The organism is Pseudoclavibacter sp. 13-3 (genome assembly GCF_021168475.1).
GTDB lineage: Bacteria > Actinomycetota > Actinomycetes > Actinomycetales > Microbacteriaceae > Pseudoclavibacter_A.
The window spans coordinates 168,398-280,790 of the sequence record NZ_JAJOZT010000003.1; the positions used below are offsets into that span (position 1 = coordinate 168,398).

Consider the following 112,393-nt stretch of genomic DNA (forward strand, 5'->3'; position numbering starts at 1 on the left):
CCTGTGCGCTGAGCGGCAGTCGGCACTCGTCAGACGCACGTGATGCCGACACACGTACGGGCCGGGTCGGACATCGACGAGTGATGTCCGACCCGGCCCGTGTCTTCTGGCTGTCGGCGCACCAGCGGCCGACGCCAGAGCAGCGGCCGACTACCTTCGATCGAACCGCGCGCCCTCGGGCTTGGAGTCGAGGGCGAGCAGCACGATCACGATGATGCCTCCGACGAACGGGATCAGCGCCAAGAAGTAGAAGCCGCCCGATCTGTCGGTGTCATGGAACCGACGCCAGATCAGACCGAGGCTGGGGAGCAGCACGGCCAGGCTGTAAAGCACCAGAATCACGTTGACCGCGATGCCGAACGGGCCGGGCACGGTCTGCTGGGTCGACACCAGCTGGTCGCCGATGCGCACGGTCGTGACTTCGGTGTGCGAGCCGATCATGCCCAGCAGACTCAGCACGATCGGGATCACCGTGCTGACCAGCGCGACCCACCAGAACTCGCTGCGGCTGGCCCGGCCCGAGAAGTTCACGTAGTTCTTCAGCCAGCGCGTCACCGCCTGCTGGATCGTCGCACCGTACAGCGGCAGGGTGAGGTCATCGGGGTCGCTTGCGCCGAGCGGTCCCGAGGGCTGGCCGTATCCCTGGGGGCCGCCATACTGCGGGGGCTGCGGCGGCAGGCCCGGCGCCCCGTACTGCGGTGTCTGGGGTGCGGCATACTGCGGAGGCTGCGGTGCCTGCGGCGGACGCGGTGGCGGCTGCTGGCCGCCCTCATCGGTTGGCTTGGGGTCGCTCGGCGATGCCGGCGGCTCATAAGGAGGAGGGATGGTCATGGGCGGTGCCTTTCGCAGGTATCAGCCGGTCGTTGCTCAGCAGCCTAACAGCGGCCGGGCTGTGCAGGCCAGATCATGACTGCGATTGACGCGGCACGGTGACTGCTGCATCGGCAGACGCCGCATCGAGGGTTTGCCGCATGAATGATCACACCTGCAGCTCGGCGCCCATGATGACGGTGCGCTCCGGTGGCAGGTGGAAGGCCTGTGTGCGATTCGTCGACAGACGTTCGAGCGCGCGAAACACCCTGCGCTGCCAACGCGGCCAGTGCGCCACGCGCTGTGTCGCACCGGGCTCGATGCGAAACACGGAGAGCACGTAGGTCGCCGTCGCGGGGTCGACGTCGAGCTCGGGTGAGAGCCCGCGGGCCTGCTCGAGTGCAGCCGGAATGTTCTGCGAGTCGTTGAAGCCGACCTGGTAGCGAATCTGCACGATGCCGTCGTCGGTGTCGGTGAGGCTGTCGATCACGATCCGCTGGCTGATCGGCACGTGGGGCACGCCCAGGCTGCGTACGCAGACGATGACGACATGCTCGTGCAGCACGTGCGTGAAGTCGATGCTCGCGCGCAGGGCCAGTGGAGTCGTCGCGATGTCGCCGTGCGGGTAGACGGCCAGCCCGGGCACGCGGTCGATGCCGCCGCAGCGCACTTCGTCGACGAGGTCGCCGATCGGGCCCTCCATGTCGTGGCGTCGGCCGAAGGCGATCTTCGAGCCGCGGTTCCAGGTGAACATCATGATCACGAAGACCGCCGAAATGGTGAGCGGCAGCCAGCCGCCCGTGAGCACTTTCAGCGAGTTCGCCGCCAGCAGCAGCAGTTCGAGCCCTCCGATGAAGACCGCCATGACGACGATGACCGGCCACGTCCACTGCCAGACCGTGCGTGCGAAGACGAGAAAGAGCGTCAGCTCGAGCACCAGTGTGCCGGTCACTGCGAGCCCGTAGGCCGAGGCGAGTCGCTCGGACGAGCCGAAGCCGAGCACCAGGGCCAGCACACCGACCAGCAGCAGCGCATTGACCGCGGGCAGGTAGATCTGCCCGGCATGGCTGCGCGACGTCTGAATGATCTTGAGCCGTGGCAGCAGGCTCAGCCGCACCGCCTGACGAACGATCGAGAAGGCTCCGGATATCACGGCCTGAGAGGCGATCACCGTCGCCAGCGTGGCCAGCACGACGATCGGCACGAGCGCCCAGGTCGGCGCCATGTGAAAGAACGGACTGCTCACTGCTGCGGGGTCATGCAGCAGCATGGCTCCCTGGCCGAGATAGTTCAGCAGCAGCGCGGGGAAGGCGAACATGAGCCAGCCGAGCACGATGGGCCGGCGGCCGAAATGCCCCAGGTCGGCGTAGAGAGCTTCGGCTCCGGTGACGGCGAGCACGGCGGCTCCGAGTGCCATGAATGAGATCAGCGGATGCGCCGCAGCGAACGTGAGCGCATACGTCGGCGAGAGGGCTCGCAGCACGCTGGGATCAGTGGCGAGCCAGCCGATGCCGAGCGCGGCGAGCACGACGAACCAGAGCGCCATGATCGGGCCGAAGGCCTTGCCGATGCGTCCGGTGCCGCGAGGCTGCACCAGAAACAGCAGCGCGAGGATCACCACAGAGATCGGTACGACCCAGGTCTCGAAGTCGGGGTCGGCCACCGACAGGCCCTCCGACGCGCTCATCACCGAGATGGCCGGTGTGATCATCGAGTCGCCGAGAAAGAGACCGGCCCCGACCACGGCGACTGAGATCGCGAACCCGGAGACGCGAGCGCCGCGTCCGTTCTTGCGCCGGATCATCGCGGCCAGTGAGATGATGCCGCCCTCTCCCTGGTTGTCGGCCCGGGTGATGACACCCACATAAGCGACGGTGACGATGACGATCAGGCACCAGATGATCATCGAGATGACGCCGAGCACGCTCTGCTCGTCGATCACGGTGTCGGCGTGGGAGCGCAGCACGGTGCGCAGAGTGTACAGCGGGCTGGTGCCGATGTCGCCGAACACGATGCCGATGGCGCCGAGTGTGAGGGCGACGAGCGGGCCGCGCTTCGATGCCGCCAACGAGGTCATCTGCGTCGTGGCCGGGCCGGTGTAGGGGCGGCTCTCACCGGTGCTTCTGGGCAAGGCGAACATGATCGTCATCATGCCACCGGGGAGGTCCGCCGTCTGCATCGCACGGCGTGTCCTGTCGCGGCGAATTCGACGGCTGGGCGATTGACGTCGAAGAAGGCCCCTCTCCCTCGTCTGCATCGGGAGAAGAGCCTTCGGAACGTGCCCCCCGAGAGTTTCGATCTCTCTACCCGCGGATTAAAAGTCCGCTGCTCTTCCGATTGAGCTAGAGGGGCCCAGTGCGCTTTGCGGCGCACCGCCCACTATTGTGCCACAATCGCAGAACTTCTCGCTACCAGCGTTCCTATTTACTTAGGCTAACTAATTGTCTAATGTGGAAGACGCAATGCACACCTCTCCCGCTTCTGAACCTGTCTCTCATTCACGTCCGCAGGTGACTCCGTCGACTCCGGACCCGGCGTCTTTCGCCGACCTCGCCGAAGAGCTGCGCATCGCAGTCGCCCGCATCAACCGGCGGCTGCGCTCAGAGAACCCCGCTGGCGTCACCCCGGCACAGCTGACCGTGCTGCTCACCCTCGACCGCAGCGGCGAGCAGACCCTCGGCTCGCTCGCCGAGATCGTCATGGTCAGCCCGCCCTCGATGAACCGCACCGTGTCGCACCTGGTCCAGGCCGGTCTGGTCGAACGCGAGCAGTCACAGGCCGACCGCCGGGTGACCCGGCTGCGCATCACGGCATCCGGCCGAAGCGAAGCCGAGCGCACCCGCGCCCACCGCGACGAATGGCTCGGCCGGCAGCTCGCGGCCCTCAGCGCCGATCAGCGAGCCGAGCTCGGGCGCGCCGCAGCCTACCTCAGCGAGGTCGCCGCCCGATGATCTCGACCTTTCGATCGCTCGCCGTGCGCAACTACCGCTACTGGTTCGCCGGCGCGCTGGTCTCGAACGTCGGCATGTGGATGCAGCGCACGGCTCAAGACTGGATCGTCCTGACCCAGCTCACCGACCACGACGCCGCTGCCGTCGGGGTCATCACGGCGCTGCAGTTCGGGCCGCAGCTGGTGCTGACCCCGCTCGCCGGCATGGTGTGCGACCGGTTCCAGCGCCGTCGCGTGCTGCTGGTCACCCAGATCATCATGGGGCTGCTCGGCTTCGCGCTGGGCGCCTGGGTGCTGTTGGGCAGTCCCGACCTGCTGCACCTCTACGCCTTCGCCCTGGCCCTCGGCATCGTCAGCGCCTTCGACACCCCGGCTCGTCAGGTGTTCGTCAGCGATCTCGTGCCCCGTGGAGCAGTCGGCAACGCGGTCGCGCTCAACTCCACGTCGTTCAACCTCTCGCGGATGGCCGGGCCCGCTGTCGCCGGCGTGCTCATCGCGATCGTCGGAGCCGGCTGGGTGTTCGTGATCAACGGGGTCACCTTCGTCGGAGTGATCGCGGCGCTGCTGCTCATCCGCCCCCGCGACTACTACGGCGAACCCGTCGCGACCACACGCAGGACGTCGCACGCCGGCGGCATCCTCGAGGGCATCCGCTACGTGCGCGGACGCTCCGATCTGCAGCTTGTGATGCTGATGATCTTTCTGGTGGGCACCTTCGGCATGAACTTTCCCGTCATGCTCTCGGCGATGGTCACCGTCGCCTACCAGCAGGGCGCGCAGGAATACGGCGTCATCTCGTCGGTGCTGGGCATCGGCTCGCTCGTCGGCGCCCTGATCAGCGCGTCACTCGAGCGACCGCGCCTGCGCAGCGTGATCATCGGCACCGTCGGCTTCGGCTTCGTCATGCTCGGAGCAGCCTGCGCCCCGAGCCTGCTCACCTTCGCGATCGCTCTGGTCGCTCTGGGGCTCTGCACCCAGACGATCCTCTCCAGCGCCAACGGCTACGTGCAGCTGACCAGCGACCCCGCCGTGCGCGGGCGCGTGATGGCGCTCTACATGGCGCTGCTGATGGGCGGAACACCCTTCGGAGCCCCGATGGTCGGCTGGGTGTCGAACACCTTCGGGCCGCGCTGGGCGCTGGTGGTCGCCGCGGCCTCCGGTCTCACGGCTGCAGGGGCAGCGGCCTGGTGGCTCTTTCTCACGCATCACGGCCGCCTGCATCGCAACCCCGAAGGCGGGCTGCGTCATGCCTTCGTCATCGAGCTCGACGGGGGTGAGGCCCGCACGCCGGCGGATGTCGAGCTCACGGCCGCCTCGAAGCGCAAGCCCGAGCGTGCAGAGGTCGTCGGAAACGAGCCGGCCCCGATCACCCAGCCGATCTCGACCATCACGACCGAGATCGCCGTGATCGATCTTGACGAGCTGAGCCGCCGTCGGCGCTCGCAGCGGCGCACGAAGTCTGCGAATACGAAGCCTGCGCATACACTGGAGCGGTGCGAGAACATCACAGACCCGTGCTCTTCGGCGAAGGGGAGTTCGAACGAATCGAAGGCGCCGCAGACCCGGCGACGGTCTACCGAGTCGCCCACGAGACCGCCCGAACCCTGATGGCACGGGCCCGTGGCGCGGCTGACGAGAACGTGCTCAAGCGACTGTCGCACTACACCGACGAGCACGGCGTCGAGACGATCACCGAGCTGTGGGCCACCGCCTCGGCCGAGAGTCTGCCCGGCGTGCTCTGGCGCATCTATCTGCTGCGCAGCCTGATCATGGCGTCGACCGAAGAGGTGACCGCGCTCTACGACCTCGGCGCTCGCCGACTGAGCACCGCAGACCCGATCGTGACCGGTCTCGACACGCCGGCACAGGTGCTCGAGGTGCAGCGTCTCAGCGAACGCATTCTGCGGGGCGTCTTCCACGGCGACTTCCATCTGGCGCTGATGCAGGCAGCCGCGTTCTGCAGCATCCTCGCAGCCGGCTGCCTGGCGCACGTCGACGCGATTGAGCTCACCGACCCGGCTGCGGCGACCAGACTCACCCGACAGGCGGGCCTGCTCACCGACATGGTCGTGGTCTTTCGCAGAGGGGCTGTGCTCTGGACACAGGATGCCCTAGACTGACATGGCTCTCGGCAACGGGAGCTGGCCAGGTCGTGTAACCCCGGGCTCCAACTTCTGCCGCTTCGAGCGGCCTTCCGCCGAGAGGCGTTCGCGGCCTGGCCATACCATTTCTGATCGAGGGCGATGACGTGCCGATCGGCTCCCTGCCCACCGAAAGACAGGAGCCGACATGCTCGACCGCCAGAGCACTCGCCACGACCTCAGAGTTCGCAGGGCGACGGTCAGCGCCGTCTCGCAGATCTCGCCCTCCATGCGACGCATCACGCTGTCGTCGACGGCGTTCGACGACTTTCTCGCGCCTGGGCCGGCTGACCACGTCAAGCTCTTTCTGCCTGATGAACACGGGGTGATCAACGCACCCGCCGTCAACGCCGAGGGTCGGCTGCAGCGCCCCGATGCGCCTCTGATCAGCCGCGACTACACTCCGCGCGCGTGGCGTGCCGCCGAGGGCGACCACGAGGCGCAGATCGACATCGACTTCGTGCTGCACGAAGGCGGGCCGGCCACGAACTGGGCTCGCGAGGCGGCCATCGGAGATGACCTCGTGGTCGCCGGTCCCCGCGGGTCGCGTACGGCCCCGCTCGACGTCGATCATGCCGTGCTCATCGCCGATGCCACCGCACTGCCCGCCTTGGCCCGCTGGCTCGAGGCGCTGCCGGGTCGCACGGTCGTCGACGTGATCGTCTGGGGCGCCGACGAGGCCGATGCCGAGTATCTCGATGCGCTGCTGCGAGCCCGCATCGCCAGCCTGAACTGGCTGCCCTCGGATGCACCGGCATCGGCTCTCGAGGCTGCCGTCACCGGGATCGACTTCAAGACGGGCACGTTCGTGTGGGCGGCCGGCGAGGCGTCGGCGCTGATTCCGGTGCGGCGCCGTCTGCGCGGCTGTCAGAAGCTCGATCGTCGAGACCTCGACGTCCAGGGATACTGGAAGCGGGGCGTGGTGGCCCTTGACCATCACGCCCCGCTTGATCCCAGCGACCCGGAGTAGCCCGGTGCTGTCGCCGTCGGCTTCCCCCTCCGAAGCCGCCGGCAGCTGATGTTCGCTCTTTACCCGAAGCGACCTGAGATGTAGTCCTCGGTCTCTTTCTCAGTCGGGTTGGCGAAGATCTTGCGCGTGTCGTCGTACTCGATCAGGCGACCCGGCTTGCCGGTGCCCTCGATGTTGAAGAACGCGGTCTTGTCCGAGACACGTGAGGCCTGCTGCATGTTGTGCGTCACGATCACGATGGTGTACTGCAGCTTCAGCTCTTCGATCAGGTCTTCGATGGCCAGCGTCGAGATCGGGTCGAGGGCCGAGCACGGCTCGTCCATCAGCACCACGTCTGGCTTCACCGCGATCGTGCGCGCGATGCAGAGCCGCTGCTGCTGACCGCCTGAGAGGCCTGAGCCCGGGGCGTCGAGTCGGTCTTTGACCTCGTTCCAGAGGTTCGCGCCCCGCAGCGACTTCTCGACCAGCTCGTCGGCATCGCTGCGCGAGATGCGCTTGTTGTTCAGCGTGACGCCGGCCAGCACGTTCTCGCGAATCGACATGGTCGGAAAGGGATTCGGGCGCTGGAACACCATGCCCACCTGGCGGCGCACGAGCACCGGGTCGACGCCCGGGCCGTAGAGGTTCTCTCCGTCGAGCAGCACTTCGCCCTCGACGCGGGCGCCGGGAATGACCTCGTGCATGCGGTTGAGCGTGCGCAGGAACGTCGACTTGCCGCAGCCCGAGGGGCCGATGAAGGCGGTCACTGACTTCGGCTCGATGTCCATGCTGACATCGGCGACGGCCAGGAACTTGCTGTAGTAGACGTTGAGATCCTTGGCGACGATGCGTTTTGACATGTTCTGTGAATCCTTACGATGTGGGTCTGCGGGTCAGAGATGAGCGGTGGGCGCTAGCGCGACTTCGGAGAGAAGATCTTGGCGATGATGCGCGCCGCGAGGTTCAGCACCATGACGATGAGCACCAGGGTCAGCGCCCCGGCCCATGCTCGTGCGTAGTACGGGTCGGCGTCGATGCCCGGGTTCTGGTACTGGTTGTACACGAACACGGGCAGGGTCGTCATGCGCTCTGAGAACGCGTTGTAGTTCATGTTCGACGCCAGACCGGCGGTGACCAGCAGAGGCGCGGTCTCGCCGATGACGCGGGCGAGAGCGAGCATGACACCGGTCATGATGCCGGCCACCGAGGTGCGCAGCACGACCTTGACGATGGTGAGCCACTTCGGCACGCCGAGGGCGTACGAGGCCTCGCGCAGCTCGTTGGGCACCAGGCGCAGCATCTCTTCGGTCGAGCGCACGACCACCGGAATCATGAGCACCGACAGCGCGACCGCGCCGGTGATGCCCATCTTCGCGTCCGCGCCGAAGAAGATCACGAACACCGAGAAGGCGAACAGGCCGGCGACGATCGAGGGGATGCCGGTCATCACGTCGACGAAGAAGGTGATGGACTTGGCGAGTCTGCCGTGGCCGTACTCGACGAGGTACACCGCTGTCATCAGACCGATCGGCACCGAGATGAGCGCCGTCCACCCGGTCACGATGAGCGTGCCCATGACGGCGTGGATCGCACCGCCGGGTGCGCCCAGCGGCACCTGCATCGAGCTGCTGAAGAATTCGCCGTCGAAACGCGAGAGCCCCTTTGAGATCACGACCCACAGCAGCGACACGAGCGGGATCAGCGCGATGATGAACGCGCTCCAGACGACCACGCGCATCGTGACGTCTTTGGCCTTGCGCCGTCGGCTGTTGCCGGCCAACGCCGAAGAGGCAGAGAGAGTGTTGACTGTGCTCATCAGTTGGCTCCTGAGAATTCCTTGCGGCGGTTGACGATCCAGCGGGCGCCGAGGTTGGCGGCGATGCTGATCACGAAGAGCACGAGACCGCCGAAGATGAGCACGCTGATCTTCGTGCCCGAGGCCTCGGGAAAGTTCTGCGCGATGGCGGCGGCGATCGTGTTCGGGTTCTGACCCTGCAGCAGGGCGAAGCTGACCAGACCGGGTGTGGCCGAGAGCACCATGGCCACGGCCATCGTCTCGCCGAGGGCACGGCCGAGGCCGAGCATCGCACCCGAGATGATGCCCGGGCGCGCGAAGGGCAGCACGGCCATCTTGATCATCTCCCAGTGCGTGGCGCCGAGCGCGAGAGCCGCCTCTTCGTGCAGCGCCGGGGTCTGCAGAAAGACTTCGCGGTTCATCGCGGTCATGATCGGCAGAATCATGATCGCGAGCACGATTGCCGCTGTCAGCACCGAGGTGGCCGGGTTGGCGACGGGGCCCGCGAACAGCGGGATCCAGCCCAGATACGTCGACAGCCAGTCGTAGAAGGGTTTGATGGCCGGGGCGAGCACCGCGATGCCCCAGAGGCCGAAGACGACCGACGGGATGGCAGCGAGCAGGTCGATCACGTAGCCGAGCAGCTGCGCGAACTTGCGGTTCGCATAGTGCGAGATGAACAGGCCGATGCCGATCGAGAACGGAAAGGCGATCAGCAGGGCGATCAGGGCGACCCAGAGCGTGCCGAAGGCGAGTGGCCCGACGTACTCCCAGACGTTGTCGCCGGCAGTGCCGGGGATGTCTCCGTTGGCACGACTGGCGCCGAGTGCGGGAAGCGCCTGACCGATCAGGAAGATCGCGACGCCTGCGAGGATGACCAGGATCAGCACGCCCGCGATGAGCGAGGTGCGCGAGAAGATGACGTCGCCGGGGCGCTGTTTCGCCCGAGGTGCGACTTGTGGGCTTGCGGTAGTGCTCATGATTCCCATCGGGTCAGAACGTGGAGGAGCGTGGAAGGACTGCGGAGAGACGACTGAGGCGGAGCGACGAAGGAATGTCGCTCCGCCTCAGCGAGGCTCGCGATGGGCGAGCCGGGTGTTTCGGACTACTTGATCGCGTTGACCGCGGTCTTCGCCTTCTCTGTGACGGCGTCGCTCAGCGGAGCCGAGCCGGCGTGGTCGGCAGCCTGCTTCTGGCCCTCGGAGCTGATCACGTACTCGAAGTAGGCCTTGACGAGCTCGCCCTTGCCCTCGGTCTGGTACTCCTGGCAGCCGATCAGGTAGCTGACCAGAACGATCGGGTAGGCGCCCTCGACGCTGTAGTCGAGCTTGTACGCCAGGTCGGCGTCGCCGCGGCCGTCGACGAGCTTCGAGTGCTCGACGATCTTGGCGGCGGCGTCGGCCGAGTACTTCACGCCGTTGACGGCGACGGTGCCGAGGTCGCCGGCCTGCGAGGCGTCGAGGTAGCCGATGGCGCCCTCGGCGTTGCTCAGCGCCTGCTTGACCCCCTGGGTCTTCTGAGCCGACTGCGCGTTCGGGTTCGAGGCGAAGGGGAAGGTCTCGCCGACCTCGGCGCTGCCGAAGGCGTCAGCGGCCTCTGACTTCAGGTAGTTCAGGAAGTTCTTGGTGGTGCCCGACTCGTCGCCGCGGAAGATCACCTTGATGGTGGTGTCGGGCAGGTCGACGCCCGAGTTGAGGTCGGCGATGGCCGGATCGTTCCACTTGGTGATCTGGCCGGCGAAGATCTTGGTGATCGTCGGGGCATCGAGGCTGAGCGAGTCTATGCCGTTGAGCTTGAAGGCGACGGCGATGGGCGAGATGTATGCGGGGATCTCGACGATGTCGTTGGTCTTGCACGCGGCGAACTTGCCGGCCAGCTCATCGGTGCTGACCGCGGCGTCGCTGCCCGCGAAGTCGGCGGTTCCGCCGATGAACGCCTTGCGGCCTGCGCCCGAGCCCTCGGGATCGTAGTTGACGGTCACACCCGAGTTCGCCGCGATGAAGCCGGCCTTCCATGCCTCCTGCGCGCCGCTCTGGCTCGAAGCGCCCGAGCCGCTGATCTGACCGCTCAGCGACGAGGTCGATGAGCTGCTGCCGCTCTCGTTGCTGGCGCAGGCCGACAGCGAGATGGCGGCGACGCCGAGCAGCGCGGCGGCCTGGATGAGGCGAGTCTTCTTCACGATGTACCCTTTCAGGTTTCTTGCATGCGGCCGCAGAGAGAAGCGGCCCGGTTCGCCTTTCAAACTACGGACGCCCGGTGTCGGGATTCTCACCAGCACCTTAACGGCAGGTGAACGACGGTGGGCCGTTCAGAACGGCAGAGTTCTGCGTGGGGCAGACCGCGCTCGGGCGACATCCCGATCAGCTGTCGCTCTCTTCGTCGAAGGGAGCGTACGTCGCCACGGTGACGAGCTCGAAGGGATGCTCGGCGTCGCCGGTCTGCGCGATCTGCGCGACGACCAGCTCGGCCGGCGCCAGCGTGGCATGCGAGAGCAGCCGAGCGCGAGCGGGCTCGTCGATCAGGGCGCCGATCGCCGAGAGCACGCCCGGGAGAACCGGACGATGGGCGCAGAACAACGCCGGGCGCCCCTGCGACACGATCTCGGTGACCAGACGCTCCGACGCCTCCGGGTCGGCTGCGTAGTCGGTCTCGGTGAGCTCGGCGGCGCGGCGCACACGGGTGCCGCATGAGGCCGCATACGGCTGCACCGTCGAGAGGCAGCGCTGCCAGGGGCTCGTCACGATCTGCGGGAACGTTCCCCAGCACTGCAGCAGCGGCGTGAGATGCTTGGCCTGTGACTGCCCGTGCGAGGTCAGCGGGCGGCTGGCCTCGCCCTTGCTCCAGTCGACGCGTGAGGTGGCCTTGGCGTGGCGCAGCACGCCGACGGTGAAGATCGGGCGATCGAGCGTGGGCAGCTGCGCCTCGAGTCGGGTGAGCAGTTCGCGGTCGAAGTCGTAGGTCAGCAGCCGCTGCGCCTCGGCGAAGGGCAGCCAGAGCAGCTCGTCGACCTCGTGGTTCGGCGAGAAGTGCTTGGCGCTGTCTTTGACCTGATCGGCCGAGATCTGCGCGGTCCAGTACGAGACGACTTTGGGCTTGTCTCCGACGTGATAGTGCACGGCGTCGAGATACGGCCCGAGAGTGGCGCGGATGCGGCTCTCTTCGCGCAGCTCGCGAATGGCCGTCTCGGGCACGCTCTCGCCTGGATCCTGCTTGCCCTTGGGAAACGAGTAGTCGTCATGGGCAGCGCGATGGATGACCAGGATGTACGGCTCGCCGGCGATGCGTCGCCAGCAGAGCACTCCCGCGGCGACGATCATTTGCGCTTCGCCCGAGCCCGTGCCTTGCGCGTCGCGGCGATGCGCAGGAGCTCTTCCTGCACATCGAGCAGCCGGTCGCCGTGGTCGTCGAGGTAGTGACGCTTCCAGCTGCCGTCGGCGCTGAGGTGCCACGACGAGGTCGTGTCGGCGACGCCCATCGCGAGCAGGTCGGTGAGCTCGGTGATCTGGTCGGGGTCGACCAGGCGCACGAGCGCCTCGACGCGACGATCGAGGTTGCGGTGCATCATGTCGGCACTGCCGATGTAGACGATCGGGTCGCCCTCGTTCGCGAACCAGAAGATGCGCGAGTGCTCGAGGAACCGACCGAGCACCGAGCGCACGGTGATGTTCTCGCTGAGCCCCGGCTCGCCCGGCTTGATCGCGCAGATGCCGCGCACCCAGACCTCGACGGGCACGCCGGCCCGGCTGGCGCGATAGAGCGAGTCGATGATCTGCTCGTCGACCAGAGAGTTGACCTTGATCTTGATGCCGCTCGCCTTGCCGGCACGCGCGTTCTCGATCTCTTGGTCGACCAGGTCGATCAGACCGGTGCGAATCGTCTTGGGAGCGACCAGCAGGCGGTTGTAGTCCGATTCGGCAGAGTAGCCCGAGAGATGGTTGAACAGTCGTCCGAGGTCGGCCCCGACCTCTTCAGAGGCGGTGAGCAGGCCGAGGTCTTCGTAGAGACGTGCGGTCTTCGGGTTGTAGTTTCCGGTGCCGACGTGGCTGTACCGAACGAGACGGCCCTCTTCTTCGCGCACGGCGAGCGAGAGCTTGCAGTGCGTCTTCAGCCCGACCAGGCCGTAGACGACGTGCACGCCGGCGCGCTCGAGCTTGCGAGCCCACGAGATGTTGTTCGCCTCGTCGAAGCGCGCCTTGATCTCGACCAGCGCGAGCACCTGCTTGCCGGCGTCGGCTGCGTCGATCAGCGCCTGGACGATCGGGCTGTCGCCCGAGGTGCGGTACAGCGTCTGCTTGATGGCGAGCACGGTCGGGTCGGCCGCGGCATGCTCCAAGAACGCCTGCACGCTGGTCGCGAACGACTCGTAGGGGTGGTGCAGCAGGATGTCCTGCTTGCGAATGGCTCCGAAGAACTCGGCGTGCTGGTGCGGCTCGATGTCCTGCAGAAAGCGGTTGGTGACGGGAACGGCCACCGGGTAGTGCAGCTCTGGGCGGTTCAACCCTGAGATGGCGAACAGGCCGGTGAGATCGAGCGGCTCGCGCAGCTTGTAGACGTCTTCGTTCTGCACGCCCAACTCGCTGACCAGCAGCTCGAGGATGGCCGGGTTGATGTCGCTGGCCACCTCGAGGCGCACCGGCGGGCCGAAGCGCCGACGCAGCAGCTCTTTCTCGAGCGCCTGCAGCAGGTTCTCGGCCTCGTCTTCGTCGACCTCGAGGTCTTCGTTGCGGGTGACGCGGAAGGCGTGCGACTCGACGACCTCCATGCCGGGAAAGAGCTGGTCGAGATGTGCCGAGATGAGCTCTTCGAGCGGCACGAAGTGCGTCTGGGCGTCGCCGATCTCGCCGACGCGGATGAAGCGGGGCAGTGACTGGGGAACCTTGACGCGTGCGAACTCGCGCTTGTTCGTCGTGGGGTTGCGCACGATCACGGCCAGGTTGAGCGACAGACCCGAGATGTACGGGAACGGATGCGCCGAGTCGACCGCCAGCGGGGTCAGAATCGGAAAGACCTTCTCGTCGAAGTAGGTGCGCAGCCGTGCCCGGTCGGCCTGATCGAGCTCGTCGAAGTGCGAGATGCCGATGCCGACCTTCTCGAGCTCTGGCAGAACGTGCTCGTGCAGGATGCTCGCCTGGCGCTCCTGCAGTCGGTGGGCCTCTTTCGAGATCGCGCTGAGCAGTTCGAGCGGCGCATAGCCAGAGACCGCGGGAACGGCGATGCCGAGCGCCACGCGACGCTTCAGGCCGGCGACGCGCACCATGAAGAACTCGTCGAGATTGTTCGCGAAGATCGCCAGGAACGAAGCCCGTTCGAGCAGCTGCAGTCCGTCGTCTGCGGCCAGCTCGAGCACGCGCTCGTTGAAGCCGAGCCAGGAGAGCTCGCGATCCAGGTAGCGGTCTGGCGGCAGCTGGGCGTTCTGCGTCGCTGCTGCGGCCGGGGGAGAGAGCGGTGCGGCGGTGCTCTGCCCCTGGCGGTTCTTCGTCTTAGTCTGCTGTGACGGTTCGCTCATTCCTCAATCATCTCACCTGCCAGTGAATATCTCGTGAACGCTCTTCGAAGCCGAGTCGCCGGTAGAGCGCGAGCGCGGGCATGTTGTCGGCCTCGACATACAGTGACACCTCGGCGACCCGTTCGGCGAGGTGTCGAAGGCCGTGCTCCATGAGCACCCGACCGAGACCGCGGCCGCTGTGGTCGGGGCTCACCGCGATCGCATAGATCTCGCCCTCGGGGCTGTCGTCGGGGCCCGGCGCGATCTTCGTCCAGTTGAACCCGACCAGTTCGTCACCCTGCCAGAGCAGCAGCACGTCGTCGGGCGAATACCAGCTCTCGTGCTGCAGCGCCGCGAGGTCGTCAGCGGTGATCCGGCCCTGCTCGGGATGCGCCGCGAACGCCCGCGCGTTCAGATCGAGCCACGCCCGATCATCGCGACCCGGCCGCAACATCCGCAGAGTGAGGCCGTCGGGCAGCGCACGGGCGGGCTCGCCGGAATCGGCCAGCTCGCGCAGCGCGTGGTGCGGCAGCTGCATCAGCAGCAGCTCGCGAATCGAGATGGCGCCGGATGCGGCGGCGAGTGCATGGGCGGCGGCCAGCCCGCCGTGGGCCCAGATCAGTCGACCGCCGGCGTCGACAGCGGCCTGCCACAGACGTGTGCCGAGCCCCTGCCGACGGGCGTCGGGGGCGACCACGAGCTCGAATTCGTCACCGGTGACGACCGCGGCGGCGGCCAGCGCCGTCTCGTCGGCGTGCACCAGGGCGACTGTGGCCTGGCCTTCGGTCAGCTGACTCCACGAGTGGTCGTTGAACGGCTGGGCCCCGTCGGCGCGGAACGCCCGTGCGGCGAGGTCGCGCAGCGCAGGCAGGTCGTCAGAGCGCACTGGTCGCGGGCCGTCGACCGCCGAGGTCACGCGCTCGCTCCGCCGCTCGCGCCGTTCGCCGCGGCCACCGGCCGCTCCTGGTCGACCGGGTTGAAGCGGTAGCCGACGTTGCGCACCGTGCCGATCAGCGAGTCGAGCTCGCCGAGCTTGGCACGCAGACGGCGCACGTGCACGTCGACTGTGCGCGTGCCGCCGAAGTAGTCGTAGCCCCAGACCTCGCTGAGCAGCTGCTCGCGCGTGAACACCCGGCCGGGGCGGCCGGCGAGAAAGCGCAGCAGCTCGAACTCCTTGTACGTGAGGTCGAGCGGCTTGCCGTTGATGCGCGCCGAGTAGCTGGCCTCGTCGATGGTGAGCCCGGCGGCGCGGATGACGGAGGGGCCGTCTGGCTCGACGGCCGCACTGATGCGTCGGGCCAGGCGGATTCGCGCATCGATCTCGGCAGGGCCGGCGGTCGACAGAATGAAGTCGGATGCACCCCAGTCGCGGCTGATCGCGGCGAGCCCGCCTTCGGTCACGACCAGAATGACGGCGACGTCGAGATGGGAGGCGGCCATCAGCGAGCAGAACTGTCGTGCGGCGGGCAGATCGGCCCGGGCGTCGACGAGAACGACGTCGGCGTCGATGCATGACATGACGCTGTTGCCTGACGGCTGCACGGTCGTGACCTGGTGGCTGAGCAGGGTCAGAGCGGGCAGCACGCCGTCTTTCATGCTGGTGAGAACGACGAGCTTCGACACTGGGGGCCTTCCTGGGGAAAGTTGTCCTCATCATAGTCGAGGCTGGGCATGATCAGCGTCAGCGCCGCGTCACATGCGCATCCGGGCCCTCGCGCGCGACGTGCGCGAGGGCAGGGTGGGACGGGCTAGACTGCTGGCATGGACGGAATCGTTGCACTTGAGATCTTCTTCGTCGGCCTGCTCGCGCTGGCCAGCCTTTCGATCGCCTTCGTGGCGGTGACCGTGCTGGTCAAGCTCTTCAAAGGTCAGCGCTGAGCGTGTTCGACATCCCCGAGGGTCTGCCCGCCGAGGTCAACCCGCTCAGCTGGCTCATCGGTGTCTGGGAGGGCACCGGGGTCGTCAGCTACGGGCCCCAAGACGACCATGTCGAGTACGAGTTCGGACAGCGCGTCAGCTTCACCAACGAGGGCCTGGCTGACCTGCACTACAACGCGTACTACTGGATGCTCGATGACGAGCGAACCCCGTTGACGACCGAGACCGGCTACTGGCGTCTGGCTGTGCCCGAGCGCCCCACCGATCACGGGCCGGCGCTGCTGCCCGGAGCCGACGGCGCGGCGCGCACGATCGACGACGTCGACGAGTTGCGCTCCAAGACCGGGTTCCCGCTCGAGGTGAGCGTGCTGCATCCCGACGGCATCAGCGAGCTCTATGTCGGCACCATCGACGGGCCGCGTGTGCAGATCGGCACCGACGCCGTGCTGCGCCCCGCGGAGTCGCGTCTCTACACCGCTGCCGAGCGCATGTACGGACTGGTCGACGGCCAGCTGATGTGGGCATGGGACATCGCCGCATTCGGTCGACCGCTGACTTCGATGGCCTCGGGCGTGCTGGCTCGCCGCGGGGCTTCCGCGCCGGCCGCGGGAGGCGCTGAGTGACCTCCCCGGCATCGCTCGAGCCTCGACAGCTCGGCGACCCCCTGGGCGAGCAGCACCGGCTGATCACGGGACGGGCGGTGCTCGGCATCCCCACGCGCGACGTCGTGCACGTGACCGGCCCCGATCGCGAGCGCTTTCTCAACGTGCTGCTCTCGCGCGACGTCGGCTCGCTGGCCGCCGGTGACAGCGATGAGGCCCTGCTGCTCGACGCCGCGGGCCATGTGCAGTTCGCCGTCGGCGCCGTCGGCGGCACTGCTGACGACATCTGGCTGCTGCCTGAGCGCGGCGGTGCCGATCGTGTGATCGAGTGGGTGCGCAGGATGCGCTTCATGCTGCGGGTCGAGGCCGAAGACGCCACCTCGCGATTCACGCAGATCGGCTGGTTCGCCGTCGCGGGCCGCGACTGGCAGCCGGCGCTCGAAGGGCTGGCAGACTTCGTCTGGCGCGATCCCTGGGAGCATCTCGTCGACGGCGGCTGGCAGTACGCCGACGACGGTGCTGCCGAATACGAGACCTGGACCTGGCGCATCGCCTTCGTCGGCGGCGATCGTCGCGTCGAGGCCAAGACCCTGCTCGACGACGCCGAGGTGCGTCGCTCCGGCGGTGACGCATGGCAGGCGCTGCGCATCGCGGCGGCGCGTCCGCGCGAGGCCGACGAGGTCGACGAACGCACTATTCCGCACGAGCTCGACTGGCTGCGCAGCGCGGTGCATCTCAGCAAGGGCTGCTATCCGGGGCAGGAGACCATCGCCAAGGTGCACAACCTCGGGCACCCGCCGCGCCGACTGGTGCTGCTGCAGCTCGACGGCAGCGACACCTGGGTCGAACACGGCGATCTCGTGCGTGACGCAGACCAGCAGGTCGGAACCGTCACGACCGGCGGCATGCACTGGGAGATGGGCCCGGTCGCGCTCGCGGTGGTGCGGCGCGGGGTCGCTCTCGACGCCGAGCTGACCGTGCAGCACGGCGACGAGACGATGGTCGCCCGCCAAGAGGCGATCGTGCCGGCGGATGCCGGGGGACTGGCCGCCTCGGTCGTGCGCGATCTGCGTCGGGCGCGTCGCCGGGCTCGGTGATGCGCAGCGTTCGGTCAGGGGCAGCCGGGTAGACTTGACGCATGACTCAAGAGACGCGCACGTTGGTGCTGCTGCGCCACGGCAACAGTGAATGGAACAAGCTGAATCTCTTCTGCGGGTGGGTCGACGCCGACCTGTCCGAGAAGGGTGTCGAAGAGGGGCGGCACGCAGGCGAGCTGCTCTCAGCGGCGGGAGTGCTGCCCGACGTCGTGCACACCTCGGTGCTCAAACGGGCGATCAAGACCGCGAACCTCGCGCTGGAGGCCGCCGATCGCCACTGGATCGACGTGCATCGCTCCTGGCGTCTGAACGAGCGTCACTATGGCGCGCTGCAGGGCAAGAACAAGAGCGAGACTCTTGAGAAGTACGGTGAAGAGAAGTTCATGACCTGGCGTCGCTCGTACGACATCGCGCCGCCTGAGATCGCCGAAGACGACGAGTACGCGCAGACGAACGACCCGCGCTACGGCCTGCTCGAGCGCGTGCCGCGTTCAGAATGCCTCAAAGACGTGCTGGGTCGCCTGGTGCCGTACTGGCAGGACGCCATCGTTCCCGACCTCGCGGCTGGCCGAACGGTGCTGGTCACCGCTCACGGAAACTCGCTGCGTGCGCTGGTCAAGCACCTCGATCGGGTGCCCGACGACGAGATCGCCAAGCTGAACATCCCCACAGGCATTCCGTTGGTCTATCGTCTGAACGATGATCTGCGACCGCTCGTGCCGGGCGGTGAGTACCTCGACCCCGAAGCCGCCGCTGCCGGGGCGGCCGCCGTCGCCGCACAGGGGCGCAAGTAGAGGGCCTCGGCTGAGCGATCTCGGTCGAGAGATCAGCGAAGGCCCCGACGCTGTGCTGACAGCGTCGGGGCCTTCTGCGCATCTGGGGCCCTGCGGGCCAGTCGATCAGAGTGAGCTGCGGTCGCTCTCGTCGCTCTCGCTGGCCCAGTCGCCCGTGGCCAGGTAGATGACCATGTTGGCGATGTTGACCGCGTGGTCGGCGAAGCGCTCATGGTAGCGGCTGGCGAGGGTCACATCGACGGTGTCGAGCGCGGCGTTCTTCCACTCGTCCGAGAGCACGGTGTCGAACACGTGCTTGTGCAGTGCGTCGACCTCGTCATCGGCTCGGCGAATCGCCTCGGCGAGGTCGAGATCCTGGGTGGCCAGGAGCTCGGGCACCTTCTTGGCGATGGCGACGTCGAGCGCGCCGAGGCGCATGAAGGTGTCGCGCAGATCGCCGGGAACGACTCGGTCGGGAAAGCGGTAGCGAGCCAGCTGGGCGACGTGCGCGGCGAGGTCGCCCATGCGCTCGACCGACGAGGTGATGCGCAGGGTGCTGACGATGGTGCGCAGGTCTCTCGCCACCGGCTGCTGCTTGGCGAGAATCGTGATCGAGAGCTCGGTCAGGTCGGAGGCGAGTTCGTCGATGCGATCGTCGTTGTCGATGACCTCTTCGGCGAGATGCACGTTTGACTCGTTGAATGCGGTGACGGCCTTCTCAATGGCCTCGGAGACGAGCGTCGAGATCTCGACGAGCTTGTCCTGGACCTCTTTGAGCTCCTGCTGGAAAACGATGCGCACGGGATTCCTAACGACGTGACGGGTCAGCGATGCTGAACAACGCTGCTGATCATCTCGGAGTGAGGTGAACAGCCGGTGAAGTGACGCTGAACACGAACGAACGGGCAGCTTACCATGCCGGCTCTCTGACGAAGACGCGCCGAGACCCTTGCATAGAATGGTGCGCATGGGTCTTTGGACGGTCGTTCTCGCCGCATTGCTCGGTGCGCTCGTGGCGACGATCGTCGGTCTGCTCCTCTTTCGCTCGTATCAGAAGGGCGAGCGCGGCCGGTACATGGTCGCTCAGATTCTGCCTGACGGCGTTGTGCAGTCGCTGGAGGCACTGCCCTTTCCCGCCTTCGTCGTGAACGCGTCGAACGAAGTGCTGCTGACCACTCCGTCGCTCAAGCCGTTGGGCATCGTCTCGGGCCGGCGCGTGATGCTCGACGAGATCACTCACGACATCGATCAGGTGCGAGAGACGGGCACCGCCGTGCAGCAGGAGCTCGTCCTGCGTCGCGGCCGCGGCGACCGAGCCGACAGCCACATCACCACGCACGTCTCCGTACTGGGCAACCGGTACATTCTCGTCGTCGTCGAAGACCGCACTCAGGAGGTGCTGGTCGAGGCCATGCGGCGAGACTTCACCACGAATGTCAGTCACGAGCTGAAGACGCCGATCGCTGCGGTGCTGCTGCTCAGCGAGGCGCTGGCCGACTCCTCGGACGATCCCGAGCTGGTGAACCGGTTCGCCGGGCAGCTGCGCACCGAGACGCAGCGACTGAGCGACATGGTCGGCGACATCCTCTCTCTGAGTCGTATTGAGAGCGGGCTCGATCAGCGCACGCAGTTCTCCGAGGTCGATCTGGTGGCTGTGGTCGACGCGGCCATGGCGACCGCGCAGGTCGCGGCGCAACGCAAGGGGGTCACCCTCTCGGCTCGCACCGAAGGCGACCTGCACATCGAGGGCGACCAGAAATCGCTGGTCTCGGCGCTCGCCAATCTGCTGACGAACGCCATCGAGTACTCGCCGCGGGGCAGCGACATCGGCGTGCTCGCCTCGGGGCGCGACGACGCCGTCTCGATCGTCGTGACCGACAAGGGCGAGGGAATCTCGAAGGCGCAGCAGAAGCGCATCTTCGAGCGGTTCTACCGGGTCGACCCGGCGCGGGTGCGCTCGACCGGCACCGGCGGCACCGGTCTGGGGCTCAGCATCGTCAAGCACGTCGCCCGCACTCACGGCGGCACGGTCAGCGTCTGGTCGAAGGTGGGCATCGGTTCGAGCTTCACGCTGGATCTTCCGCGCAGCGGAGACCTCGCCGAACAGGTGATCGGCACCGATCGCGAGACGCCCACAGCAGCACCCGTGGTGGTGCGGCGGCCGTGACCGGCATTCGTCCATTGTTCATCAGAGACCAGAGCCAGTTCTGGCATCATGGCGGCCAGTCGTCGCCGTGCGACGAGAGGAAGACACGTTGACGCACCTGCTGTTAGTCGAGGATGCACCGTCGATCAGCGAGCCGCTGACCTACCTGCTGCGGCGTGAGGGCTATGAGGTCACCGTCGCCGACGACGGCCTCAAGGCGCTCGAGGCCTTCGCGCAGGTCGAACCGGATCTCATCTTGCTCGACCTCATGCTGCCGGGCATGAACGGACTCGACGTCTGCCGTCAGATTCGTCAGACCTCGGACGTTCCCGTGATCATGCTCACCGCGAAGGACACCGAGCTCGACACCGTGCTCGGCCTGGAGGTCGGCGCCGACGACTATGTCACCAAGCCCTACTCGTCGCAGGAGCTGCTGGCCCGCGTGCGCGCGGTGCTGCGGCGCAGCGGCGGGGGAGCCGATGGCGACGGCGAGATCACGGTCATCGAGGCCGGCGGTATTCGCATCGACCTCGACTCGCATGTGGTCAGCGTCGAGGGCGGCGAGGTCTATCTGCCGCTCAAAGAGTTCGAGCTGCTGGCCTACCTCGCCGAGAACGTGGGCCGTGTGCTGACCCGGGGCCAGCTCATCGACCAGGTGTGGGGGCCAGACTACTTCGGCGACACCAAGACGCTGGACGTGCATGTCAAGCGCATCCGCTCGAAGATAGAGAAAGACCCCAAGCGCCCGCAGCGCCTGGTGACGGTGCGAGGGTTGGGGTACAAGCTCGAGGCGTGACGCGTCGTGCGCCCGCCCGGGGCGAAACCGGTCAGTGAGCGTCGTGCGAGGGCGTGGCGGCCTCGGTCGGCGACTGCGTCTCGGTCGAAGCCGTCGCAGGCGACGAGCTGGGCTCGCTGCTCGGAACCAGCGACGAGTACTCCTTGAGGTGACCGGCGATGACCGGAATGGTCTTCTGGTCTTCGGTCTGACCGTCGGCGGTGACCTTCGCATGCAGCGTCGCACCGGGCTTGGCGCCGATGTCTGTGAGCACGTGCTCGTTCTCGGGGGCCTCGAGGTCGATGGGCTGGTTCGGCTCGACGCTCCAGCTGATCGGCTGCTGGCCGTCGATGGTCAGCGTGACGTCGGTGGCCTTGGTTCCGGAGGTGGCCACCTGACCGATGAGACGGGCGTGGTCGCCCTCGTCATCCGAGATCAGGGCGATGTTGCTCAGGGTGACGTCGCCGACACCGATCACGATGCCGTCGGAGGCATTGTAGCTGCGCTCCGTGGCGACTGGCGTCGCGTACGAGCAGCCGGCTGCTCCAACCGAGACCAGCGCGACGAAGAGGGCGGCCAAAGTTGCTCTGCGAATGCTCACGTTTCCTCCGCGGTAGTGCCCACCCGCTGCGGCGGGTGGTGGAATCCAGACGTACCCGTTCAGTCTACCGCGAATTCTGTGCGTCTCTCATCACTCTGGGGGTCTGCAGCGGAACGAGTATAGAAATATGGTATCCTTGCGGCCTACGGAGGGCGTTGTTCAATGCGTTTTGAAGTCGGCGAAGTCGTCGTTTACCCACATCATGGGGCAGCCAAGATCACTGAGGTCAAGAAGCGTGCCGTGCGCGGTGAAGAGAAGCTCTACCTCACGCTTGAGGTGGCCCAAGGCGATCTGACGATTCAGGTCCCGGCCGACAGCGTCGAAGAGGTCGGCGTTCGCGACGTGATCGACAAGAAGGGCCTCGAGACCGTCTTCGCCGTGCTCCGCGAGCCGTTCACCGAAGAGCCCACCAACTGGTCGCGCCGCTACAAGGCCAACGTCGAGAAGCTGGCCTCAGGTGATGTCATCAAGGTCAGCGAGGTCGTGCGCGACCTCTGGCGTCGCGATCAGGATCGCGGCCTGTCTGCCGGCGAGAAGCGCATGCTCGTCAAGGCCCGTCAGATTCTCATCTCAGAGCTCGCTCTGGCCGAGAAGACCGACGAAGACAGTGCCGGTGAGATGCTCGACAAAGTTCTGGCCTCCTGAGGCCGCAGCCACTGAGACTCCCCATGACGACTGCGCCTGCCGTCCCGCCTCGCGAGATGCGCACCGGCATCGCCAGCGACGTCCACGCGTTCGGCGACTCCGGCATCCTGCGGCTCGCCGCACTCGACTGGGGTGATGCGCCGGCTCTCACCGGGCACAGCGACGGAGACGCGGTCGTGCACGCCGTCTGCGACGCCCTGCTCTCGGCCGCCGGACTCGGCGACATGGGCGAGCACTTCGGCACTGACCGACCCGAGTATGCCGGCGCCCGCAGCGAGGTCTTTCTGCAGCAGACGCTGCAGCTGGTCGCACGCGACGGCTGGAAGGTCGAGCACGTCGCCGTGCAGGTGATGACCCAGCGGCCGCGAATCTCGCCCAGGCGGCGCGAGGCCGAGAAGCGTCTCACCGAGCTGGTGGACGCCCCGGTGTCGTTCGCGGCGACGACCGCAGACCGTCTCGGAGTCATCGGGGCGGGTGCCGGCGTGCTGGCCCAGGCGGTCGCCACGCTGCGGCGCTGACCTGGGCCGTCGGTCTGAGCCTTCGACGTAGACTTGCCCTGTGACGATTCACCTTTTTGACACCAAGAGCCGCGCCCCGCGCGAGCTGCAGCCGGTGCGCCCCGGCCAGGTCGGCATCTACGTCTGCGGGCCGACGGTGCAGTCTGCGCCGCACATCGGGCATCTGCGATCGGCACTGATCTATGACATCATGCGGCGGTGGGTCACGGCTCGCGGTCTCGAGGTCACGCTGATTCGCAACGTCACCGACATCGACGACAAGATCCTCTCGGGTGCCGAGCAGACCGGAGAATCCTGGTGGGCGCTGGCCTATCGGGTCGAGCGACTGTTCAACGAGGCCTATGATCGTCTGGGCGTGCAGCCGCCGACGTACGAGCCGCGTGCGACCGCGAACATTCAGCGCATGCAGCAGATCATCGCGCGGCTGATCGAACGCGGGCATGCCTACGCGGCCGCAGACGGCAGCGGCGACGTGTACTTCGACACGAAATCGTGGCCGGCCTATGGTGAACTCACCCACCAGCGCCTCGAAGACATGGCCGACGCCGCCGATGCCGACCCGCGGGGCAAACGCGACCCGCGAGACTTCGCACTGTGGAAGGGGCACAAGGCCGGTGAGCCCGAGACCGCCGCGTGGGAGTCGCCGTGGGGGCGGGGTCGTCCGGGCTGGCACATCGAGTGCTCGGCGATGTCGACCCAGTATCTCGGCGAGACCTTCGACATCCACGGCGGCGGGCTCGACCTGCGCTTCCCGCACCATGAGAACGAGCTGGCCCAGTCGAGCGCGGCCGGCTTCGAGTTCGCCCGCATCTGGGTGCACAACGGTCTGGTCGCCGTCGGCGACCAGAAGATGAGCAAGTCGCTCGGCAACTCGGTCTTCGCCGCCGACCTGCTCGATGCGGCCCCGGCACAGGCCGTGCGATACTTTCTCAGTTCGGCCCACTACCGCTCGACGCTGGAGTACTCGCCGGCCGCCCTCGACGAGGCTGCGGTCGCGGTCGGGCGCATCAACGGATTCGTGCAGCGTCTGCATGAGACCGTCGACGGTGCAGGCGTGGGTGCAGATGCCTGGGCCGCACTGCCGACGGCGTTCGTCGAAGCGATGGACGATGACCTCGGCGTGCCACAGGGCCTGGCGGTGCTGCATGAGCAGGTGCGCCGAGGCAACGCGGCGCTGGCCGATGGCGATGCGACGACCGCATTGCAGGCCGGGGAGTCGGTCGAGGCCATGCTGCGGGTGCTGGGCCTGCACCCGGACGACTTCGCCGCTGACGAGACCGGCGACGACGCGGTCGAACGAGCGCTCGACCATCTGGTGGCCGAGCGGCTCAAGGCTCGTGCGACCGCACGGGCCGAACGGGACTTCTCGGCTGCCGATCGCATCCGTGACGAGCTGATCGCAGCAGGGCTGCAGATCGAAGACACCCCCAACGGGGCGAAATGGAGTGTGGAGTGATGGCAGAACGTCGTCGCGCGGGTGCCGTGCGCAAACACAAGAAGGGTGCACAGGCCGGTTCGGGCGGTCAGGGGCGCAAGAAGCTCGAGGGCCGTGGGCCGACGCCGAAGGCCGAAGACCGGCCGTACCACCCCAAGGCCAAGGCGAAGGCTCGCGCCGAGCGCTCCGCCGCTGGCGCACAGCCCTACCGCGGGCATCAGGGCGGCCGCAGCGGTCGGCCCATGGTGCACAAGCAGCGCGACACCGAGGTGATCGGCGGCCGCAACTCGGTCGTCGAGGCTCTGGTCGCGAAGGTGCCCGCCACCGCACTCTATGTGGCCGAGCACATCGACGCAGACGACCGCGTTCGCGACGCGCTCGCTCGCGCGACCGGTCGCGGCATCCCTGTGACGACCGTCACCCGAGACGAGCTCGACCATCTCGTCGGCGAGGGCGCGGTGCATCAGGGCATCGCGCTGCAGGTGCCGCCGTACCGCTACGCGAAGATCGACCAGCTGCTCTCGCAGTCCGACGACCATGCGCCGCTCATCGTCGCGCTCGACGGGGTGACCGACCCGAGAAACCTCGGCGCGATCATCCGCTCGGTCGCGGCCTTCGGGGCCGACGGGGTCATCATCCCCGAGCGTCGCAGCGCGGGCGTGACCGCATCGGCCTGGAAGACCTCGGCGGGCGCCGCTCTGCGCACGCAGGTGGCGATGGTGCCCAACCTCACGCAGACGCTGCGTCAGCTCAAGAAAGACGGGCTGTTCGTCGTCGGCCTCGACGGCGGCGGGGACGTGTCGCTGCCCGAGCTCAACCTCGCCACCGATCCGCTGGTGATCGTCGTGGGCTCTGAGGGCAAAGGCCTGTCGCGACTGGTGCGCGAGACCTGCGATGAGATCGTGTCGATTCCGATCACGAGCGGCGTCGAGAGTCTGAATGCGGGTATCGCCGCCGCCGTCGCAATGTATGCGGTGTCAACCGCACGCAGCGGGAGCGGCGAGTAGTCGACCGCTGTCGGCGTCGAAGACCCAGGCATGCTCGACGGCGACAGCCAGGCGCACGCGGTCGCCGGGCTGCAGCCCGGCACCGCTGGTCTCCATCTGACACTCGCTGCGGTCTCGATCGGCGAGACGCAGGGTCAGGGTGTGCGACCCGTCGGGCGCCCCGGTGACATGTTCGACTGTGCCGCCGAGGTCTTCACGCTGATCGCTGAGCGTCATGTGCCGCGAGGCGATCGCGAGCACGACCGGCCCGTGCGTTCCCGGCACGATGCGGCACTGGTCGCCGATGCAGATCGTGCCGTCTTCGGCGGTCGCCGTCCAGCAGGTGATCGGCTCGTCGATGACGGTCTGGGCGACGGTCAGATCGTGTGGCCGACTGCGCAGGTGCGCGAGTGAGCCGATCTGGTGCAGCCGCCCGTCGTCGAGCACGGCGATGGGCTCGTCAAGCAGCGCCGCCTCTGCGAGATCTCTGGTCGCGTAGAGGGTGGTGACGCCGAGTCGCGCGGCCAGCGTGCGGATGCTGCTGAGCAGCGGATGGCGCACCTCGGACGACAGACTGGTGAAGGGCTCGTCGAGCAGCAGCAGGTCAGGGATGCGAGCGAGCGCCCGCCCCACGGCGACGCGCTGGCGCTCGCGGCCGGAGAGCTCATGCGGCGCCGAATCGAGCAGATCGTCGAGATCGAGGCCGTCTGCGACCACACTGACACGGCGATCGCGCTCGGACTGGTCGACCCCTGCGACTTTGAGCGCGAACGCGATGTTGTCGCGCACCGACATCTGCGGGTAGAGCGCGTAGTTCTGAAAGACCATGGCGACGTTGCGGTGCTTGGGCGGCAGGCGTGTGACGTCACGGCCGTCGATGCTCATCGTGCCCGAGGCCGTCTCTTCGAGGCCGGCGATCATGCGCAGCAGCGTCGACTTGCCCGAGCCGCTCTGGCCCAGCAGGGTGAGGAAGGCGCCGTCGTCGACCGACAGCGACATGTCGCGCACTGCGGGCTCGGTCGCACCCGGATAGACGCACGAGGCGTGTTCCAAGACCAGAGAGGGCATAGTCTCATTATGCGCGATTCTCACTGTCAGCGGTCGCGGCAAGACCCGGTATTCTCAGTGGGAGCTGTGAGACGGCGCGATCCAGCTGCCTGTATGGCAAGCTGGGAGGCGCGATCCATTGTAGATGCAACTTATTTGGCCGAATCGACCAGAGGGAGACCATGGCAGGCAGCACATCGGGCGGCAACGCCCAGAACCGCCCGACGAAGAACGAGCGGCGTGAGGCGGCGCGTGAGAAGGCGCGTCAGCTCCGCGAGCAGCAGGAGCGGCAGCGCAAGCGCAACCGTCTGCTCATTCAGATCGGTGTCGTCGTCGCAGTGGTGGCCGTCGTCGTGGGCGGCTGGCTGATCGTCCAGAACGTGCAGAAGCACGAGCAGGCGGCCGCCTCGGTCATGCCGGCCAACATGCCGAACGACGGTGTGGTGATCTCGCAGGATCTCGCCGTGCAGAGGGCCGAAGCCCGCTCCGTCGATGTGCAGCCGGAGCGTCAGACCTCGGCCGACGGGCGTCTCGTCGTCGAGCTCTACGCCGATTTCATGTGCCCGGTGTGCGGTCAGTTCGAGCAGACCTACGGACAGATGCTCAGCGAGCAGGCCCAGGCAGGCAACATCGACTTGGTCATCCACCCGGTCTCGATTCTGGATCAGGCCTCGCAGGGCACCAAGTACTCGACGCGTGCGGCTGCCGCTGCCGCCTCGGTCGCGACGTACGCGCCCGATAGCTTTCTCAACTACTTCACCACCCTTCTGCAGCCCGGAGTGCAGCCCAGCGAGAGCACCAGCGGTCTGACCGACGACCGGCTCGTCGAGCTTGCCCGACAGGTCATCGGTGACGATCAGCCCGACGAGCAGGATCAGGTCGAGAAGTCGATTCGCGACGGCGAGTTCAAGAAATGGGTCAAGCGGTCGACCGATGCGGCGAATCTCACCGGAACGCCGACCGTCTACATCGACGGGCAGTCGGTCGACGACCTCAGCAAGGTCAGTGAAACGCTGCAGCAGAAGCTCAAAGATCGTGGCATCGACATGACGCAGACCGGTGCCGACGTTTCCTCTGGTCAGTGAGCGCCACGCTGGTCTGAGCGCGATCGTGCGGACGAGTCGCATCACCCGCTAAGATGAGTTCGGCCGTTCTCACGGTCGACGCCGACTTAGCTCATCTGGTAGAGCACCTGTCTTGTAAACAGGAGGTGGCGGGTTCGAGCCCCGCAGTCGGCTCAAGCGCAACAGCTCGATATCACGGGCGAGCAGTTGCCGCGTCGAGCCTCTGCCGCGTCAGGCGTCGGTCTCGAAGGTGAGCGCGACCGAGTTCATGCAGTAGCGTTGTCCGGTCGGAGTCTGGGGAGCATCCTCGAACACATGGCCCAAGTGCGAGCCGCACGTCGCGCAGCGCACCTCGGTGCGCACCATGCCGTGCGAGTCGTCCCTGATCAGCGTCACGGCATCGGTGTCGCGCGGGTCGTAGAAGCTGGGCCAGCCGCACCCCGACTCGAACTTCGTCGTCGAGGTGAAGAGCTCGGCGCCGCAGGCGCGGCAGCGATAGACCCCGACGCGATGCTCGTCGAGCAGCTCGCCCGTCCAAGGGCGTTCGGTGGCCGCTTCGCGCAGCACCGCATACTCGACGGGGTCGAGTCGCTGCCGCCATTCGGCGTCTGTGACGGCCGCAGCCTCAGAGACGGCCTCTGAGCCCTGCTCGGGTGAATCGTGCTGATCTGTCATGATCGACCTCCGTGCTTCGCCGCGGTCTGCGCGGCGGTGAATCGTGCCTGAACGCGCCTGCTCTCATAGCGTAGACTCCCATATCATGTGCACGGGCGGGCTCACTCCACTGCAGCGCGACGTGCTGCGCTGCGAGATGGAGCTGCAGAACCTGCGACAGGGGCGAAGTCGTGCGATTCGCGACAGGCTCGGTCTCAGCGCCGTGCGCTACGAACAGATTCTGCGGTCATTGGTCGGCGTGCCCGAGGCGGTGGCGTTCGCTCCTGACGTCATGCATCGCGTCGAGCGGCGGTTACACAGTCAAGAGCCTCGCGACGCACGTGCGCAGAAGTGAGAGAGAATTGAGACATGGCTGAGAAGTTCCCGAAAGACGAGTTCGACGACCTGTCCGCATCGCGCAAGGTCGGCGCGCATCGCGCGGCCGAACGCGGCTGGCGCACGCTGCGCATCGTGATCGGGGCACTGATCGCCACGGCTCTGGTCGTGGGCATCGTCTACGGAGTCATGCAGATCACCCGCAGCCAGAGCGTCTTCCACGACTATTCGGCGGCGCCGCAGAGCGAGAGCTCGGATCCCGCTGAGTCAGCGAGCCCGTCGAGCGAAGCGGTTGAGAGCGCCGAAGGCGCCAGCGCCGAGCCGAGCGATTCGGCGAGTCCGTCGCCCAGCCCGTCGGCGGCCGCCGTCAACGCGCACTCGCTCGAGGTCACCGTGCTCAACGCACAGGGCGCCAACGCAGAGGCCGGTCTGGCCGCTCGCACGGGAGCGAAGCTCACCGCGAAGGGCTGGAAGATCGGTCAGGTCGCCACTGCCTCCTCGTCGTTCGGCGCACATCGCAGCACCATCGTCTATTACACCGACGAACGCTATGCCGACGCCGCCAAACAGCTCAGCAGCGACCTGCAGATCACCACCGCGCCGCAGTACAACGCCACCCTGTCGGTGCCACTGACCGTGGCGATCGGAAGCGACTACTCGGCACGCCGCTGATCGTTCGCCTGGCCGGTGCGCGCCCCACCGTCGAATCCGCATCACGAAGGAGACCCCCCATGAACCGCATCCGCACGCGAACCGCTCGTCGAGGCTCGGCAGTGGTCGGAGGCCTGCTGGTCGTGGGACTGAGCGCTGCGGCGCTCGCCGGCTGCGCGAAGCACGAGCCGGAGCCCGAGCCGGTCGAAGAGTCGCCGAGCCCGACTGCCCCGGTTCTGGCACCGCTCACCGGCGAAGAGATGCCAGACTTCGACCTGAACCATGCGGCCGTGACCGTGAAGGTGCCCAACGCGAACGACGGCGCCCGCCCGCAGGTCAACCTCAACTCGGCCGACCTCGTCTACGAGGAGCAGGTCGAAGGCGGCATCACCCGTTACGTCGCCGTCTATCACTCGCGTCTGCCGGGTCTCGTGGGGCCTGTGCGCTCGGCCCGTCCCACCGACACCAGCCTCGTGTCGCCGATCGGCGGAGCTTTCGTCTACTCAGGGTCGCACAGCGCCTTCGACGAGGTGCTCGGCTCGATGGCGGCCACCAGAATCGACGAGAGCCATGCTGATGTGCTCACCCGTGACGACAGCTGGGGGCGAGGTGCCCCGAACAACCTGTTCGCGCATCCGCAGACCGCGCTTGCCGCGCTCGACGACGACGCTCGCACAGCGCAGCCGGCCGCGCAGTTCGCGTACGCGACGAAAGACCAGCCCGCGTCGGCCGCGCAGAGCGGCGACGCGCTGACGGGGCTGTCGGTCTCGGTCGGGGCGGATGCGCCGCGCCGGTGGACGTGGGACGCCGCGCAGAGCCGCTGGGTGCGATCGACCGCCAAAGGCCAGATCGACAGCACGCTGCAGGGAGACTCCGCCGACGCGGCTCAGCCGGAGCAGATCGCGGCCGACAACGTCGTGGTCATTCGATCGGTGCTCGGTCAGCCCTACGATCTGGGTGCGAAGGGGCTCTCGCCGCGTTATCAGCTCGACGGCGCCAGCGGGCAGGGCTATGTGCTCTCGGGCGGTCGCGTGCTCGATGTCTTGTGGAGCAAGGCCGACGCCGCTTCGCCATTCGTGCTGACGGCGGCCGACGGTGCCGGCGAGGTGCGTCTGCAGCCGGGCTCGAGCTGGGTCGAGCTGGTGCCAGACGGCAGCGGACAGGCCGTGCCGGAAGGACGCACCGCCGCCTGACGAACTTCGTCGTGTGACTTGCACTCTCATGGTGCGAGTGCTAATCATGTATTGGCACTCGTGATTGCCGAGTGCTAACGAAGCTGACACTTCCGAGAGTCCAGAAGGGACGATTTCACATGGCTAAGATCATTGCCTTTGAAGAGGAGGCCCGTCGTGGCCTCGAGCGCGGTCTGAACATCCTGGCAGACACGGTGAAAGTGACGCTGGGCCCGCGCGGTCGCAACGTCGTGCTCGAGAAGAAGTGGGGCGCCCCCACGATCACGAACGACGGTGTGTCTATCGCCAAAGAGATCGAGCTCGAAGATCCGTACGAGAAGATCGGCGCCGAGCTGGTCAAAGAGGTCGCGAAGAAGACCGATGACGTCGCTGGTGACGGCACCACGACCGCGACCGTGCTCGCCCAGTCGCTCGTCAAAGAGGGCCTGCGCAACGTGGCCGCCGGAGCCGACCCGGTGGGTCTGCGCCGCGGCATCGACAAGGCGACCGCCGCAGTCGTGAAGCAGCTGCTCGACACCGCGAAAGAGGTCGAGACCGAAGAAGAGACCGCTGCGACCGCATCGATCTCAGCCGGCGACCCCGAGATCGGCAAGATCATCGCCAAGGCGATTCACACGGTCTCGAAAGAGGGCGTCGTCACCGTCGAGGAGTCGAACACCTTCGGCATCGACCTCGAGATCACCGAGGGCCTGCGCTTCGACAAGGGCGTGCTCTCGCAGTACTTCATCACCGACCCGGAGCGCCAGGAGGCCGTGCTCGACGACCCCTACATCCTGATCGTCAACGGCAAGATCTCGGCCATCAACGACCTGGTTCCCGTGCTGAACAAGGTGCGCGAGGCGGGCAAGGAGCTGCTGATCATCGCCGAGGACGTCGACGGTGAGGCGCTGGCCACTCTCGTGGTCAACAAGATCCGCGGCATCTTCAAGTCGGTGGCCGTGAAGGCCCCGGGCTTCGGCGACCGTCGCAAGGCCATGCTGCAGGACATCGCCATTCTGACCGGCGGTCAGGTCATCGCAGAGGAGGTCGGCCTCAAGCTCGAGAACACCGACCTCGGCCTGCTGGGCCGTGCCCGCAAGGTCGTCGTGACCAAGGACGAGACCACCATCGTCGAGGGTGCCGGCGACAAGGCGCAGATCGACGGTCGCGCCGCGCAGATTCGCGCTGAGATCGAGAAGACCGACTCGGACTACGACCGCGAGAAGCTGCAGGAGCGTCTGGCGAAGATCTCGGGCGGCGTCGCCGTCATCAAGGTCGGCGCCGCGACCGAGCCCGAGCTCAAAGAGCGCAAGGCTCGCATCGAAGACGCCGTGCGCAACGCGAAGGCTGCGGCTGAAGAGGGCATCGTCGCCGGCGGCGGCGTGGCTCTGATCCAGGCCTCGCACGTCATCGACACCCTCGATCTCGAGGGCGACGAGGCCACCGGTGCACAGATCGTGCGCAAGGGCGTCACCGCGCCGCTGAAGCAGATCGCGCTGAACGCGGGGCTCGAGCCCGGCGTCGTGGCCGAGAAGGTCTCGACTCTGAAGCCCGGCGAGGGCCTCAACGCCGCGACCGGCGAGTACGTGAACCTGCTCGAGGCCGGCATCGCCGACCCGGTCAAGGTCACCCGCTCGGCTCTGCAGAACGCCGCGTCGATCGCCGGTCTGTTCCTGACGACTGAGGCCGTCGTGGCTGAGAAGCCCGAGAAGGCTGCTCCGGCTGCTCCTGCCGACCCGTCAGCAGGAATGGACTTCTGATCAGCTGACTGATCCGGTCGCAAAAGCCCTGGCTGCGTTTCGCAGTCAGGGCTTTTGTCTGCCCGCCCACCACGGATTGCTCGCTCTCACTGCAAATCGCGCGAGAACGAGCTGATCTCAAGCGATCTGGGGTGGTGTTAAGCGATCGGCGTTGGTGCAGGCGCAGCTGCAGCTGCAGCTGTTGTCTCAGCCGGCGCTCAGGCCGGAATCCTCACCGGCAGATCCTCGGCGTCGACGATGCGGTATGAGTAGCCCTGCTCGCTCAGAAAGCGCTGCCGCGACAGGGCGTAGTCCTGGTCGACGGTGTCGGCCACCACGATCGAGTAGAAGACCGAGCGCGAGCCGTCGCTGTTCGGGCGGATGATGCGGCCGAGTCGCTGCGCCTCCTCCTGCCGCGAGCCGAACGCGCCCGAGATCTGGATGGCGACCCGCGCATCCGGCAGATCGACCGAGAAGTTGGCGACCTTCGAGACGATCAGAGCCCGCTGCTCACCGGTGCGGAAGGCGGCGAAGAGCCGCTCGCGCTCAGGCGTCGGGGTCTTGCCCGTGATCAGCGGCAGCCCGGTGCGCTCGGCCACCAGCTCGAGCTGGTCGAGGTACTGCCCGATGACCAGCGTCTGGTCGCCGGCGTGCTCGTCGAGCAGCTCGGACACCGCATCGAGCTTCGCCGTGGCCAGTGCTGTCGCATGATATCGCTCGGCGTCGGCGAGCATGGCGTAGCGCGCCTGCTCGGCTTCCGAGAACTCGACCCGCACCTCGACGCAGTCGGCCGGCGAGATGAATCCCTGCGCCTCGATGTCGCGCCAGGGCGCCTCGTAGCGCTTCGGCCCGATCAGCGAGAACACGTCAGACTCCTTGCCGTCTTCGCGCACCAGCGTCGCGGTCAGCCCCAGACGCCGCCGGGCCTGCAGCTCGGCTGTGAGCTTGAAGATCGGTGCTGGCAGCAGATGCACCTCGTCATAGACGATCAGCCCCCAGTTCTCGGCATTGAGCAGGCTGAGGTGGGTGTACTTCTTGCTGCGTCGAGCGGTCAGCATCTGGTACGTGGCGATGGTCACCGGAGCGATGATCTTGGCCTCGCCCGAGTACTCGCCGATCTGTTCGTCGGTCAGCTCGGTGCGGCGCAGCAGCTCGTCGCGCCACTGGTGGGCCGCGAGCGTGTTCGTCACCAGAATCAGAGTCTTGCGGTCGAGTGCGGCCATTGCCCCGGCGCCGACGACGGTCTTGCCCGCGCCGCAGGGCAGCACGACGACGCCGGAGCCCCCGGCCACGAACGCGTCGACGGCCTGCTGCTGGTAGGGGCGCAGATGCCAGTCGTCTTCGTTCAGGTCGATTTCATATGGGTCGCCATCGGTGTAGCCGGCATGGTCTTCGGCTGGCCACCCGATGCGCAGCAGCTCCTGCTTGAGCTGGCCGCGCGCCCATTCCTGCACGATCCAGGTGCGCTGGTCGACCTGCTCGGTCAGCAGCGCGGCCACACGCTTGTGATTGGCCACGTCGGTGAGCAGACGTGCGTCGTCGGCGGTGAGCACCAGACGGCCTTCGCGGTCGCGGGTGATGTCGAGCCGTCCGTAGCGCTCGATCGCGTCGGTGATCGTGCGCACGACGGTGTCGGGCACGGCGAACTTCGCATACCTGTTGAGCGCCCCGGTGATCTCGTCGGCGGTCACGCCGGCTGCGGCGGCGTTCCAGAGCCCCATGCGCGTGATGCGATAGGTGTGCACGTGTTCGGGCGCGCGCTCCAGCTCGGCGAATCCACCGATCGCCTGCCGCGCGGCGTTGGCGTCGGGATGGTCGAGTTCGAGCAGCACCGTACGGTCGCTCTGCACGATCAGTGGTCCCATGAGGTCTCCTTCGTGATCGGGTGCACTTCGGCGATGGCTTTCAGCGGCAGCGTGCGTTCGATCTCGGCGCCGGGCTCACGGCCGCGCAGCCGCGTGTCGCCCATGCCGATGACCTCGAGCACCACGGTGCGTGTGGCATCGCCGACGTGCACCGTGATCGAGACCGGCGCATGCTCGCGCAGCGCGGTCTCGAGCAGCAGGCGGATGCGGGCGTCTGGCGAATCGCGGAACTCGCCCACCAGCGCGCGTGCGCGGGCGATCGGGTCGCGGTCGTCGGCGGAGCCCGTCGCACTGCGTGCGCTGCTCGAAGAGGCGCGCGGCGCGGCGGCGGTCGATGCGGATTCGGTGCCTGGTCGGCTGCGGCGGCCGTCGGCTCCCGGTGACTCGGCGAGGGAGCGCAGCAGGTACTCCAACGGCTGGCTCAGCTCGCCGCGCAGCAGCGTCTCGAGAAAGCCTCGGATCGCGCTCACCGGCTCTCCATGACGCAGGGCGGCGGCGACCGTCTGCTCGCTGATCTGGTAGGTGTGCGTCTCGACGAGGCGCGTCGGCGCGGCGATGCGTCGCAGCTGTCGTGCGAGTTGCGGCGTGAGCAGCCCGGGAACCAGCAGTTCGAGGTGGTTGTAGAGGTAGCCGTACTCGGTCAGGGCGGGCCACTGCTCGGCCAGCTGCCGTTGCCGATCGTCGTCGTGGTCGACCCAGGCCCTGCCCAGGTCGGTCAGTCGGCCGGTCGCGTCGATGATGGTCAGCACGCGCCAGTCGTGCAGCAGACGCTGCAGTCGCGCGGCGAGGTGCTCGTGCGCCAGCGGCCACCGGGCGGTCGCCGCGTCGTTCAGCGTCTCAGCCATGGGCCGGGCGGTCTCAGCGCGGTGTGCGACGGCTTCGTCGACGACGGCTGCGAGATCGTCTGGCACGGTCGCTGCAGCGAGTCGGCGCCAGGCGTCGAGCAGACGCAGGTCGAGCCAGCTCGCAGCCTCGGGGGTGGGAGCGACGCGGTTGTCATCGGCGTGGAACAGGCCTGCGACCATGGCGATCGAGATCAGCGCGCTCACCGTGCTGGGCTCGATGTCGAGGATGTGCCCGACCTCTGCCAGTGCGGAGACCGGCACGTGACCGGTCGCAGTCAGCGGCAGTGACGAGTGCTCGGCCTGCAGCACGACAGTCTGCACTGCGATGACGGAGTGCCAGGGAGCAGCTGCGTCGAGGTCGCGCGTGACTGGCACCTCAGGTCGCGGCAGCGCGCGCATCGCCGCGATGCGGTCAGCGACTCCAGGAAGAGGGTCTCCTGCGTCATCGGCCAGCAGCAGTGCGGTGGCCGCGGCGCAGGGAGTGTGAGCAGTGAGCAGAGCCCGCAGATCGTCGGCGGTGAGCACCGCGAGTCGGCGGTCGATCGCATCGGTGTGGGCCAGCCGTGAGCTCAGATCGTAGAGATCGGCGATGCGCAGCCGGGGCAGGTGTGAGAGCGAGACGACGGTGTCGAGATCGGTGTCGGGCAGTGCGACCACGGCGTCGGAGTAGGCGATGGTCTGTGACATTCACATCACGACTGTTCGCGACTGCGCTGACGGATGATCATGATGGTCAGCACCGCGATGAGCACGATTCCGACGGGGAGGCCGATGAGCGGGACGGTCTCGACGATGCGCGCGAATGTGCCGAGGCCGCTTTGCCGGGAGAGGAAGAAGATGGTGATCAGCGCACAGACTGAGGAAAGCACGAGGATGCCGATCGTGATCGCTCCGAGCACGTTCACCGCTCGCGAACGGCGGGGTGTGTCTTGTTGGATCATCCTTATAGAATACTTGTCGTGCGCGATCCGCGCGACGGAGTATCTCGCGCAGATGTCGTGAGACCGTGAGTGAACTCGAAAGAGATGTGCGATGCCAACCGGAAAAGTGAAGTTCTTCGACGAGGAGAAAGGGTTTGGCTTCATCACCGCTGATGACGGCCAACAGGTCTTTCTGCACACCTCGGCACTGCCCGCCGGGGTGACCTCGCTGCACCCGGGAACCCGTCTGGAGTTCGGGGTGGCCGAGGGCAAGCGTGGCGCGCAGGCGCTCTCGGTTCGCGTGCTGACGGCACCGCCGAGCGTCGCGAAATCACGTCGGCGCGCCGCCGAAGACATGTCGGTCGTGGTCGAAGATCTGATCAAACTGCTCGACGGCATCGGTGGCGGTCTGAAGCACGGCCGCTACCCGTCTGACGCACATGCCCGCAAGGTCGCCGCAGTGCTGCGCAAGGTGGCGGACGAACTCGATGTCTGACCCCACTGTGTCTGATCCCGCCGCGTTCCTGGCCCAAGAGGCCGCCGCTCGCTCGGCACTGGCCGAGATCGCCCCAGCGCGTCAGATCGGGGCGCTGCTGCGCGCAGACCCCGAACCCGACGAGAACGTGTTCACTCTGCGGTTCGCCTCTGACGTTCCCGGCTACCCGCACTGGGAATGGGCGGCTGTGCTGGGCCGTGTCGACGCCGTGTCGACGCCCACGGTGCTTGAAGTCGGTCTCATGCCTGGGGCGGGCGCGCTCGTTCCGCCCGCCTGGGTGCCGTGGTCGGAGCGCTTCGCCGAGTACAAGGCGCAGCATGATGACGACTCTGACGAAGATTCGACGGCCGATGCCGAATCGCAGTCTGACGGTGACGCCGAGTCCGAGGCCGCGGATGAGCCGATGAGCGAGGAAACGGCTGAGACGACGGCTGAGGCCGAGGGATCACCCTCGGAGGAGTGACCCCGACGGCATCACATGCGGTCGAGCACGTAGGTGATCGACTCGATGAGTCGCTGCACCTCAGCCGGCTCCACCGCGACGAACGTGCCGATGCGCAGCTGGTTGCGGCCGAGCTTGCGATAGCCGTTCACGTCGACGATGCCGTTCTCGCGCAGCGCTGCCGTGACGTCGGCAGCGTGGATGCGCTCGTCGAGATCAATCGTCGTCACAACCTGTGACCGCACCGTCGGGTCGCTGACGAACGGCGTGAGCCGCTCGTCGGCCTCGGCCCAGTCGTAGACGAGCTGGGACGACTGCTTCGTGCGGGCGTCGGCCCAGGCCAGACCGCCGTTGGCGAGCAGCCACTGCACCTGCTGATCGAGCAGGAACAGCGTGGCGATGGCCGGGGTGTTGATCGTCTGATGCTTGCGCGAGTTCGTGATCGCGCCCTGCAGTGAGAGTGCGGCCGGGATGAAGCGATCGCCGTCGGCGATGCGGGCTGCCCGCTCGATCGCGGCCGGCGACATCAGCGCGATCCAGAGGCCGCCCTCCGAGCCGAGGTTCTTCTGCGGCGAGAAGTAGTAGACGTCGAACTGGGCGGGGTCGACGAATGCGCCGCCTGCCGCGCTGGTGCCGTCGACGACGCTCAACGCGCCCATGGCATCCACCCGACGAACCGGCAGCTGCACGCCGGTCGACGTCTCGTTGTGGGGCCAGGCATAGAGATCGATGCCCGGGGTCGGCAGGTTCTCGGTCGCCTCGCCGAACGCCGCCTCGCGCAGGTCTGGAGCCTGCAACCACGGTGCGCTCGCCGCTCTGGCGAACTTGGCGCTGAACTCGCCGATGACGACGTGCTGACTGCGCTGATCGATGAGTCCGGCGGCCGCGGTGTCCCAGAACACGCTCGCGCCGCCGAGGCCGAGCACGACCTCGTAGCCGTCGGGCAGGTCATAGAGCTCGGTGAGATGCTGCTGCAGATCGGCGACGAGCTGTTTGACCGGGGCCGCTCGGTGCGAGGTGCCGATCAGTGCCCGACCGGCGGTGTTGAGGGCGTCGAGCTGTTCGTCGCGCACGCGGCTCGGACCGGAGCCGAAGCGGCCGTCTCGGGGAAGCAGAGTCTGGGGAATCTCGATGGAAGCCATGCGTCAATGCTAGCCGTCGGCATCGTCGGACATCGGCACGACTGCTGCAGGTCGTGCACGGGGTCGACCAGATGATTAGGCTAGACTAACTTGGCATGACGGCCGTGCGGGCGTCGGCCGAAGGAGGACTGCTCGGTGACTGATCTGATTGACACGACAGAGATGTATCTGCGAACCATTCTCGAGCTCGAAGAAGAGGGGATCGTGCCGCTTCGTGCGCGTATCTCGGAGCGACTCGGCCATTCAGGGCCCACGGTCTCTCAGACGGTTTCGCGCATGGAGCGCGACGGGCTGGTCGTGGTCAGCGGAGACCGCCACCTGGAGCTCACGGCTGAGGGGCGTGCCAAAGCCGTGCGCGTCATGCGCAAGCACCGTCTCGCAGAGCGCCTGCTCTCAGATGTGATCAAGCTGGACTGGGAGCTCGTGCACGACGAGGCGTGCCGCTGGGAGCACGTGATGAGCGAAGACGTCGAGCGTCGCATCATTCCGCTCATCTCGCGCCTGGACGAGAGCCCGTACGGAAACCCGATTCCGGGTCTTGCCGAGCTCGATGAGAAGACCAACGTCGACTTTCTGCACGGCGTGGTCGACGTGCACACACTGGCGCGCACGGCCAAGGGGTCGCTGCAGCGTGCAGTGCGCCGCATGGGCGAGCCGGTGCAGCTCGATCCCGACCTGCTCAAGCAGTTTCGCGAGGTCGGCATCGTGCCCGGTGCCGAGGTCGCGATCCAGGCTGTCGGCGATTACACGCGCGTCAAAGTCGACGGCCGTGACGAGGGGCTGGAGCTGGCCCCTGAGATCGCGACGCACATCTTCGTCGACGACCACTGATCAGGCTGCGATCGACGTGCCCGGTCGAACGTGAGGGTGACATTTCTCATGGGGGTGTATAGGCTTGGTGATTGTTCGTGTCAGGCCTATGCAGAGAGGAACCTCCGAACGAATGCAGAGTGAGAAACGGGTGACCGCAGAGCACCGTCCCGCTGCTCCCCTCCTCGGTCACGCCGCTCGCAAACCCATGACTCGCCGCGAGATGCGCGCAGTCTGGGAGGCTGAAGATCGACAGATCGCACGCGACAGCACGTCTCAGCAGGACAGATCTGCACATCAGCCGATGCATCTCGGCCACTCTTCGACCTCTCCGAAACTCGCGGTGAAGGCCATTGGCGGGGCAGAACCCTCGACTGAACGCATGCCACGACGTCGGCAGCTGCCCGGTGGGGCCGTCTTGCGGCAGGGCCGCCGTTCGTTCTCTCGCCCTCTGAAGACCGGGCACGCTCGTAACATCACCGCCGTGGCCATCGCGATGGGCCTCAGCTTCACCGCGGCTGTGCCGGCATACGCCGTCTCTCCGGCGGTCGCCGCGACCAGTGACCTCACGCAGCTCACCCCTGCAGAGATCGCCTATCGCGAAGCCGAGCTCGTCGATTCGGGCACCTTGCAGTCTGGGGCTCTTCTGGCATCCTCGGCCAGCTACGCCAGCGCCGACGGTGGCGACTTCCTGACCGCTGAGCAGCGGGCGAGCGCACGGCTCGGGCTGGGCACATGCGAGTCGCTGACCGGAGTTGCAGGTGATGCTTCCGCAGTCGTTCCGGTGCCGGCAGGCAGCTATACAGTCACCTCTCGGATCGCCGAGCGCTGGGGGCGCATGCACAACGGCGTCGATTTCGCAGCTCCTCTGGGCACGCCGATTCTCGCTGCGTGGTCTGGGACGGTCATCGAGGTGGGCAGTGCAGGCGGAAACCCGATGGTGCATCTGCGCACCAAGCTTTCGGACGGCACCCAGGTCGATCACTTCTATCTGCACATGCCGCTCTCTTCGGTGACCGTTTCTGCCGGCGATCAGGTCGCGGCCGGCCAGGTCATCGCTCAAGTCGGCAACGAAGGCCACTCGACCGGCGCGCATCTGCACTTCGAAGTGCACCTCAACGGCGGCGCCAATGTCTCGCCAACCGTCACCTCAGACTCGACCGTCACCGATGGCCTTGACCTGCTGCAGCAGGAGGGGGCAGTCATACTGTCTGGTTCGTGCGGCAGGTCGTAGCCCGCCAATGCTCGTCACAAACGTTAGGATGAACGAATGCTGATTCGAATCACGACATCCCGGCTGACCGCAACTCTCACGACGCTCGCGGCCGCAGGCGGCCTGGTGTTCGCGACGGCGGTTCCCTCGCAGGCGGCCGAAGTGGGGCTCAGCCAGGAGACTGGACTCAACACCTATGTGCGCGCCGAGCTGGAGAACCAGTCGCTGCAGACGGGTGCGGCGGCGCTTGCCTCGGCAGGGCTCGACAGCGTTTCGCTGTCTGCGACCACGCCGGCTCCTGTCGCATCACCTGCCGCCGCCGTCGATCAGGTCGTGCGCACTGCGGGGGCTTCCTCCGCGTCGGCGGATCAGACGGCTGCACAGGTCTCGAAGGGGACTGCGCGGGCGCAGGTCGTCGTCGGCTCGAGCATCATGGCGACCGCGTCACAATTCATCGGCTATCCGTACGTCTCGGGAGGCAACCGCCCCGAGACCGGCTTCGACTGCTCTGGCCTGGTCCAGTACGTCTACGGACTGCACGGCATCAGCCTGCCGCGCACCGACAGCGCGCAGAAAGCGGCTGGCACGGTAATCACCGAAGCCGAGGCGCAGCCGGGCGACTTGGTCTGGTGGCCCGGGCACATCGGCTTCTACGCCGGTAACCACCAGGTGCTCGACGCAGGCAACGAGCGCGTTGGCGTCTCGCAGCGCGCCATCTGGGGCAGCCCGACGTTCGTGCGCATCTGATCAAGGCACGGGTAGTCTTCTCTCAGCGATCCCGAGGTTGAGCCGTGAGGCTCTGCCTCGGGATTCTCGCCGCCGTAGCTCAGTGGATAGAGCGACAGTTTCCTAAACTGTGCGTCGCGAGTTCGATTCTCGCCGGTGGCACCAGCGGCGCAGCAGGGATAACTCTGTGAACCAGCTGCGTTTCCGTGAAAACCTTGCCCATACCCTGTAGTCTGGTCTGATGCAGATCAGTTTGAAAGCTCCCCAGGCCGCCGCGATCTTCTCTCTCACTGCAGTGTTTCTCTTCACTTCTGTGGTGCCCTCACAGGCTTCAGAGGTGCAGACAGTCGCAGAGACACAGGCGGAGTCTCAGCTGCTCAACCAGCGCATCGATGCTGCCGTGGCCGATCTGCACACCGATGACCCGGCCGTTGTCAGCGCGGCCATCGTGCAGGTTGTCGAAGAGCAGGCCGAAGAGCCTCAGGCGCAACGGTCTGCCCAGAATGCATCCGCAGACACTGCCGCAGACGCATCAGCAGGATCAGGCGCTCAGGTGCTGAGCATCGGCAAGAAGTATCTGGGCGTGCCATACGTCTTCGGCGGCTTCAGCCCCAGCGGGCTCGACTGCTCCGGCTTCGTCGCCTACGTCTACCAGCAGATGGGCATCTCGCTGCCGCATCAGAGCCAGGAGCAGGCCACTGTCGGCAGAGCCGTGAGCATGGCGAGCGTGCAGCCCGGTGACATTCTCTCGTGGAAACCGGGAGTCGGCCCGACCGGCCACGTCGCGATCTACATCGGTGGAGGTCAGATCATTCACGCCGTGCCGGGGCAGGGCGTGATCGTCACGTCGGTCGCATGGGTCGGTTCGGCGCCAGACGCCGTTCGCCGCGTTCTCTGATCACTCGAGTCGTCGTCTGCAGACGGTGAGCTCTGCTCGGGGCGGCTAGGCTGTGAGGCGGGGTGCAATCGGATTTCGGAGGAGTTCGTGTGACTGCAGAATCAGATCAGCGCAGCGCCGCCTGGGCGGGGTGGCGCGATCGACTCGCAGCAGTCGGCGAGAGCGCACGCAGAGGTGCCGAACGTTCGGCGATCCTCGATCTCAGCACCGCGCATCCGGGCGGCATCGCGCGTCTCTTCAGCGGGCGGGTGACCCGCCTCTCGACGCTCATCCGCGACGAGAAAGCACGCGCCCGCTCGATGCGTGTCGCCCGGCAGATCGAGCACAAGGCGGCCGAGCTGGCCGAAGACCGCGGCATCGATGCGGTGCACCTGCTGGCCGGTGAGATGCTCTGGCACGGCAGCAGAGGGCGCTCCGGTCATCTGCCCCTTATCGTGCAGCCCGCTGCGATCCAGGCCGTTCCCGGCGACTTCGAGCTGCTCATCACCGGCCGCTCGCTGATCAATCCCGAGGTCGTCTCGCTGCTCGAGCGCCGATTCTCGTCAGAGATCGACGTCGACGGCATCGTCGCGGCAGTGCACGACGAGAACGGTTTTCACCCCGACGAGGCGCTGCACCGGCTTGACCGCGAATTCCACTTCGTCGACGGTGTCGACTTTCAGAGCCGGCTCGTCATGGGAACGTACAGCACCGCGGCCAGCGGTCTCTCGATGCGGGCGGTCACGCGCATCCACCCGATTCTCGACGCGGTCGCCGGCGTACCGGGAGCGGCAGACGCACTGCAGGAACGAGCTCGGCTCGTCACGGTCAACAGCGCCGATGAGCGTTCGGCGCTGTCAGACGCACTGATTCTCGACGCCAGCGCCGAGCAGGAGCGCATCGTCGCTCAGGCCAGCACCGGCACCTCGTTCGTGGTGCGCACCGTGCCGGGGGCAGGAGTCGTGCAGGCGGTGTCGAACATCCTGGCCACGCTGGTGCCCGTCGGGCGGCGGGTCGCGGTGGTCGCCTCGTCGCGCGCGACGCTGGATGCCGTGGCGACGAAGCTGGCCTCGCGCGGGCTGGCGGGCATGGCGGTGACGGCTCAGCATCTGCGCCAAGACGTCGTGCACGCGATCTCGCGCAACGAGCGTGCACAGGCGCCGGAAGACCGCGAGGAGCACGCCGGCGCCTACGCACGCATTCGCGATGCGCTGCTCGGGTATCGGCGCAGCCTCGGGCAGGTCAGCCAGACCTATGGGGTCTCGGTCGAGCAGGCGCTGAGCGAGCTGGCTCGCCTGTCGCTGCTGCCCGACCCGCCGCACACCAAGGTGCGCCTGCACTCGACTGTGCTCGAGGCGCTGGCCGTCGACCGCACGTCGGCGGCGGCTCTGCTGCGCAAGGCGGCCGACCTCGGTCAGTTCGACTTCGGCCCCGACGACTCGTCATGGTACGGCGCCGAATTCGACACTCCGCAAGACGCCGAGAACGTCTATCTGCTCGCGAAGCGACTGGCCGGCAATGATCTGCAGGTGCTGGTCGAGAAGTCGCGGCGGGTGTTCCGCGACGCCGGGCTGCGACGCCCCACGAACCTCATCGAGATCGGGGAGGGGCTCGCGCTGCTGCTGCGCGTGCGCGCCACCCTCGATCGCTTTCAGCCGGTGGTCTACGACCGGTCGCTCGAAGAGCTCATCATCGCGACGGCGCCGCGTCGCGACCAGGACATGCCGGTCGGGTCGCGCCGTCGCCTGCGCCAGCTGGCCAAGGAGTACCAGCGGCCGGGTGTGCACGTCAACGACGTGCACCAGGCGCTGCAGCAGATTCAAGAGGAACGCATCCTCTGGGGGCAGCTGGTGGCCGACCACCGCCCGCCCAATGTGCCGGTCGGTCTCGGCGACGTGAACATCATGCACACCGCTCTGACCGCCGATCTGCAGGAGCTGCAGCGACCGCTCGACCATGAGCGCATCGGCGATCTGATGCGCGTGCCGGTCGAGCGGGTGCAGCAGGTGCTCGACTCGCTGTCGCGCGACGTCGGTGCGCTGGAGCATCTGCATGAGCGCGCCGAGCTGCTGGCCGCACTCGAGCGCGAGGGACTCTCAGAGCTGGTCGACGATTTCGCCCGACGCCATGTGACAGCCGAGCACGCCGCCGACGAGCTCGAGCTCGCCTGGTGGCAGTCGGTGCTTGAACTGCTGCTGGAGCGCGACGGATCGCTGCTCAACGCCAACACGCAGGTGCTGGCACGTCTGGAGCGCGACTTCGTGCTCGAAGACCGCCGCGTCGTCGACGATCATGCGCAGGAGCTCGCAGCGGTGCTCGCCGCCCGGTGGCGCGAGGCCATCGATGTGCACCCCGACGAGGCGGCCGAGCTGCGTCAGCGCCTGCTCGACGACGCCGTCACGCCGTCGACGCTCATGCAGCGCCTGCCTGTGGTCGGGCGCGCGATTGCTCCGGTCTGGCTGTTCTCGCCGTACCAGTTCGGGTCTGATGTGCCCGACCGTGCGCATTTCGACACGGTCATTCTGCTTGACGCGACGAGCATGGCGCTGTCTGAGGCGGTGCTGCCGCTCGCGCAGTCTGAACAGGTGATCGCCGTCGGAGACCCCGTGCTCGGCTCGCCGAGCCGATTCAGCATCGATCCGAACGACCCCGAGGTCGTGCCGATCACTGACGAGCCGTCTGCGTTCGACGCGCTTCGTGAGCTGCTGCCGGAGTTCACGCTCGATTTCAGCTATCGATCGGGCGGGCGCGCTCTCGCGTCGCTGGTGAACCGGCGCTGGTACGACCTGCAGATTCGTGCGCTGCCCTCGGCCGCCGAGTTCGCCGGGCATTCGGCCTACGACGTCGTGCAGGTCGAGGCGCCGGGGCGCGGCACGCCCGACCCCGAGAGCGGCAACGTCGAGGCCATTCCCGCCGAGGTGGCCAAAGTCGTCGATCTGGCCTTCGCATCTGCGGTCTGGCACCCAGACGACTCGCTCATGGTGGTGACGCCCAGCGAGGCGATGGCGCAGCAGGTGCGTGCGTCGCTGCGCACCGCGCTGGCCACGCGGCAGGCGCTGCAGGAGTTCTTCGATCCGCGACAGCCAGAGCCATTCTTGGTGCTCACGGTCGCCCAGGCTGCGGCGCGCAGCCGCGATCGAGTGATCTTCGCACTCGGATACGGTCGTACGCCGCACGGCCGCATGCTCTCGGCGTTCGGGCCGATCACGCCAGACGCCGGGGGGATGCGATGGCTGGGCGTGGCGCTGACGCGAGCCCGTCGGCATCTCACGCTGGTGGCCGCACTGCAGCCGAGAGGCAATGAGCTGGAACGGCTGACCGGAGCTCCGCGGGTGCTCTTCGACCTGCTCAGCGGAGAGCGCGACGCCGCTCCCGAGCGACGCTTCTTCTCAGCGCAGGCGCTGCTCGTCGACCTCGGTCGCCGACTGCACCGCAAGGGACTCAGAGTCAACGATCATTTCGACGACGAACTGGGCCTGGCGGTCGACGACGGCACCACGCAGATGATCATCGAGACCGACTCCGACTACAACCGCGACACGCTGCGTGAAGTGCTGCGCCTGCACCCGACGCTGCTCACCAAGCTCGGCTGGAAGTTCCGCCGGGTCTACTCGTTCGAGCTCTTTGCCAACCCGCAGCGCATCGCCGACGAGATCGCGGCCGAGCTCGATCAGCACCGCGTCGCGGCCGAGCGGCGGCAGCGCGAGTATGCACGCCGAGGGCAGCAGTGACCGAGCGCATCCGTCGCATCGGCAGCCGACGCGTGGTCTATGGGGCAGTGCCCGACGAACATGACGTGCAGGCCGAACGCGCACTGACCCGACGCGAGCAGACCCTCGCCGTCGACGCAACAGATGAGTCCGGCGAGTGGGGCGATCCTGCGGCCGAGGCCGAAGAAGACCGCTGGCTCAAAGCCCAGCGCCCCCCGCACTGGGGCTGACCCGCGCGTTCCGCGCTCGCCGCCGAGACAGACAGAACCCCACCGGTCACGCCGAAGCGGCGATGACGGTGGGGTTCGTCGTGATCTGGCAGAGATCACTTCTGCGCGTGAGTGCCGGAACCGGTGGTGCCGTTCTGTGCCTGCAGAGCCTCTTGGATCTCTTTGAGCACGTCGAGCTCGGTGCGGGGGTCTTCTGGCGCCTCGGGCTTCTTCGCACTGTGCTTGACCTGGAACTCGCGCAGCTTGTTGAACGGCAGCACGATGCAGAAGTACAGGGCCAGAGCGATCAGCAGGAAGTTCACGATCGCGGTGATCACCGCACCGACCGAGAAGTCGGCGCCGTTGATGGTGAAGTTGCCGACCGAGTCGAAGTCGGGCTTGCCGAAGATCGCAGCGATGAGCGGCATGATGAGCTTCTCGACCAGTGCGTTGACGAGTCCGGTGAAAGCCGAGCCGATGACCACACCGACGGCCAGCTCGATCGCGTTGCCCTTTGAGATGAAGTCTCGGAATCCGGCGAAGACCTGTTTCATTGCGTTTGCTCCTGAATCATGTGATTGCACGCGTGGCACGCCGAGGAGCGCCCCGTGTGCCTGTGCAGCGTCTGTGCAACGCCGCCGCTCTCTACTGTATCGGTGTCGGTGACACGGTGGCGATGATTCGCCGCTCGGTGACGATCCAGTCGGTCGGTCGGTCGTGCGCCTCGATGGGCAGATCGGCGATCACCTCGTCGTCGAAGACGGCGGCGACGACGGGTGCGGTGAGCGCTCGGTCGGCCAGCGTGCGATCGTAGAAGCCGCCGCCCTGCCCGAGCCTCGCGCCGGTGCTCGATGCCGCCAGTGCGGGAACCACGATGACCGACGCCTGGCGCAGGGCTCCCTCGGGCAGCGCCACGGCATCCGCCTCGGGCACGCCGAAGCCGCTGTCGCGCGCGCCCGCCCCCGCCGCGTCGGCCCAGTCCAGCCCGCCGTCGCCACGCACCTGCGGCAGCAGAACGCGATGCCCGGCCGCTTGCGCGCGGGTGATGAACGAGCGCGTCTGCGGTTCGCTTCGGGCCGCGAGGTAGCAGGCCACAGTCGTCGGGACGCCGTCGGTCAGCTGATCGAGCAGCTGCAGCAGATTCGATGTGAGGTCTCGAGTCGACGCCGGAGTCAGTCGTCGTGCTGCGCGGATGCGCTGACGCAGCGCGGCTTTGCGGGTTGCGGGATTGTCTGTCGCAGTGGTGCTCGGCGACGCTGCGGGAGTCGGTTCAAGAGCCATCACGACGAGTCTAAGCCGGGAGGCGCGCCCTGGTGCCGGTAAGCTGGGTCTATGACTGCAGAGAATCAGGGTGGGACACAACAGCGTCGCGCGGTGAAGGCGGTGGTGCCGGTTGCGGGGCTGGGCACGCGTTTTCTGCCGGCGACGAAGGCGGTTCCGAAAGAGATGCTGCCGGTGGTGGATCGTCCGGCGATTCAGTACGTGTTGGAGGAGGCGTCTGGCGCCGGGCTGTCTGATGTGCTGTTGGTGACGGGTGCGGGCAAGGGGGCGATCGAGGATCATTTCGATGCGGCGCCGTATCTGGAGTCGCGTCTGGCTGCTGACGGCAAGGACGCGTTGTTGGAGTCGGTGCGTGAGGCGACGGCGGTGGCTGATGTGCATTCGGTGCGTCAGGGTGTGCCGCGTGGTCTGGGGCATGCGGTGCTGTGCGGGCGTGAGCATGTGGGCGACGAGCCGTTCGCGGTGCTGTTGGGCGATGATCTGATCGATGCTGATGAAGATCTGCTGAACCGGATGCTCGATGTGCAGGCGGCGCAGGGGGCGTCGGTGGTGGCACTGCTGGAGGTGCCGTCTGATCGCACGCATCTGTACGGTGTGGCCGAGGTGGAGGCCACGGGCGAGGCTGACGTGGTGCGCATCACTGGTCTGGTCGAGAAGCCGGAACCGGGGACGTCGCCGTCGAATCTCGCGGTGATCGGTCGGTATGCGCTGCAGCCGGGTATTTTCGACGTGCTGGCGGAGACGGCGCCGGGGCGGGGCAATGAGATTCAGCTGACGGATGCGTTGGAGACGCTGGCTGCGGATGCGTCGATCGCGGGCCCGGTGCTGGGCGTGGTGTTTCGTGGGCGTCGTTTCGACACGGGTGACAAGCTGGAGTATCTGAAGACCGTGGTCACCCTGGCCGCCGAGCGCGACGACCTCGGGCCCGCGTTCCGCACCTGGCTGACCGACTACAGCAAGACGCTGTGAATCTGCCGCTGCATCGGTGCGTCTGGGGTGACATCGCCATTCGCCCGGTGCGGCAGCGTGACTGGCGAGCCCTCGACGCCGAACTGAGAATCGGCCGAGCCTGGCTGCAGCAGTGGGAGGCCACGCTGCCGGGGCAGCCGGCCGGGATGCCCGACACCCGGAGACAGGTGCGATCGATGATCGCCAGCATGCGCGAGGGGCAGTCGATCACCTGCGTCATCGAATGGCGCGGCGAGGTCATCGGCCAGATCAGCGTGGCACAGATCGCCTGGGGTGCGATGAACTCGTGCTCGATCGGCTATTGGGTCGCCGAACGCGTTGCCGGTCGTGGCATCGCGCCGATGGCGACGGCTCTGATCTGCGATCTGCTGCTGCGCGAGTGGGGCATGCACAGAATCGAGATCTGCATGCTGCCCGAGAACGCGGCCTCTCGACGGGTGCCCGAGAAGCTCGGCTTTCGCCCCGAGGGCCTGCGCCGTGGCTACATCCACATCGGAGACCGCTGGCGCGATCATCTGGTGTTCGCGCTGTTGGCCGACGACGCTCCCCGTGACGGGCTGGCCGAACATCTCGCAGCCGACGGTGGATGCTCGCCACACCGAGCGGAATCATCGTCAAATGGCCGTGCCGAACGTAGGTTAATGCCATGAGCGGACTTCTCGGGCAGATTGGCGGCGCCCTGCTGGTGCTGTGCATCGTCGGGCTGTGGCTCGCCGTGCTCACACCCGGCTGGATCGAGCGGCGCAATCTGCGCACGACGGCTCGCAACGCCACACGCGTGCAGCGCGCGGTCAACGTCATCGCCCGCAACCAGGAGCTTCCAGACGAATACGAAGAAGAGGTGAGCGCACGCCGAGCAGCGGTGCTCGCGAGAGAGGCACGCCGAATGGAACGCGAGAGACAGCGTGCCCAGCGCAGCGAAGCCCGCCGCGAAGCCGGTCTGCCGCCGAAGCTTCGGGCTGGCGTGCGCGGCCAGCGCGTGGGCTCGACGTTGAGTCTGGTCGGTCTTGCCCTGGTCATCATCGGAGCGCTGCAGATCACGAACCGTCCGAGCGGCTGGGTCTGGCTCGGCGGCGGCTTGGTCGTCGGGCTGCTCGGACTGGCCATGCGGGGCCGTGCAGCCCGAGTCGTGCGCCACCAGCGTCGACTGCTCGCAGCCGAGCAGACCGCGCAGCCGGCCCCGGCGCAGCAGACGCCGGTCTACGACGTCGCCGATGACCTCGACGCCGATGCCCGACGTCAGGCAGAAGCCGAAGGCGTTCGGAAAGACCACACCTGGACGCCGAACCCTCTGCCGAAGCCCCTGGGCGTCACCCGTGACGAAGTCGTCGCGGCCGCTCTCGCCGAGGCCGCGCGCATCGGCGACGACTCGGCTCCGGGGCTTCGGCCCGCGCCGTCGAGTCGTACCGCAGACGTGCAGCGAGCCGACGTGCGCCACCTGCCGGTCTCGACTCCGCAGGCGCAGGGCACTGGAGCATCCGACGACGCGTCGACCGATCGTGCAGACGTGCAGCCGACTGCCGAGGCCGTCGCAGAAGAGATCGAGGCTTCACTGGGCGAGCACGACGAATACGACTGGATCGACGATCGCGCCGGAGTCGACGCGAGCTTCGACTCCGGACGACTTGACGACATTCTGAATCGACGGCGCAACGTCGGCTGATCGGGAGCCGTTCGTCAGCAGCGCGTCACGGTGATGTGTCTCGCTCGTAGTTTTGAGTTCATCAAAATATTGGTAGACTGTGGGCATGAGCGTCGATGCCACTGTCACCCCCGAATCGTGGGATGAACAGCTGCGCGAGAGCGGGCTGCGTGTCACGGCCGGGCGCCGTGCGGCGCTCGAGTTCCTCGACGACCACCCGCACAGCTCGGCCGCCGACATCCTCGCCGGGCTGAGCGACGACATCCCCAGCATCTCGGCGCAGTCGGTGCACAATATCGTGCACGACCTCACCAGGCACGAGCTTGTGCGACGCATCGATCTGCCCGACTCGGGCAGCGCGAGGTACGAGACGCGCACCCACGACAACCACCATCACGTGCAGTGCGTGGTCTGCGGACGCATCGAAGACGTCGACTGCGTCGTCGGGCATGCCCCGTGCCTGACACCTGACGACGTGCATGGCATGACCGTGCTGACCGCAGAGATCACGTTCCGCGGCGTCTGCCCGGAGTGCGAGCCCACGCTGCGCGACCGAGACCCCCAATACTGACCGACGGGCGAGGCTGCCCGCTGACCTCCAGAATCACCACCACACCACGAAAGGAAGCGCACATGTCTGAATCGAAGTGCCCCATCGACCACGAGACCGGAGCGCCGGTCAGCGGCGATGCCACTGGGATCACCATGCCGGGAATTCCCCAGAAGGAACTGCCGCACCCCACCCAGGGCGATGCCAGCTTCGCCTGGTGGCCCAAGCACTTGAACGTCGGGCTGCTCGACGAGAATCCGCGTGAGCGCAACCCCGAAGAAGACGGCTTCGACTACAAGGCGGCCTTCGAGGCGCTCGATCTCGATCAGGTCAAGAAAGACATCGCCGAGGTGCTCACCACCTCGCAGCCCTGGTGGCCGGCCGACTTCGGCAACTACGGCCCCCTGATCATCCGCGTGGCCTGGCACAGCGCCGGCACCTACCGTCAGTTCGACGGTCGAGGCGGCGCCGGCACCGGGCAGCAGCGTTTTCTGCCGACCGAGGCATGGCCCGACAACGTGAGCACTGACAAGGGTCGTCGCCTGCTCTGGCCGGTGAAGCAGAAGTACGGCCGCAGCATCTCATGGGGCGACCTGATCGTGCTCTCGGGCAACGTCGCGCTCGAGATCATGGGACTGCCGACTGCCGGCTACGGCGGCGGGCGCATCGACGCGTGGGAGCCTGAGAACGTCTACTGGGGTTCGGAGCCGCAGTGGAAGGGCACCGAAGACCGCATCACCGACAAGCAGAAGCGCGATCTCGAGAAGCCGCTCGGCGCGACCGTGATGGGGCTCATCTACGTCGACCCGGAAGGGCCCGAGGGCGAGCCCGATCCGGCTCGCGCAGCGCATGACATCCGCGAGACCTTCAGCCGCATGGGCATGAACGACCGCGAGACGCTGGCGCTGATCGCAGGCGGGCACACCTTCGGCAAGTCACACGGTGCCGCTCCCGACGGCGAGCACGTTCACGGCAGCCCGGCAGAGGCCGGCATCCAGGATCAGGGCCTCGGCTGGAAGAACGACTTCAAGACCGGCGTCGGCGACGACACCATCACCTCGGGCCTCGAAGTCACCTGGACCTATCACCCCACTCGCTGGGACAACGAGTACCTGCACATCCTGTTCTCGTACGAGTGGGAGCTCTACAAGGGCGAGGGCGGTCACTGGCAGTGGCGTCCGAAAGACGGCGCCGGCGAAGACATGGTTCCGCTCGCGCACTCCGACGGCCGTCGCGAGCCGCGCATGTTCACCACAGACATCGCCCTGCGCGTCGACCCGGCGTACGAGCGCATCGGCCGTGAGTTCCTGGGCGACCAGAAGCTCTTCGAACAGGAGTTCGCCAAGGCCTGGTTCAAGCTGGTGCACCGTGACATGGGGCCGAAGTCACGCTACCTCGGCAAAGAGGTGCCCGAAGCCGACTACATCTGGCAGGATCCGCTGCCCGTCGCCACCGGTGAGCCGGTTCAGCCCGCCGACGTGGCTGCGCTCAAGCAGCAGATCCTCGCTTCGGGCCTGACCCGACAGCAGCTGGTGAAGACCGCCTGGGCGTCGGCCTCGACGTTCCGCGCGACCGACTACCGCGGCGGCGCCAATGGTGCGCGCATTCGTCTGGAGCCGCAGCGTCACTGGGAGGTCAACGAGCCCGAGCAGCTCGGGCAGGTGCTCGCTGTCTACGAGAAGCTCCAGAGCGACTTCAACGAGCAGAACGCGCCGCGCCATGTCTCGCTGGCTGATCTGATCGTGCTCGGCGGCGCCGCTGCGATCGAGCAGGCGGCCCACGAGGGCGGTGTCGACATCGAGGTGCCGTTCGCCCCGGGCCGCGTCGATGCCAGCCAGGATGAGACCGATCCCGAGACGTTCGCGTATCTCGAGCCGACCAACGACGGGTTCCGCAACTACCTGCGCCCCGGCCATTCGCTGCCGGCCGAGAACCTGCTGATCGATCGCGCGCAGCTTCTCGGCCTGCGCGTGCCCGAGCTGACCGCGCTGATCGGCGGCCTGCGCGTGCTGGGCACCGGCTACCAGGGCACCGAGCTCGGTCTGCTGACCGATCGTCCTGGCGTGCTGACCAACGACTGGTACCGCAACCTGCTCGAGAACGGCAACGTCTGGAGCTCGACCGATGAGACGCAGAACACCTTCGAGATGCGTCACTACGGCGAGGACGAGGTCATCTGGCACGCCAGCCGCTTCGACCTGGTCTTCTCGGCCAATTCGGAGCTGCGCGCCGTCGCCGAGTACTACGCCTCAGACGATGCCCGCGAGATCTTCGTGCGTGACTTCGTCGCGGCCTGGAACAAAGTGATGAACGCAGATCGCTACGACCTGCGCTGATCCGGTGCGCAGCAGCTGAACGAAGCGCTGCAGACTGAGCAGAGGGCCCCGACCACGAACTCATCGTGGTCGGGGCCCTCGGTCGTCGCACCGTCGGGTGTCGAAGGGCTCAGACGATCGTCAGATCACGCATCAGTTCGTCGGGAAGCCCAGTTCGATCTGGCTCTCGCTCGGGTGCGGCCAGCGTGAGGTGACGACCTTGCGGCGGGTGTAGAAGTTGAACGACTCCGGTCCGTACATGTGAGTGTCGCCGAAGAGCGAGCTCTTCCAGCCGCCGAACGAGAACGAGCCGACCGGCACCGGAATCGGCACATTCACCCCCACCATGCCCACCTCGATGTCGAACTGGAACTCGCGGGCGGTCTTGCCGTCACGGGTGAAGATCGCGGTGCCGTTCGCGTACTGGTTCGCGTTGATCAGTTCGACGGCCTCGTCGTAGCTGTCGACGCGCACGACCGCCAGCACCGGGCCGAAGATCTCGTCGTCGTACACGCGCATGCCCGGGCGCACGCGATCGATCAGCGAGACGCCGATGAAGTAGCCGTCACCGTCGAAGTGCTGGTCCCGCCCGTCGACGACGACAGTCGCCCCCTCGGCGGCGGCAGAGCCGACGTATTCGGCGACGCGCTGCTGAGCCTGACGGGTGATCAGCGGCCCCATCTCGGAATCCGGGTCGAACCCGTCGCCGATGCGCAGGTCGGCGATCCGCGCCGCGACCTTCTCGATCAGGGGGTCGGCCGTGTCACCGACGGCGACTAGCACCGAGACCGCCATGCAGCGCTCGCCGGCCGAACCGTACGCCGCTGAGACCGCGGCATCCGCAGCAGAGTCGAGGTCGGCATCCGGCATGACGACCATGTGGTTCTTCGCCCCGCCCAGCGCCTGCACCCGCTTGCCCGCCTGCGCCGCCGTCTCATAGACGTAGCGGGCGATCGGCGTCGAGCCGACGAAGGCCGCGCCGGCGATGCCGGGGTTGGTCAGCAGCTCGTCGACGACCTCTTTGTCGCCGTGCACGACGTTCAGGATGCCGTCGGGCAGGCCGGCCTCGCGGAACGCCTCGGCGATCCAGACCGAGGCGGAGGGGTCGCGCTCGGAGGGCTTCAGGATGACGGCGTTGCCTGCGGCGATGGCCGTGGTCACCATCCACAGCGGCACCATGGCCGGAAAGTTGAAGGGGGTGATGCAGGCCACGACGCCGAGCGGCTGGCGCAGCTGGTGCACATCGATGCCGGTGGCGACCTGCTCGGCGAACTCGCCCTTGAGATGGTGCGTGAGCCCGGCGCAGAACTCGACGTTCTCAAGCCCGCGTGCGATCTCACCGCGGGCGTCGGGAACCGTCTTGCCGTGCTCGGCGGTGATGATGCGGGCGAGTTCGTCTGCGCGCTCGTTGATGATGTGCACGAGGCGGAAGAAGACCTGCGAACGCTTGGCGAGACCGACGCGGCGCCAGACCCGCTGCGCCTCGGTCGCCTGACCGATGGCGGCGTCGACCTGCGCGGCGCTGGCGAGGGGCACTTCGCCGGTCTGCCGGCCGGTGGCGGGGTTGAAGACCGGGCCGAAGCGATCAGCCTCGGTCACCTGCTGCCCGCCGATGACATGGGGGATGCGGGTGAGGGTCTGCGTGGATGTCGTCGTGCTGGTGGTGTTCATGCGAGCTCCTGTCGATGCGGATGCGATTGGTGCGGGTGCCGGTGGCGGTGGCGGTGCGGAATCGTGGTCACGGCTGCCAGCCGCGCAGGGTGCCGTCGGGTGTGGCGTACTTGGCGATCAGCGTGCAGTCCTTGCCGCCGAGCCCTTCGTCGATCAGTCGCTGCAGCTGCTCGGCTGCCAGCGTCGCCGCAGGAAGGTGCACCCCGGTCTGCCTGCCCGCCTCAAGCGCCAGACCGATGTCTTTGCTGGCGAGATCACCGGTGAAGGTCGCGTCGAAGTTGTGGTCGGCAGCCGAGGTCGGAATCACACCGGGCACGGGGTACCAGGTCTGCTGCGCCCACGACCGGCCAGACGAGGCGCTGGCGATCTGCCAGAAGACTTCGGGGTCGAGCCCGAGCTCTTCGGCCAGCTGCGAGCCCTCGGAGTTGGCGAGCACATCGATCAGCAGCATCATGTTGTTGACGATCTTGGCGGCGATGCCCATGGTCGGGCCGCCGGCGACGATGGTGCTGCCGCTCATCGGCTCGATGTACTCGGCAGCTCGAGCAGTGTCTTCGGGAGCACCGCCGAGCATGAACGCGAGCGTGCCGCCGGCGGCGCCGCTGATGCCTCCGCTGACCGGGGCGTCGACGAAGTGGTGACCGCTGACCTCGGACTGCTCGTGCAGATAGCGGGAGGTTTCCACGTCGATCGTCGAGCAGTCGATCAGCAGAGTCGACGTCGCCGCGTGCGCCCAGACGCCCTCGGAGCCCTCATAGACGCTGCGTACGTGCTGTCCCTTCGGCAGGCTCGTGAAGAGTGCGTCGGCACCGTCGAGGGCTTGGGCGATGCTGCCGACGATGGTGACGCCCTCGGCCTGCGCGGCGGCGGTCGCTGCCGGGTTCAGGTCGTAGCCCAGCACGGTGTGTCCTGCTTGCACGAGGTGACCGGTCATCCGGCCGCCCATGTTCCCCAGTCCGATCCAGCCCAAAGTTGCCATGATGATTCTCCTCGGCTCCGTTGTCGAAAAGTCGTATGTGTGCTGACAGGCTAAGGCGGACGTTCTGTGCGTGGCAATCTCATCTGACGGTCATTTTCGCACCCGGGCTGTGCATGAATGCACACTCTGTGGCCGCGGTGGGGCACAATGGAGGGCATGGAGCACAGACTCGACGAGACGCATCTGCAGGGGCTGATGACGTTGCTGGCCGTCGCACGGTCTGGCCGTTTCACGGTCGCTGCGAAGGCTCTCGGCGTGAACCACTCCACGGTGTCGCGCAGAATCGCTCAGCTCGATGAGGCCTTGGGCGGCCGTGTGCTGGTTCGCGGGGCGTCGGGGTGGGAGCTCACCGCGCTCGGCACTCGAGCCATGCAGTCTGCTGAACGCATCGAACGCTCGGTGCATGATCTGGTCTCAGACGAGCGACATGACGCGGTGCGCGGGCTCGTGCGCGTGGGCGCGCCGGATGCGTACGCCGTGTTCATCGCCATGCCGGCGCTGGCCTGGCTGCAGCGGAGGCATCCCGCACTCGACCTCGAGGTCGTCGCGGCGACCCAGCAGGCACGGCAGCGTCGGTCGGGCGTCGACATCGAAGTGGTCGTCGGGCGGCCGCAGGTGAACCGCGCGGTCACGGTCGAGCTGTTCGCGTACCAGCTGCGTCTCTATGCGACTGCGGAGTACCTGCAGCGGGCAGGACGGCCTGAAGAGATCACCGATCTCGCCGGCCATCGCCTCAACTACTACATCGAGTCGGCGCTGCAGGTCGACGATCTCGACGTCGCGCTGCAGCTGCTGCCGCGCATGCGCGAGGCCATCAGCTCGACGAGCGTCTTCGCCCATGTCGCGGCCACACGGGCAGGTGCGGGTATCGGTCTGCTGCCAGACTACGTGGCCAAGCGCTACGACGACCTGACTGTGGTGCTTGAACACGACTTCTCTCACCACGTCTCGTACTGGGCGGCTCTTCGTGAGGAGAACGACCGGAACCCGGCGGTCGGCGCCTGCCTGTCGGCCATGGTCTCGTATGCCCGAAGCCCCGACCTCGTGAAATGAGTCGGGCGGGCTGCCGAGAGATGTGCTCGACAGCCCGCCCCTGACGCATGCGGCTCAGGCCGGATGGGTCGCGCCTGCGCTCTGCGCCAACGGGGCGATGTGCTTCTCGTGATCCAGCCGGTCGATCTCTTCGAGCGTGATGCCTCTCGTCTCGCGCAGCGAGACCGCAGCGATCAGCGTGATCATCGCAGCGCCGACGAGGTAGAGTGCGATCGGCACCCACGAGGCGAACCGACCGAGCAGGGCGGTCGCGATGATGGGGGCGACCGAGCCCGCCACGATCGAGGTCACCTGATACCCGAATGAGACGCCTGCATAGCGCATGCGGGTCGGGAACATCTCAGACATGATCGCGGGCTGACCGGCGTACATCAGGCCGTGGACGAAAAGCCCGAGGATGATCGCCAGGATCACCATCAGCGGCTCAGCCGTGTTGAACATCGGGAAGGCGACGAACGGCCAGACGCCGGTGAGCACGGCCCCGGCGATGTAGACGGGCTTGCGGCCGATCCTGTCTGTGAGCGCTCCGGTGAGGGGCACGACTACGAACTGGAAGACGTGGGCGAAGAACATCAGCCCCAGAATGCTGCTGGTGTCCATCTTGACCCAGACGGAGAGATACGTGATCGAGAACGTCACGACCATGTAGTAGAGGATGTTCTCGGCGAACCGCAGGCCCATCGCGGTGAGCACGCCGCGAGGGTAGCGCCTGAGCACCTCGAAGACGCCGTAGCGCACCTCTTCTTCCTCTTCGATCTTGCGCTGTGTCTCCTGGAAGATGGGAGCGTCAGAGATCTTCGTGCGCACGTAGTAGCCGATCGCCACGATCACGACCGAGAGCCAGAAGCCGATGCGCCAGCCCCAGCTGAGGAACGCCTCGGGAGTGAGAGAAGCCGAGAGTACCAGCAGCACGATGGTCGCGAGCAGGTTGCCGAGCGGCAGTGCGGCCTGCGGCCAGCTTGCCCAGAACCCGCGAGACCTGGCCGGTGCGTGCTCGGCGACCAGAAGCACGGCGCCGCCCCATTCGCCGCCGACTGCGATGCCCTGGATGAACCTCAGCGCCACGAGCAGAGCGGGGGCCCAGTAGCCGACCACGTCGAAGGTCGGCAGGCATCCCATCAGAAATGTCGAGGCGCCCACCATGATGATCGCCACCTGCAGCAGGTGCTTGCGACCGTAGCGGTCGCCGAAGTGGGCGAAGACGATGCCGCCGAGGGGTCGTGCGATGAAGCCGACGGCATACGTGACGAAGGCCGCGATGATCGGCGCGTAGGGATCCTCGCTGGGTGGGAAGAAGACCTTGTTGAAGACCAGGGTCGCGGCCGTCGCGTAGAGAAAGAACTCGTACCATTCGACGATGGTGCCCGCCATGGATGCGAGCACGACCTGGCGCAGGCCCTTCTTCGGGGCGGCCGGAGCTGACACAGACATCTGCTACCTCCTTGTAGTCAGTGATCTGTGAAACATCCTGCAAGAGAAGCCAGAGGGTGTCCACGCAGGTGCACCGGGGATTCCGCACAGGCACTGTGCACAGACGCACACGAGGGCGGCGACCCGCTGAATACGCGGCGAGCCGGGGCATCCATCGTGGTGACGGACGCCCCGGCTCGCGGGAATCGTATACAGACTCAGCTGATCACTTGTGCGATTCGGTGCGGTGCAGCTCTTCGTGCAGGTCTTCGGGAGACAGGTTGGCCTCTTCGAACGCCTCGGTGCGCGGCAGCGACAGACGCAGATCGGTGCCGAGGCAGACCTCGACGGTGCCCTTGGCCATCTGGAAGTCGAGCACGTGACCGCCCTTGGTGCGGTCGTCGTCGATGAAGTGCACGTGGCAGCCGGGCACTGAGATGCCCTGCTCGTAGACCGGCGTGCGGAACCCGCCGACGACGCCGTGCACGTTCTCGAAGCGCAGCGTCGGCTCGTCGTTGGTCGCGTCGACCATGCGCGGGTAGGGCTTGCTCTGCAGCTGCACGGTGCGCGTCTTGACCCAGTCGAACTCGCCGGTGATGCGCAGAGCGTACAGGTAGTTCGGCGACACCGTCAGCGAGTCGACCAGAGCAGAGACGTCGTCTCGGCTCGAGTGGGGCTTGACCTCGGCGCTCAGGCTGGTCACGAAGTTGGTGACCACGGCGAAAGGCGTGCGCGCGTCAAGCGGTGCGCGCTGCACAGAGCCGTCGACGCGCATCTGCCAGCAGTGCCCGTCGAGGATGATCATCTCGCCGTCGAGCCCGTCGAAGGTGCCCAGACCGAAGCTGCCCTGGCCGAGCAGCTCGGCGATGGTCATCTCGCCGTCGTAGATGCCGTCGAGCAGTGCGCTCATCAGCGAGGTCTGAAAGACCTCGTGGCGAACGATGTGGTTCGAGACCCGCTTTGCGGGGCGCGTCGGTGTCGAATCGGCAATGTCGGATGATGTGGTCATGACAGAACTCCCTCTCTGAGATCGCCGGCCAGACCCGCGAGGTTGTCACGGTAGTCGACCGGTACGTCGATGATGGTCGGGCCCGATTCTGCGAGCCCTGCGCGCACCTCGGTGACGAGTTCGTCGAGCGAGGTCGCACGACGGCCGTGTGCGCCGAACGACTCGGCGTATGCGGCCAGATCCGGGTGCCCCAGGGTGATGCCCGAGGTGCGCCCGTACTTCTTCATCTGCTGGAAGGCGACCATGTCATAGGTGCCGTCGTTGAAGATGACATGAGTGAAGTTTGCCCCGCGGCGCACGGCTGTGTCCAGCTCCATGGCCGAGAACAGGAAGCCGCCGTCGCCGGAGACCGAGAGCACCGGTTCGCCGGGGCGAACCATCGTGGTCGCGATCGCCCACGGCAGTGCCACGCCGAGTGTCTGCTGGCCGTTCGAGAACAGCAGCCGGCGCGGACGGTAGGTGCGGAAGTAGCGCGCCATGTAGATGTAGTGCGAGCCGACGTCTGAGATCACCGTGGTGTCGTCGCTGACGAGATCGCGCAGCGTGAGGGTGACGGCGACGGGGTCGAGCCCGAACGAGTCGTCGTGCTGCTCGCTCGGCTGCGCCTTCTCGGCGAGACGTGCGAGCTGGGCGTCGACGACCTCGCGTGATGCGCCGTCGAGCTTGAGCCCCTGCAGCCGCTCGGCGAGGGCGGTCACGGTCGTGGGGATGTCGCCGCGCAGCTCGAGCACCGGCGCATAGCTGGCATCGATGTCGGGTGCGATCTCGTCGAGGTTGATGATGCGACGCGAACTGTCGTGGTTCCACATCTTCGCGTCGTACTCGACCGGGTCGTACCCGATCGCGAGTACGACGTCGGCGTGATCGAGGATGACGTCGCCGGGCTGGTTGCGGAACAGTCCGACACGACCGAGGTAGTGGTCTTCGAGGTCGTGCGAGACGAGTCCAGCAGCCTGGAAGGTCTCGACGACGGGCAGCTCGGTGGCCTTCAGCAGCTGGTGCAGCGCTTCGGCACCGGGCGTGCAGGCTGAACGTACGCCGGCCAGGATGACCGGGAACTTGGCCTCACGCAGCAGCGCGGCTGCAGCATCCAGCGACGCCGCCGAGGCCGGCCCGAGATCGGGCACCGGCTGCACGGGAGGCAGCGGCACCGAGGTGTGCTCGGCCATCACATCGGAGGGCAGCACCAGCGAGGCGGCGCCGCGAGGCATCACCTCGGCCTGGCGGAAGGCGTTGACGATCGCCTCGGGAACGTTGTCTGCGGCGTCGACCTCGCCGGCGAACTTCGAGACGGTCGACAGCAGCCCCACGGCGTCCATCGACTGATGCGTGCGCTTCAGACGGTCGCCGCGCGGCACGGCGCCGCACAGCGCGATCATCGGGTCGCCCTCGGTGGTCGCCGTCACCAGACCGGTCGCCAGGTTGCTGGTGCCGGGGCCCGAGGTGACCAGTGCGACGCCGGGGTGGCCGGTCAGGCGGCCGACGGCGGCGGCCATGAAGGCCGCATTCTGCTCGTGTCGGCAGACGACGACCTCGATGGGGGAATCCTCGAGGGCGTCGAAGACCTGGTCGACCTTCGCGCCGGGAACGCCGAAGACCCATTTCACGCCTGCTGCCTCGAGGGCCTCGACGATGCGGTTCGCGCTGCGCACCGATTCTGCGCTGCTGTTCATTGCTGCTCCTGAACTGTGCGGTCGCCGAGCTGATGCCGACGACCGGGATGTGTGTGATGGAAACCTGTGGGAAAGTGCGGACGAACGGGTCGACCACGTCACGGCGGCTGACGCTCCGCGGGGGGAGCGGCAGACTCGCTGAGACGCTGAGCCGACCGGTTCGAGCACACCCCGCGTCATTGAGGTGGACTCACCGTATACAACATAGATACTAGATCTCTTTGTGGCTGAGCGCGAATCTGTTCAGGCGGAGTTCATCTGTGTGAAGAGGACAGCTGCGCTCGGGCGGCGGTCGGGGCGTGAAGCGGGGCGGTTGTGCGGTCGTGTGACCGGCTGACCGTGCGGCCGATATGCGAAAAGTGTGGTTTACCGTCGGGTAAACCACACTTTTCGCTCTTCAGCCAGGGGCGTGACGCTCCTGGTCCGTGATGCTCATGAGTGTGACGCTACTGATTCAGCGGAATGCCCAGCGCGTCGAGCGTCGCCTCATGCATCGTCTCAGAGAGCGTCGGATGCGCGAAGACCACGTGCTCGAGGTCTTCGGCCGTGCCCTCGAGAGCGCGCAGCACGCTGAACCCGGGCAGCAGCTCGGTCACATTCGGGCCGACCAGATGCGCGCCGAGCAGCTCGCCCGATGTGGCGTCATAGATCACCTTCACAAAGCCCTCGGTGTCGTCGATGCCGATGGCCCGGCCGTTCGCGACGAAGGGCATGTGCCCGACGTTCACCTCATGACCCGCCGCACGCGCCTGCGGCTCGGTCATGCCCAGACTGGCGACCTCTGGATGCGTGTAGGTGGCTCCGGGAATCCAGGCCCGGTCGACCGGTTGCGCTCCGGCGACGCCGGCCAGATGCTCGACCGTCGCGACCCCCTCATGCGCGGCCTTGTGCGCGAGGCACGGCGGTCCCGCGACGTCTCCGATGGCATAGAGACCCGCGACGTTGGTGTGCCCCCATTCGTCGATCGCGATGAAGCGACCGCGATCGGTCAGTTCACAGCCGAGGGCTTCGAGGCCGAGACCCTCGGCGTTGGGCTGCACCCCGGCGGCGACCAGCAGGCGATCGGCACGCACCTCGGTGCGCGAGCCGTCACCCGATACGAGCACGGCGGTGACCGCGTCTGCCGTCGACTCGACCTGCTCGAGATGCGAACCGGTGTGCATCTCGATGCCGCGACGCTCGAACGAGCGACGCACCACGGCCGAGACCTCGGGGTCTTCGACCGGCAGGTTCTGATCGGCCAGCTCGACCATCGTCACCCGGGAGCCGAGATCGCGGTACAGGCTGGCGAACTCGGAGCCGATCGCGCCCGAGCCGACGATGAGCAGGTGCTCCGGCACGTCGGTGGGGATCAGCGCCTCGGAACTCGTCCAGATGCGCTCGCGGTCGGGCACGATGCCCGGCAGCGCGCGCGGTCGAGCACCGGTGGCCACGATCACGTGATCGGCAGTGAACCTCTGGTCGGCGGCGGAAGCCGCCGACAGCTTGGCCGAGGCCGGGGTGACGGACACCTCACCCTTGCCGGTGAGCGCGGCTGTGCCGGTGACGACCCGCACCCCGTTCTTGCGCATGAGCCCCGCGACGCCGTGCGACAGGCGGTCGGCGACACCACGGCTGTAGCGCACCAGCGCCGGCAGGTCGACGCTGAGCTCACCGGTGGTGAACCCGAGCCGACCGGCCTGCGTGATGCTGTGCAGCGTGTCGGCTCCGTGCAGCAGCGCCTTGGTGGGGATGCACCCCCAGTTCAGGCACACGCCGCCGAGCTCGGCCCGCTCGACGAGCACGGTGTCGAGGCCGAGCTGCGCCGAGCGGATCGCCGCGGTGTAGCCGCCGGGCCCGCCGCCGATGATGAGCACATCTGCATGTGCGTTCTGCGTCGTCATCTCAGCCCCCTCACGCCAGCAGCAGTTCGGGCGACTCGATGATCTTCGCCAGCTCGGCGAGGAATCGGGCGGCGAGCGCGCCGTCGATCACCCGGTGATCGCTCGACATCGTCAGCGCCAGGATGCTGCGACCGACGACCTGCCCGTCGGCGTCGAACACCGGTCGACGCTTGGCGGCACCGACGGCGAGGATCGCCGCCTGCGGCGGATTGATGATCGCATCGAACTGCGAGACGCCGAACATGCCGAGGTTCGAGATGGTGAAGCTGCCGCCCTGGAACTCGTCGGGGGTCAGCGTGCCGGCCTTCGCCTTGGTCGCGAGCAGCCGAGTCGCATCGCTGATCTCGGCGAGCGACTTGACGTCGGCCTCGCGCACGATCGGCGTGATCAGCCCGTTGTCGGTAGCCACGGCGATCGCGATGTCGGCGTGCCTGAACTGCAGAACGCTCTGGCCCGCCTCATCGAACTGCACGTTGACCTCGGGCACGGTCACCAGCGCTTTGGCGACGGCCTTGACGATCACGTCGTTGACCGACAAGTGCACGCCGGGCAGCTTCTCGTTGAGCGAGGCGCGCAGCTTCAGCAGCGCGTCGACCTCGACCTCGTGCGTCACCCGATAATGGGGCGCGTTCTGCTTTGACGCCTGCAGACGCTGGGCGATCACCCGTCGCACCGAGGTGAACGGAATCGTCTCGAACGCCGGCTCGGCGATCTGCTCGGGCGCGACGCGCGCAGCTTCGGCCTCGACGGCCACGTGCAGACGGCGCGCGGCGTCTTCGACGTCGGACTTCGTCACACGGCCGGCTCGACCGGTCGCCCTGGCGTCGTGCAGGTTGACGCCCAGCGCTTTCGCCATCCGACGGGCGACCGGCGTCGCGGGCACGGCCGAGTCGTCTTCACTCGACCGCAGCAAGACGCCGCGACCGCGGACGGGCTCGGGCACGGAGCCTCCCGCGGCGAGCACGGCGCGGCGCACGTCTTCGACGCTCACGCGGCCGTAGCGATCGGTGCCGGTCACCTTCGCCAGATCGATGCCCTCGTCGTCGGCCAACCGCCGTGCGTGCGGAGTCGCTGCGACGTCGGCATCGGTGCTGCCCGACAGCGCCGCCGGAATGCGGTACTCCTGTGCGGCCGCCGACTGCGCCGGTGCGCCAGACGGCACGCCGACCGTCGCGGCGAAGGGTGACGCTGCGGGGGATGCTGGAGTCGCCACCGGCGGCACCGGTGCGGTGGCCGTCGGTGCCGGTGCGCTCGCGGCCGCAGGTGCCGGGGCGGAGGCGACTGGAGCATCCGCCGATGCTGTTGCCGCCGGCGCCTCACCGAAGCGCGCCGCGTCTTCGGACAAACGCTGCTCGATGAACGCGTCGATCTCGGCGTCGGGAACACTCGGATCTGCACTTACGCCGATGATGGCGCCGACGGGGCGCACATCACCAGAGTCGGCGACGATGCGACGCAGCGTGCCGTCGAACGGAGCCTCGAGATCGTTGGTGATCTTGGTCGACTCGACGGTGACGATGGGGTCGCCCTGGGCGAAGGAGTCGCCGACCTTGATGTTCCAGGAGTCGATCGCCCCCTCTTCCATGGTCATGCCCCAGTTGGGAATCTCAAGGGCCCTGATGTCTGCCATGGTCACACCTCCAGGAGTTTGCGCACCGACGCCTCGATGCGCTCTGCCGAGGGCACCCAGTGCTTCTCGAGTGCGGGCGAGAACGGTACCGGCGTCAGCGGCGGGGTGAGCAGCTCGACCGGTGCCTTCAGACTGTTGAACGCCTTGATCGACACCAGTGCGGCGACGTCCTGGCCGAAGCCGCAGCGCGCCGACGACTCGTCGACCACGACGACGCGGCCGGTCGACTCGGCCGACTCGACGATCGCGGCCTCGTCGAGCGGCGAGGTCGTGCGAGGGTCGACCACCTCGACCGAGATGCCCTCGGCGGCGAGCTTGTCGGCGACCTCGTTGGCGGTGTTGACCAGCTTCGACAGCGCGATGATGGTCACATCGGTGCCCTCACGGGTGTAGTTCGCGACGCCCAGGGGAATCGTGTACGGCTCGTCGGGCACCTCGCCCTTGATGTCGTAGAGCGCCTTGTGCTCGCAGAACATGACCGGGTCGTCGTCGCGGATCGAGGCCAGCAGCAGCCCCTTCGCGTCGTACGGGTTCGACGGCACCACGACTTTCACTCCGGCGGTCGAGGTGAAGATGTTGTAGGGCGAGTTCGAGTGCTGCGCCGCAGCGCCGACGCCGGCGCCGATGATGCCGCGCACGGTCAGCGGCGTCTTCGCCTTGCCGCCGAACATGTAGCGGAACTTCGCGGCCTGGTTGTAGACCTCGTCGTAGCAGACCCCGAAGAAGTCCATGAACATCAGCTCGGCGACCGGTCGCAGACCGGTGACGGCCGCACCTGCTGCGAGACCGAGGATGGCCGACTCGCTGATCGGGGTGTCGACGACGCGTTCGTCGCCGAATTCCGTCCACAGGCCGCCGGTAACGTTGAACACGCCGCCGAACGCCTCGACGGTCTGGTCGGGGTTCGTGCCGCCCTTGCCGCCTCTGAGGTCTTCACCGACGAGAAAGACGTTCTCGTCTTCGCGCAGGGCATCGGCGAGCGCCTCGCGGATGGCCTCTCTGTAGCTCTTCTTGCTCATTGCCGTTTCTCCCCAGTTCTTCAGTAGCTTGCGTAGACGTCGGTGGTCAGCTCGTCCGGGCTGGGCCACGGCGAGTTGCGGGCGAACTCGACGGCGTCGTCGACCTGCTGCCTGACGTCGGCTTCGATGGCGTCGAGCTCTTTCGCGGTGACCTTGCGGCCGACCTTCTCACGGAAGATGCGCAGCGGGTCGTTGGCCTTCTTGATCTCGGCGAGCTGCTCTTTGGTGCGGTAGAGCCCCGGGTCGCCCTCGAAGTGGCCGTACCAGCGGTAGGCCTTGGCCTCGATCACCGACGGGCCCTCGCCGGCGCGGGCGCGCTCGACGGCCCGGCGTGCGGCCTCGTGCACGGCGAAGAAGTCAGTGCCGTCGACCTTCTCGGCGGGCAGGCCGAAACCGGCCGCACGAGCGGCGATGTCGCCGCTGCCGACCGCGAAGTCGGCGCCGGTCGCCTCGCCGAAGCCGTTGTTCTCGAAGATGAACAGTGCCGGCAGTTTGAGCACGACCGCCATGTTCATGGCCTCGAAGACGGTGCCCTGGTTCGAGCCGCCGTCGCCGCTGAACGCGACGCCGATGTTGCCCTCGCCCTTGTACTTGCCGGTGAACGCCGCGCCCACCGCGAGCGGGGCAGCGCCGCCCACGATCCCGTTGGCGCCCAGCATGCCCACCGAGAGGTCGGCGATGTGCATCGACCCGCCCTTGCCATGGTTCAGGCCGGTCTCTTTGCCGAAGATCTCGGCCATCATGCCGTCGAGGTCGCACCCCTTGGCGATCGAGTGGCCGTGGCCGCGGTGTGTCGAGCCGATGACATCGGTCGGGCGCAGGTTCTCGCACACGCCGACGGCGACGGCCTCCTGGCCGGCATAGAGGTGGATGAAGCCGGGAATCTCACCCGACTGGTTCTCAAGGTGGACCCGCTCTTCGAAGTAGCGGATCTCAGCCATCTTGCGGAATGCGTGCAACAGCTGCTCTTTTGTCAGCTGGGGTGCTTGTCTCTGAGCCATGCTCTTCCCTTCACTCGTGGTCGGTACGGTGATGGATGAGCCTCGGTGTCTCCATCGATACCGGCAACTTCAGGTTGACATCAGACTACGCTGGCGCGCTGACGCGACAGCTCCCCCTGCACGCCATTGCAGGGGGTTGCACCACGGTGGTTGACGGCACAAGAATCCGAGGTGTGCTGAGGCCTCGGCACGGCACCCCAGAGACACGAAAAGTGTGGTCTGCAGAGCTGCAGACCACACTTTTCGCTGCTCAGTCTTCGGGCGCGACTGCGGCATCCGACGATCAGATGTGCGTCGGGTAGCCGATCGCGATGTCGGCGGCCTCGGCGATGGGCTCCGAGAGCGTCGGATGCGGGTGAATCGTCAGCGCGATGTCTTCGACGTTCATCTGCGCGTTCACCGCGAGGCTGAGCTCTGAGATGAGGTCGGAGGCGCCGGGGCCGACGATTTGCGCGCCGACGATCGTGCCCTCGTCTTTCGTCGACACCAGCCGAACGAAACCGTCGGGCTCGCCCAGCGACACGGCACGGGCGTTGCCGGCGAAGGGGAACTTCGCCGTCTCGACCGCGACGCCCTGCTTCTCGGCCTCGTCTCTGGTCACGCCCACCGTCGCGACCTCGGGGTCGCTGAAGCAGACCGCCGGCACGCCGATGTAGTCGTTCGCCGTCGGCTGCCCGGCGATCGCGCCGGCAGCGGTCTTCGCCTGGAAGAACGCCTTGTGCGCCAGGGCGGGGCCTGCCGTGATGTCGCCGATCGCGTAGATGTGCGGCGACGCCGTGCGGCCCTGCGCGTCGGTGACGACGAGACCGTGGTCGTCGATCTCGACGCTGGTGAACTCGAGACCGATGTTGTCGGTGTTGGGGCGGCGCCCGACCGTCACCAGACAGTAGTCGGCCTCGAGGGTCTCTTCGTCGTCTTTCAGCGTGACGAACACCTGCACGCCGTCAGCATCCTCATCGACGTCGCGCGCACGTACGCCGGTGTGGATCTCGACGCCCTTGGCCTCAAGCCGCTTCGTGACGATCGACGAGAGGTCGCTCTCGAAGAGCGGCAGGATGCTGGGCGAGCCCTCCAGGATGATCACCTTGGCCCCCATGTCGGCGTAGGCCCCGGCGAGCTCGGTGCCGATGTAGCCGCCGCCGATCACGATCATGCGCTTGGGCACCTCGGGCAGGTTCAGTGCGCCGGTCGAGTCGATCACCCGGTCGCCCCAGGGAAAACTCGGGATCTCGATCGGGCGCGACCCCGTCGCGATGATCAGATCGTCGAAGGTGAACTGCCGCCCGAGGTCGACGCTCATGAACTGCTGCGGGCCGGCCGGCATCACGCGCAGCACGGTGTCGCTGTCGAGGGTGGCGAAGCCCTGGATGATCTCGACGTCGTGCTTCTTGAGCAGCCCGCGTACGCCGCGGGTCATGCGCTCGACCACGTCGTGCTGCTTCCAGTGCTGCGTCTTGGCGAAGTCGAGCTTCGGCGCCTCGAAGCTCAGCCCGTACTGCTCGGTGTCGTGTGCGGCGCGGATGCGATGGCCGACGCTGATCAGAGCCTTCGAGGGCACGCAGCCCTCGTTCAGGCAGATGCCGCCGACTCGGTCGGTGGCCTCGATCAGCGTCACCTTCTGCCCGAGCTCTGAGGCGCGGATGGCCGCAACATAGCCGCCGGGCCCCGAGCCGATGACGATGGTGCCGCGGTGTTCGACTGTGGAGTCGCTCATGATGTTCCTCTCAATGCTTCGTGTCGTGACGCGGCCGGATCAGGCCTCGACCAGCAGGCGCGCCGGGTCGTGCAGCACCGCGGTCAGCAGGTTCAGCGCCTGCTGCGCCTGGGCCCCATCGATGACGCGGTGGTCGGTCGTGAACGACAGCTGCAGCAGCTGCCCGACCTCGAGCTCGCCCTCGTCGTTGACCACCGGACCGGGCTTTGCGCGCCCGACGCCCAGAATCGAGGTCTCCGGCGCATTGAGGATCGGGGTGAACCAGCCGCCGCCGACGCTGCCGAGGTTGCTGATCGTGATCGAGCCGTCGCCCATGTCGCTGGGGCCGAGCTTGCCCGCCTTCGCCTTCTCGGTGTTCTCGGCGATGCGCTGCGCCACCTCGAAGAGGCTCAGTCGGTCGGCGTCGCGCACCACCGGCACGAACAGACCGCGGTCGGTGTCGGTCGCGATGCCCACGTCGATGCGCTCGCGGTAGACGACCTCACCGGCATCGAGGTCGAGCCGCGTGTTCAGCACAGGGAACTGCTTGAGCACGGCGACCAGCGCCTTGACGATGTAGGCAAGGGGGGTGAGGTGGATGTCGCGTTCGGCGGCGAGGCCCTTGTAAGCCTTGCGGTGCGCGAGCAGAGCAGAGATCTCGACCTCGGCGAAGAAGGTGACCGGCGGAATCTCGTGCGCCCTCGTGACGGCGTTGGCGGTGGCCTTGCGAATGCCTGCGAAGGGCTCGCGACGCTCGCCGCTGCCGTCGTGGGCAGACGTGACGCCGACCTCTTCGGCCGGTGCGGCGGCTGCCTCGGGATGCGGCTCGGCGCTCGACGTGACAGCTGGTGCCGACGCGGCATCCGCGGGCTCGGCGCGATGGCCGAAGACGGCGTCGACGTCGGCGCGCAGCACGTGACCGTGTGCGCCGGTGGGCACGACCGACGTCAGGTCGACGCCGTGTTCGCGGGCGTAGAGACGCACTGACGGCATCGCGAGCACCGGGGTGCCCTCGGGGCGGGTGGGCGCTGCAGCCGGTGCCGGGGATGCCGGGGCGGCGGGTGTCGGTGCAGCAGGCGCGGGTGCGCTCGGCGCCGCGGGGTCGGCGGGAGCGGCGGCATCCGGGGCCGGTGCCTCGTCGGGCTCGTCAGGCGAGCCGTCATCGATGTCGATGATGACTTGGCCGACCTCGACGGTGTCGCCCTCTTTGAACTTCAGACTCTTGACCGTACCGCTGACCGGCGACGGCAGATCGACGACCGACTTGTCGTTCTCGATCTCGACGAGGGTCTGATCGGCCTTGACCTCGTCGCCCTCTTTGACCTGCCAGGCCGAGATGACGCCCTCAGAGAGGCCCTCACCCAGCTCGGGCAGTTTGAACTTGAATGACATCTTGACAGTCCTTTCATTGCTGCGCAGACGCGCTTTGCAATCGACGTTTCTGCGCTGGCCGAGACCAGCGCTGGCGATCAGTAGGTCAGGGTCTCGCGAGCCTTGGCCTCGATGTCGGCGGCGTTCGGAATCCAGTCGAGCTCGGCGGCGGCGAACGGGTAGACCGAGTCGGGAGCCGCGACGCGCAGGATCGGCGCCTCAAGGCTGAGGATGCGCTCTTCGGCGATGGCCGAGACGACCTGTGTGCCGACGCCGGCGATGCGTTGGGCCTCTTGCGCCACGACCACGCGGTGGGTCTTGTCGACCGAGGCGAAGACCGTGTCTGTGTCGATCGGATGCAGCGAGATGAGGTCGATGACCTCGGCCTTGATGCCGTCGGCGGCCAGTGCGTCAGCGGCTTTGACCGCCTGCTGCACCATCGCGCCGTAGGCGACGATCGTCACATCTGTGCCCTCGCGCACGACCTTGGCAGTGTCGAGCGCCACGCGGTACGGCTCTTCGGGCACGTCGCCCTTGACCGAGCGGTACAGCTTGAGGTGCTCCATGAAGAGCACCGGATCGTTGTTCTCGATCGCGGCGATGATCAGGCCCTTGGCGTCATAGGGGTTGCTCGGCGTGACCACGCGCAGACCGGGCGTGCCGGTGAAGACGTGCTCCAGGTTGTCGCTGTGCAGCTCTGCGGTGTGGGTGCCGCCGCCGTAGGGGGTGCGCACGGTGATGGGCTGAGCGACCTTGCCGCCGAAGCGGAAGCGATTGCGCGCCATCTGCGCGTTGATCGAGTCGACGGCCTCGAAGGTGAACCCCATGAACTGAATCTCGGGAACGGGGCGCCAACCGGTCGCGGCCAGCCCGATCGAGAGCCCGAGAATCGCTGACTCTGCGAGCGGGGTGTCGAAGACGCGGTCTTCGCCGTACTTCGCCTGCAGGCCCTGCGTGGTGCGGAACACGCCGCCGTTCTTGCCGACGTCTTCGCCGAAGATGAGCGTGCGGTCGTCTTCGGCGAGCGCCTGATCGAGTCCTTCGGTGATGGCTTTGATGTATGTCAGTTTTTTCGAGCTCATCTCACTCGCCCTCCTTCGCGGTGAATTCTCTGATCTGCTTGGCGACGCCCGGGGTGGGCACTTCGTAGGTGTTGCGCAGGAACTCGGAGACGGTCTGCTTCGGAGCCTTGTCGGCCTCGGCGAGAGCCTCGCGGAACGACTTCTTGTACTGCTCGGTGAGATCGCTCTCTTTCTCCGGGCTCCAGAGGCCGCGGGGAACGAGCAGGTCGCGCAGGCGGTTGAGCGGGTCGCGCTCGATCCACGGCATCTCTTCGTCGTGGGTGCGGTAGCGGCTCGGATCGTCGCCGGCGCTCGAGTGAGCTCCGAAGCGGTAGGTCAGCGTCTCGATCAGCACTGGGCCGTTGCCGGCGACCGCATAGGCACGGGCGGCGCGGGTCACGGCGTTGACCGCGAGGATGTCCATGCCGTCGACCTGCACCGAGGGGATGCCGGCCGCGACCGCCTTCTGGGCGAGCGTGAGCGCGTGGGTCTGCTTCGAACGCGGCACCGAGATCGCCCAGCCGTTGTTCTGGATGATGCCGATCAGCGGCGACTGGAATGCACCGGCGAAGTTCAGCGCTTCGTAGAAGTCGCCCTGCGAAGTGGTGCCGTCGCCGCCGTACGCCAGAGCCACGTTCGGCTCGCCGTTCTTCTGGATGCCGAGTGCTGCTCCCGCTGCCTCGACGTACTGGGCGCCGATGATGATCTGCGGCATCCAGGCGCGGTGCCCGTCGGCCATCGCGTTGCCCTGCACGTGGCCGCGTGACCACAGGTAGCCCTGAGCCGGTGTGATCGCACCGTGCTGAATGAGCTGGGGCAGGTCGCGGTAGGCGGGGAAGAGGAAGTCCATCGGCTCGAAAGCGGTGATGGTGCCCATGTTGCTGGCCTCTTCGCCGAGGGTCGGGGCGTAGAAGCCGAGGCGCCCCTGTCGAGAGAAGACGATCGTCTGCTCATGCAGTGAGCGCTCCCAGACCATCAGCTCGAGAAAGTGCACGAGCTCGTCTTCGGTGTAGGAGTCGAAGGTCAACTGATCGACCACGTTGCTGTTGCGGTCGAGCACGCTCACCGGGTGGTCGTACTCTTCGCCGAGGTTCTCGGCGATCGCCGAGAAGTCGACGATGGGCGTGGCCTCGTCGGCGGCTGGTGTGGCCTCAGGGCCATGAGTTGTGGTCATCATGCCTGTGGTTCCTTTCCATTTCTCATTACTGGGGTGCTCGATCGGAGTGCGAGCACGGAGAGGGGCGGTCATTCGACTGGTCCGGGTTTGCGGACCATGAAGAGGATCACGGCGCTGATCGCGAGGAACGCGCTGCCGATGAGCAGAGACGTGCCGAAGGTGATGATCTTCTGCGCCATCAGAATGTTGAAGATCAGGGTGATGAGCGCGCCACTGGCGAATCCCTGATAGATCACCGAGTAGTTCTTCGCCTGGCTGTTCTTGCCGAAGAAGTCGCCGACGATGGTCGGGTAGATCGTGATGCAGCCGCCGAACGAGGCGCCGAAGAGCAGGAACCCGACGATGTACAGCGCCGGCTGCGGCAGCCAGGTCAGACCGAGGACGAACGCGAAGACGGCGAGCACAGAGAGAGCCACGGCCACGATCAGGGTGCGCCGCACCCGGTCAGAGAGCCAGCCGAAGAAGAAGCGGCCGATCGTGTTGACCAAGCCGACCAGCGACACCAGCGTGATGGCCGTGCCGATCAGGTACTTCGAAGGGTCGTCGGCCGTGATCGCGCCGTCGCCCGCGTGCCCGATGATGAACAGGCCGGCGAAGCAGAACGCGGTGATGCCGAAGTAGAGCAGGTAGGCCTGCGGGCGGCGCAGCATCTGCGCAATGGTGTACTCGTGGCTCGCGTGCGAGTGGTCTTTGGGAATCTCCGGAGCGTCTGCGAGCAGCAGGCCGCCGCCGCCGATGAGCACGATCACTGTGACCGCCCAGAGGATGAAGCACGTGGTGAGACCGGCATAGCCGCTGTCGGCGTTGCCCAGCACGGGTGTGACGATGAAGGGCAGGATCACGGCGGGCACGCCGTAGGAGCCGACGGAGACGCCGGAGATCGCACCGGCTTTGTCGGGGTACCAGCGCAGCACGTTGGTCAGGCTGAGCAGATAGCCGATGCCGTCGGCGGCGCCGACGATCACGCCTGCGAAGAGGTAGAGCATCCACAGGCTGGTGGTGAAAGCCGAGACGAGCAGGCCGGCGCCGAGCACGATGCCGCAGGCGACCAGCACTCGGCGCACGCCGAAACGGTGCTGCAGCCAGCCGATCAGCAGTGTCGACACCGACAGGCTGATCATCATGATCGAGAACGTGATCGCGATGGGGAAGGTCTGCGTGTGATCGCCCGAGATGCGCTGGGCGAGAGCGGGGTTCAGCACGCTCCATGCGTAGACCGTGCCCAGGCCCAGCTGGGCAAGGACGGTGCCGAGCAACACGCGACCTCTCGAACTGCCAGCACTGTAGGCGGTGGAGGTCTGGGACTTGAGCGTCTGACTCATCGTCACTCCTTCGCAGTCGAACCGGCTCAGGTCTTGTGGACGATCACCGGGTCTGCTTCCACTCTACGGCTCTTTCTCCGACAGATGACGGGGAGTCTGCCATGCGTTCAGATGTTGTTCATTCCTGACAGGAAACGGTCGCGGAAGATGTGCGCAGAGGGGCTGGTGCGACAGGTGGGAAAGGCGGCAGCAGGGAGCGCGGGGGAAGGAAATGGCCGCCGGCCCTGGGAAATCCAGGAACCGGCGACCGGCTGTGGAGCTATGGGGAATTGAACCCCAGACCTCTTCATTGCGAACGAAGCGCTCTACCAACTGAGCTATAGCCCCGTGGCCCTGACGGGCACCAGAATATGCTACCACTTCTCATGCCTCGTCGCATCAGTCGAGATAGCGGTTGACCGTGATCATGGCGGCGCGGTCGCCCGGGGTAGCGTCGTCGGCCTCGCAGGCCGAGAGCCGGGCGGTGACGTCGGCCGCATCGATGCCGATGCCGATGAGCACGAGCTGCGTCTCGTCGACGAGCGGGTGATGGGGCATCTGGCGCTGACGGGCGAACCGAACGTGCGCGCCGACGCTCTGCACTTCGAGGGGATGCCGTGCGGCTCCCGGCCCTCGGGTGACGGCGAACCGAACGTGCCCCTTCAAGCGGTACAGCCCGGCCGGCCGGTGGTAGAGGAATTCGAGAAAGAGACGCGGACTGAACGGGCGTTCGGCGCGGAACGAGACGCTGGAGTACTGGTCGTGCAGGTGCGGGTGGTACCGGTCGGCGGCGGAGGGGTTCAGCGACTCGAACGGCAGCGGCACCTGGCCGTATCTCGGCGGCTCGTGCTCCGCCCGGTCGAAGAGCAGCCGCGGGTCGATCGCTCCGAACGCGGTCGGCAGCACGGGCGCACCGCGTGACGAGTCTTCGAGGGTGCGGATCAGCTGGTCGCGGTCTGCGGGTGACACCAGGTCGGCCTTGTTCAGCACGATCAGATCGGCGATGCGGCCGTCTTGGGCGATCTTCGGGTGGATGCGCAGCGTCTCGAGGTACTCGCCGGCGTCGACCATGAGCACGACGCCGGCGAACCTGACGCCACGGGTGCTGCTGCGGCCGACGCGCAGCGCCAGATTGGCCGGGTCGGCCAGACCGCTCGCCTCGATGACGACGGCGTCGATCTCGAGACTCGGATCGAGCAGTCGCTGCAGCATGTCGTCGATCTGTCCGGCGTCGGTGACGCAGCACAGACATCCGCCGCCGAGCGTCACCATCGTGTCGACGCCGGCGTCGACCAGCCAGCTGTCGACGGGGATGTCGCCGAAGTCGTTGATGATCACTCCGACGCGCACGCCGAGCGCATTGTGCAGCAGTCCGTTCAGAAAGGTCGTCTTGCCGCTGCCGAGAAAACCGGCGAGCACGAAGACGGGAACCTGACGGGCGGGCATGGCAGCATCCTACGGCGATCGCAGCACGCCGAGAAACAGCGCCAGGGCCTCGACCATGCGCTGCGCGCTCTCTGGCGTCAGATCGATGCCGATGCCGTCATCGCTGCTGCAGGTCACGTAGGGGGCGGCGCCGCACTGGATCAGCCCGACCCAGCACTCGTGGCCGCGCGGGGTCGAGAGGACCTGTCCGTTGGTCAGCAGCGTCTCGCGCACGACCAGCGGCACGGGAACCATCGCGCTCATGTGCAGCATCTCGACCTCGAGGTCGTGCTGATGGCTCTCGCCCAGCACGCACCACGACGGGCATTCGAGGCGCAGGTCGCGGGCATGCCTGTCATGCTCCGGGCGAGGTGTCGACGTGGCCGAGGCGTCGGTCGAAGAGGAGTCGTTCGAAGTGGGCTCTGGAGTGTCGTGTTCGTTCATGCGGCCAGTACAGCGTCAGGCGCTGACAGTTCGGCATGTGCACGGCCTCGGCGGGCGAAGTGTGCACGGTCAGCGTCCAGCCGGCCGCCTGTGCAGAGCGCTCAATCCAGGCGGATGTCGGGGTACTGGTCGGGGATGATCTCTTCGATGCGAACCTGCAGCGCGTTCGCCAGGCAGATCAGGTTGATGAGCGTGAGATTGGCAGGTCGGCCGTCTTGGCCGCGCCCCTGCTCGTAGCGCACATAGGTGTAGGGGGCCAAGCCTGCCTGGGCGGCGACGTATTCCTGGCTGAAGCCGCGTTCACGACGCACCTGCGCGAGCAGCACCCCGAAATCGGCCATGAAACGCTGCCAGTCCTGCTGCGCGTGAGCGGTCAGGCGGGCTGGGCGGGGCATCCAAATAGGATGCAGCGCACCTCGGCGACCCGTACCCTTGTGCACAAGGGGGAATGCGCAGAACGTCGCCGAGGCCTACGCTGTCTGTGTGAGCACCAATACCTCTGCACCAGATGTGACCGCCGAGACCGAGACCGCCGTCGAGGGCGAGACCCCGACGGCCGTCGCCGAACTCGAGACGCCGCAGCAGCGAGCCGCCCGGATGGCCCGTGTCGGCACGGGCCCCGCATGGGTGATCGCGGCGATCGTGCTCGACGCCGTGTCGATTCTGATCTTCGCCTTCATCGGCGGACGCGCACATGCGACCGACCCCGGCTTTCTGCACGTGCTCGAGGTGGCCTGCCCGTTCCTGCTGGGCGCCGTCGTGGGATGGGTCTGGACGCGCGCCTGGCGACGCCCGCTCGACCTCTCGCACACTGCTGCGCAGATCTGGCTGTTCACCCTGGTGGGCGGCGCGCTGCTGCGCGCACTCACCCTGCACGGCGTCGCCTTCGGCTTCGTGATCGTCACCGGCACGGTGCTCGCGGTCTTCATGTTCGGCTGGCGTGCGATTCTGCGGTCGCTCGCCCGCCGCTCAGCCGGCTGGCGTCGCTGACCTGCTGAGGTCGACGACGATCGGCCGATGGTCGCTCGCCGAGACCCGCTGGCCGGCGATCGGCCAGAGCCCGCTGACCTGCCATTGAGCGGTCGTGTACGCGCGGTCGATCGGCGCGCCGAGCCATGCCGGCAGCGCACTCGGCCACGTGCCTCCGGTGGTCGATCCCTGCGTGGTCGAGTCCGGCGCTCGACATGAGCCCAGCGTCGACCCGATGTTGGCGTCGGTGCCGTTGAAGTCGCCGACGACGATTGCCTCGCCGCTGTCGCACCACGATCCGAGCCAGCGCAGGTGCGCCCGCCACGTCTGGGCCTGTTCGGCGGCCAAGCCCGGCTGTTGGGCGTGGGCCACCACGATGGTGGGGCCCTGGCCGTTGACCGGCTTGGTCGCGACTCCGGGACGCACCGACTGCGATGTGTCGTCGACGACGCGATACCGCCCGAGCGCCGAGCTGATCAGCACCGACGACGGCCAGGAGCTGTCGCTGCCCTGTGCGGGCACCACCCGCATGTCGAGGCCGCTCGCCGCGAGCTGGTCGGCGAGGGCATGCGCCTCGCTCGGCGTGGTCTCGGGAAGCGCGATGATCTGCGGCGAGACCTGTCGGGCGAGCGTTGCGACGTCGTCGATCGAATCGGCCGAGCCGCCCACGTTCCAGCTGAGCACGCGCAGACCGTCGGCGGATGCCTCGGGCAGGTCGGCGGCGTCGAAGGCGCGCGGCGGCGTGGTCAGGCGCGGTGACAGCCACGGCACCGAGGCGAGGGCGACGACGACCACGCAGGTCAGCGTCAGCATCCGCACTCGGCGGCGCAGCAACGAGGTGACCAGCAGCAGCAGGCCCATCACGGCGAGGGCGGCGAGCCAGGGGGCCGGCATCGCGAAGAACTGCGCGAAGCCGATCTGCTGACCGAGATGCACGGGCAGCCAGGCGAGGACTCCGAGCAGCGCCAGACAGACGAGCGCCCAGAGCACCGTCACGAGACGACGCATGTGCGGCCTTTCCTCTCATCGCACGGCCGGGCTGCTGAGAGAACAGTACAGTTGTGAGCGTGCCGCGCGCTCAACCCATGTTAGTGATGCGCACCATGCTCGGGTGGTCGAGTGCCACCCCCGCGCCTGTGAATCCGCTGAACACCCTCTGACAGGAGAACCACCCGTGCCCGAACTGCCCAGACTGGTCGCCTTCGACCTCGACGACACCCTCGCGCCCTCGAAGTCGCGCGTGCCGGAATCGATGGCACAGGTGCTGCGCCGCCTGCTCGACCGCACGCAGGTGTGCGTGATCTCGGGAGGCAACATCGGGCAGTTCCAGACTCAGGTCATCGATGCACTCGAAGCTGCCGGCGGTACCACCGACGAACTCGACCGGCTGCACCTGATGCCGACCTGCGGCACGCGCTACCACCGCCATGCCGACGGAGTCTGGCGTGAGGTGTATGCACAGGATCTCAGCGGTGAGGAGAAGTCGGCCGCAGAGCGTGCGCTGACCGAGCAGGCGAAGCGGCTCGGGCTGTGGGAGGCGAAGACCTGGGGGCCGATCATCGAAGACCGCGGGTCGCAGATCACCTTCTCGGCGCTGGGGCAGCAGGCGCCGGTCGAGGCCAAGCAGGCGTGGGATCCGACCGGCGAGCGCAAAGACCGCCTTCGTCGTGCGGTGCAGGCCGAGCTGCCCGACCTCGAGGTGCGGGCGGGCGGCACCACGTCGATCGACATCACGCGGCGCGGCATCGACAAGGCGTATGGCATTCGTCAGCTGGCCGAGCAGACCGGCATCGGTCTCGACGAGATGCTCTTCTTCGGCGACAAGCTGCATGAAGACGGCAACGACTACCCCGTTCGGGCCTTGGGCGTGGAGTCTGTCGAAGTCGCCGGCTGGCCCGACACCGAGCAGCGTCTGCGACACCTGTTGGGGCTGTAGAAAATCATTCTCGTGGCGTGTCGCGCCCGCCCGGCGCACGCGATCCGCGTCATTCCGCGGCAGAACGCCATTGCGGTAATTACACCGATGTCACACATCATCTAGTGGTGGCTTGTGCTGCCCGCCACTAGATGTAGTATCGACTCATACCTGCTGCGGCAGGCGCTCCAAGAGTAGGATCACCGAGAGCGCGACTGCCCAGAACACTGAGAAGACACCGATCCGAGCCGCCGCAGAGGGCGAGTGCGGGTCAGAAGAATGGAGACGAAAGATGTCAGTCACGGTCTACAGCAAGCCAGCCTGCGTGCAGTGCAACGCGACCTACCGCGCCCTCGACAAGCGCGGCATCGACTACACCGTCGTCGACATCACCGAAGACGCCGCTGCCCTCGCTCAGGTCAAGGAGCTCGGCTACATGCAGGCACCGGTCGTCGTGACCGATGCCGGCCACTGGTCGGGCTTCCGCCCTGACAAGATCGACGCGCTCGCAGCATCCGCCGTCGCAAGCCTGGCCTGAGACCGAGGCTGAGAACCATCTTGGACACGACGCACCCCGGCTCCGGAAACGGCGCGAACAGCCAGCTCGACTACCACGCGCTCAACGCGATGCTGAACCTGTATGACGAGCAGGGACACATCCAGTTCGACAAAGATCACGAGGCCGCACGGCAGTACTTTCTGCAGCACGTGAATCAGAACACGGTCTTCTTCCACGATCTGGAAGAGAAGATCGAGTACCTCATCGAGAACGAGTACTACGAGAAAGAGTTCCTCGACCTCTACCCGTGGCAGTTCGTCAAAGACCTGTTCAAGCGGGCCTACGGCTACAAGTTCCGCTTCCCGACCTTCTTGGGGGCGTTCAAGTACTACACGAGCTACACGCTCAAGACCTTCGACGGCAAGCGCTACCTCGAGCGCGTCGAAGACCGCGTCACGATCGTGAGCCTCTACCTGGCCGCCGGCGACCAGGAGCTCGCGACGCATCTGGTCGACGAGATCATCTCAGGTCGGTTCCAGCCGGCGACACCGACGTTCCTCAACGCGGGCAAGAAGCAGCGCGGCGAACTCGTCAGCTGCTTCCTGCTGCGCATCGAAGACAACATGGAGTCGATCGGCCGTTCGATCAACTCGGCGCTGCAGCTCTCGAAGCGCGGCGGCGGCGTGGCCTTCCTGCTGTCGAACATCCGCGAGTCGGGTGCGCCGATCAAGCACATCGAGAACCAGTCGTCAGGCGTCATTCCGATCATGAAGCTGCTCGAAGACTCGTTCAGCTACGCGAACCAGCTCGGTGCGCGGCAGGGCGCCGGCGCGGTGTACATCAATGCGCACCACCCCGACATCTATCGGTTCCTCGACACCAAGCGCGAGAACGCCGACGAGAAGATCCGCATCAAGACCCTCTCGCTCGGCGTGGTCATTCCTGACATCACCTTCGAGCTTGCCAAGCGCAACGAAGACATGTATCTCTTCAGCCCCTACGACGTCGAGCGCGTCACGGGCAAGGCGTTCGCCGACCTGTCGGTCAGCGAGCACTATTACGAGTGGGTCGACGACTCTCGCATCCGCAAGACGAAGATCAGCGCTCGCGAGTTCTTCCAGACGCTCGCCGAGATCCAGTTCGAGTCGGGCTACCCGTACATCCTCTTCGAAGACACGGCGAACCGGGCGAACCCGATCAAGGGTCGCATCAACATGTCGAACCTCTGCAGCGAGATTCTGCAGGTCAACGAGCCCAGCCAGTACGACGAAGATCTGTCATATGCCCAGATCGGCAAAGACATCTCGTGCAATCTGGGGTCGCTGAACATCGCGAAGACGATGGACTCCGAAGACTTCGGAACCACCGTCGAGACCGCGATCCGCGGTCTCACCGCGGTCAGCGATCACAGTCACATCCACTCGGTGCCGTCGATCGAGGCGGGCAACGACCGCAGTCACGCGATCGGCCTCGGGCAGATGAACCTGCACGGCTACCTGGCTCGTGAGCGCGTCTTCTACGGCAGCGAAGAGGGCGTCGACTTCACGAACATCTACTTCTACACGGTGCTCTATCACGCACTGCGCACCTCGAACCTGATCGCCATCGAGCGCGGCGAGCGCTTCGACGGTTTCGACGAGTCGGGGTACGCCAGCGGAGCGTTCTTCGACAAGTACGTCGAGCAGGAGTGGACGCCCCAGACGCAGCGCGGCCGTGAGCTGTTCGAACAGGCCGGCGTGCGCATCCCCACACAGGACGACTGGCGCGAGCTCAAGGCGAGCGTGCAGGAGCACGGCATCTACAACCAGAACCTGCAGGCGGTGCCGCCGACCGGCTCGATCAGCTACATCAACAACTCGACCTCGTCGATTCACCCGATCGCCTCGAAGATCGAGATTCGCAAAGAGGGCAAGATCGGCCGCGTCTACTACCCGGCGCCGTTCATGACGAACGACAACCTGGAGTACTACCAGGACGCCTACGAGGTCGGCTACGAGAAGATCATCGACACCTACGCCGCGGCGACGCAGCACGTCGACCAAGGGCTGTCGCTCACGCTGTTCTTCAAAGACACCGCGACCACCCGTGATCTGAACAAGGCCCAGATCTACGCCTGGCGCAAGGGCATCAAGACGCTCTATTACATCCGCCTGCGCCAGATGGCGCTGGAGGGCACCGAGGTCGAGGGCTGCGTCAGCTGCATGCTGTGATGCAGGCCGGCTGGTGCGACTAGGCTCAAGAGGAGTCCCCGTGTGCTGCGAGGGCTCCTCTTGTCTGCCGCTGCGACCGTGATTTTCATTCTGAGGGAGAGAGATGTCCGCACCGAAGCTCAAGCTCGTCGACCGGGTCGACGCGATCAACTGGAATCGCATCGAAGACGACAAAGACCTCGAGGTCTGGCAGCGTCTGACCGGCAACTTCTGGCTGCCCGAGAAGGTGCCGCTGTCGAACGACATCCAGTCGTGGGCCACGCTCACCGAGGCCGAGAAGACGCTCACCATGCGCGTGTTCACCGGACTCACCCTGCTCGACACGATTCAGGGCACAGTGGGTGCGGTCTCGCTGATTCCCGACTCGCTCACGCCGCATGAAGAGGCGGTCTACACGAACATCGCGTTCATGGAGAGCGTGCACGCGAAGTCGTACTCGTCGATCTTCTCGACGCTGTGCAACACGCCTGACATCGATGACGCCTTCCGGTGGTCGGTCGACAACCAGAAGCTGCAGCGCAAGGCCGCGATCGTGCTCGAGTACTACCGCGGTGACGACCCGCTGAAGCGCAAGGTGGCCTCGACGCTGCTCGAGTCGTTCCTGTTCTACTCGGGGTTCTACCTGCCCATGCACTGGTCGAGCCATGCGAAGCTCACGAACACGGCCGACCTGATCCGCCTGATCATTCGTGACGAGGCGGTGCACGGCTACTACATCGGCTACAAGTTTCAGAAGGGGCTCGAAGCGGTCGACCAGGCCAAGCGCGACGAGCTCAAGGAGTACACGTTCTCGCTGATGTACGACCTGTACGACAACGAGGTCGAGTACACCCAAGATCTCTACGACGAGGCCGGTCTGACCGAAGACGTCAAGCGCTTTCTGCACTACAACGCGAACAAGGCGCTGATGAACCTCGGCTACGAGCCGATGTTCCCCTCATCGGTGACCAACGTGAGCCCCGCGATTCTCTCAGCGCTGTCGCCGAACGCCGACGAGAACCACGACTTCTTCTCGGGCTCGGGGTCATCGTACGTGATCGGCACCGCCGTCAACACCGAAGACGAAGACTGGGACTTCTGACGCGCGGATTCAACGCCAGCGAGTAAGGAGCGGGTCAGGCCAGGGCGTCCATGACTCTACGAGTCTGCGTGTACGTCGCATGCGGGTAGAGCGTGACGGCGGGGAGCTCTTTGAGGTGACCGGGCAGCTGCTCGGTGACGACGGAGACGACGTGTTGGAGCTTCGTGGCGATCTGGACTGTGTACTCGCGTAGGCGTCCCTCTGGGAATCCGGCATCGGTTTCTAGACATCGGATGCTGTCTGCGTTGAAATCGCCGAGAGTGTTCACCCCGTCGACGGCGAAGGCGAGTTCGACGTTGTCGAAGACAGCAGGGTCATGAGAGAGAACCTGTTCTCGCTGTTTGAAGGGGAGTGACGTGTTGAGGTCGTAGAACGGGGCGAGTACGCTCCGTCCTGGCACGTGGGTGAGGGAGTAGTTCTTGGCATGGCCGTCGTTGTGACCGATGATCCAAGAGAAGACGAGCAGCTTCGCGAACTGCTCCTTGGCGGCCTTGGCGTCGGTGGCGCTGAGGTTGCGGTCGAAGACGGTGAAGATATCTCGGTAGCCCGGGCCGCCGTCGGACTCGTATTTCTGGATGTGTGGGGTTCCCGTGGCTTGCGCGAGGTCCTCCTGGTGCAAGCGGCCGATGGCGCCATCGGTGTTGAAGCGGTCGAAGCGTTCCACAATGAGGACGTGTTCGCCGTCGAACTCGGCAATCACGGATGCAGCTGCGTTGATCCCGAGCGTGCGTGCGACCTCCAGAGTGATGTACTCGGTGACATCGGAGCCAGGCAGTGGCTGGATTCCAGGTTTGAAAATGTGTGTCGAAGGCTGCCGTCCTGATGGCTCGAACCACTCTCCGTCGCGGAGGGTGAGCGCGAACTTCCCTTGAGCGCCGCCAAGCGAGAATCCTTCTTCGACGGCGTGGTTCTGCAGCCAGTCGGAGTCGTCGCGTCGGATCTGTCGGATCCGGTCGCCGATCGCTTCCTCGGTGAGCGGCGTCAGGCATTCTTCCCGTCTGGGTGATGTGCCTGCCGGGTAGAACTCAAGCGCGCCGGCAACGTCGGCACCGTAGACGCAGAGCAGGTCGAAAGTGCTGTCACTGGCCAGCTTCGCTTCTCGAGCCCACCTCGAACGGACGTCGGCGTGGTCGGGCAGGAGGTTGTCGAGGAATCGTTTGGTGTCATCGTTTCCGAACGGGGGTGTGACAACGGGGAGTGTCACGGAGATTGGAACGGGTGCGTCTGACTCGACGTACTCGGGCAGGTAGCGGAGCTGCAAGTTCTCGCTTCGCCGAGTGATCGTGGCGACGTGGACATCGTAGAGATACACGTTGAGTGTCCGGATCATTCGGCACTTTCTGAGTCGTCCAGGTCAGTATCCGCTGCAGCGTGCAGCGGATCGACAAGGACGGAGCCGGGGATGTGCCTGTTGAGTTGTTGAGAGGTTTCGCGGAGGGTGAGCGCATCAGCTGCCGCCAGGGCGGCACTTTGCGTGGCCGGTGCGGTGGGGGAAGAAGTGCGGTGCTCGCCGGTGGCGGTCAGATGGATGTCGAGGTAGTCAAAGATGAGCAGCACTGTGTCGAAAGAGATGCCTCCGTTGCCGCGCTCGAGGCGGGCGACGGACTGGCGGGTGATGCTGACGGCATCAGCGACATTCTGCTGAGTGAGATTCCGCTGGGTGCGTGCATTCTTGACTAAGCGTGCCAAGCCCGATGATGTCCGTAACTTCACGTTGACCACCCCGTTCATGTTCGAAAAATAACACTACGACACGTTGTTCGGAAAATCTATCATCTAGTCAATGTGAAATAAATAACACATTGTTTCGATGGTAGAAAAATATGACGAATCCTGTTCTCGAACACTCGTCAGTGTTACTGGTGCCGGGTGTGTGTCCGGCCCAGTGTTGGCCCTCCTGGGGTGATCTGCAGTTCTCTGTTGGTGTCGAGGTCATCGGCTGGCCGCCGGATGCTGGAGACGGGCAGATGGGTCACATTTCTCACAAGGTATATTGGTTACCAAGTTAGATAAAGTCACATGTGGATTTGCCTCCCCCGAATTCATCACCGAGGGCCTGCAGACCACGGCTCGGCCGGTGCCTCACGCCTGCCCATTACGATCGGAGCCTTCAGATGGAACACGACACCGCTGTGCCCTATGCTTCTCCCGCCTGTGCTCAGGGTGCACCGTTCGTCTCTCTGCCGCAGAGATACGACGCCATCCTCCTTGCCGGCTTCGGCGGGCCTGAAGGGCAGGAAGACGTCATTCCGTTTCTCAGGAATGTGACTCGCGGCCGTGGCATTCCAGAAGAACGGCTTGAAGAGGTCGCCCACCATTACCGTCGCTTCGGCGGCATCAGCCCGATCAACGCGCAGAACCGGGCGCTGAAGGCGGCGATCGAGCGGGAGCTGGCGACGAGAGACATCGACCTTCCGGTCTACTGGGGCAACCGCAACTGGGCGCCGTATCTGGCCGATGCCGTGCGAGAAGCCGATGCAGCGGGCCACCACAGGCTGCTGGCGCTCGCCACCAGTGCCTACAGCTCGTTCTCAAGCTGTCGCCAGTACCGAGAAGACTTCGCTCGCTCGCTCGAAGAGACCGGCCTCGCCGAGACCATGACGATCGACAAGATTCGTCAGTTCTTCGACCACCCGGGCTTCGTCGACTCGTTCGTTCCGAGCGTGCTCTCGGCTCTTCAGGCGTTCAGAGACGCCGGAACCCACGTCGAACACATGCGCGTGCTCTTCACCACCCACTCGATTCCCGTCGCCGATGCGCAGCGGTCGGGGCCACGAGACGCTGATCTCGGCCCGGGCGGCGCATACGAAGCACAGCATCTGGCGGTGGCTGCAGCGGTGATGAGTCGTGTCGGCGATCAGGATGCCACGTTGAAAGACGTCTCCTGGGAGCTGGTCTACCAATCCCGCTCCGGGCCTGCAGCGCAGCCGTGGCTCGAGCCAGACGTCTGCGACCGCATCGCAGAGCTGCCGGGCGAGTCGGTCGAGGCCATCGCCATCTCGCCCATCGGATTCGTGAGCGACCACATGGAGGTGCTCTGGGACCTCGACACCGAGGCCCTCGAAGCGGCGTCAGATGCCGGCCTGCGCGCCGTCCGAACTGATACTCCGGGCACTGCTCACACGCATGTGGCCGGCATCGTCGACCTCATCGAAGAGCGCATGGCCGCGGTCGATCCGTCAGACCGCCCGGCGGTCACCACGCTCGGCCCCTGGTTCGACGTGTGCCGATCGGGCTGCTGCGAGAACGTCAGAGCGGGGTTCAAGCGCGCTGCCGCAGGGGTCGCCCCGTGAGGGTGCCATCGTTCTGACGGGCCACGGGGCTCGAGCGGCAGGAGGTTCGGTGGGGCGTTGTCGGTCGGGCGACCACGTGACGTACCATGCTGGTCAGGGGTCGGCGTGCGCAGACGCGCACGCATCGGCTCAAGCGAACGAACCGCGTGCATGCTGCACGCCGGATGCTCGTCGGGTGCGTCGAGGGTCGACGCGCCGCTGCGACACAGAATGAGGATTTCTGATGGCGACACACGGACTGATCATTGATCACCCCGCACTCCCGACCGTTCCCGATCAGCGCGCGGCTCTCGACGACGCGCAGGTCGGCGAGTGCACAGAGATCGCGCCGCGCACCCAGGAAGACTGGCACTACCGCATTCGCGAGGCGCTTGAGGGCGTCGGGGCGAACGACACCGTCGTGGTCTCCGAGCTCTGCGTGCTCGGCCTCAGCGCGGTGAGCCTGCTCGACAGTCTCCAGGCCGTCAACGCGAGTGGGGCGCGTCTGGTCTCACTCGGCGAGAGCATCGACACCGCTGAGGACTCCCGCTTTCTGGCGCATGCCAAGACCATCAGCAGTGCGCTCGAGGCCGGCCGCCTCGCACAGGCGCGCATCATCATCGATCGTGCCAGGCACCGTGATGCGGTGACCCCGCCGAAAGTCGAGTTCGTCGATCGCGATCTCTGGGCGGCCACGGCCGCGCAGACGACCGAAGGCTGACTCAGAGAGCGTGGGATGATGTCGCAGCACCAGTCGCAGCGCCTGAGCGGTGAGGCGCTCGAGACGTTCTCGCCGAATGCACAGCGCAGACTGGACGTCTCGCGACTGCAGGGCCGCGTGGTCGATCAGTCTGACGAGGTCGCGATCGACGGCTGGCTCGGAGCCATGGAGCGCGGCTTTCTCGATGCGCTGCCGCCGACGCTGCGCATGCGCCGAGAACTGCGCAGCACGCTGGTCGGCAGTCGCGTCGTCGGCGTCTACGATGGTGCCGCAGACGGCTTCGGCGACCGCATCGAGCAGGGCGATGCCGCCCCGGTTGCGGAGACGACCGACGAAGAGGCTGCGCATCGTGCGATCCCGGCGTCGCCGGCGGGCACGGCGCAGGGGTGGCCGACCGATCTCACGCTGGTCGGCGGTGCGTCGGTGGATGCCTGGGCGATTTCTGCGGTGACGGTCGCGGGCACGCATCGTCGACGGGGCATCGCCCGCGCCATGATCGCTGATCAGCTGGACGCAGCGGTCGCGAGCGGAGCATCCGCCGCCGTGCTGACCGCAACCGAGGGCGGCATCTACGGCAGGTTCGGATTCGGCCCGGCCACGCGCTCGACAACCCTGCGCTTCGACCCGAGGCTCGCCTCGTGGCGTGATGATGCCGGCGGCGAGGTGACTGTGCGACTCGTCGCGCCGCAGACCCTGCGCGCAGAGGCCCCGCAGGTGTTCGACCGCGCGCGAGCAGCCGGTGACATCGGCCGGCGTGACGTGTGGTGGCAGCAGGCGCTGCGGGTCTTCTCGCTGCGGCTGTTCAACCACGGTGACTCCGGCACGACGCTTGCCCTGCGCGCCGACTCGACTGCCTCGGGACGACTCGAAGGTTTTGCACTGTACCGAGTCTTCGGCGGCGAGGAGCACGGGCGACTGGTGGTCGACGAAGTCTGCGCGGCCACGCCTGCCGCCGAGGCTGCGCTGTGGCGTCGGCTGCTCTCGACAGATCTGGTCGGCGAGGTCACTGCACGCAGCCGGCCGGTCGATGGGCTGCTGCCCTGGCTGCTGACTGATCCGCGGGCCGTGTCGCCTCAGCAGACGAGTGACTCGCTGTGGGTGCGCGTGCTCGACGTCTGTGCCGTGCTCTCGGCGCGCTCGTGGCCGCGCAGCCCGGCCGGTACTCGGCTGCGGCTGCGCGTCGGTGATTCGTCGGGGTACGCCGACGGAGACTATCTGCTGCGAGTCGACGAGCAGGGGGTCGGCAGCGCCGAACGGCTGGCGGTCGCTGCGGCGACGGATGCGTCGGACGTGACGCTGGAACTGGACGTCGCCGATCTGGGGTCGCTGCTCTTCGGCTACACCTCGGCAGGCATTCTGGCGGCTGCAGGTCGGGTGCAAGGAGTCGGCGAAGACCAGGAGAATGCCTTGGCCCTGGCCGACGACCTGCTCGCCACCGCCCCGGCACCCCACCTGCGCACACCCTTCTGAAGTCTGACCACAGGTGGGTGCTGACGGCTCGACCACCGGCGGCAGAACCGCGACAGCGCAGGTGCAGACGTGCGTGAAGAAGCGGTGACAATTCGCCGCACACGAGGCAAAAGACAGGCATACAATGAGGGGCGTGCCACGGCAGAATGACAGAGTTCTCGACCCCAGGGCGCAGCGAACTCGTCAGGCGCTGCGCACGGCCGTGCTCACGCTGATCAGCCAGGAGCCGATCGAGGTCATCTCGATCTCGGACGTCGTTCGCGAGGCCGGCGTCAACCGCAGCTCGTTCTATGTGCACTACAGCGACATCGACGAGCTGCTCGCCGACGCGTTCGAAGAGCTCTCGATCAGTGTCAACCAGACGAACATGATCTCGCCCGGGGTGCCGCACGACGCCGAGACCGGTCTGCCCAAGACGCTGATGCAGTATCTCGAGCACATCGCCGAGTACAAGTCGGCCTATGCCTGGGCGCTCGGCCCGAAGGGCAGCGCCGCCGTCACGCACCGGCTGCGTGAGCAGTTTCGCGCGATCATCGAGCAGAGCCTGCTGCAGTACGCCGACCGCAGCACGGCGGTGCCGATGGGGTTCGACGCCGACGCCGCCTTTCTCGCCGGCGCGGTGATCGGAACCATCTCGATTTGGCTCTCCGAGGCTCCCGAGGTGCCGGCGAAACGCGTGAGCGTCTGGCTGTGGCGCCAGCTGCAGCAAGACTTTCTGCGCATTCTCGAACGCTACGCGCTCACCAACCGGCCGGCCGCCCGGCTGCCGAAGCGCGGCCGTCGTTCGAGCAATCCCCCTCGTGGCTGAACGTCAGCGCACCACCTGCACCTGGTCGCCCAGGGTCTTCTGCACGAACGCATAGCGGCTGTCGGCGGTCTCGCCGGGAAACTCGCTGCGCACACGCTCGTCGGCCTGTGACATCGGAAGGATGCGCAGGTCGTGTCGAGCGGCGATCGGCACGCCGCGAGCGACGAAGTCCATGAACGTCGGGGTGAACGTGGCCTGTTCGACGGTCACCGGGCCGTCGCCGGTGCGCACCAGCTGCCACCGTGCGATGCCGCCGGTGCGGTTGTCGACCGGCACCTGTGTCGAGAGCATGTTGCCCAGGGAATGCCAGACCAGGGTGCGGCCGCCGTCCGGGCGGTCGACGAACTCAGCCGGCTGCAGCACGTGCGGGCCGGTGCCGATGACCACGTCGACGCCCGCGGCGACGAGCTTCTGCGTGAGCTCGCGCTGCGGCGCATCGGTCGCAGTGGAGTCTTCGGTGCCCCAGTGCATCGAGACCATGACGACGTCAGCCTGTTTGCGGGCCTCGGCGAGCTGCTCGTCCATGAGCGGGCCGTCGGTGGTGTTCAGCCCGAACGCGGTGTGCTCCTGGTTGCTCTGCGCAGTGAATGCCAGCTGGGCGATCTTCAGGCCGTTCACGTCTGCGTATGAGACTCTGCGCTGCTCCTCGGGGCTGCGATTCGCGCCGGCGATGAGTTTCGGCTGCAGGGCGTCCCACGTATCGCGGGTGCGGTCGATGTCTGACTGCTCGTAGTCGGCCATGTGGTTGTTCGCGAGGTTGATGTCGTTGCAGCCGACGTCGCGGCTCAGGCTCTCGGCGAACTGGGTGGGGGCGCGGAACTGCGGATATGTCGTGATCTGTGCCGGGGAAGTGGCTGAGGCGAGCACCTCTTCGTTGCAGAAGACCAGGTCGGAGCTCTGATAGATCGGGCGGATCGCGTCGAAGAAACGACCGTAGTCGTAGCCGTCTGTCGTCTTCGCCTCGGCGTTCACGGCGTGATGCGGCAGCATGTCGCCCATCGCGCTCACGGTCACGCGCTGCTCTGTCGTGGTGCTCGGTGCGCTGGTGGTCTGCTCGAGAGCGGCTGAACCGGGCGCATCCGGTGCGGTGTGCGAGCTGCATCCGGTCACGGCGATCGTCAGCCCGATCAGGCCGGCGCAGAGAGACAGTGGAAGAGACGGAGACTGGCGGCGCATGCGACTCAGTATATGCGGTCCTGTGATTCAGCTGTGAGTGCCGTGATCGAATGACGACCGCCGCTGCAGCCATTGCGGGGTGTCCGCCGATGCGTCGGTCGCGGTAGGGTGAACGGCGTGACCAACGCGATTCCCATTCCATACGAAGACCTGCTGCGCGATGTCTACGAGCATGGCGCAGCCAAGGGCGACCGCACCGGAACCGGTACGCGCTCGCTCTTCGGCCGCCAGATTCGGTACGACCTCTCGAAGGGGTTTCCGCTGATCACCACGAAGCGCGTGCACTTCAAGTCGGTGGCCTACGAGCTGCTGTGGTTTCTGCGCGGCGAGTCGAACGTGCACTGGCTGCAGGAGCACGACGTGAGCATCTGGGATGAATGGGCAGACGCCGACGGCGAGCTCGGGCCGGTCTACGGCGTGCAGTGGCGGTCATGGCCGACGCCCGACGGCGGCCACATCGATCAGATCGCGCAGGTGATCGAGCAGCTGCGCAGCGACCCCGAGTCGCGCCGCATCATCGTGTCGGCCTGGAACGTCGCTGAGATCTCGAAGATGGCGCTGGCACCCTGCCATGCCTTCTTCCAGTTCTACGTGGCCGACGGCAGGCTCTCGACGCAGCTCTATCAGCGGTCGGCCGACATGTTTCTCGGGGTGCCGTTCAACATCGCCTCGTATGCGCTGCTCACTCATATGATCGCTCAGCAGGTGGGGCTCGACGTCGGCGACTTCGTCTGGACGGGCGGTGACTGCCACATCTACGACAACCACACCGAGCAGGTCGAACGGCAGCTCGCGCGTGAGCCGTACCCGTACCCGACGCTGAGCATCCGACGTCGGCCCGAGAGCATCTTCGACTACGAGTACGACGACTTCGAGATCGCGAACTACCAGCACCATCCCGGCATCAAGGCTCCGGTGGCGGTGTGAGCGCGCCTGATGCCGATGATCAGACCGTGCGTGACGAACTCGGTGCAGATGCCCACCTCGAAGAGATCGTCGAGCAGAGACCGCTGATCGGGCTCATCTGGGCGCAGGATCGCCACGGCGTGATCGGTGCCGAGGGCGGCATGCCCTGGCACGTGCCCGAAGATCTGGCGCACTTCAAAGCGGTGACGATGGGCGCGCCGGTCATCATGGGGCGACGCACCTGGGATTCGCTCGACCCGCGGTTTCGGCCGCTGCCCGGGCGGCGCAACATCGTGGTCACCCGGCAGCAGTCTTGGGGCGAAGCCGCCGCGGCGCGCGACGAGCGTGCCCGGCGCGGCCTCGAACGGGGCGATCTGCAGGTCGTTCACGCGCTGAGCGAAGCCGTTGCGCTCGCGACGCAGGATGCGGCGGCGGGGGGAGCGGGGCATCCTGCGCCCGTCTCGCCGTCGGCCGTCGGCGGAACTGCTGCATACGGCGCTGTCACGCACGTCGAGATCGACGCCTGGATCATCGGGGGCGCCCAGCTGTTCGCCGAGGCGCTCGACCTGGGACTCGCCGACGTGGTCGAGCGCACGATGCTCGACGTCGACGTGGCGGCCGACGAGGGGATCGTCGGCGATGCCTTCGCGCCGGAGCTCGGGGGCGATTGGCAGGCGGTCGCCGCCGACGAGACAGCCTGGGCGACGTCGCGCTCGGGCATGCGCTATCGCTTCGAACGGCTTGTGCGGGCCTGACTCTGCTGATTGGGCGTCGCCACCATAGTGCGGCTGAAAGCTAACGAACACTACTGAATGCTGCTGTTCACAGCAGCGACAGAGCTCAGCCGCCGAACCGGTGCCGGTCGATGACCCGTTGAGCGTGCTCGGCGTCGTCGAAGCTCGTGAACACGACCGTGTAGAGCCGCTGATCGAAGGTCTGCATCTGCAGCGCCGCCACGCCGCCGAGGTTGAGCCGCACCCCGCTGCGATCGCGCGGCCGACCCATCACCACCCAGTCGAAGCCTGAGCGGTCGAGCGTCGCATCATCTACCACCGCTGTCTGGCTGATGTCGGCGATGTGCACCGACGCACGGTAGAACGGGGCCGCGAGCCGCACCTCATGCGGCTGAATGCGCACCCGGATCACCGTCCAACGCAGCCACCACCACGTGACCAGCCCGAGCGCGACGACGACCGCCACCGAGACCATGAGGCCGATCGCACCGCCGTCGAGCGTCATGGCGACGATGATGAGCGCGGCGGCCACGAAGATCAGGGGCGCGGCGGCGATCCATCGGGTCCACGTCGGCGGCCGGATGGCGAACTCCGCGAGATGCTCGCCGGTCATGCTCATGCCTCCACCATAGGCGGATGCCGGGCCCGGCGGGCAGCGATGCAATACGACCCGTCGACGGCGGGCTCGTCACGGACTGACGGCAGCGCCAACGAGGCGTTGGGACGCCATCGACATCACTCCGGGATCTCGGTGACGAAGTCGATCAGCTGCTCGACGCGACCGGTGAGCGACGGCTCGAGGTCGCGGTAGCTGCGCACCGTGCTGAGAATGCGCGACCACGCCCGGCCGACGTCGGCTCCGGTCTCGGCGGGCCAGCCGAGCGCCCGGCACATGCCCGACTTCCAGTCGATGCCGCGGGGGATGCTGGGCCAGGCCCGCATGCCGAGTCGCGCCGGTTTGACGGCCTGCCAGATGTCGATGAACGGATGCCCCACGACGAGCACGGCGTCTCGCGCCGGCCCGGCGGGCAGGGCGTCGACGATGCGGGACTCCTTCGAGCCTGTGACGAGATGGTCGACGAGGACGCCCATGCGTCGGGTGGGGCCGGGCTCGAACTCGGCCATGACCTCGGCGAGATGGTCGACGCCGAGCAGCTGCTCGACGACCACGCCGGTGGCCTTCAGATCGTCGCCCCAGACCTTCACCACGAGCTCGGCGTCGTGCTTGCCCTCGACGAAGAGCCGACTGGCCCGGGCCACCCGGGCCCGCTGGTTCGGGTCGACCCGCATGCCCGAGGCTCCGATGCGCAGCGCACTCGAGGCGCGGCCGGCCGATCCCGCCGCGCCAGCGTGACCTGCGCCTCCCCGCGCGCCTGCGGCATCCCCCGGATGCACCAGATCGATCGGCTCGCCCTCGAGCAGCAGGCCGGGGCCCCAGTGAAACGCGCGCACCGTGCCGTGCCGGTCTTCGAGCTCGATCACCTGCCGGTCGAAGCGCACGAGTGCTCCGCAGAATCCGCTGGCGGCGTCTTCGTAGACCTCGCCCACCTGTGCGGCCACCTTCTTCGGCCCCACCACTCGCCGCCACGACTGGTCGGCGAGTGGGTCGATGTCATAGCGATCGTCGAACATGCGTCTTCCTTCACTTCTGCTTCGGCAGCTTCGCGAGCAGCTTCTTGAGCCTGGGCACGCTCGCCGCGCTGGCCGTGCCGAGCTCCTGCGCCCAGAGTCCGACCTGCAGCTCTTCGAGCATCCACCGTGCCTCGTCGAGCACGCCGCTGCGCTCGTCGAGCAGGCCCAGCCACCAGTCGGGCGAGGGGATGCCGCCGCCTGCGCCCTCGAAGAGTCGCAGCGCCGTGTCGGCCTCTGCACGCCAGGTGTTGTCACGGCCGGGCTGCGCCTCAAGCTTGTGCAGCCGCAGCGCGAGGCCTGCGAGATAGCGGGCGATGTGCGGCAGACGGTCGGTGCCGGCGGCGCGGACGAACCCCTCGTAGACGAGCTGCTCGATGTGCGCGCGGATGCCGCTGGTCGCCCCGAGCAGCGCCATCGACGTGACCTGCTTCAGCGCGCGCTCGGTGTCGCGCTGGGCGCTGAGCACCTTCGCCACCTGCGAGGTCGCCGTGAACAGGGCGTCGACGAGGTCGGCGCTGACTCGGTCGCAGAATCGCTCGAAGGCCTGCGCGTCACGCGGCAGCGCCTCGGCGAGGCCCAGCAGCCGGGCGCGTTCGCGACTGCCGGCGGATGCCCCGCTCGCTCCCGCCTGACCGTCGGCACGCGCCCGGTGGTCGCCGGCGCTCGGCCGCACCAGCTCGGCCAGGTGGGCGTCGATCACCGCCAGCGCCGCATCCTCGATCGCGGCCCGCGGCGACCGATACGGTGACGAGGCCAGAGCGAGCTTCTCAGGGCCGGTCAGATGCTTCAGCACGTACTCGGTCGGCATGGGCACCGTGAGCGAGACGAGGCGGCGCACTCCCGCCCAGTGGCTGCGCAGCGCATCGCCCGGGGCGGCGAAGAGCCGAACCGCCACGCTCTTGCCCTCGTCGACGAGGGCCGGATAGCTGCGCACGACGTTGCCGCCGAGGTCTTCGACCGTCTCGACGGGCAGCGCACCGATGCCGCCTCCGGCCGCCTCGTCGCCCGACGTCGGCGCCCATGCGGTGATGCCGGTGCGCTCGCTGGCCGAGCTGCGTGCCGCCACGGCGACCCGTGCGCTGTCGTGATGCTCGCGCTGCAGCTCGAGCAGGTCGGTCGACTCGCTGATCGCATGGCCCCGATCGTCGAGCACACGGAAGGTGGCCCGCAGATGCGAGGGCACCCGCTCGACCTCCCACGCATCGTCGGGAATCGGCATGCCGCTCAGCGAGCGCAGGGCGGCGCCCAGCGCGACGGCGAAGGGGCGGCCGTCAGGATGCTGCGGCAGTGCGTCGAGCGCACGACGCGCCCAGTCGGCTGCGGGCACCACGTTGCGACGGTGCGCCTTCGGCAGCGAACGGATGAGCGCGACGGCCAGATCCTCACGCAGCCCGGGCACCAGCCAGTCGAACCCCTCGGGGCGCAGCTGAGCGAGCAGGGCGAGTGGGACATCCACGTTGACGCCGTCGGAGTCGCTGCCGGGGTCGAACCGGTAGCTCACGGCCAGGGTCAGGTCGCCCTGCCGCCAGGTGCTGGGGTAGTCGGTCTCGTCGACAGACTCGGCGCGATCGCTGGTCACGTCGTCGATGCTGAGCGTGAGCAGGTCGGGCGTCTCGCGGCGCTGCTGCTTCCACCAGCGGTCGAAGGCGCGGCCGGTGTTGATCTCAGCGGGGATGCGATGGTCGTAGAACGCGAAGAGCGCCTCGTCGTCGATCGCGATGTCTCGGCGTCGGCTGCGGTTCTCGAGGTCTTCGACGTGCGCGCGCAGCCGCTGGTTCTCGGCGAAGAAGGCGTGCCGGGTGTGCCAGTCGCCCTCGACGAGGGCCTGCCTGATGAACAGCTCGCGGGCGACCTCCGCGTCGACTCGGCCGTAGTTCGCGCGTCGGCCGGCCACGATCGGCACGCCGTAGAGCGTCACACGTTCGGTGGCGACGACCTGCTCGCGCTTCGCCGACCAGCGCGGCTCGGCGTAGCTGTGCTTGGCGAGGTCGCCGGCGAGCTCCTCGGCCCAGCCCAGATCGACCTTCGCGTTCACGCGCGCCCACAGCCGCTCGGTCTCGACCAGCTCGGCAGTCATCACCTCTGCGGGCGGCTTCTTGAACAGGCCTGAGCCGGGGAACACCCAGAAGCGCGTGCCGCGGCTGCCCAGATAGTTGCGCTTCTTCTCGTCGTAGACGCCCAGCTGCGAGAGCAGCCCCGACATGAGCGCCTGATGGATGCCGTCGGCGGCCGCGGTGGTCGCGTCGGCGCCCCGTTGGCGGATGCCGTGCCGGTTCGAGCCGTGCTTCGTGCGCGTATGACTGCGATCGTTCGCGGCGACTGCGCTCTCGATGCGGAACGACGAGGGGTCGTCGGGCTGCATGCGCTCGAGCTGGCGCACCAGATCGATCCACTCGCGCACCCGCACGTAGTTGATGAACTCTTTGTGACAGAGTCGCCGGAACGCACTCGACGAGAGGTCGTGGCGCTGCTGCTCGAGGTACTTCCAGAGTTTCAGCGTGCCCAAGAAGTCGCTCGACGGGTCGACGAACCGGGCGTGCTGCTGGTCGGCGGCCTGCTGTCGATCGCGCGGGCGCTCGCGGGGATCCTGCACCGTGAGGGCTGCCACGATCACGGTCACCTCGTGCGCCACGCCCAGGCGCTGCGCCTCGACGATCATGCGCCCGAGCCGGGGGTCGATCGGCACGCGGGCCAGCCGTCGACCGATGTCGGTGATGTGCATCTGGCCGTCTTGGCTGGCCTTGGGCGACTCGATCGCGCGCAGCTCGACCAGCGTGTCGATGCCGCTGGCGATGGCGCGGGAGTCGGGCGGCTGCAAGAAGGGGAAGTCGTCGATGGCGCCCACCCTGAGCGTGGCCATCTGCAGAATGACGCTGGCGAGGTTGGTGCGCAGAATCTCTGGGTCTGTATATTCCGGTCGCGACATATAGTCGTCTTCGCCGTACAGTCGGATGCAGATGCCCTCGGCGACGCGCCCGCATCGCCCCGCGCGCTGGTTCGCACTGGCCTGCGAGATGGCCTCGACCGGCAGTCGCTGCACTCGCGACCGGGTCGAATAGCGCGAGATGCGCGCGGTGCCCGTGTCGATCACGTAGCGAATGCCGGGCACGGTCAGCGAGGTCTCGGCGACGTTGGTCGACAGCACGATGCGTCGGCGGATGCCGGGGGTGCGGCCCGTCTCGAAGACCTTGTGCTGGTCGGCGGCGCTGAGTCGGCCGAAGAGGGTGAGCACTTCGGTGAAGCGGTGACGACCGGCGAGTGCCTTGGCCGCTTCGCGGATGTCAGCCTCGGTGGCAAAGAACACGAGGATGTCGCCGTCGGGCTCGAGCATCAGCTCGTCGGTGGCTGCGAGCATCGCGTCGAGCGGCTCTTCGTCCTTCTCGGGCGGGCGATAGCGAATCTCGACGGGGAAGGTGCGGCCCGACACCTCGATCACCGGGGCCTCGTCGAAATGCTTCGAGAAGCGTTCGACGTCGATGGTCGCCGAGGTGATGATCAGCTTGAGGTCACGGCGCCTCGGCAGCAGACGCTTCAGGTAGCCGAGCAGAAAGTCGATGTTCAGGCTGCGCTCGTGCGCCTCGTCGATGATGATCGTGTCGTAGTTCATCAGACGCCGGTCGCGACGAATCTCGGCGAGCAGAATGCCGTCGGTCATCACCTTCACGCGCGTCGAGGCGTCGGTGTGATCGGTGAAGCGCACCTGATACCCGATCTGCTCGCCGAGCTTGGTGTTCGTCTCGGCCGCGAGACGTTCGGCGATGGTTCGCGCCGCCAGACGACGCGGCTGGGTGTGACCGATCTGTCGCGTGCGGGTGTGCTTCCTGCCGTCTTTGCCGGTGCGTTCGACGGGCAGACCACGGCCGAGCTCCAGACACATCTTGGGAATCTGCGTGGTCTTGCCAGAGCCGGTCTCGCCCGCGATGATGACGACCTGGTTCGCCTCGATCGCCGCCATGATCTCGTCGTGGCGAGCGCTGACCGGCAGCTGCGGGGGATAGTTCAGGGTCAGATCGGTCATCTCATCCACTGTAGTTCGTACCCGCACAGAAACGACCGCTCAGCGCCTGGCGCTCACAGCCAGTTGTTCGGCAGCCACGCATGCAGCGACCAGAACGTGCGCGAGACGTCCATTCCCGTCCAGAGCGGATAGAAGAACGCCGAAATGGCGACGACGACCACGACGAACCCCACCACGACGGGTCGTGCCCAGGCCCGACGCGCCACTGCGGCGCCGGAGTTGTCCTGCGGGGGCGGCACCAGCATCCGCACGACGGCGACCACCGCGAGAATCAGGAACGGCTGCCACGCCACCGCATAGAAGAAGAACACGGTGCGGTGCAGGTACATCAGCCAGGGCAGGTAGCCGCCGGCGAAGCCGAACAGAATCGCGCCGGCCTGCCACGTGACGTCGTCTGCGGGCGACGTCAGACGCCGCGCGATGCGCACGATGCGCACGATCACGAGCACCACCAGGGCGAGCACCGCGAGGTGTGCGACCCACCAGAGCAGCGGGTTGGCGACCGATGAGATCGTGCTGACGCATCCGGAGTCGTGCAGGCAGCCGTTCTCGCCCGGGGCGTCGATGGTGCGCCAGAACAGTGTGGGTTTGAGCATGATCGGCCAGCTCAGCGGGTTCGACGCCCAGGGGTGCGGGCTGTCGAGTCCGGTGTGAAAGCGATACGCGACCGCGTGGTACTGCCCGAACGAGCGCAGCGCGTCGGGCACCGCCGAGAGCCATCCCTCGGCCGGATTCGACTCGGCCCAATGGCGCCCCCAGCCGTTCGAAGTGACGAACCAGCCCGTCCACGAGGCGAGATAGACCAGCACGACGGTGGGCAGCACTATGACAAGGCTGACGCCGGCCTGGGCGAGCGACTGCAGCGGCCAGGCACGTGCCCAGAGGGTCTGTCGGCGTGCGTGACGACCGGTGGTCGCCGTCATGGGGATGCTGATCTCTCCACGAGCGAGCCGTCGCCTGGCGAGCAGGTCGTCGACGACGACGTAGAGGCCGAAGGCGACGGCGAAGTAGATGCCCGACCACTTCACACTGGTCGCGCAGCCGAGGAGCACCGCAGCTGCGAGCAGCCAAGGGTGCCACCAGATCACACCCGTCGACCCGCGGTCGTGCAGCCGTTCGGCGAGCAGTCGGCGGTGCCGGCTGCGGTCGATGAGCAGCATCCAGAATGCCGCGAGCACGAACAGGCCGATGAACACGTCGAGCAGCCCGGTGCGGCTCATCGTGATGGCGAGGCCGTCGATCGCGAGCAGGCCGCCGGCGAAGGTCGACAGCGCGGCGCTGCGGAACATCCGCTGGGTCACGACGCAGATCAGCAGCACGGTGAGGGTGCCCGCGATCGCGGTCGACAGCCGCCACGCCCAGGCATGCTCGGGGCCGGCCAGCATGCCCAGCCAGATCATCCACTTGCCGAGCGGCGGGTGCACGACGAACGCGCCGTCGCCGCCCAGGAACGAATTCACGTCGCCGGATTCGAAGGCCGGGTTCGGCGACTCTGGCCAGCGCGCCTCATTGCCGCGCGCGCCCAGTGACCAGGCGTCTTTCACGTAGTAGGTCTCGTCGAAGACGAGCGTGTCGGGCCGGCCGAGATGCCACAGCCGCAGCACCGCGGCGAGCAGCGTGACGGCGGCCGGGCCGAGCGCCGTGAGGCTCAGCCAGATGGGCGCTCGGCGCTGCGTGCCGAACCATTTCGCCACCGGTTCGTGCCATGTCGCGTGACGCGGGGTGTGCTGCCGCCCGCGCCGGGCGTCGTGAGCGGGAATGGTGGAGGACACCCCGTCATTCTACGGGCGGGCAGATCACGGCGGCGGCAGTCGGTCAGTCGGCGAAGGAGAGGTCGTGGTGGCGCGAGCACCGCGGGTTGAACGCTGCACCGCAGGCCGGGCACTGCGGAACGGCCGTCTCCATCGTCGCGAGGTAGGCCGACGCCCCGCACCGGGAGATCGGCGTCAGACTCGAGAGCAGGCGTGTGCCGGCCGCTCACTCGACGCCTCGTGCGGTGAGCGCATCGGCGAGGTCGTCCGAGTACTTCAGCGTCATCACCAGCAGCGGCAGCACGTAGGCGCGGATGCTCGGCGGGGTGCCGCGAGCGATCTGGGCTTCGCGGATGCTGTGCGAGAGCCCCGAGACGACGGGCACGGCGCTGATCGCCAGCGAGAGCGTGAGCGCCACCCGCTCCGGGGCGATGCCGACGAGCCGCAGCGGGCCCATCGCTCGGGTCAGCGCGTCGAGCATCGCGGTCGTCGTCGTGGTCAGCGTGACCAGCCCGGCGAGCACGATCAGCGAGATGAAGCGCGTGGTCTGCACGAGGGCGGGCATCGGCCCCTGAAAGATCAGAATCAGCAGCCCGAAGAACACGATGACCCACTTGGTCGTCCAGAGCTGCCGAGGCAGCTCGCGCAGCACCGGCCCGGCCAGCGCATAGAGCGCTGGGGTCACGACCAGCAGACCGGCCGACACCCACCAGACTGCGGGCAGCAGTGAGACGACGAGTGCGATCGTCATGAGCAGCAGCAGCTTCGGCCCGGCGGGCAGGCGGTGCATCGGGCTGTCGCCGGGAACGTACTGCGAGATCACGCGAACGCCCGCTCGTATTCGTCGACGACCTCGGCAGGGTCTCCCACGCGGATGATGCGGCCGGCCTCGAAACGGATCGCCAGGTCGCAGCGGCGCGCGAGAGCGAGGTCGTGCGTGGCGATGACCACGGGCCCGGGCAGCTCGTCGACGAGGAGATGGCTGATGCGTCGGGCGTTGCCCAGATCGAGCATGGTGGTCGGCTCGTCGGCGAGCACCAAATCGGGTTCGCGGATGAGCACGGCGGCGATCGCGAGGGTCTGCTTCTGCCCGCCCGACAGACTGTGCGCCGGCACGTCGGCGCGGTCGAGCAGCCCGTAGCGGTCGAGCCAGGCGTCGACCCGCGCCCGCACCTCGTCACGCGGCAGCTTCAGCCCGCGCAGCGAGAACGCCAGGTCTTCGCGCACGGTGGGCATCACGATCTGTGTGTCGGGGTTGGTGAACACGAAGCCCACCCGGCGGCGCAGGGCCTTCGCCTCGCCCATCGGGTCGAGGCCGAGCACGCGCACTTCGCCCGCGCTGGGGCGCATCAGCCCGTCGAGCACGCGCAGCAGCGTCGACTTGCCCGAGCCATTGGCTCCGATCACCGCAAGCCGTCGCACGGCGACGTCGAGGCTCACCTCGTCGATGATGCGCGTGCCGCCGGCGTCGACGCACAGCGCGTCGAGCCGAATCTCGGCGGCACGCATCAGATCACCTCAGAGGTCATGGTTCCGAGCCTACTTGCCGGCCAGTTGCATGCGCGCCGGAAAGGCCTGAGGATACGCCTTCCAGAGCCCCGTGGTGATCAGCGTGGCCAGCACGGCCTTGATCGCGTCGCCGGGAAGAAAGGCGAACGACGAGACGAGGGCCTGCGACAGCGGCAGGCCGGCGACCGTCGCAGTCACCGGGATGCCGAACAGGTAAACCACGACGATGCCGCCGACGACGGCTCCGATCAGCGTGCGCCACCAGACGATGCGGCCGCCGGCATGGGCGATCGCACCGGCGACGAAGGCGCCGGCGATCCAGCCGAAGAGGTAGCCGGCCGAGGGGCCCACGAACACGGCAGGGCCGCCGCGCCCGCCGCTGAGCAGCGGCAGGCCGATCAGCACGAGCAGCAGCAGCACGACCACGGCGAGTGCGCCGCGTCGACCGCCCAGCACCGTGCCGGCGAGCATCACCCCGAGGGTCTGGGCCGTGATCGGCACCAGGCCCGGCACCGGGATGGGGCCCATCAGCCCGAGGGCGGCGATGAGAGCCGCGAAGACTGCGATGCGGGCGATGTCGCGGTTGCCGAAGCCTCGGCGCGTCGTCGTGGGCGTCTTCGCCGGCGCGTCGCTGAGGGTCGACGGGGTGCGTTTCGGCTGGGTGGGCGATGTGGGCATCGTGTCTGCTCCTTCACTGAAAACGACCCCGCCGAGTTCTGCAGAGTCGGTCGTCGCACAGCGGGCGACCGATGAACACATTACCTGAACGCTGTTCACCTGAACGCTGTTCGGTTGTCACGACGCCGGTACACTCGTTTTGTGGATGTCGACAACAGGCGCACAGTCGCCGAGCAGCGGGAGCGCCGTGGTGCACGCCACAGCCGTGACGACGTCATCGCCGCAGCGGTGCAGCTGCTCGATCGCAGCGGCCTGCCCGATCTGACCATGCGTCGGCTGGCGACCGCCCTGGGCGTGCAGCCCAGCGCCCTCTACTGGCACTTCGAGAACAAGCAGAGCCTGCTGGCCGCCGTCAGCGACTGGATCACGCGAGACCGACCAGAGCGCGATCAGCTGCGCAGAGCATTCGTGCAGGCTCGAGCCGGGTGGACGAGCGCTCTGCGCGCCGAGGCGCTCTGGCTGCGCTGCACGCTGCTCGAGCACCGAGACGGCGCCGAGGTCGTCGCGAGCACGGTGGCGCTGGGGCTCGGCCATGGCATCCCCATGCGCCACCTCGAGACGAGCGTTCGCGACGGCGGCTTCGACGACGAGACCGCCCGGGCCAGTGCCGCGGCCCTGCTGCACTTCGTGCTCGGGTCGACTCAGCACGAACAGCAGCGCGACCAGGCCGGCGAACTGGGGCTCGACGTGCCCGCGGCGCCGCGCGTCGAGCACCGCATCGGCGACGGCGCCTTCGCCGCAGCCGACCTGGACGCGTTCGGCGCGATGGTGGTCGACAGCGTGCCCGGCGACTTCGCCTTCGGCGTCGACCTGCTCGTCGACGGCCTTGCGGCGCGCGGCCGTGCTGCAGAGCGAGAGCCGGGGCGCGCCCGATGAGCTCCGTGCTGCAGCCGGGCCTCGCCATGCTCGCCGTCGTGCTCGGCACGCTGGTCGCGCTGGCGCTCTTCGTTCCGTTCGTCATCGTGAGCTATCGCCGTCGCGGCAGCGCCGACGGCTGGTGGGTCGGCGGGTGGCTGATCACGGCAGTGTATCTGGCCGCCCTGGTCTGCTACACCCTGCTGCCGCTGCCGTCGAGCGGGCAGTACGTCTGTCGCGGGGTGCAGCTGAGCCTCGGGCACGATCTGCGCCACCTGCTGGCGGCCTCGCCGTCGGTCGGCGGGCTGCTGCGCAGCATGGTCGTCTGGCAGCTCGCGCTGAACGTGGCGCTCTTCGTGCCGCTCGGCGTGCTGCTGCGCGTGCGCCACGGCGCCGGCGTCGTCGTCGCTGCCGTCGGCGGGCTCGGCGTCTCACTGCTCATCGAGCTCACCCAGCTCACCGGAGTCTGGGGGCTCTACCCGTGCGCCTATCGGGTCTTCGACGTCGACGACCTGACCACGAACACGCTGGGCGCGATCATCGGGTCGCTGGCGGCCATCCCGTTCATCGGGCGCGGCGAGCGTGCAGACCGCACCAGGCCGACGCCGGTCACCGCGCTGCGCCGACTGACCGGCATGCTCTGCGACGCGACCCTGGTGTTTCTGGCTCCGCAGGGTCTGTCGCTGATGTTCTTCATGATCGTCGCCGGGCTGTGGCCGGGCAGCGGGCGCGCCGAGGCGCTTGTGGCCGACCCGCGCATGACCTGGCTGATCTGGTGCGTGCCGTTGGCCGTGCAGCTGGTGTTCGTGCTCTGGCGGGGGCGCACCTTCGGCGAGTGGGCGGTGCTGCTGCGCAGCCGACCGGCGGATGCGCGACCTGCGTGGCTCGCGCGCAGCCTGCGCTTCATGGTGGGCTCAGGCGGGTTCGGGCTGCTCGCCATGCTCGACGCGGCTTCGGTCTCGGGCACCATCAGCGGCGCACCCGGCGCGAGCGCCGACGGATGGCGGGCGTGGCTGCTGCCGGCGGCCTGGCTGTTCGCGATCGTGAACCTGATCGGCGTCTGGGCGACGCGTGACCGCCGTGGATTCGCCGCTGCGGTGGCCGGGCTGCGCATCGAAGACCAGCGCGCGCCGGCTGCGGGCGAGCGCGTCTCACCCCAGGCGGGCGCAGCATCCGCAGCTCGAGAACACACTGAGGAGACACGATGATCATTCTGGCCGGAACCCCCATCGGCAACGCCGGCGACGCCTCGCCTCGTCTCATCGAGCTGCTCGAGAACGCCGAGATCGTCGCGGCCGAAGACACCCGCAACACGCTGCACCTCTTCGACGTGCTGGACATCGCGAACCGCCCGCGCATGATCAGCATGCACGAGTACAACGAGCGCGAGCGCATCGACGAGCTGCTCGACCTCGCCCGAGAGCACGACGTGGTGGTCGTGACCGATGCCGGCATGCCGACGATCAGCGATCCCGGCTTTCAGCTGGGCGCCGCGGCCCGCGAGGCCGGTGTCACCGTGACCTCGGTGCCCGGGCCGACGGCGGTGCTGACGGCGCTCGCCGTCTCGGGGCTGCCCACCGACCGGTTCAGCTTCGAGGGGTTCGTGCCCCGCCGACCGGGCGAGCGCACGCGACTGTGGCGGGCGCTCGCCGACGAGCAGCGCACCATGATCTTCTACGAGTCGCCGCACCGCGTCGCTGAGGCGCTGCAGAGCATGATCGAGGTGTTCGGCGCCGATCGCGCGGCGAGCGTCAGCCGCGAGCTGACCAAGCGCTTCGAGCACACCGAGCGCGGCTCGCTGGGGCATCTGGCCGAGTGGGCGGCCGAGGGCGTGCGCGGCGAGGTCGTCATCGTGATCGCCGGTGCGCCGGCTCGCGTCGAGTCGCCCGATGACCATGTGGATGCCGTGCTCGTTCTGGTCGCCGCCGGGCGACGGCTGAAAGAGGCGTCGGCCGAGGTCGCCGAACGCACCGGAGTGAGCCGCAAGGCCCTCTACGATCTCGCGCTGCAGCGGCGCGCCGAGCGCTGACGCCGGCTGAGCCGACGGGCTTGGGAGCTCTGCACAGCCTGAGCTGTGCACAGGCTTATCCACAGACGTGCCGACGTTATCGTCTGTGAGCTGCGAACCTCATAATGTGCTGATCACGAACGACGCCACTCGGCGTCGGCGCTGATCATCAGGAGGGTCATCATGGCGGGTTCGAGCATCTCGGTCTCATACGACGAACTGCAGGGCGCGGCAGCGCGGCTGGAGTCACAGAAGCAGACGATCATCGGCGAGCTCGACCGGGCACGGTCGCAGATCGCCGAGCTGGTCGGCGGCGGGTTCGTCACCCAGCATGCGTCAGGCAAGTTCAACACGGCGACCGAGCAGTTCGTGACCGGCTCGCAGCGTGCGATGGAAGGTCTCGCCGATCTCGGTCAGTATCTGCGGCAGACGGCGTCGGCGCTGCAGCAGGTCGACCAAGAACTCGCATCGCGCATCGGCTGAGCGACACTGATGAGTTTCGGCGGGCACGGCGAATCGAACAGGCAGGAACGAGCATGTCGACGACACTCGAACTGAGTCACAAAGTGCTGCACGATGTCGCCAGTGCGCTGAGCACTGCGCAGGGGGCAGATGCGCTGGCAAGCCTGGGCCGGGTGCAGACGGCAGACGGGCTCGACTACGGCGACGCCGGTGTGCAGGCGGTCATGTCACGAGTCGGCTGCGCCCTCGCCGCGGCGGCTCGGGTGCTCGTCGAGGGGTGCGAGCTCGGTGCCGCCGCCGCTCGAGCCATCTCGACCTCGGTCACCGCAGCCGACGAGCAGCTCGGTCTCGAAGCCGAAGAGCTGCGCGCCAGAGCTGGTCAGTGATGGCGAGCGTCGAGAGTGTGCTCACCGGTGACCATCCCGGGCGAGGCGACTTCGAATCGATCCATGGGCTGGGAACCCATCTCGGCCGGCAGACCGACGGCGTGCTGCAGGTGCATGCCGCGATCGTCCAGTCGCGCTCAGCACTCGCCGAGCAGCAGGCGGTCGCCTGCGGTCGAGCCGAGCTGCTGTTAGACCGACCGCAGCAGTTGGCTGTATCGCTCGGTGAGACGGCACAGCAGAGTTCCTCACAGCTGCACTGGTACGCCGGTGAGGTCTCTGAACTCGATCTGCAGGCCGAGCGCGTGCGCACTGATGCAGCCGATCGGCTGCGTCAGATCGCGAGGTGCCGTCAGCAGCTGATCGCGAGCGGCGGGTTCACCCAGATGGTGACGACCGGCTGGCGGGCTCCATCTGCGGCAGGCATCGACCGACTGGCACAGGCCGGCGTCCAGATCGCCGACGCCGAGCTGCAGCGCCGGGCCGGTCAGGCGGCCGAAGCAGAGCGAGTGCTGAGTCGCTGGCGGGCTCTGGAGGGCGAGGTCGAGGGCCTGATCGTCGCGTGGCAGCGGCTGCAGAGCCGACGCAGCGAGGTGAACACCGAGATGTGCGCCCGGTCGAACGGGCTGTCGCTGCCTGCGCAGTGCTCGGGCAGCGGCTATGACGGTGCGCTGGTCGCGATGCGCGGTCTGCACGGTTGGGCGGCTGACCCGGCATCGGCACAGGCCTATCTGCGCCAGGTGCAGCATGACCCGGCCGCCGTCAGTGCGTTCTGGGCGCACCTCGACGAGAGCGCTCGTGCGGCACTCATCGACGGTGCGTCGTGGCTCGTCGGCGGTCTGGGCGGCGTGCCATTCGTCGACCGGATCGCGGCCAATCGCCGCAGCGCCGAAGATGTGCTGCACGGCGCTGAGGAATCTCACCGGCAGTGGGAGCAGCGCTGTCCACAGGGCGAGGCGACCAACGGCGACTGTGCGATGATGCTGCCCCGCGCTCGCGAGCAGCTCGACTACTTTCGCGGCATCGTCTCTGGTGAACGGCAGCTGGTCGTCTTCGACCCGCGCAACGACCGTCTCGTCGAGGTCGTCGGCGACATCAGCCGGCCGGCGACGCATGTCATGACCTACCTGCCCGGTACCGGGGCCGACCTGCACGGCTTCTACCGCAACGAGACCCAAGAAGTCGCGAACTATCTCGTCCGCGATCTGAACGAGACGTCAGGTGTCAACGCTGTGGCGTTCGTCTACAAAGACGGGCCATGGGCGAGCTGGGCGGGGGAGCGCGCGAACACGAACGAGCGCTTTCTCTCTGGCCTCGGCAGCAGGGTGGCAGAATTCGAACACCAGGTTCGTGCTCAACCGCACCTCGCAGACGCCCAACGGGTGGGCATCGGCCACAGCGCGGGGCACACGATACAGCTGTCAGCCGAGGCGAATGGCGCTCAGCGCGACACCGTGTTGGGCATCGGCGGCGCCTATGCGCCCCAATCGTGGGATCCGGCCGCCGGAACCTCCTACTTCAGCTACAACTACGAGGGCGATGCCATTCGGCTCATCGACCGAGTCAGCGACACGAGCGAGAACGTGTCGCCGAGCGGAGCGAGGCTGCCGTATCAGACGGCCAGCGCCTCGGACTTCTTCGCACACCGGTTCTTTCCCGAGGTTGCAGGCGACTCGGCGTTCGACCAGCACAGTCGCATTGCCAAGGGGCCGGAAGAGAATGAGAGGCCGCTGAGCGCGATGAGCGATGACATCCTCGGAATGGAGCATCCATGAAATGGCCGTCAAGACCGGAGAGCCACAGCAATAGCACACACCAGCGAGCGGTGCCACCGAGTCGACTCCTTGCCATGCTCGTCATGATCGTGGCGACCAGTTTGCTGCTCAGCGCCTGCGTCCCGCCAAAGAAGCGCGCCGTCGAAGCCTTTCCGAATCTCGACACGGCGAAGACCAGCATGTTCGATCATCGCAATGAGATTCTCGCGCTGCTGCCGGCAGACTCGATCGTCGAGCACTACGGCTCGCCAGATCGCAAGCGGACGGTCTTCAAATGCAATGACGAAGAGACCCTCTTCCGCTGGCCGAGCACGAGTAGTACGACGGTCACCTCAGAGACGGATCTGTGGGCGCACGCGCATCAGGTCGAACAGGAATGGGGCTCACGTCCCGAATGGTCGCTGGAATGGGACGAGACGGCAGCCGGCACGACGAATCTCTTCATGAAGCATGAGAACGGCATGTCGCTCAACATGTTCATTCACAATGACACACACCTGCTGCGCATCGCCGGATTCACCGCCTGCTTCCCGATTCCGAACTACAACCGACTCTCGGAATACTGAGCCCACCGATGAAGCCCAGCGGTTCGACGTCCGGCTCAGATCAGCGAGCCGTGCACCTGCTCGCCGTCGATGAGTGTGGCCACCACCTGGCAGCCGAAGGTCACGCCCTGGAACGGGGTGTTGAGACCCTTCGTCAGCTGCGACGCCCCGTCGACGGTCTGCTCCTGCTGCTCGTCGACGAACACCAGCGTGGCCGGGTCTCCGGCGCGCACCGCGCTGTTCGCGACGTCGGGCAGACTGCCGATCGCAGCAGGCCGATCGTGCATGACACGGGTGATCATGCGCCAGTCGACGACTCCGTCGACCGCGGTCGCGGTGGCGACGACAGGCAAGGCCGTCTCGAGACCGGTCATGCCGAATGCCGCCTGCGACCAGCCGCACGACTTGCTCGCCACCGTGTGCGGTGCATGGTCGGTGCCGATCGTCTCGATCACGCCGTCGCTCAGCGCAGTGCGCAGCGCGAGCACGTCGTCGGTCGACCGCAGCGGCGGGTTCACCTTGAACATCGGTGAGGCCAGCGCCGAGAGTTCATCGGTCAGCAGCAGATGATGCGGGGTCACCTCGGTCGACACCGGCCACCCGTTCGCCTTGGCCGCACGAACCACCTCGACCGTGCGTCGCGTCGACACATGGCACACGTGCAGATGGCCGCCGGTCTCAGCGGCGAGAACCGCATCTCGAGCGACGATCGCGGCCTCGCCGCTCACCGGCCACGGATCGAGCCCGGTGCGCTCGGCGGCGAAGCCGGCGTTGAGCTGCCCCGAGCCGGCGAGAGCGTGCGATTGCGCGTGCTGTGCGACGGTCAGGCCCAGGGCCCCTGCGCGCTGCAGCGCGTCTTGCATGAGCCCGGCGTCGTCGACGCACCTGCCGTCATCAGAGAACAGAGTGACCCCGGCATCTGCCAGCTCTTCGATCGGCGAGACGCGCTCACCGGCCAGCCCGACGGTGATCGACCCGACCGGGTGCGCACGCACGCGCGAGGCCTGCGCGGCCTGCGCCCGCATCCACTGCACCCGCTCGGGAGTGTCGGTCACCGGGGTGGTGTTCGCCATCGCGAAGACGTCTGAGAACCCGCCGGCGGCAGCCGCGGCCAGACCGGTCGCGATGGTCTCTTGATCGCTGCCGCCCGGTTCGCGCAGGTGCACGTGCAGGTCGACGAACGCGGGCACGACGACGAGGCCGTGCCCCGCGACGACCCGTGCGGGCTGCGCATGCTGCAGCACCAGCGGGCGCAGGCGGGTGTCGAAGACGCCGGCGATGACCGGCCCGTCGATGAGCAGGTCACGCGGCTGCTCGCCATAGGGGCGCACGTCGGTGATCAGCACTGCAGACGTGGTTCGGGGGATGCCCTGGTGCGACTGTGCGGAATCCTGCGTCATCGAGTGCTCTCTTTTCTCTCTCGGGTGCAGCATCGGCTGCGGGTTGACGAGTTCGTGTCTCGCGCGGTCGGCCGCGTCAGCACGGCGACTGCGCGCGGGCCTGCACAGCCAACTGCATGACCGGCACCCGTCGAGGGTGCGTCAGACGACACGGGCATGTGCACAGTCTACGGAATGCGCTTCGGGCGGGTTCGGCCGCGGCTGCACGACCTCGGGAGCGGTCGCGCTCGCCGCGAAGACCGGTCCCTGCAGGCAGACTAAATCTCCGTCGCAGTCGGGGCGGGCGTCGAGCACGCATCCGTGGCAGTAGCCCATGCCGCAGGCCATCTTCTGTTCGACAGAGACCTGCACCGGTATGTTCCACCGCTGGCTCAGGCGCACGGCCAGATTCGTCAGACGACGTGAGCCGCAGACCAGTATCGTGGCCGGGGGGACCGCGTCGAACCGCCGGCACAGGCGGCTCTCGAGCAGCAGCGGGTCGCTGGTGCCGTCAGAGTCCAGCACTCGGACCGTGCTGTCCAACGCGTTGCCGACGACCTCGGTCACGGCGAGTGACGATTCGGCATCACGGCTGCTGGCGATCAGACACACATCGACCCCAGCGGCGACGAGCCGGTTGGCCGCGAAGGCGAGTGACGGCATGCCGACGCCTCGACCGAGCATCAGCACGTGCCCCGCCCCGGGCAGATCATAGCCGCGCCCCAGCGGCCCCGCGGCAGAGATCGTCTCGGCCTCGGCCGCCATCAGACGTGTGCCCCGGCCGATGATGCGGTAGACGAAGTCGACCAGACCTGAGTCGGCGTCGGCAGCTGAGACGGCCATGGGGCGAGGCAGCACGGTGAGCTGTCGACTGCTGAGATCCCAGGCCGTGACCATGAGAAACTGACCCGGTCGTGCCGCACGCGCGAGCTCCGGCGCGTGCAGCGTGACCAACCGGTACTGGGGGTTGATCTGCTGGTGCCGCACGGGCGCGAGGCGATCGTCGAGCAGCACGTGCCTCGGCCAAGCTGGCAGCGTCTTCAGCCGATAGTGCTCGCTCATGACGCCGGCTGTTCGTCTGCCATGTCGAGCGCCGTGAGCAGCCCGGTCAGCGCCTGCACGCCGCGAGCGATGTCTTCGGCGCGACTGAACTCGTCGGGAGAGTGCGACACCCCGTGGTGCAGACTCGGCACGAACAGCATTCCGGTCTCACAGACGCGACTGATCTGCTGCGTGTCGTGGCTCGCCCCGCTGGCGAGCACACGGTGCACCATGCCCAGACGGTCGGTTTCGCGCGACGCGAGTTCGATGATGCGGCGAGACAGCAGGGTCGGCGCGGTGTCTGCGATCAGATGCGCGTCGAGCGAGGTGTCGTGCAGTGCGGCGGTCTCTTTGGCCCGCGCGATCAGCGTGAGAGCTGTCTGGCGTTGGCGATCGGTGTCGACATCGCGGATGTCGACGTCGAGTGTCACCTCGCCCGGAATCGTCGTCATGGAGTTCGGCGATGCGATGATTCGCCCGATCGTGATGCGCGTGCCGAAGTGCTCTGCGTCGAGGGCGAGGTCGTTGGCCGCGAGCACGATCGCCGAGGCGCTGACCAGGGCGTCGTGACGCGCGAGCATGGGCGTGCCCCCGGAATGAGAGGCGACACCGTGCACTGTGAGGCGCAGCCGGGTGCTTCCCGAGATCGTGTCGACGAGGCCGATGTCGTCTGCACCGTCTGCGAGCACGCTGCCCTGCTCGATGTGCATCTCGATGAATGAGTCCCAGTCTTCTCTGCGCCACCGTGCCTCGTCGAGACGGTCGGGGTCGAGCCCGACCGAGCGCATGGCCTCGAGCACGCTGATGCCGTCGCGGTCGCGCAGCTCGCCGAGCGCCTCGGCGTCGGTCGTGCCGGCGGCGAGCCGTGAGCCGTTGCACGCCTGACCGAATCGGGCGCCTTCTTCGTTGGCGAAGGCGACGAACCGCAGCGGATGCCGTGGGTGGTAGTCATCGGCCGCGAGCGTTTGCGCGCACAGCATCGCCGCGACCACACCGACGATGCCGTCGAACCGCCCACCATGGGGCACGGAATCGAGGTGGGAGCCAGTGCCGATGCCGTCTGGGCGCCCGTCACCCGGCAGCTCGGCGATCGTGTTTCCCGCCGCGTCGCTGTGCACAGACAGCCCCAGATGAGACATGAACGTGGCGAAGACCTGGTGCGCTTCGCGTTCGAGCGGTGTATAGCCGAGACGTGTGACGCCCTCGGCGCCGTGCGTCTCGCTCAGTGCAGCGAAGCGATCGATGAGCTCGTCGACGCCGGACACGTCCAGAGCGACCTGCTCGGCTGCTGTGCTGTTGCCCTCGGTCATTCGTGTGCCTCTCTCACGACGTTCTCGCGGCCGCTGATCTCAGCCGCGGTGAACAATGCCTGGGTCGACCCGACGACAGAGATCCCGTCGGGATCTGAACCCTCGGGAGCGAACAGCCCGATCACGGCAGCATGCTCACCCGACCCGCGTGGGGCATCCCCGGTCGTCTCGGAGACCAGCCGCAGCCCGGCGTGCAAGCTCACGGCGACCCCGATCACGAGGTCGGCGGTCCTCCCGCCGACCTGCAGAAACGTGGTGTCGTGCGGCAGCCTCGAGCCGATCTCGGCTGCGACCCGCCGCAGCAGAGTGGGGCGGCAGAACGCGCTGAACCACTGGGTCTCGTCGCTCGGGTCTGAGACCTCGGCCCTGATGTCGATGAGCAGGTCGCTGCGCCACCGTGCGTCGTGAGCCTGCAGGCTCGAGAGCTCGCGGGCCTCGACTGCCTGTGAGTCTCGGTTCTCAGGCATGGTCGAGCTCCTTGCCCTTCTTGTCGGGAATGAGGAACATCGTCACGAAGGCGATCAGATAGATCGCAGGGAGCAGCGCCAGCGCATAGGCGAAGCCATGGTCGGTGGCGAGCGCCGCGATCACGATCGGGCCCAGGCCGCCGCCGATGAACCGCCCGGTGTTGTACAGCACGTTCTGCGCGGTGGCGCGGATTCTGGTGGGGTAGAGCTCCGCGAGCAGAGCGCCGTAGCCGCCGAGCATGCCGTTGGCGAACATGCCCATGACGAAACCGCCGATGAGCAGACTGGTCTCTGTCGTGAGCTGGCTGTAGACGAGCACGCTGACGGCGGCACCCACCTGGAAGATCCAGAAGGCGGGTCGGCGCCCGATGCGGTCGGCGATCTGCCCGAAGACCACGATGCCGAGCATCATGCCGAGCACGGTCACCGCCGTCCACACCCCGGTCGAGGTCAGAGACAGCTCGCGCTGCTTGCTCAGGTAGCTGGGCAGCCAGGTCATGATGCCGAAGTATCCGAAGTTCTGCACCGTGGTCAGAATGATCATCGCGATCGAGGTGGTCGCGATTCGGCGGTTCGCGAACAGGGCGAGGATGCGACTGCTGGTCTTGCCGGGCTCCTGCTGTGCTTTGCCGGCGTTTTCGAGAAAGACGCGGGACTCCGGCAGTGTCAGGCGAATGACAATGGCGATGACCGCCGGGATCACCCCGACGGCGAAGAGCCCGCGCCACCCGAATGCGCCGATGATGGGGGCCGAGGTCAGTGCGGCGACCAAGACGCCGCACTGGAACCCGATGCCCACCCACGATGTGGCCCGTGCGCGGTGACCGGGCCGGGCGGCCTCGGCGGCGAGGGTCATGCCGATGCCGAATTCGGCACCGATGCCCACGCCGGCCAGGAACCGGAAGACCGCGACCATCTCGAAGTTCGGCGCGAGCGCGGTGAGCCCGGTGAACACGGCGAAGAAGATCACCGAATAGGTGAGCACCTTGACCCGGCCCAAGCGGTCGGAGAGCACGCCGAACAGCAGACCGCCGACCAATGCGCCGAACAGCGTGATGGTGGTGAGGCTCCCGGCCACGGTCTGCGAGACGCCGAACGTCGAGATGATGCCGGACATCGCGAATCCGAGGATCAGCAGGTCCAAGCCGTCGAGGCTGTGTCCGAGCGCCGACGAGAAGATCGCCCGGCGCTCGTACTTTCGTGCGGCGAGATCATCGTGTTGTGGTGCGGCGGCTTGTTGTGCTGCAGCGGTCATGAGAACTCCTCTGGTGAACTGGTGGGGTGAGTGATGTGAACGGGCGTGGGATGCAGCGGTGCGTCAACCGGTGCGGAGCGTGCCGACGAGGTCGTCTGGCGTCCGGGCGCCGCACTGCTGCAGGGCGTCGGGCAGCGCAGCGATGATCTCGTTGATCGCTGCGGGACGTGAGAAGAGTGCGGTGCCGATCTGCACCGACGCGGCACCGGCGATCAGGAAGGCCAGGACGTCGTCGACGCTGCTGATGCCACCGCATCCGATCACAGGAATGCCGAGTGCCGAGGCAGCCTCGTAGACGAGCTTCAGTGCGAGCGGCTTCACCGCAGGGCCGGAGAGGCCGCCGGTGACGTTGCCGAGGACGGGGCGACGGCTCTGTACGTCGATGCCCATACCCGGAAAACTGTTGCACACGGTGACCGCGTCTGCACCGGCGCACTCGGCGGCCTGGGCCGTCGCCACGATCGAAGCGGTGGCTGGTGTGAGCTTGGCGATGAGCGGGCGGGCGGTCAGCGGACGCAGCCGGCGCACGACGGTGTCGACCCCGGACGGCGTCGCGCCGATGATTCCGAGCCGATGATCGAGATTGGGGCACGAGAGGTTCACCTCGTATGCGGTGATGCCGCTGTGCTCGACGCGTTCGAGTGCCTGGAGCATGGCGGCGTAGTCGTCGACAGACGTTCCGCCGATGCTCACGATCACCGTTGCGTTCATCGCGGCATAGCGGGGCAGCACCTCGTCGATGAAGGCGGCACCGCCCGGGCTGGGAATGCCGACCGCGTTCAACATGCCCAGACCGGCGTCGTGCAGTCGTGGCGCGGAGTTCCCGCCTCGCCGCTGCACGAAGATCGTCTTGGTCACGACCGCACCGAAGACCGAAGCGTCGACGACGTCGGCGAGCTCTGGGCCGAAGCATCCCGAAGCGGGCATCACAGGCGTGCTGAGAGGCAGAGCTGGAGCGGCCAGACGTGAGTGAATCACAGGTCTGTCGTTCATCTGGTCACCGCCTTCGATTTCTGTGGGAGCTGCGCTGAAAGGCAATAGTAGGTGGCCTCCGAGCTGCGTTGACGACGGGCAGGAGCCCTCTTCGCCGCAGACGGCGGACAGGTAACACGCTCGAATCAAATGAGTCCGCTGTGCGGGATGGCGGGGCTTCGATGCTTCACTGTGTGGCCGCTGTAACATCGATGAAACGCTGTGAACAGCAGGTAACAGTTGTGCGCAGCCGGGCATCGGCTGCGAGCGAGACGACCGGATGCGTCAGACCGGGCTGCTCGATTCCCAGCCCAGTTCTGACGAGAGCCGCGCGGCGCACTGAGATGCGAGCTGCTGCAGATGACGCTGCGCGGCGACAGACTGCACACGCTGAACCGGAACGGCCACGGTCACCGATGACCGAACCCTCCCGGCGGCATCATGCACGGGGTAGGCGACTGCCCAGATGCCGTCATCGAGTTCGGAATCGCAGATGTCATAGCCCCGTTCGCGTATCGTGCCGAGGTGCGT

The 112,393-nt window shown here is 67.1% G+C and carries 106 protein-coding genes and 4 tRNA genes (2 of these 110 cut by a window edge); 53 read left to right on the plus strand and 57 right to left on the minus strand.

Features of this window, described 5'->3' with window-relative positions; translation table 11 throughout:
- Positions 1 to 12: the 3' end of a hypothetical protein gene (locus LRX77_RS06815; RefSeq protein WP_231832158.1), read on the plus strand. The gene continues 804 nt to the left of window position 1, outside the view; only the last 12 of its 816 coding nucleotides appear in the window; its start codon lies beyond the left edge, outside the window; its stop codon occupies positions 10 to 12.
- 138 nt (positions 13 to 150) lie between these two features.
- Here LRX77_RS06815 and LRX77_RS06820 read toward each other — a convergent pair whose 3' ends face one another.
- The 3 genes from LRX77_RS06820 to LRX77_RS06830 all read right to left on the minus strand — a co-directional run bounded on the left by LRX77_RS06820 (position 151) and on the right by LRX77_RS06830 (position 3,162).
- The gene (locus tag LRX77_RS06820; RefSeq protein ID WP_231832159.1) at positions 151 to 831 is read right to left on the minus strand and encodes a DUF805 domain-containing protein; all 681 of its coding nucleotides are present in this window, start codon (positions 829 to 831) and stop codon (positions 151 to 153) included.
- Between the two features lie 148 nt (positions 832 to 979).
- A complete protein-coding gene (locus LRX77_RS06825) occupies positions 980 to 2,941 on the minus strand; it encodes a potassium transporter Kup (protein WP_231832160.1) in 1,962 nt (653 codons plus the stop codon).
- Positions 2,942 to 3,089: 148 nt separating this feature from the next.
- Positions 3,090 to 3,162 (minus strand) — tRNA-Lys (locus LRX77_RS06830).
- A 158-nt stretch (positions 3,163 to 3,320) separates the two neighbouring features.
- Between LRX77_RS06830 and LRX77_RS06835 the strand changes: the two genes are divergently transcribed.
- The 4 genes from LRX77_RS06835 (at position 3,321) to LRX77_RS06850 (ending at position 6,871) form a co-directional block, all read left to right on the plus strand.
- Positions 3,321 to 3,761, plus strand: a complete 441-nt coding sequence (locus LRX77_RS06835) for a MarR family winged helix-turn-helix transcriptional regulator (protein ID WP_231832161.1) — start codon at positions 3,321 to 3,323, stop codon at positions 3,759 to 3,761.
- Positions 3,758 to 5,368, plus strand: a complete 1,611-nt coding sequence (locus tag LRX77_RS06840) for an MFS transporter (RefSeq protein ID WP_231832162.1) — start codon at positions 3,758 to 3,760, stop codon at positions 5,366 to 5,368. The genes LRX77_RS06835 and LRX77_RS06840 overlap by 4 nt, the downstream gene beginning before the upstream one ends.
- Entirely contained in the window at positions 5,368 to 5,880 is a 513-nt protein-coding gene (locus tag LRX77_RS06845; RefSeq protein WP_231832163.1) for a DNA-directed RNA polymerase subunit beta, read from the plus strand. Before LRX77_RS06840 ends, LRX77_RS06845 begins: the two co-directional genes overlap by 1 nt.
- A 169-nt stretch (positions 5,881 to 6,049) precedes the next feature.
- Complete coding sequence (locus LRX77_RS06850; protein WP_231832164.1) at positions 6,050 to 6,871, plus strand: siderophore-interacting protein; 822 nt, start codon at positions 6,050 to 6,052, stop codon at positions 6,869 to 6,871.
- A 59-nt stretch (positions 6,872 to 6,930) separates the two neighbouring features.
- On the opposite strand, the gene pstB is transcribed toward LRX77_RS06850, so the two are convergent.
- The 8 genes from pstB to LRX77_RS06890 form a co-directional block, all read right to left on the minus strand.
- A complete protein-coding gene (gene pstB, locus LRX77_RS06855; protein ID WP_231832165.1) occupies positions 6,931 to 7,710 on the minus strand; it encodes a phosphate ABC transporter ATP-binding protein PstB in 780 nt (259 codons plus the stop codon).
- A gap of 53 nt (positions 7,711 to 7,763) precedes the next feature.
- Positions 7,764 to 8,666 (minus strand): phosphate ABC transporter permease PstA, encoded by a 903-nt coding sequence (gene pstA, locus LRX77_RS06860; RefSeq protein ID WP_231832166.1) that lies wholly within the window; start codon positions 8,664 to 8,666, stop codon positions 7,764 to 7,766.
- Positions 8,666 to 9,625, minus strand: coding sequence for a phosphate ABC transporter permease subunit PstC (gene pstC, locus LRX77_RS06865; RefSeq protein ID WP_231832167.1), 960 nt, complete (start codon positions 9,623 to 9,625; stop codon positions 8,666 to 8,668). The genes pstA and pstC overlap by 1 nt, the downstream gene beginning before the upstream one ends.
- Positions 9,626 to 9,750: 125 nt before the next feature.
- A complete protein-coding gene (locus tag LRX77_RS06870; protein ID WP_231832168.1) occupies positions 9,751 to 10,824 on the minus strand; it encodes a phosphate ABC transporter substrate-binding protein PstS in 1,074 nt (357 codons plus the stop codon).
- A gap of 181 nt (positions 10,825 to 11,005) precedes the next feature.
- The gene (locus tag LRX77_RS06875; protein WP_231832169.1) at positions 11,006 to 11,962 is read right to left on the minus strand and encodes an NUDIX hydrolase; all 957 of its coding nucleotides are present in this window, start codon (positions 11,960 to 11,962) and stop codon (positions 11,006 to 11,008) included.
- Positions 11,959 to 14,151 carry an RNA degradosome polyphosphate kinase gene (locus LRX77_RS06880; protein WP_231832170.1) on the minus strand — a complete coding sequence of 731 codons (2,193 nt, stop codon included), beginning with the start codon at positions 14,149 to 14,151 and terminating at the stop codon, positions 11,959 to 11,961. The genes LRX77_RS06875 and LRX77_RS06880 overlap by 4 nt, the downstream gene beginning before the upstream one ends.
- Before the next feature lie 7 nt (positions 14,152 to 14,158).
- Positions 14,159 to 15,046, minus strand: a complete 888-nt coding sequence (mshD, locus tag LRX77_RS06885; RefSeq protein ID WP_231832171.1) for a mycothiol synthase — start codon at positions 15,044 to 15,046, stop codon at positions 14,159 to 14,161.
- Complete coding sequence (locus LRX77_RS06890; protein ID WP_231832172.1) at positions 15,043 to 15,753, minus strand: winged helix-turn-helix transcriptional regulator; 711 nt, start codon at positions 15,751 to 15,753, stop codon at positions 15,043 to 15,045. The genes mshD and LRX77_RS06890 overlap by 4 nt, the downstream gene beginning before the upstream one ends.
- Before the next feature lie 257 nt (positions 15,754 to 16,010).
- Here LRX77_RS06890 and LRX77_RS06895 point away from each other — a divergent pair, with 257 nt between their 5' ends.
- From LRX77_RS06895 to LRX77_RS06905, 3 genes are read left to right on the plus strand one after another with little or no spacing between them, the layout of a single operon-like run.
- Positions 16,011 to 16,631 carry an FABP family protein gene (locus LRX77_RS06895; protein ID WP_231832173.1) on the plus strand — a complete coding sequence of 207 codons (621 nt, stop codon included), beginning with the start codon at positions 16,011 to 16,013 and terminating at the stop codon, positions 16,629 to 16,631.
- Positions 16,628 to 17,707: a CAF17-like 4Fe-4S cluster assembly/insertion protein YgfZ gene (ygfZ, locus tag LRX77_RS06900; protein WP_231832174.1), complete on the plus strand. Its 1,080-nt coding sequence runs from the start codon at positions 16,628 to 16,630 to the stop codon at positions 17,705 to 17,707. The genes LRX77_RS06895 and ygfZ overlap by 4 nt, the downstream gene beginning before the upstream one ends.
- 41 nt (positions 17,708 to 17,748) lie before the next feature.
- Positions 17,749 to 18,501 carry a phosphoglyceromutase gene (locus tag LRX77_RS06905; RefSeq protein WP_231832175.1) on the plus strand — a complete coding sequence of 251 codons (753 nt, stop codon included), beginning with the start codon at positions 17,749 to 17,751 and terminating at the stop codon, positions 18,499 to 18,501.
- A gap of 105 nt (positions 18,502 to 18,606) precedes the next feature.
- Here the strand turns inward: LRX77_RS06905 and phoU are convergent, their stop codons facing one another.
- On the minus strand, positions 18,607 to 19,281 hold the full coding sequence (gene phoU, locus LRX77_RS06910) for a phosphate signaling complex protein PhoU (protein WP_231832176.1): 675 nt from the start codon (positions 19,279 to 19,281) through the stop codon (positions 18,607 to 18,609).
- A 166-nt stretch (positions 19,282 to 19,447) separates the two neighbouring features.
- Between phoU and LRX77_RS06915 the strand changes: the two genes are divergently transcribed.
- A complete protein-coding gene (locus LRX77_RS06915; protein WP_231832177.1) occupies positions 19,448 to 20,647 on the plus strand; it encodes a sensor histidine kinase in 1,200 nt (399 codons plus the stop codon).
- 88 nt (positions 20,648 to 20,735) lie between these two features.
- The gene (locus LRX77_RS06920) at positions 20,736 to 21,422 is read left to right on the plus strand and encodes a response regulator transcription factor (RefSeq protein WP_231832178.1); all 687 of its coding nucleotides are present in this window, start codon (positions 20,736 to 20,738) and stop codon (positions 21,420 to 21,422) included.
- 31 nt (positions 21,423 to 21,453) lie between these two features.
- Here the strand turns inward: LRX77_RS06920 and LRX77_RS06925 are convergent, their stop codons facing one another.
- On the minus strand, positions 21,454 to 22,002 hold the full coding sequence (locus tag LRX77_RS06925; RefSeq protein WP_231832179.1) for a hypothetical protein: 549 nt from the start codon (positions 22,000 to 22,002) through the stop codon (positions 21,454 to 21,456).
- A 162-nt stretch (positions 22,003 to 22,164) separates the two neighbouring features.
- Here LRX77_RS06925 and LRX77_RS06930 point away from each other — a divergent pair, with 162 nt between their 5' ends.
- The 4 genes from LRX77_RS06930 to rlmB are packed head-to-tail and all read left to right on the plus strand — an operon-like array spanning position 22,165 to position 25,607.
- Positions 22,165 to 22,647: a CarD family transcriptional regulator gene (locus LRX77_RS06930; protein ID WP_158030239.1), complete on the plus strand. Its 483-nt coding sequence runs from the start codon at positions 22,165 to 22,167 to the stop codon at positions 22,645 to 22,647.
- A gap of 23 nt (positions 22,648 to 22,670) precedes the next feature.
- Positions 22,671 to 23,165 (plus strand): 2-C-methyl-D-erythritol 2,4-cyclodiphosphate synthase, encoded by a 495-nt coding sequence (ispF, locus tag LRX77_RS06935; protein ID WP_231832180.1) that lies wholly within the window; start codon positions 22,671 to 22,673, stop codon positions 23,163 to 23,165.
- A gap of 40 nt (positions 23,166 to 23,205) precedes the next feature.
- Positions 23,206 to 24,621 carry a cysteine--tRNA ligase gene (gene cysS, locus LRX77_RS06940; protein WP_231832181.1) on the plus strand — a complete coding sequence of 472 codons (1,416 nt, stop codon included), beginning with the start codon at positions 23,206 to 23,208 and terminating at the stop codon, positions 24,619 to 24,621.
- Positions 24,621 to 25,607, plus strand: coding sequence for a 23S rRNA (guanosine(2251)-2'-O)-methyltransferase RlmB (rlmB, locus tag LRX77_RS06945; protein WP_231832182.1), 987 nt, complete (start codon positions 24,621 to 24,623; stop codon positions 25,605 to 25,607). Before cysS ends, rlmB begins: the two co-directional genes overlap by 1 nt.
- On the opposite strand, the gene LRX77_RS06950 is transcribed toward rlmB, so the two are convergent.
- Positions 25,578 to 26,654: an ABC transporter ATP-binding protein gene (locus LRX77_RS06950; RefSeq protein WP_231832183.1), complete on the minus strand. Its 1,077-nt coding sequence runs from the start codon at positions 26,652 to 26,654 to the stop codon at positions 25,578 to 25,580. The two genes, rlmB and LRX77_RS06950, sit on opposite strands and share 30 nt — an antisense overlap.
- Before the next feature lie 161 nt (positions 26,655 to 26,815).
- Between LRX77_RS06950 and LRX77_RS06955 the strand changes: the two genes are divergently transcribed.
- Positions 26,816 to 27,718 (plus strand): DsbA family protein, encoded by a 903-nt coding sequence (locus tag LRX77_RS06955; protein ID WP_231832184.1) that lies wholly within the window; start codon positions 26,816 to 26,818, stop codon positions 27,716 to 27,718.
- Positions 27,719 to 27,798: 80 nt separating this feature from the next.
- Positions 27,799 to 27,871: transfer RNA gene (locus tag LRX77_RS06960), tRNA-Thr, on the plus strand.
- Between the two features lie 57 nt (positions 27,872 to 27,928).
- Here LRX77_RS06960 and msrB read toward each other — a convergent pair.
- Entirely contained in the window at positions 27,929 to 28,372 is a 444-nt protein-coding gene (gene msrB / locus LRX77_RS06965; RefSeq protein WP_231832185.1) for a peptide-methionine (R)-S-oxide reductase MsrB, read from the minus strand.
- 85 nt (positions 28,373 to 28,457) lie between these two features.
- On the opposite strand from msrB, the gene LRX77_RS06970 reads away from it, so the two are divergent.
- From LRX77_RS06970 to groL, 4 genes are all read left to right on the plus strand, one after another.
- A complete protein-coding gene (locus tag LRX77_RS06970) occupies positions 28,458 to 28,706 on the plus strand; it encodes a DUF3263 domain-containing protein (RefSeq protein ID WP_231832186.1) in 249 nt (82 codons plus the stop codon).
- A gap of 14 nt (positions 28,707 to 28,720) precedes the next feature.
- Positions 28,721 to 29,359, plus strand: a complete 639-nt coding sequence (locus LRX77_RS06975; RefSeq protein WP_231832187.1) for a LytR C-terminal domain-containing protein — start codon at positions 28,721 to 28,723, stop codon at positions 29,357 to 29,359.
- A gap of 59 nt (positions 29,360 to 29,418) precedes the next feature.
- Positions 29,419 to 30,531, plus strand: coding sequence for a DUF3048 domain-containing protein (locus tag LRX77_RS06980; RefSeq protein WP_231832188.1), 1,113 nt, complete (start codon positions 29,419 to 29,421; stop codon positions 30,529 to 30,531).
- A 119-nt stretch (positions 30,532 to 30,650) separates the two neighbouring features.
- Positions 30,651 to 32,270 carry a chaperonin GroEL gene (groL, locus tag LRX77_RS06985; protein WP_231832189.1) on the plus strand — a complete coding sequence of 540 codons (1,620 nt, stop codon included), beginning with the start codon at positions 30,651 to 30,653 and terminating at the stop codon, positions 32,268 to 32,270.
- Positions 32,271 to 32,467: 197 nt separating this feature from the next.
- Here the strand turns inward: groL and LRX77_RS06990 are convergent, their stop codons facing one another.
- The 3 genes from LRX77_RS06990 to LRX77_RS07000 are packed head-to-tail and all read right to left on the minus strand — an operon-like array spanning position 32,468 to position 35,900.
- Entirely contained in the window at positions 32,468 to 34,114 is a 1,647-nt protein-coding gene (locus LRX77_RS06990; protein ID WP_231832190.1) for a DNA repair helicase XPB, read from the minus strand.
- Positions 34,102 to 35,646, minus strand: a complete 1,545-nt coding sequence (locus LRX77_RS06995; protein WP_231832191.1) for a helicase-associated domain-containing protein — start codon at positions 35,644 to 35,646, stop codon at positions 34,102 to 34,104. Before LRX77_RS06995 ends, LRX77_RS06990 begins: the two co-directional genes overlap by 13 nt.
- A gap of 5 nt (positions 35,647 to 35,651) precedes the next feature.
- The gene (locus LRX77_RS07000; RefSeq protein WP_231832192.1) at positions 35,652 to 35,900 is read right to left on the minus strand and encodes a hypothetical protein; all 249 of its coding nucleotides are present in this window, start codon (positions 35,898 to 35,900) and stop codon (positions 35,652 to 35,654) included.
- 91 nt (positions 35,901 to 35,991) lie between these two features.
- Here LRX77_RS07000 and LRX77_RS07005 point away from each other — a divergent pair, with 91 nt between their 5' ends.
- Positions 35,992 to 36,375, plus strand: a complete 384-nt coding sequence (locus tag LRX77_RS07005) for a cold-shock protein (protein WP_158030225.1) — start codon at positions 35,992 to 35,994, stop codon at positions 36,373 to 36,375.
- Positions 36,368 to 36,838: a DUF3027 domain-containing protein gene (locus tag LRX77_RS07010; RefSeq protein WP_231832193.1), complete on the plus strand. Its 471-nt coding sequence runs from the start codon at positions 36,368 to 36,370 to the stop codon at positions 36,836 to 36,838. Before LRX77_RS07005 ends, LRX77_RS07010 begins: the two co-directional genes overlap by 8 nt.
- 11 nt (positions 36,839 to 36,849) lie before the next feature.
- On the opposite strand, the gene serC is transcribed toward LRX77_RS07010, so the two are convergent.
- Positions 36,850 to 37,959, minus strand: a complete 1,110-nt coding sequence (serC, locus tag LRX77_RS07015; RefSeq protein ID WP_231832194.1) for a phosphoserine transaminase — start codon at positions 37,957 to 37,959, stop codon at positions 36,850 to 36,852.
- 135 nt (positions 37,960 to 38,094) lie between these two features.
- On the opposite strand from serC, the gene LRX77_RS07020 reads away from it, so the two are divergent.
- From LRX77_RS07020 to LRX77_RS07050, 7 genes are all read left to right on the plus strand, one after another.
- Complete coding sequence (locus tag LRX77_RS07020) at positions 38,095 to 38,790, plus strand: metal-dependent transcriptional regulator (protein ID WP_231832195.1); 696 nt, start codon at positions 38,095 to 38,097, stop codon at positions 38,788 to 38,790.
- A gap of 361 nt (positions 38,791 to 39,151) precedes the next feature.
- On the plus strand, positions 39,152 to 40,003 hold the full coding sequence (locus tag LRX77_RS07025) for a M23 family metallopeptidase (protein WP_231832196.1): 852 nt from the start codon (positions 39,152 to 39,154) through the stop codon (positions 40,001 to 40,003).
- Positions 40,004 to 40,039: 36 nt separating this feature from the next.
- Complete coding sequence (locus tag LRX77_RS07030; protein WP_231832197.1) at positions 40,040 to 40,729, plus strand: C40 family peptidase; 690 nt, start codon at positions 40,040 to 40,042, stop codon at positions 40,727 to 40,729.
- Between the two features lie 68 nt (positions 40,730 to 40,797).
- A tRNA-Arg gene (locus tag LRX77_RS07035) sits at positions 40,798 to 40,873 on the plus strand.
- Positions 40,874 to 40,949: 76 nt separating this feature from the next.
- Positions 40,950 to 41,606 (plus strand): C40 family peptidase, encoded by a 657-nt coding sequence (locus tag LRX77_RS07040; RefSeq protein WP_231832198.1) that lies wholly within the window; start codon positions 40,950 to 40,952, stop codon positions 41,604 to 41,606.
- Between the two features lie 89 nt (positions 41,607 to 41,695).
- A complete protein-coding gene (locus LRX77_RS07045) occupies positions 41,696 to 45,316 on the plus strand; it encodes a DEAD/DEAH box helicase (protein ID WP_231832199.1) in 3,621 nt (1,206 codons plus the stop codon).
- Positions 45,313 to 45,525: a hypothetical protein gene (locus tag LRX77_RS07050; protein ID WP_231832200.1), complete on the plus strand. Its 213-nt coding sequence runs from the start codon at positions 45,313 to 45,315 to the stop codon at positions 45,523 to 45,525. Before LRX77_RS07045 ends, LRX77_RS07050 begins: the two co-directional genes overlap by 4 nt.
- A 95-nt stretch (positions 45,526 to 45,620) precedes the next feature.
- Here the strand turns inward: LRX77_RS07050 and mscL are convergent, their stop codons facing one another.
- On the minus strand, positions 45,621 to 46,058 hold the full coding sequence (gene mscL, locus LRX77_RS07055; RefSeq protein WP_231832201.1) for a large conductance mechanosensitive channel protein MscL: 438 nt from the start codon (positions 46,056 to 46,058) through the stop codon (positions 45,621 to 45,623).
- Between the two features lie 91 nt (positions 46,059 to 46,149).
- Positions 46,150 to 46,785: a 5-formyltetrahydrofolate cyclo-ligase gene (locus tag LRX77_RS07060; RefSeq protein WP_231832202.1), complete on the minus strand. Its 636-nt coding sequence runs from the start codon at positions 46,783 to 46,785 to the stop codon at positions 46,150 to 46,152.
- A gap of 51 nt (positions 46,786 to 46,836) precedes the next feature.
- Between LRX77_RS07060 and LRX77_RS07065 the strand changes: the two genes are divergently transcribed.
- The 5 genes from LRX77_RS07065 to katG all read left to right on the plus strand — a co-directional run bounded on the left by LRX77_RS07065 (position 46,837) and on the right by katG (position 52,282).
- The gene (locus tag LRX77_RS07065; protein ID WP_231832203.1) at positions 46,837 to 47,754 is read left to right on the plus strand and encodes a UTP--glucose-1-phosphate uridylyltransferase; all 918 of its coding nucleotides are present in this window, start codon (positions 46,837 to 46,839) and stop codon (positions 47,752 to 47,754) included.
- On the plus strand, positions 47,751 to 48,404 hold the full coding sequence (locus tag LRX77_RS07070; protein WP_231832204.1) for a GNAT family N-acetyltransferase: 654 nt from the start codon (positions 47,751 to 47,753) through the stop codon (positions 48,402 to 48,404). Before LRX77_RS07065 ends, LRX77_RS07070 begins: the two co-directional genes overlap by 4 nt.
- Positions 48,401 to 49,417 (plus strand): hypothetical protein, encoded by a 1,017-nt coding sequence (locus tag LRX77_RS07075; protein WP_231832205.1) that lies wholly within the window; start codon positions 48,401 to 48,403, stop codon positions 49,415 to 49,417. Before LRX77_RS07070 ends, LRX77_RS07075 begins: the two co-directional genes overlap by 4 nt.
- 85 nt (positions 49,418 to 49,502) lie before the next feature.
- Positions 49,503 to 49,967, plus strand: a complete 465-nt coding sequence (locus LRX77_RS07080; protein WP_231832206.1) for a Fur family transcriptional regulator — start codon at positions 49,503 to 49,505, stop codon at positions 49,965 to 49,967.
- Positions 49,968 to 50,029: 62 nt separating this feature from the next.
- Complete coding sequence (gene katG / locus LRX77_RS07085; protein WP_442961616.1) at positions 50,030 to 52,282, plus strand: catalase/peroxidase HPI; 2,253 nt, start codon at positions 50,030 to 50,032, stop codon at positions 52,280 to 52,282.
- 132 nt (positions 52,283 to 52,414) lie between these two features.
- Here the strand turns inward: katG and LRX77_RS07090 are convergent, their stop codons facing one another.
- Positions 52,415 to 53,932, minus strand: coding sequence for a CoA-acylating methylmalonate-semialdehyde dehydrogenase (locus LRX77_RS07090; protein ID WP_231832207.1), 1,518 nt, complete (start codon positions 53,930 to 53,932; stop codon positions 52,415 to 52,417).
- Positions 53,933 to 53,999: 67 nt separating this feature from the next.
- The gene (locus LRX77_RS07095; protein WP_231832208.1) at positions 54,000 to 54,911 is read right to left on the minus strand and encodes an NAD(P)-dependent oxidoreductase; all 912 of its coding nucleotides are present in this window, start codon (positions 54,909 to 54,911) and stop codon (positions 54,000 to 54,002) included.
- Positions 54,912 to 55,067: 156 nt separating this feature from the next.
- On the opposite strand from LRX77_RS07095, the gene LRX77_RS07100 reads away from it, so the two are divergent.
- Positions 55,068 to 55,964 carry a LysR family transcriptional regulator gene (locus LRX77_RS07100; protein ID WP_231832209.1) on the plus strand — a complete coding sequence of 299 codons (897 nt, stop codon included), beginning with the start codon at positions 55,068 to 55,070 and terminating at the stop codon, positions 55,962 to 55,964.
- A 54-nt stretch (positions 55,965 to 56,018) separates the two neighbouring features.
- Here the strand turns inward: LRX77_RS07100 and LRX77_RS07105 are convergent, their stop codons facing one another.
- From LRX77_RS07105 to LRX77_RS07180, 16 genes are all read right to left on the minus strand, one after another.
- Positions 56,019 to 57,395: an MFS transporter gene (locus LRX77_RS07105; RefSeq protein ID WP_231832210.1), complete on the minus strand. Its 1,377-nt coding sequence runs from the start codon at positions 57,393 to 57,395 to the stop codon at positions 56,019 to 56,021.
- Between the two features lie 205 nt (positions 57,396 to 57,600).
- Positions 57,601 to 58,383 carry an acetolactate decarboxylase gene (gene budA, locus LRX77_RS07110; RefSeq protein ID WP_231832211.1) on the minus strand — a complete coding sequence of 261 codons (783 nt, stop codon included), beginning with the start codon at positions 58,381 to 58,383 and terminating at the stop codon, positions 57,601 to 57,603.
- Positions 58,380 to 60,056: an acetolactate synthase AlsS gene (alsS, locus tag LRX77_RS07115; protein WP_231832212.1), complete on the minus strand. Its 1,677-nt coding sequence runs from the start codon at positions 60,054 to 60,056 to the stop codon at positions 58,380 to 58,382. Before alsS ends, budA begins: the two co-directional genes overlap by 4 nt.
- Before the next feature lie 446 nt (positions 60,057 to 60,502).
- Positions 60,503 to 61,939, minus strand: coding sequence for a dihydrolipoyl dehydrogenase (lpdA, locus tag LRX77_RS07120; RefSeq protein ID WP_231832213.1), 1,437 nt, complete (start codon positions 61,937 to 61,939; stop codon positions 60,503 to 60,505).
- 10 nt (positions 61,940 to 61,949) lie between these two features.
- Positions 61,950 to 63,569 carry a dihydrolipoamide acetyltransferase family protein gene (locus tag LRX77_RS07125; RefSeq protein ID WP_231832214.1) on the minus strand — a complete coding sequence of 540 codons (1,620 nt, stop codon included), beginning with the start codon at positions 63,567 to 63,569 and terminating at the stop codon, positions 61,950 to 61,952.
- Positions 63,570 to 63,571: 2 nt separating this feature from the next.
- Entirely contained in the window at positions 63,572 to 64,588 is a 1,017-nt protein-coding gene (locus tag LRX77_RS07130) for an alpha-ketoacid dehydrogenase subunit beta (protein WP_231832215.1), read from the minus strand.
- A 20-nt stretch (positions 64,589 to 64,608) separates the two neighbouring features.
- Positions 64,609 to 65,589 carry a thiamine pyrophosphate-dependent dehydrogenase E1 component subunit alpha gene (locus LRX77_RS07135; protein ID WP_231832216.1) on the minus strand — a complete coding sequence of 327 codons (981 nt, stop codon included), beginning with the start codon at positions 65,587 to 65,589 and terminating at the stop codon, positions 64,609 to 64,611.
- A gap of 283 nt (positions 65,590 to 65,872) precedes the next feature.
- Positions 65,873 to 67,303, minus strand: coding sequence for a dihydrolipoyl dehydrogenase (lpdA, locus tag LRX77_RS07140; protein WP_231832217.1), 1,431 nt, complete (start codon positions 67,301 to 67,303; stop codon positions 65,873 to 65,875).
- Positions 67,304 to 67,342: 39 nt separating this feature from the next.
- Positions 67,343 to 68,674 carry a dihydrolipoamide acetyltransferase family protein gene (locus tag LRX77_RS07145; protein ID WP_231832218.1) on the minus strand — a complete coding sequence of 444 codons (1,332 nt, stop codon included), beginning with the start codon at positions 68,672 to 68,674 and terminating at the stop codon, positions 67,343 to 67,345.
- 77 nt (positions 68,675 to 68,751) lie between these two features.
- Positions 68,752 to 69,735, minus strand: a complete 984-nt coding sequence (locus LRX77_RS07150) for an alpha-ketoacid dehydrogenase subunit beta (protein ID WP_231832219.1) — start codon at positions 69,733 to 69,735, stop codon at positions 68,752 to 68,754.
- 1 nt (position 69,736) lies between these two features.
- Complete coding sequence (locus LRX77_RS07155; protein ID WP_231832220.1) at positions 69,737 to 70,891, minus strand: thiamine pyrophosphate-dependent dehydrogenase E1 component subunit alpha; 1,155 nt, start codon at positions 70,889 to 70,891, stop codon at positions 69,737 to 69,739.
- A gap of 68 nt (positions 70,892 to 70,959) precedes the next feature.
- On the minus strand, positions 70,960 to 72,213 hold the full coding sequence (locus LRX77_RS07160; protein WP_231832221.1) for an MFS transporter: 1,254 nt from the start codon (positions 72,211 to 72,213) through the stop codon (positions 70,960 to 70,962).
- Between the two features lie 254 nt (positions 72,214 to 72,467).
- Positions 72,468 to 72,540: transfer RNA gene (locus LRX77_RS07165), tRNA-Ala, on the minus strand.
- Between the two features lie 51 nt (positions 72,541 to 72,591).
- Complete coding sequence (locus tag LRX77_RS07170) at positions 72,592 to 73,638, minus strand: CobW family GTP-binding protein (RefSeq protein WP_231832222.1); 1,047 nt, start codon at positions 73,636 to 73,638, stop codon at positions 72,592 to 72,594.
- A gap of 9 nt (positions 73,639 to 73,647) precedes the next feature.
- Positions 73,648 to 74,061 carry a DUF6907 domain-containing protein gene (locus LRX77_RS07175; RefSeq protein WP_231832223.1) on the minus strand — a complete coding sequence of 138 codons (414 nt, stop codon included), beginning with the start codon at positions 74,059 to 74,061 and terminating at the stop codon, positions 73,648 to 73,650.
- Between the two features lie 101 nt (positions 74,062 to 74,162).
- The gene (locus tag LRX77_RS07180; RefSeq protein WP_231832224.1) at positions 74,163 to 74,456 is read right to left on the minus strand and encodes a helix-turn-helix domain-containing protein; all 294 of its coding nucleotides are present in this window, start codon (positions 74,454 to 74,456) and stop codon (positions 74,163 to 74,165) included.
- Positions 74,457 to 74,544: 88 nt separating this feature from the next.
- Between LRX77_RS07180 and LRX77_RS07185 the strand changes: the two genes are divergently transcribed.
- On the plus strand, positions 74,545 to 75,051 hold the full coding sequence (locus tag LRX77_RS07185; protein ID WP_231832225.1) for a DUF3054 domain-containing protein: 507 nt from the start codon (positions 74,545 to 74,547) through the stop codon (positions 75,049 to 75,051).
- On the opposite strand, the gene LRX77_RS07190 is transcribed toward LRX77_RS07185, so the two are convergent.
- Positions 75,031 to 76,038 (minus strand): endonuclease/exonuclease/phosphatase family protein, encoded by a 1,008-nt coding sequence (locus tag LRX77_RS07190; protein WP_231832226.1) that lies wholly within the window; start codon positions 76,036 to 76,038, stop codon positions 75,031 to 75,033. The two genes, LRX77_RS07185 and LRX77_RS07190, sit on opposite strands and share 21 nt — an antisense overlap.
- Before the next feature lie 166 nt (positions 76,039 to 76,204).
- Between LRX77_RS07190 and LRX77_RS07195 the strand changes: the two genes are divergently transcribed.
- From LRX77_RS07195 to nrdF, 4 genes are all read left to right on the plus strand, one after another.
- Positions 76,205 to 76,966, plus strand: a complete 762-nt coding sequence (locus tag LRX77_RS07195) for an HAD-IIB family hydrolase (RefSeq protein WP_231832227.1) — start codon at positions 76,205 to 76,207, stop codon at positions 76,964 to 76,966.
- A 271-nt stretch (positions 76,967 to 77,237) separates the two neighbouring features.
- Entirely contained in the window at positions 77,238 to 77,483 is a 246-nt protein-coding gene (nrdH, locus tag LRX77_RS07200) for a glutaredoxin-like protein NrdH (protein ID WP_231832228.1), read from the plus strand.
- 20 nt (positions 77,484 to 77,503) lie between these two features.
- Complete coding sequence (gene nrdE / locus LRX77_RS07205; protein ID WP_269453746.1) at positions 77,504 to 79,654, plus strand: class 1b ribonucleoside-diphosphate reductase subunit alpha; 2,151 nt, start codon at positions 77,504 to 77,506, stop codon at positions 79,652 to 79,654.
- 103 nt (positions 79,655 to 79,757) lie between these two features.
- Complete coding sequence (nrdF, locus tag LRX77_RS07210) at positions 79,758 to 80,735, plus strand: class 1b ribonucleoside-diphosphate reductase subunit beta (protein ID WP_231832229.1); 978 nt, start codon at positions 79,758 to 79,760, stop codon at positions 80,733 to 80,735.
- A gap of 34 nt (positions 80,736 to 80,769) precedes the next feature.
- Here the strand turns inward: nrdF and LRX77_RS07215 are convergent, their stop codons facing one another.
- Together LRX77_RS07215 and LRX77_RS07220 are read right to left on the minus strand one after the other, a co-directional pair.
- Positions 80,770 to 82,065, minus strand: a complete 1,296-nt coding sequence (locus LRX77_RS07215; protein ID WP_231832230.1) for a type II toxin-antitoxin system HipA family toxin — start codon at positions 82,063 to 82,065, stop codon at positions 80,770 to 80,772.
- Positions 82,062 to 82,466: a helix-turn-helix transcriptional regulator gene (locus tag LRX77_RS07220; protein WP_231832231.1), complete on the minus strand. Its 405-nt coding sequence runs from the start codon at positions 82,464 to 82,466 to the stop codon at positions 82,062 to 82,064. Before LRX77_RS07220 ends, LRX77_RS07215 begins: the two co-directional genes overlap by 4 nt.
- Before the next feature lie 383 nt (positions 82,467 to 82,849).
- Here LRX77_RS07220 and LRX77_RS07225 point away from each other — a divergent pair, with 383 nt between their 5' ends.
- From LRX77_RS07225 to LRX77_RS07240, 4 genes are all read left to right on the plus strand, one after another.
- A complete protein-coding gene (locus tag LRX77_RS07225) occupies positions 82,850 to 84,028 on the plus strand; it encodes a ferrochelatase (RefSeq protein ID WP_231832232.1) in 1,179 nt (392 codons plus the stop codon).
- A 223-nt stretch (positions 84,029 to 84,251) separates the two neighbouring features.
- Positions 84,252 to 84,728 carry a recombinase family protein gene (locus tag LRX77_RS07230; RefSeq protein WP_231832233.1) on the plus strand — a complete coding sequence of 159 codons (477 nt, stop codon included), beginning with the start codon at positions 84,252 to 84,254 and terminating at the stop codon, positions 84,726 to 84,728.
- A gap of 15 nt (positions 84,729 to 84,743) precedes the next feature.
- Positions 84,744 to 86,198, plus strand: coding sequence for a GNAT family N-acetyltransferase (locus tag LRX77_RS07235; RefSeq protein ID WP_231832234.1), 1,455 nt, complete (start codon positions 84,744 to 84,746; stop codon positions 86,196 to 86,198).
- A gap of 133 nt (positions 86,199 to 86,331) precedes the next feature.
- Entirely contained in the window at positions 86,332 to 87,006 is a 675-nt protein-coding gene (locus LRX77_RS07240) for a TetR/AcrR family transcriptional regulator (RefSeq protein ID WP_231832235.1), read from the plus strand.
- Between the two features lie 3 nt (positions 87,007 to 87,009).
- On the opposite strand, the gene LRX77_RS07245 is transcribed toward LRX77_RS07240, so the two are convergent.
- Positions 87,010 to 88,182: a CapA family protein gene (locus LRX77_RS07245; protein ID WP_231832236.1), complete on the minus strand. Its 1,173-nt coding sequence runs from the start codon at positions 88,180 to 88,182 to the stop codon at positions 87,010 to 87,012.
- 108 nt (positions 88,183 to 88,290) lie between these two features.
- Between LRX77_RS07245 and LRX77_RS07250 the strand changes: the two genes are divergently transcribed.
- Positions 88,291 to 89,109 carry a thymidylate synthase gene (locus LRX77_RS07250; RefSeq protein WP_331716147.1) on the plus strand — a complete coding sequence of 273 codons (819 nt, stop codon included), beginning with the start codon at positions 88,291 to 88,293 and terminating at the stop codon, positions 89,107 to 89,109.
- On the plus strand, positions 89,106 to 89,843 hold the full coding sequence (locus LRX77_RS10600) for a dihydrofolate reductase (protein ID WP_442961618.1): 738 nt from the start codon (positions 89,106 to 89,108) through the stop codon (positions 89,841 to 89,843). The genes LRX77_RS07250 and LRX77_RS10600 overlap by 4 nt, the downstream gene beginning before the upstream one ends.
- 85 nt (positions 89,844 to 89,928) lie before the next feature.
- Here the strand turns inward: LRX77_RS10600 and LRX77_RS07260 are convergent, their stop codons facing one another.
- From LRX77_RS07260 to LRX77_RS07290, 7 genes are all read right to left on the minus strand, one after another.
- Positions 89,929 to 90,441 carry a hypothetical protein gene (locus tag LRX77_RS07260; RefSeq protein WP_231832238.1) on the minus strand — a complete coding sequence of 171 codons (513 nt, stop codon included), beginning with the start codon at positions 90,439 to 90,441 and terminating at the stop codon, positions 89,929 to 89,931.
- Between the two features lie 116 nt (positions 90,442 to 90,557).
- Complete coding sequence (locus tag LRX77_RS07265; RefSeq protein WP_231832239.1) at positions 90,558 to 91,454, minus strand: DUF3097 family protein; 897 nt, start codon at positions 91,452 to 91,454, stop codon at positions 90,558 to 90,560.
- Between the two features lie 10 nt (positions 91,455 to 91,464).
- Positions 91,465 to 95,472: an ATP-dependent RNA helicase HrpA gene (hrpA, locus tag LRX77_RS07270; protein WP_231832240.1), complete on the minus strand. Its 4,008-nt coding sequence runs from the start codon at positions 95,470 to 95,472 to the stop codon at positions 91,465 to 91,467.
- A gap of 53 nt (positions 95,473 to 95,525) precedes the next feature.
- The gene (locus LRX77_RS07275; RefSeq protein ID WP_231832241.1) at positions 95,526 to 97,244 is read right to left on the minus strand and encodes a dolichyl-phosphate-mannose--protein mannosyltransferase; all 1,719 of its coding nucleotides are present in this window, start codon (positions 97,242 to 97,244) and stop codon (positions 95,526 to 95,528) included.
- A gap of 205 nt (positions 97,245 to 97,449) precedes the next feature.
- Positions 97,450 to 98,046 carry an energy-coupling factor transporter transmembrane component T family protein gene (locus LRX77_RS10525; RefSeq protein WP_231832242.1) on the minus strand — a complete coding sequence of 199 codons (597 nt, stop codon included), beginning with the start codon at positions 98,044 to 98,046 and terminating at the stop codon, positions 97,450 to 97,452.
- On the minus strand, positions 98,043 to 98,732 hold the full coding sequence (locus LRX77_RS07285) for an energy-coupling factor ABC transporter ATP-binding protein (protein ID WP_231832243.1): 690 nt from the start codon (positions 98,730 to 98,732) through the stop codon (positions 98,043 to 98,045). Before LRX77_RS07285 ends, LRX77_RS10525 begins: the two co-directional genes overlap by 4 nt.
- A gap of 30 nt (positions 98,733 to 98,762) precedes the next feature.
- A complete protein-coding gene (locus tag LRX77_RS07290; protein ID WP_231832244.1) occupies positions 98,763 to 99,410 on the minus strand; it encodes a biotin transporter BioY in 648 nt (215 codons plus the stop codon).
- Between the two features lie 141 nt (positions 99,411 to 99,551).
- Between LRX77_RS07290 and LRX77_RS07295 the strand changes: the two genes are divergently transcribed.
- From LRX77_RS07295 to LRX77_RS07325, 7 genes are all read left to right on the plus strand, one after another.
- Complete coding sequence (locus tag LRX77_RS07295) at positions 99,552 to 100,286, plus strand: TetR family transcriptional regulator (protein WP_231832245.1); 735 nt, start codon at positions 99,552 to 99,554, stop codon at positions 100,284 to 100,286.
- Positions 100,283 to 101,473 carry a VanZ family protein gene (locus LRX77_RS07300; RefSeq protein WP_231832246.1) on the plus strand — a complete coding sequence of 397 codons (1,191 nt, stop codon included), beginning with the start codon at positions 100,283 to 100,285 and terminating at the stop codon, positions 101,471 to 101,473. Before LRX77_RS07295 ends, LRX77_RS07300 begins: the two co-directional genes overlap by 4 nt.
- On the plus strand, positions 101,470 to 102,294 hold the full coding sequence (gene rsmI, locus LRX77_RS07305; protein ID WP_231832247.1) for a 16S rRNA (cytidine(1402)-2'-O)-methyltransferase: 825 nt from the start codon (positions 101,470 to 101,472) through the stop codon (positions 102,292 to 102,294). The genes LRX77_RS07300 and rsmI overlap by 4 nt, the downstream gene beginning before the upstream one ends.
- Before the next feature lie 162 nt (positions 102,295 to 102,456).
- Entirely contained in the window at positions 102,457 to 102,756 is a 300-nt protein-coding gene (locus LRX77_RS07310) for a WXG100 family type VII secretion target (protein ID WP_231832248.1), read from the plus strand.
- Between the two features lie 53 nt (positions 102,757 to 102,809).
- Positions 102,810 to 103,121 carry a hypothetical protein gene (locus LRX77_RS07315; RefSeq protein WP_231832249.1) on the plus strand — a complete coding sequence of 104 codons (312 nt, stop codon included), beginning with the start codon at positions 102,810 to 102,812 and terminating at the stop codon, positions 103,119 to 103,121.
- Positions 103,121 to 104,893 (plus strand): hypothetical protein, encoded by a 1,773-nt coding sequence (locus LRX77_RS07320; RefSeq protein ID WP_231832250.1) that lies wholly within the window; start codon positions 103,121 to 103,123, stop codon positions 104,891 to 104,893. Before LRX77_RS07315 ends, LRX77_RS07320 begins: the two co-directional genes overlap by 1 nt.
- A gap of 74 nt (positions 104,894 to 104,967) precedes the next feature.
- Positions 104,968 to 105,459: a hypothetical protein gene (locus LRX77_RS07325; RefSeq protein WP_231832251.1), complete on the plus strand. Its 492-nt coding sequence runs from the start codon at positions 104,968 to 104,970 to the stop codon at positions 105,457 to 105,459.
- Between the two features lie 35 nt (positions 105,460 to 105,494).
- On the opposite strand, the gene LRX77_RS07330 is transcribed toward LRX77_RS07325, so the two are convergent.
- The 7 genes from LRX77_RS07330 to LRX77_RS07360 all read right to left on the minus strand — a co-directional run.
- Positions 105,495 to 106,838 carry a dihydroorotase gene (locus LRX77_RS07330; RefSeq protein WP_231832252.1) on the minus strand — a complete coding sequence of 448 codons (1,344 nt, stop codon included), beginning with the start codon at positions 106,836 to 106,838 and terminating at the stop codon, positions 105,495 to 105,497.
- Between the two features lie 141 nt (positions 106,839 to 106,979).
- Positions 106,980 to 107,879, minus strand: a complete 900-nt coding sequence (locus tag LRX77_RS07335; RefSeq protein WP_231832253.1) for an iron-sulfur cluster-binding protein — start codon at positions 107,877 to 107,879, stop codon at positions 106,980 to 106,982.
- Positions 107,876 to 109,168 carry a Zn-dependent hydrolase gene (locus tag LRX77_RS07340; RefSeq protein WP_231832254.1) on the minus strand — a complete coding sequence of 431 codons (1,293 nt, stop codon included), beginning with the start codon at positions 109,166 to 109,168 and terminating at the stop codon, positions 107,876 to 107,878. The genes LRX77_RS07335 and LRX77_RS07340 overlap by 4 nt, the downstream gene beginning before the upstream one ends.
- Positions 109,165 to 109,635, minus strand: coding sequence for a hypothetical protein (locus tag LRX77_RS07345; RefSeq protein WP_231832255.1), 471 nt, complete (start codon positions 109,633 to 109,635; stop codon positions 109,165 to 109,167). The genes LRX77_RS07340 and LRX77_RS07345 overlap by 4 nt, the downstream gene beginning before the upstream one ends.
- Positions 109,628 to 110,890 (minus strand): MFS transporter, encoded by a 1,263-nt coding sequence (locus LRX77_RS07350; RefSeq protein WP_231832256.1) that lies wholly within the window; start codon positions 110,888 to 110,890, stop codon positions 109,628 to 109,630. Before LRX77_RS07350 ends, LRX77_RS07345 begins: the two co-directional genes overlap by 8 nt.
- A 63-nt stretch (positions 110,891 to 110,953) precedes the next feature.
- Positions 110,954 to 111,883, minus strand: coding sequence for a dihydroorotate dehydrogenase (locus LRX77_RS07355; protein WP_231832257.1), 930 nt, complete (start codon positions 111,881 to 111,883; stop codon positions 110,954 to 110,956).
- Between the two features lie 264 nt (positions 111,884 to 112,147).
- Positions 112,148 to 112,393, minus strand: the end of a protein-coding gene (locus LRX77_RS07360) for an IclR family transcriptional regulator (RefSeq protein ID WP_231832258.1). Its footprint extends 516 nt past the window's final position; 246 of the gene's 762 nt are visible here — the last part of the coding sequence; its start codon lies off the right edge, out of view — the gene reads right to left on this strand; its stop codon occupies positions 112,148 to 112,150.

Bases quoted from the DNA above. Each gene is read 5' to 3' on its own strand.
- LRX77_RS06820 (WP_231832159.1), bottom strand. From the start codon at position 831: ATGACCATCCCTCCTCCTTATGAGCCGCCGGCATCGCCGAGCGACCCC.
- LRX77_RS06840 (WP_231832162.1), top strand. From the start codon at position 3,758: ATGATCTCGACCTTTCGATCGCTCGCCGTGCGCAACTACCGCTACTGG.
- LRX77_RS06845 (WP_231832163.1), top strand. From the start codon at position 5,368: ATGGCACGGGCCCGTGGCGCGGCTGACGAGAACGTGCTCAAGCGACTG.
- LRX77_RS06850 (WP_231832164.1), top strand. From the start codon at position 6,050: ATGCTCGACCGCCAGAGCACTCGCCACGACCTCAGAGTTCGCAGGGCG.
- pstB (WP_231832165.1), bottom strand. From the start codon at position 7,710: ATGTCAAAACGCATCGTCGCCAAGGATCTCAACGTCTACTACAGCAAG.
- pstA (WP_231832166.1), bottom strand. From the start codon at position 8,666: ATGAGCACAGTCAACACTCTCTCTGCCTCTTCGGCGTTGGCCGGCAAC.
- pstC (WP_231832167.1), bottom strand. From the start codon at position 9,625: ATGAGCACTACCGCAAGCCCACAAGTCGCACCTCGGGCGAAACAGCGC.
- LRX77_RS06875 (WP_231832169.1), bottom strand. From the start codon at position 11,962: ATGATCGTCGCCGCGGGAGTGCTCTGCTGGCGACGCATCGCCGGCGAG.
- LRX77_RS06880 (WP_231832170.1), bottom strand. From the start codon at position 14,151: ATGAGCGAACCGTCACAGCAGACTAAGACGAAGAACCGCCAGGGGCAG.
- LRX77_RS06905 (WP_231832175.1), top strand. From the start codon at position 17,749: ATGACTCAAGAGACGCGCACGTTGGTGCTGCTGCGCCACGGCAACAGT.
- LRX77_RS06915 (WP_231832177.1), top strand. From the start codon at position 19,448: ATGGGTCTTTGGACGGTCGTTCTCGCCGCATTGCTCGGTGCGCTCGTG.
- LRX77_RS06930 (WP_158030239.1), top strand. From the start codon at position 22,165: ATGCGTTTTGAAGTCGGCGAAGTCGTCGTTTACCCACATCATGGGGCA.
- ispF (WP_231832180.1), top strand. From the start codon at position 22,671: ATGACGACTGCGCCTGCCGTCCCGCCTCGCGAGATGCGCACCGGCATC.
- rlmB (WP_231832182.1), top strand. From the start codon at position 24,621: ATGGCAGAACGTCGTCGCGCGGGTGCCGTGCGCAAACACAAGAAGGGT.
- LRX77_RS06950 (WP_231832183.1), bottom strand. From the start codon at position 26,654: ATGCCCTCTCTGGTCTTGGAACACGCCTCGTGCGTCTATCCGGGTGCG.
- LRX77_RS06955 (WP_231832184.1), top strand. From the start codon at position 26,816: ATGGCAGGCAGCACATCGGGCGGCAACGCCCAGAACCGCCCGACGAAG.
- msrB (WP_231832185.1), bottom strand. From the start codon at position 28,372: ATGACAGATCAGCACGATTCACCCGAGCAGGGCTCAGAGGCCGTCTCT.
- LRX77_RS06970 (WP_231832186.1), top strand. From the start codon at position 28,458: ATGTGCACGGGCGGGCTCACTCCACTGCAGCGCGACGTGCTGCGCTGC.
- LRX77_RS06975 (WP_231832187.1), top strand. From the start codon at position 28,721: ATGGCTGAGAAGTTCCCGAAAGACGAGTTCGACGACCTGTCCGCATCG.
- LRX77_RS06980 (WP_231832188.1), top strand. From the start codon at position 29,419: ATGAACCGCATCCGCACGCGAACCGCTCGTCGAGGCTCGGCAGTGGTC.
- groL (WP_231832189.1), top strand. From the start codon at position 30,651: ATGGCTAAGATCATTGCCTTTGAAGAGGAGGCCCGTCGTGGCCTCGAG.
- LRX77_RS06990 (WP_231832190.1), bottom strand. From the start codon at position 34,114: ATGGGACCACTGATCGTGCAGAGCGACCGTACGGTGCTGCTCGAACTC.
- LRX77_RS06995 (WP_231832191.1), bottom strand. From the start codon at position 35,646: ATGTCACAGACCATCGCCTACTCCGACGCCGTGGTCGCACTGCCCGAC.
- LRX77_RS07000 (WP_231832192.1), bottom strand. From the start codon at position 35,900: ATGATCCAACAAGACACACCCCGCCGTTCGCGAGCGGTGAACGTGCTC.
- LRX77_RS07005 (WP_158030225.1), top strand. From the start codon at position 35,992: ATGCCAACCGGAAAAGTGAAGTTCTTCGACGAGGAGAAAGGGTTTGGC.
- LRX77_RS07010 (WP_231832193.1), top strand. From the start codon at position 36,368: ATGTCTGACCCCACTGTGTCTGATCCCGCCGCGTTCCTGGCCCAAGAG.
- serC (WP_231832194.1), bottom strand. From the start codon at position 37,959: ATGGCTTCCATCGAGATTCCCCAGACTCTGCTTCCCCGAGACGGCCGC.
- LRX77_RS07025 (WP_231832196.1), top strand. From the start codon at position 39,152: ATGCCACGACGTCGGCAGCTGCCCGGTGGGGCCGTCTTGCGGCAGGGC.
- LRX77_RS07030 (WP_231832197.1), top strand. From the start codon at position 40,040: ATGCTGATTCGAATCACGACATCCCGGCTGACCGCAACTCTCACGACG.
- LRX77_RS07040 (WP_231832198.1), top strand. From the start codon at position 40,950: ATGCAGATCAGTTTGAAAGCTCCCCAGGCCGCCGCGATCTTCTCTCTC.
- mscL (WP_231832201.1), bottom strand. From the start codon at position 46,058: ATGAAACAGGTCTTCGCCGGATTCCGAGACTTCATCTCAAAGGGCAAC.
- LRX77_RS07060 (WP_231832202.1), bottom strand. From the start codon at position 46,785: ATGGCTCTTGAACCGACTCCCGCAGCGTCGCCGAGCACCACTGCGACA.
- LRX77_RS07065 (WP_231832203.1), top strand. From the start codon at position 46,837: ATGACTGCAGAGAATCAGGGTGGGACACAACAGCGTCGCGCGGTGAAG.
- LRX77_RS07075 (WP_231832205.1), top strand. From the start codon at position 48,401: ATGAGCGGACTTCTCGGGCAGATTGGCGGCGCCCTGCTGGTGCTGTGC.
- LRX77_RS07080 (WP_231832206.1), top strand. From the start codon at position 49,503: ATGAGCGTCGATGCCACTGTCACCCCCGAATCGTGGGATGAACAGCTG.
- katG (WP_442961616.1), top strand. From the start codon at position 50,030: ATGTCTGAATCGAAGTGCCCCATCGACCACGAGACCGGAGCGCCGGTC.
- LRX77_RS07090 (WP_231832207.1), bottom strand. From the start codon at position 53,932: ATGAACACCACCAGCACGACGACATCCACGCAGACCCTCACCCGCATC.
- LRX77_RS07095 (WP_231832208.1), bottom strand. From the start codon at position 54,911: ATGGCAACTTTGGGCTGGATCGGACTGGGGAACATGGGCGGCCGGATG.
- LRX77_RS07100 (WP_231832209.1), top strand. From the start codon at position 55,068: ATGGAGCACAGACTCGACGAGACGCATCTGCAGGGGCTGATGACGTTG.
- LRX77_RS07105 (WP_231832210.1), bottom strand. From the start codon at position 57,395: ATGTCTGTGTCAGCTCCGGCCGCCCCGAAGAAGGGCCTGCGCCAGGTC.
- budA (WP_231832211.1), bottom strand. From the start codon at position 58,383: ATGACCACATCATCCGACATTGCCGATTCGACACCGACGCGCCCCGCA.
- alsS (WP_231832212.1), bottom strand. From the start codon at position 60,056: ATGAACAGCAGCGCAGAATCGGTGCGCAGCGCGAACCGCATCGTCGAG.
- lpdA (WP_231832213.1), bottom strand. From the start codon at position 61,939: ATGACGACGCAGAACGCACATGCAGATGTGCTCATCATCGGCGGCGGG.
- LRX77_RS07125 (WP_231832214.1), bottom strand. From the start codon at position 63,569: ATGGCAGACATCAGGGCCCTTGAGATTCCCAACTGGGGCATGACCATG.
- LRX77_RS07130 (WP_231832215.1), bottom strand. From the start codon at position 64,588: ATGAGCAAGAAGAGCTACAGAGAGGCCATCCGCGAGGCGCTCGCCGAT.
- LRX77_RS07135 (WP_231832216.1), bottom strand. From the start codon at position 65,589: ATGGCTCAGAGACAAGCACCCCAGCTGACAAAAGAGCAGCTGTTGCAC.
- lpdA (WP_231832217.1), bottom strand. From the start codon at position 67,303: ATGAGCGACTCCACAGTCGAACACCGCGGCACCATCGTCATCGGCTCG.
- LRX77_RS07145 (WP_231832218.1), bottom strand. From the start codon at position 68,674: ATGTCATTCAAGTTCAAACTGCCCGAGCTGGGTGAGGGCCTCTCTGAG.
- LRX77_RS07150 (WP_231832219.1), bottom strand. From the start codon at position 69,735: ATGAGCTCGAAAAAACTGACATACATCAAAGCCATCACCGAAGGACTC.
- LRX77_RS07155 (WP_231832220.1), bottom strand. From the start codon at position 70,891: ATGATGACCACAACTCATGGCCCTGAGGCCACACCAGCCGCCGACGAG.
- LRX77_RS07160 (WP_231832221.1), bottom strand. From the start codon at position 72,213: ATGAGTCAGACGCTCAAGTCCCAGACCTCCACCGCCTACAGTGCTGGC.
- LRX77_RS07170 (WP_231832222.1), bottom strand. From the start codon at position 73,638: ATGCCCGCCCGTCAGGTTCCCGTCTTCGTGCTCGCCGGTTTTCTCGGC.
- LRX77_RS07175 (WP_231832223.1), bottom strand. From the start codon at position 74,061: ATGAACGAACACGACACTCCAGAGCCCACTTCGAACGACTCCTCTTCG.
- LRX77_RS07180 (WP_231832224.1), bottom strand. From the start codon at position 74,456: ATGCCCCGCCCAGCCCGCCTGACCGCTCACGCGCAGCAGGACTGGCAG.
- LRX77_RS07190 (WP_231832226.1), bottom strand. From the start codon at position 76,038: ATGCGTCGTCTCGTGACGGTGCTCTGGGCGCTCGTCTGTCTGGCGCTG.
- nrdH (WP_231832228.1), top strand. From the start codon at position 77,238: ATGTCAGTCACGGTCTACAGCAAGCCAGCCTGCGTGCAGTGCAACGCG.
- nrdF (WP_231832229.1), top strand. From the start codon at position 79,758: ATGTCCGCACCGAAGCTCAAGCTCGTCGACCGGGTCGACGCGATCAAC.
- LRX77_RS07215 (WP_231832230.1), bottom strand. From the start codon at position 82,065: ATGATCCGGACACTCAACGTGTATCTCTACGATGTCCACGTCGCCACG.
- LRX77_RS07220 (WP_231832231.1), bottom strand. From the start codon at position 82,466: ATGAACGGGGTGGTCAACGTGAAGTTACGGACATCATCGGGCTTGGCA.
- LRX77_RS07225 (WP_231832232.1), top strand. From the start codon at position 82,850: ATGGAACACGACACCGCTGTGCCCTATGCTTCTCCCGCCTGTGCTCAG.
- LRX77_RS07230 (WP_231832233.1), top strand. From the start codon at position 84,252: ATGGCGACACACGGACTGATCATTGATCACCCCGCACTCCCGACCGTT.
- LRX77_RS07235 (WP_231832234.1), top strand. From the start codon at position 84,744: ATGATGTCGCAGCACCAGTCGCAGCGCCTGAGCGGTGAGGCGCTCGAG.
- LRX77_RS07245 (WP_231832236.1), bottom strand. From the start codon at position 88,182: ATGCGCCGCCAGTCTCCGTCTCTTCCACTGTCTCTCTGCGCCGGCCTG.
- LRX77_RS07260 (WP_231832238.1), bottom strand. From the start codon at position 90,441: ATGAGCATGACCGGCGAGCATCTCGCGGAGTTCGCCATCCGGCCGCCG.
- LRX77_RS07265 (WP_231832239.1), bottom strand. From the start codon at position 91,454: ATGTTCGACGATCGCTATGACATCGACCCACTCGCCGACCAGTCGTGG.
- hrpA (WP_231832240.1), bottom strand. From the start codon at position 95,472: ATGACCGATCTGACCCTGAACTATCCCCCGCAGCTGCCGGTCAGCGCT.
- LRX77_RS07285 (WP_231832243.1), bottom strand. From the start codon at position 98,732: ATGCGTGCCGCCGAGATTCGGCTCGACGCGCTGTGCGTCGACGCCGGC.
- LRX77_RS07290 (WP_231832244.1), bottom strand. From the start codon at position 99,410: ATGCCCACATCGCCCACCCAGCCGAAACGCACCCCGTCGACCCTCAGC.
- LRX77_RS07300 (WP_231832246.1), top strand. From the start codon at position 100,283: ATGAGCTCCGTGCTGCAGCCGGGCCTCGCCATGCTCGCCGTCGTGCTC.
- rsmI (WP_231832247.1), top strand. From the start codon at position 101,470: ATGATCATTCTGGCCGGAACCCCCATCGGCAACGCCGGCGACGCCTCG.
- LRX77_RS07310 (WP_231832248.1), top strand. From the start codon at position 102,457: ATGGCGGGTTCGAGCATCTCGGTCTCATACGACGAACTGCAGGGCGCG.
- LRX77_RS07315 (WP_231832249.1), top strand. From the start codon at position 102,810: ATGTCGACGACACTCGAACTGAGTCACAAAGTGCTGCACGATGTCGCC.
- LRX77_RS07320 (WP_231832250.1), top strand. From the start codon at position 103,121: ATGGCGAGCGTCGAGAGTGTGCTCACCGGTGACCATCCCGGGCGAGGC.
- LRX77_RS07325 (WP_231832251.1), top strand. From the start codon at position 104,968: ATGCTCGTCATGATCGTGGCGACCAGTTTGCTGCTCAGCGCCTGCGTC.
- LRX77_RS07330 (WP_231832252.1), bottom strand. From the start codon at position 106,838: ATGACGCAGGATTCCGCACAGTCGCACCAGGGCATCCCCCGAACCACG.
- LRX77_RS07335 (WP_231832253.1), bottom strand. From the start codon at position 107,879: ATGAGCGAGCACTATCGGCTGAAGACGCTGCCAGCTTGGCCGAGGCAC.
- LRX77_RS07340 (WP_231832254.1), bottom strand. From the start codon at position 109,168: ATGACCGAGGGCAACAGCACAGCAGCCGAGCAGGTCGCTCTGGACGTG.
- LRX77_RS07345 (WP_231832255.1), bottom strand. From the start codon at position 109,635: ATGCCTGAGAACCGAGACTCACAGGCAGTCGAGGCCCGCGAGCTCTCG.
- LRX77_RS07350 (WP_231832256.1), bottom strand. From the start codon at position 110,890: ATGACCGCTGCAGCACAACAAGCCGCCGCACCACAACACGATGATCTC.
- LRX77_RS07355 (WP_231832257.1), bottom strand. From the start codon at position 111,883: ATGAACGACAGACCTGTGATTCACTCACGTCTGGCCGCTCCAGCTCTG.